This is a genomic window from Streptomyces sp. NPDC046261, from assembly GCF_040646235.1.
Taxonomy (GTDB): domain Bacteria; phylum Actinomycetota; class Actinomycetes; order Streptomycetales; family Streptomycetaceae; genus Streptomyces.
The window spans coordinates 439,712-551,931 of record NZ_JBEYZU010000002.1 but is presented as its reverse complement, the minus strand read 5'-3'; the positions used below and the strand labels follow the sequence as shown (position 1 = coordinate 551,931).

The window sequence follows — 112,220 nt, the reverse complement described above, 5'->3', positions numbered from 1 at the left end:
CTCTGGGCGACGAGCGTGACCAGGTGGTTCGCGCCGATGGCGAGGGCCGCGTGGTAGAGCGGGCGGGCGCTCTCCTCGATCCACTCGGGCTCGCCGCCCATCTCGATGACGAGTGCCTCGGCCGCCAGTCGCAGCTCTTCGGGGGCGGTGACCCCGAAGGAGCAGCCGGCCAGGCGCTGGACGTCGACGGGTGTGCCGGTGAACGTCATCGCCGGGTGCAGGGCCAGCGGCAGGGCGCCGGCGCGGGTGGCCGGGTCGAGGACGGCGGTGCCGTGCCGGCCGGAGGTGTGCACGAGGAGCTGCCCGGGGCGCACGGCACCGGTCTCCGCGAGGCCGGTGACGAGCCCGGGCAGGGCGTCGTCGGGCACGGTCAGCAGGACCAGTTCGGCGTGGGCGAGCACGTCGGCGGGGGCCATGACCGGCACGTCGGGGAGCAGGGTGGCCGCCCGTCGCAGGGAGGCGTCGGAGACGCCGGAGACGGCGACCGGGCGGTGCCCGGCGAGCTGGAGCGACGCGGCCAGGGCGGGGCCTACGCGGCCCGCGCCGACCACGCCGACGGTCAGCCGGGCAGGGCGGTCCTGGGGGCTCGCATGCTCGGGCGAGAGGTGTGCGTTCACGCGGCGGGATGCCTTCCGTTCCAGTCCGCGGGGGTACCGGACGATTCCCTTGTCATGCTACGCGAGGCGGGCGGGGCCCTCCCTGGGCGTCCCCAGGGCTGTGGAGGGCGTGGCCGCGCCCGGGCCCCGGGGCGGTTCAGGCCCGGCAGCGGGGCTGCGCCGGCTCTCCGGCGGGCCGGGGTGCCGCGGGGGCGGCGGGGACAACAGGGGCAGCCGCGGGTACGGGCCGGGACGTACCCGCCACAGGGGCGACGGGGGCGGCGGTGGTCCCCCGGCGGCCGAACAGTGCCGCCAGGCGGCTCCGCCGGGCGGCCGTGCGCTCGTCGACGACGGCCTGGAACCGGCGCCAGGTGCGGAAGGCGCGCAGCGCCTGGAGATCACCGGTGCCGGGCGCCGGCGGCGCGGGCTCGTGGTGCTGGGCGGAACGGTAGAGGTCGAGCATGTGCTGCTGGTTGGCGTTCATGTCTCCACGGTGCGCCGCCCGGCGAGCGGTTGCCGCATGGATTGACGAGGACCGTCAAATGACGTCCCGGCCTGCGGAAAGACAGGCACGATGAGCACATGAGCGTGATGATCGACATCGCGGGCCTGCCGCCCGAGCGCCTGGTGTTCCGCCCCGCGCCCCTCGCCGAGCTGTGCACCGCGCTGCACGCCCTGGCCGAGCCGGGGCACCACCCCGGCCTGCACGGCTGGACGACGGCGACGAACTCCTGCCTCAAGCCGGACCTCGCGGACCGGCTGTGCGAGGCGGACTTCCTGTGGACGTCGACGTTCTCCGACATCAACATGCCGTTCGCCGCGCTGCCGGACACCCACGGCCTGCCGGGCGCCACGCTCGCCGAGGACCTGGACCAGCTGGACCGGCTGAGCGACGACCTCTTCGTCGACGCCGCCCTGGAGATCTCCTGCTCCCGGCACTACAGCCAGGAGGGCCCGTCGCCGCTGGTCAACGCCAGGGCGCGGGAGCTGGCCCTGGAGCGCGCCACCGCGCGCGGCCCCCGGCAGCTGGACTTCGCCAAGCGGCTGCTGGACGACCCGCCGGCCGTACGGGCCTGGCTGCGCCGCCTCTTCGAGGACTGCGCGGAGGCGTTCTTCGACGACCTCTGGCACCGGGTGCGCCTCCAGCTGGCCGCCGACGCCCGGCACAAGACGGAGGTGCTGCGCCGCAAGGGGCTCGCCGAGGCGCTGGCCGAGGTGTCGCCCGCCGTGACGCTGACGGAGGACGGTTCCCGGATCGTCGTCGACAAGCTCGGCAGCGGCCGGGCGAGCGCGCTCGACCCGGCGGTCGGCGCGGGCGTCACCTTCGTCCCGTCCGCCATCGGCTGGCCCCATGTGTGGGTGGGGCACGCCCCGGGCTGGCGCCCGGTGGTCCACTACCCCGTGGCCGCGCCCGAGCTGCCCGGCCCCGCCTCCCTGGACCTGCTCAAGCTGCGTCTGGAGGCCCTGTCCCACCACATGCGGATGCGGATGTGCCGCTACCTGGCCCGGTCCGCGTTCAGCACGGGCGAGCTGGCGACCGCGCTCGACATCAGCGCGCCGGAGGTCTCCCGGCACATCGCGGTGCTGAAGAAGGCCGGCCTGATCACCACCCGCCGCCGCGGCCGGTACGTCCTGCACCAGCTCGACCTGACGGTGGTGGCCCGGCTCGGCAGCGACTTCGTGGAGGGCGTGCTGCGCTGAGCGCGGGAGCGGGCGCTAGTGCGCCGGGCCGCCGCCACCGGCCCGTACGAGTCCGCTCTCGTACGCCATCACCACCACCTGCACCCGGTCCCGCAGGCCGAGCTTGGTCAGGATGCGGCCCACGTGGGTCTTGACCGTCGCCTCCGAGAGCACCAGCCGCCCCGCGATCTCGCCGTTGGACAGCCCCTGGGCCACCAGCAGCATCACCTCGCGCTCGCGGTCGGTGAGCCGGCCCAGCTCGGTGTTGGTCGGCTCGTTGGCGGCGCTCGGCAGCATCGGGGTGAAGCGGTCGAGGAGCCGGCGCGTGGTGCTGGGCGCGACCACCGCGTCGCCGCTGTGCACGGCCCGGATGGCGCCCAGCAGCTCGGCGGGCGGCACGTCCTTGAGCATGAAGCCGCTCGCGCCGACCTTGAGCGCGGAGAAGGCGTACTCGTCGAGGTCGAAGGTGGTCAGGATCAGCACCTTGGGCGGGTTGTCCTGGGCGCAGATGCGGCCGGTGGCCTCCACCCCGTCCATCCGCGGCATGCGGACGTCCATCAGGACGACGTCCACCTCGCTGCGGGCCAGCACCTCCAGCGCCTCCGCGCCGTCCCCGGCCTCGGCGACGACCTCCATGTCGGGCTGGGCGGCCAGCACCATGCGGAAACCGGTGCGCAGCAGCACCTGGTCGTCGACGAGCATCACGCGGATGGACATACGGGGTCCCTCTCGGAAGTAGTGGTGCGGTCAGAGTACGTACGCACGGATTTCAGCGGCCCGACTTGATCGGCAGCAGCACACTGATCCGGAAGCCGCCACCGGGCCGGGGCCCCGCGTCCAGGGTGCCCCCGACCATGCCGACGCGCTCGCGCATCCCGATCAGACCATGCCCCATGCCGTCCGCGCCGCCCGCCTCGTACAGCTCGTGCTGCGCGCCCCGGCCGTCGTCCTCGACCAGCAGCCCCAGCCCGTCGTCGAAATAGGTCAGCCGGACGCTGGCGCCGACGTCCGGGCCGCCGTGCTTGCGCGTGTTGGTCAGCGCCTCCTGCACGATGCGGTACGCGGTCAGCTCCACCCCGCTCGGCAGGGGCCGCGGCGCGCCCTCGATGCGGAAGTCCACCGGCAGCCCCGCGCCGCGCACCTGCTCGACCAGCTCGCCGATCTGCTCCACGTCGGGCTGCGGGACGTACTCGCCGCCCTCGCCGCTGTCGTCCGTGCGCAGCACGCCCAGCAGGCGGCGCATCTCGGCCAGCGCCTGGCGGCCGGTGCCGGAGATCGTCTCCAGGGCCTGCTTGGCCAGGTCGGGCGAGGCGTCCAGGACGTACGCGGCCCCGTCCGCCTGCACGACCATCACCGAGACGTTGTGCGCCACGACGTCGTGCAGCTCGCGGGCGATGCGGGCCCGCTCGGCGGTGACCGCGATCTGCGCCTGCTGCTCGCGCTCCTTCTCCAGGCGCGCGGCCCGCTCCTCCAGCTGCGCCCAGTACGCGCGCCGGGTACGGACCGAGTCGCCCAGCACCCACGCCAGGATGAAGGGGACGGTCAGGAAGACGATCCCCATGATGCTCTTGCCCGTGGAGGAGTACTCGGGCGGATCCGGCCAGCGCACCGTGGCGAGCACGGGCGCGGCCACACAGGCGACCAGGGCGTAGCGGGAGGCCCAGCGGGTGTTGCCGGACGCCACCGTGTAGATGATCACCAGCATGGCGAAGTCCCAGACGTTCGGGCCCACGTCGAACGCCAGCTGCGCCAGCCCGGCCGCCGTCGCCAGCAACATCATCCGTTCGGGGGCCCTGCGTCGCAGCGCGATGACCAAGCACAGCGCGAGTGCCGTGGCGGCCTGGACGACCACCGGGCCGTCGTCGCCCCCTTCGGCCACGGCGAGGCCGCTGAACCCCAGCAGCAGGAGAGCCCAGAAGCTGTCCACACCGGTGGGGTGCATGCGAAGAAAGTCGTAGAGGCGCTGCACGTCACCCAGCGTAGGCATGCCGAGCCGGTGCCGGGGTCAGCCCGACGATCGATCCGACCGCTTCCCGTCTACTCCCCAAGGTGGAGGGCCCCTGCGGACGCCGCGCGCATAACGTGTGCGTATGGCAAGCGGAACGAGAACCTGGCGGGCGGCGACCGAGGCCGCCCTGTACGGCCCCGGCGGCTTCTACCGCCGTCCCGAAGGCCCCGCGGGGCACTTTCGCACCTCCGTGCACGCCTCTCCGCTGTACGCCGGGGCCGTCGTGGAACTGCTGCGCCGCGTCGACGCCGCCCTGGGGCACCCGGCGGAGCTGGCGTTCACCGATGTCGGCGCGGGCCGCGGCGAACTCGTGACGGCGGTCCTCGACCGGTGCCCGGCGGAACTGGCCGAGCGGCTGCGCCCGTACGCCGTGGAGCTCGCGGACCGCCCGGCGGGCCTCGATCCGCGCGTGGAGTGGACGGACACGCCCCCGGCCGGGGTCGAGGGCCTGCTGTTCGCCAACGAGTGGCTGGACAACGTGCCGCTTGACGTCGCCGAGGCCGACGGCGAGGGCACGCCGCGCCAGGTGCTCGTCCGGCCGGACGGCGAGGAGCTGCTCGGTGACCCGGTCGCGGGCGAGGACGCCGAGTGGCTGGCCCGCTGGTGGCCGCTGGAGGGCGCGCCCCCCGGGTCCCGCGCGGAGATCGGCCATCCGCGCGACGCCGCCTGGTCCAAGGCGGTCGCCACGCTGCGGTCGGGCCTGGCGGTGGCGGCCGACTACGCCCACGAGCGGGCCTCCCGGCCGCCTTTCGGCACCCTGACCGGCTTCCGCGAGGGACGGGAGGTGCGGCCCGTGCCGGACGGCTCGTGCGACATCACCGCGCACGTGGCGCTGGACGCCTGTGCCCTTCCGGGCGGGACGGTGACGACACAGCGCGAGGCGCTGCGGGCGCTGGGGGTGGACGGCTCACGCCCGCCGATCGCGCTCGCCTCGAGCGACCCGGTCGCGTACGTACGTGCCCTGAGCACCGCGGGCGAAGCCACCGAGCTGACGTCACCGGCGGGGCTGGGAGCGTTCGGCTGGCTGGTGCAGCCGGTGGAACTTCCGCCGGCCTCGTTGTGGGCAATCGTTCCGCAGGACGGAACAGGCGGGCACGACGGACCCACCGGGGCGCACCCGACCGGGGTGGTTTAGGAAAGGGGCGGGTCCGGGGGGAAACTGTCCCCATGACGGAGACGACAGTCGGCATCGGCGGCGCGGCGGAGAGCACCGACATGGTGCTCAACATCGGGCCTCAGCACCCGTCCACCCACGGCGTGCTGCGGCTGCGGCTGGTCCTGGACGGCGAGCGGGTCCAGCACGCCGAGCCGGTCATCGGCTATATGCACCGGGGCGCGGAGAAGCTGTTCGAGGCGCGCGACTACCGGCAGATCATCATGCTCGCCAACCGCCACGACTGGCTGTCGGCGTTCTCCAACGAGCTCGGCGTCGTCATCGCCGTCGAGCGGATGCTCGGTATGGAGGTCCCCGAGCGTGCCGTGTGGACGCGCACGCTGCTGGCCGAGCTGAACCGGGTCCTCAACCACCTGATGTTCCTCGGCTCCTACCCGCTGGAGCTCGGCGGCATCACGCCCGTCTTCCACGCCTTCCACGAGCGCGAGGAACTGCAGGCGGTCATGGAGGAGGTCTCCGGCGGCCGCATGCACTACATGTTCAACCGCGTCGGCGGCCTGAAGGAGGACCTGCCCGCGGGCTGGCTCGGCCGGGCCCGGCACGCGGTGGCCGAGGTGCGCTCCCGGATGGACGTCTACGACCGGCTGGTGCTCGGCAACGAGATCTTCCGTGGCCGTACGCGCGGCGTCGGCGTCCTCTCGCGCGAGACCGTGCACGCCTACGGGGTGAGCGGGCCGATCGCCCGTGCCTCCGGCGTGGACTTCGACCTGCGCCGCGACGAGCCGTACCTCGCGTACGGGGAGCTGGCCGACACCCTGAAGGTCGTCACCCGCGAGGAGGGCGACTGCCTGGCCCGCTTCGAGTGCCTGCTGGACCAGACCCACAACGCGCTGGACCTGGCCGACGCCTGCCTGGACCGGCTGGCGGACCTCGCGCCGGGCCCGATCAACCAGCGGCTGCCCAAGGTCCTCAAGGCCCCGGAGGGCTCGACCTACGTCTGGACCGAGAACCCGCTGGGCCTCAACGGCTACTACCTCGTCTCCAAGGGCGAGAAGACGCCCTACCGGCTCAAGCTGCGCTCGGCCTCGTTCAACAACATCCAGGCGCTGACCGAGCTGCTGCCGGGGACGCTGGTCGCCGACATGGTCGCGATCCTGGGCTCGCTGTTCTTCGTCGTCGGCGACATCGACAAGTAGGCACGAACAACGAACGCCGGGCGGGCCGCATGGTGCGGCCCGCCCGGCGTTCGTGCCAGGACCGGTTACGAGATCGCGGTGCGCAGCTCCACGACGTCGATCTGCTCGGTCTCGTCGTGCGCGGTGAGGTCGATGACCGAACCGTCCGCCTCCGCGTCGGCCAGGGCTTCCTCGCCGACGACGTCCGCGAGGTCCTGCTCCTCGACGGGCGTGGCGGGCGGTGACTGCTTCGTACCGTTCTTGGCGGCCTTGCCCTTGTCGCCGGCGTTGCCGAAGAAGTCGAAGCCGCCCTGCGCCCGGGACGCCGGCCTGCGGGCGGCGGGGACGTCGGACGACGGTGCGGCGGCCGCGTCACCGGCCGGCGCGGGTACGGCGGACTTCGGGGCGGTGGGCTTGGCCGCGACGGGCACGGCGGGCTTCTTGCCGCCCGGCTTGGGGGCCTTCGTCGCCGGCTTCTTGCCGCCCGGCTTCGCGGCGGCCTCGGCCGAGGGCTTCGGCGCCGGTGCCGGTGCCTGCGTCTTCGCGGCCGACTGCCCCGCGGCGGCGCGCTGGTCGGCGGCGTTGCTGCCCAGGTCACGCAGCGCGTCGGCGGCCTTGCGGTAGGCGGCGGCGTCGAGACCGGACGTGCCCTCAGCGGACTCCGGACGCGGGGCCTCCAGTGCCTTGGCCGTGCCGGGCGCGCCGTTCTTCTCGAGCAGGCGGCGGCGCTCCAGGGCGCTGGCCCGTCCGGTCTCGGCGGCGGCGTAACGCCGCAGCAGGTCGGCGTGCTCGGTGCGCAGGCGGGCGAGCTCCCCGCGCTTGGCGCGGAGCTTGACCTCGAGCCGGGTGCGCAGCAGACGGGTCTCCTCGAGGTCCGTCTCCAGCTCGGCTATGCGCTCTTCGGTCTTCCACTCGTCCCGGGTCCGGGCGGCGGTGAGCTGGGCGACGCGCTTGCCCGCCGCGCGGTCCCAGCGGCGCATCAGCACGGAACCGACCACGGTGGCCGCGGCGGCGGCCACGGCGAGGCCGCGTATGACGGCTGTTTCGCCCACCGCCAGGGCACCGGCGGCGCACACGACTGATGTCGCGGCGACCGTCAACGGTGGAAGAAGCCGGTGCAGGGGTGCGGAATGGCGGTGGCGTCCTCGTGGCATGGCCTGAAACTTACCGTGCGTCGCCACGAGAGTGTGACTCCACCACCAAACTCTTCCCTTGATCTTACTTCTCCCCTGCTCCCTCACTTCGTCAGAAGCTTCTTCTCCTTCAGGTACTGCGCCGCCACATCCGCCGGCTTGAGCCGCCGTGCGTCGACCTTCTTGTTGAGTTCGGTGAGATCTGCCGTGGTCAGCACCCTGTTCAGCTTGCCGAGCGCCTCGGCGATCTTCTTCGAACCCGCCTTCTGCGTATTCACCACGGGCAAGACGTTGTCGGAGTTCTGAAGCTTCTTGTCGTCCTCGAGCAGCACCAGTCCGAACTGTTCGAGCGTGGCGTCCGTGGTGGTGGTCAGCAGCAGCTGGTCCTTGCCGTCCTTGACCGCCTGCTTGGCCTGGGTGCTGCCGACCTCCAGCGGGTCGATGCCCGTGACGCGGATGCCGTAGGTCTTCTCCAGCCCCGGCCGGCAGAACGGCCGCTGGGAGCATTCGTCACCGGCCGCGAGCTTGACGCCCTCCTTGGACGCTCCAAGATCGGAAAGGGTCTTGAGCTGGTGTTTCTTCGCGAAATCGGCGGTGACGGCGAACGCGTTCTGATCGACCGCCCGGCCGGGATCGAGGACGGTGAGACCGCGCGGCTCGGCGAGTTTACGCAGGGCCTTCACGGTGGCCTCGGCATCGGCGGAGGCCACCTGGGGCGCGTCCTTGCCGTTCTGCTTCTTGTTCAGGAATTCGGCGAGCGTGGCCGCATACTCGGGGACCACGTCGATCTGACCCTTCTCCAGCGCCGGCTCATAGAGCTCACGCGCGTCGACGGTCTTGATCGACGTCGAATATCCGGCGTCCTTCAGCAGGCCGGCGTATATCTCCGCCAGCACCTTCGACTCGGTGAAGGATGCCGACCCGATGACCAGCGATTCCTGGCCGGGCTTGGTGGAACTATCGCCTCCGCCGGATTTCTCCAGGCTGTCGCCGCCGCACGCGGCGAGCCCCGCCGTCAGGGCGGTGACGCCGGCCACCGCCAGCAGGGCGCGGGCGGTCCGCGCTCGACGCGGTGTCCTGGTCATACGGGAACTCCATCCAGTCGGGCTCGACGAGCTGTCAGGCTTGATCAGGCTTGAACGGTCTTCACATGTCCACGCATCGGGTCCAGCAACCGCTGCAGCACCACGAAGGCGCCCTCGACGAGCAGCGCGAGCACGGCGACGAGCAGCGCCCCGGCCACCACCTGCGCGGTGTCGGTGAGCCGGAAGCCGGCCGTGATGATCCGGCCCAGGCCACCGCCGCCGGGCAGCGCGGCGAGCGTGGTGGTCGCCACGACCTGCACCGCGGCCGAGCGCACCCCGGTGAGAATCAGCGGGAAGGCCAGCGGCAGTTCGACCCGGGCGATCACCTGACCGCCCGTCATACCCATGCCCCGCGCGGCCTCGACCATGTCCCGGTCCACCTCGCGCATCCCCACGTAGGCGTTGGTCAGCAGCGGGGGTATCGCGAAGAGGACCAGCGCGATGACCGTCGGCCACGAGCCGTGCGTACCGAGCGGGCTGAGCAGCAACAGCACCAGCACCGCGAACGTCGGCACCGCGCGGCCCACGTTGGAGATGTTCACCGCCAGCGCGCCGCCCTTGCCCACATGGCCGAGCAGCACGGCGACGGGAAGCGCGATCGCGCAGGAGATCAACAGGCAGACGGCGGTGAGGAAGAGGTGCTCGCCGAGCCGGTGCCAGACGCCATCGGTGCCGGACCAGTGGGCGGCGTCGGCCAGCCACTGCCACGTGCGCTCGACAACTCCCATCAGGCCACCGCCTTTTCCGCGAACCCACGGGCCTTCGCGCGGCGCTTCGGCCGCGCCCACGGCGTCAGCATCCGCTGCACGAGCAGCAACAGCACATCCGCCACGACGGCCAGCACCACGCACAGCACGGACGCGGTGAGCACTTGCGCCTTGAAGTAGCTGTGCATGCCTTCGTAGATGAGATTGCCCAGCCCGCCGTAGCCGATGATCGCCCCCACGGTCGTCAGCGAGACGGTGGAGACCGTGGCGATGCGCAGACCCGCCATCAAGGCCGGTACCGCCAGCGGGAGTTCGACGGCGAACAGCAGGCGCAGCGGCCCGTATCCCATGCCGCGCGCAGCCTCGCGGGCCTCCTGCGGCACGGAGGCGAGGCCGGCGAGGATGTTCCGCACGAGGATCGTCAGCGAATAGAGCACCAGGCCCGTCACCACGACCGCCGCCGACAGGCCGAACACCGGCACCAGCAAAGAGAACATGGCCAGCGACGGCACGGTGTAGAGAATCGTGGTCGCCCCGAGCACCGGCCCCGCCACGCCCCGCCATCTGCGGGCGAGCAGGGCGAGCGGGAAGGCGACGAGGAGTCCAATGACCACCGAAGCGAGCGTGATGCCGACGTGCTGGAGCGTGGCGTCCGTCAGTTCGGGGCCGCGCGTCCGTACGTACTCGCCGCAGATCCAGTCGTTGGCGATCAAGCAGTTCTGATCCGCCATCCGCGCCCTCACCTCCCCCTTGGCCTTCACGGTCGGTCACTGGCGACCCTAACCCGGGCTACTGACATTCGCCTCCGACGGGCTTGGGGCTGCACCATTGTTCGAGCAGCAGTACGGCCACAATGGGGACCCATGATCCGTTTCGAGCACGTCACCAAGCGCTACGCCGACGGTACGACCGCCGTGGACGACCTGTCCTTCGAGGTGGCGGAGGGCGAGCTGGTCACGCTCGTCGGACCGTCCGGCTGCGGCAAGACGACCACGATGAAGATGGTCAACCGGCTGATCGAGCCCACCAGCGGCCGCATCAGCGTGAACGGTGAGGACATCTCCACCGTCGACCCCGTCGAACTGCGCCGCCGCATCGGCTACGTCATCCAGCAGGTCGGGCTCTTCCCGCACAAGACGGTTCTGGAGAACACGGCGACCGTGCCGCACCTGCTCGGCTGGCAGCGCAAGAAGGCGCGCGCCCGGGCCGCCGAGCTCCTGGACCTCGTCGGGCTCGACCCGTCCGTGTACGGGGACCGCTACCCCGACCAGCTCTCGGGCGGGCAGCGCCAGCGGGTCGGGGTGGCGCGGGCGCTCGCCGCCGACCCGCCCGTACTCCTGATGGACGAACCCTTCGGCGCGGTCGACCCGGTCGTGCGGGAGCGGCTCCAGAGCGAGTTTCTGCGGCTGCAGTCGCAGGTCCGCAAGACGGTGCTGTTCGTGACCCACGACATAGAGGAGGCCGTGCGCCTCGGCGACCGGATCGCGGTGTACGGCAGCGGGCGCATCGAACAGTTCGACGCGCCGGCGGCCGTGCTCGGCGCCCCCGCCACGCCGTACGTCGCCGACTTCGTCGGGGCCGACCGGGGCCTGAAGCGGTTGTCGGTGACGCCGATCGAGGCCGGGGACCTCGAGCAGCCGCCCGTCGTCCACCTCGACGACCCGCTGACGTCCGCGCGCGCCCGGCTCGCCCGGGACGGCGCGCGCTGGGCCGTCGTCCTGGACGACTCCGACCGCCTGCACGGCTGGATCTCCGCGGACGCGGTGGCCTCCGGCGACGGGACGGTACGGGTCCGGGAGCGGGCGCGGCGCATGGACGCATGGCTTCCGCTGGGGGCGTCGCTCAAGCAGGCGTTCAGCACGATGCTGCAGCACGACGCGGGGTGGATAGCGGTGCTCGACGGGGACGCCGCGGATCACTTCCTGGGGGTGCTGACGCCGGCGCGGCTGCACGAGGCGCTGCGGCGGTCGATCGAGGCCGATGCGCGGGGCGGCTCGCGCCGAGAGGCGGCGGTGGAAACGGTGCCGAGCGCTTAGCCGTGGCCGGGGGCGGGTGCCGGGTGGATCTGGCCCCTGCCCCGCCCTTTCACCGTTTCTTGTCCTCAAGCGCCGGACGGGCTGGAAGTGCTGTCCGCCGGACGGGCTGAAAATCAGCCCGTCCGGCGCTTGAGGACCGGGGTGCGGGGCGGAGCCCCGACAAGTCAGGCGCGTGCGGCGCCCGTGCCGTCGTTTTCGTCCTCGTCCTCCGGGAGCTTGCACACGCGCTCCATGAAGAAGGCCGCCGCTATCACGCAGGCGCCCGCCAGGACCGACGCGCCGGCGTAGATCGCCTGGTCGCGCCGGGCGGGGACGTCGAGGCCGTCGATGAGCAGGAAGACGCCGACGCCGCCGTACATGCCCGCGACCAGGGCCGCCACCAGGGCGCTGGCCTGTCCGAAGACCACGGCGCGCGCCGCCAGCAGGGGGTCGACGCCCTTGGCGCCGGGCCGGCGCTCCCGCTGGGCCCGCAGCCGGGCCCGCAGGGACAGCGCCGTCGCGGCGAGGACCACCGCGATGACCGCCAGCACGATCGGCGCCGCCACCGGGACGCTCGGCAGCGTGCCGAGGGAGTCCCAGAGCCGGGCGGCGCCCCACGACAGCACGCCGGCCACGGCGAACAGGCCGGCCAGGACCCCGATCCGAAGTTGCTTCACCGAGCCGTCGCCCCTCATCGTCACCCGTCCTCAGCGCACACGAAACCACACAGGCCCAACGGCTACTCGGGCAGTCGCAGTTCCAGGTCGGCCCGCGGTTCGACGCCGCCACGGTCCATACCGGCCAGCAGCTCGGCCACCGGGCCACGCCCCGGAACCACAGCTTCAGGCTCCACGTCGTACCACGGCACGAGCACAAAGGCGCGCTCATGCGCGCGCGGGTGCGGCAGCGTCAGCACGGGGTCGTCGGAGACGACGTCCTGGTAGGCGACGATGTCGACGTCCAGCGTGCGCGAGCCCCAGCGCTCCTCGCGCACCCGCTCGAAGGCCTCCTCGATCGCGTGCCCGCGCTCCAGGAGGGAGTCCGGCGGAAGGGTGGTCTTCACCAGCACGACGGCGTTGAAGTACGACGGCTGGGAGCCGGGCGCGACGCCCCAGGGCTCGGTCTCGTAGACCGGGGACACGGCCTTGACCCGCAGGCCGGGCGTGTCCTCCAGCGCGTCGATCGCGCCCTGCAGGATCTCCAGGCGGTTGCCCAGGTTGCTGCCGATGGAGATCACGGCTCGCTTGGGGTTGCTCAGCGTCACATCGGCGGCGTCCACCCGCTCCACCACGGAGGCGGGCACCGGCTGCACGGTCGGGTCGCTGCTGCTCATACTCGGCTCCGGGTAATAGTGATCGTCACGTCGTCGAAAGGAACGGTGATCGGGGCGTCGGGCTTGTGCACGACGACCTCCACCTCCCGCACCGGTTCGTGCTTGAGGCACTGCTCGGCGATCCGCTCGGCGAGCGTCTCGATGAGGTCGACCGGCTCGCCCTGGACGATGTCGACGACCTCCTCCGCCACGATGCCGTAGTGCACGGTCTTCGCGAGGTCGTCATCGGCCGCGGCAGGCCGGGTGTCCAGGCTCAGTACCAGGTCGACGACGAAGGTCTGGCCTTCCTCGCGCTCCCGGGGGAACACCCCGTGGTGCCCGCGAGCCTTCAAGCCGCGCAGCGCGACACGATCCACCCGAATCACTCCTGCTGGTTGTCGGTATGGGCCGGTAGGGAAGCCCGCCGGTCGTCGCCGGCGCGGCCCCCGTCCCTGCCGTCGGCCGGGTTGCCCACCATCGAATCTACCTGCGGACACCGACAGCGCCCGCCCACGGGTGCTATGGACAAGGGGCATAAACGGTGCTATCCGGCACCCGCCCCGACTACCCCGCCGACCCGCGATCCACCCCTACCCGGTCGGCGAGCAGCTCGAACGAGTGGTCACATACCCCTCACACTGACGTGTCCTACGCCACGTCACCCCGTCGGCTCAGCCGGGCCCGATCCGCCGGAATTACCCGGTTCGTCCTCATCTTCCTCTTCCCGGCCCGCGAGGACCGGCGAGCCGTGGTGCGACCACACCTTCCACTCGTCACCCGAGCGCCGGAAGACGTTCGTGGCCACGACCAGCTGGCCCACCAGCGGCCCCAGCTCGCCCTCGTTCTCGGCCGGGGCGCCGCTGAGGATGTTCTCCGTGCAGGTCACCATCGCGGTGTCCCCCGCGACCGTCACCTCGACGTCGGTGAGGAAGAACTGGATGTAGTCGGTGCTCGCCATGATCAGGGCGTACGAGCGCAGGACCTCGTTCCGCCCGCGCAGCACCGGCCACCCGGGGTGGACGCAGGAGACCTCGGTGCCCGGCACGTTCAGCCAGAGCCGGTCCATGGCCGCCGTGTCGCCGCGCTCCACCGCCTCGTACAGGGCCGTATTGGCCAGCTCGACCCGCTCGCTGTCCGTACGGGCGGCGCTCACACCGCCCCCTCGGCACCCTGCACGGCCCGTACGACCCGCACCGCGTCCGCGCTCGCCCGCACCTCGTGCACCCGCACCGCCCACGCTCCCTCCCGTGCCGCCAGCGTCGAGACGGCGGCCGTCGCGGCATCCCGCTCACGGGCCGGCGGCGGGTCGCCGTCGGGCCCGGCCAGCACCCGGCCCAGGAACCGCTTGCGGGAGGCGGCCACCAGCAGCGGCAGCTGAAGCTCCCGGCGGATCCGGCCCAGCCCGGCCACCAGGGCCAGGTCGTGCCCGGCGTTCTTGGCGAAGCCCAGGCCCGGGTCCACCACGATGCGCTCCGGCTCGACGCCGCCGGCGATCACCGCGTCCACGCGCTGCCGCAGCTCCCCGAGGACGTCCCCGGTCACATCGGGCCCGTAGACGGCCCGGCTGTTCATGTCGGCGCTGAAGCCGCGCCAGTGCATCACCACGAACGGCACCCGGGCCGCGGCCACCACCGGCACCATCGCCCGGTCCGCGAGACCGCCGCTGACGTCGTTGACCAGCACCGCGCCCGCCTCGACCGCGGCCTCGGCCACCGAGGCGCGCATGGTGTCCACGGACACCACCACGCCCTCGCCCGCCAGCTCGCGGACCACCGGGACCACCCGGCGCAGCTCCTCGTCCTCGTCCACCCGGGACGCGCCCGGACGGGTGGACTCCCCGCCCACGTCGACCAGGTCGGCACCGCCGGCGACCAGGTCGAGGCCGTGCTTGACCGCCAGGGCGGTGTCGAACCAGTGCCCGCCGTCCGAGAACGAATCAGGGGTGACGTTGACCACGCCCATCACCGCACAACGGTCCCACTCGGGCAGTCCGACCGGCCCCACGGGACCGCGCAGCGTACTCATACCGACCAGCCTAGGGCGTGCGGCGGGCCCGGCACCGCACCGCACGGGGGCCACGAAAGCGGAAGCCCTCCCCGGGCGGTGTCCGGGGAGGGCTTCGGCGAGGCGAGCCGGGCGGCTCGCGCCACGCGGGTCTAGGCCGCGCGCGTGACCTCGCTCTGCGCGGGCGCGCTGTCCTCGTCCTGCGGGTAGGGGCGCGGCTCCGCCGGGCGGCGGCGCAGCAGCCGCGGCAGCTCCAGGAAGCCCTCCGCCTGCATCATCGCGAAGCCGATGCGGGGCAGGTCGCGGCTGGTCGGGAAGACGATGAAGCGCGGCTCCCAGCGGGGCCGGAACTTCTCGTTGAACTTGTACAGCGACTCGATCTGGAACCAGCGCGAGAGGAAGATCAGCACGGCGCGCTGGATGCGCACGACCGGGCCCGCGCCCAGCTTGCCGCCGCGCTCCAGGGCGGAGCGGAAGAACGCGAAGTTCAGCGACATGCGCTTGATCTTGAGCTCGGGCGCCGCCTGCAGGAAGGCGACGATCAGCAGCTCGTTCATGCCCGGGTCGGCGCTGCGGTCGCGGCGCATGAGCTCCAGCGAGCTGCCGTCCTTGCCCCACGGCACGTAGTGCTGCATGGCCTTGAGGTCGCCGAAGGGGAAGTCCTCGCCCTCCTCCGGGTCCTTGTGGGCCGTGGCGATGATCGCGTCCAGGTCCTTCGGGTCGCCGATGCGGCCCAGCGCCATGGAGAAGCCGCGCTCGTCCTCGGTGTCGCGCCAGGCGTTGGCGGCCTTCTGGACGACCTCGAGCTCCTCGGGCGTCAGGTCCCCGACGCGGCGCACCTTGGTGCTGTAGCCGTTGCGCTCGATGCGCTTGACCATCTGGCGGACGTTGCGCATGGAGCGTCCGGAGAGGCTGAAGTCGGCGACGTCGACGATGGCCTCGTCGCCCATCTCCAGGGCGTCCAGGCCGGTCTCGCGGGTCCACACCTCGCCGCCGGTCTCGCTGCAGCCGGCGACCGCGGGGGTCCAGGAGTGGCGCTTGGCCAGCTCCATGAACTGCTCGATCGCGCCCGGCCAGGCCTCGACGTCACCGATGGGGTCGCCGCTGGCGAGCATCACGCCGGAGACGACGCGGTAGGAGACGGCGGCCTTGCCGCTGGGGGAGAAGACGACGCTCTTGTCGCGGCGCAGCGCGAAGTGGCCCAGCGAGTCGCGCTCGCCGTGCTTGTCGAGCAGCTCGCGCAGCTTGTCCTCGGCCTCCTCGGTGAGGAGGGGGGCCGGGTACGCCGGCTGGAAGGCCAGGAAGGCGGTGGTGGCGACCGTCAGCAAGCCGAGCGCGCCGAGGGAGTAGCCGACGGTGTAGTCGACGCCGCCGGTGTAGCGGATCGATCCTTCAAAACCGAAAAGACCCCAGATGACGTGCTCGATCTGCTCCAGCACCGGCGGGTCGCCGATCATCTGCTTCGGGTGCGAGCCGACGATCACCCAGCCGAGGGCGAAGCTGACGCCGCCCAGGAGGATGAAGTTGGCCACTGCCTTCCAGCGGCTGCGCGGGTCCGGCAGGGCCGGGAACGCGTTCTGGTGCCGCAGGAGGTACACGAAGAGCAGCAGGGAGAAGACCGTGCCGACGATGGAGTGCCGGTAGATCAGCTGTGCGGCCGCGCCGATCGGCAGGACGACCACGGCGGCGAGCCAGGCGCGCCTCTTGGCCCGCTTGAGGCCGTGGGCGAGCATGAGCAGCAGGATGCCCACGACGATCGAGCCGGCCGCGGCCAGCTGCGAGACCGTTCCGGGCAGCACCTCGGCAAGGGAGTGGACCTTGCTGAAGCGGAACCTGGGGACGACCCCCGCCACGATGTCCGCCAGGCCGATGAGGGCACCGACCGTCCCTACGACGGCAGGCACGCGCTCGGGCTTTGGTCCCTTCGCGAGACGCGCAAGCACCGACAGCCACTTCGGCCCCTGGGGAACCTCGTCGGACTTTTTGCCATCTACCCTGACAGACATCTCTTCCCGTCGTCCTGTCGAGTGGGCCTGCGCCATTTGGCGGCAGCACCCGTGCAATGTGCGCCCTGTAGGACGACGGTTTCGGGGTTGAGGTTCCGTGCGGGGCCGAGCCCGGAAAGAAGTAACCATTCCGCGACTCGGCGCCGGGTCGCTCGGCAGAAAGCACCAGCACCTCATGGGTCTCACCAGCATGGCAGTACTCCTGCTTGCCATCGTGGCGGCGGTAGTGCTCTTCGCATTGACCATTTGGCTCTGGCCCCGCCTGGGCAAGAAGGGCGTCGGCTCCGTCTTCGCCCGGGTCGGCATGATGCTGGCCACGCAGCTGTCGCTGTTCGCCGCCATCGGCCTGTGGGCGAACCAGTCCTTCGGCTTCTACGGGTCGTGGGCCGACCTCTTCGGCCAGGTCAAGAACGAGGGCGTGGTCGTCGACCACAGCGCCGGCGCCAAGCGGGTACAGGTCGTGAGCGCCCAGGCGGTCAAGGTGCCGCGGGGCGACGTCCCGCGCGTCGGCGGCAAGATCGAGAAGATCAACGTCTCCGGCGTGGACTCCAAGATCAGCGGCCCGGCCTATGTCTACCTCCCCCCGGAGTACTTCCAGCCGGAGTACGCCAAGAAGAACTTTCCGGCCTCGGTGGTCCTGACCGGCTTCCCGGGCACGGCCGAGGCCCTGATCAAGGGCCTGGACTACCCGGTGCGCGCCCACAAGCTCGCCAAGGCCAAGCAGATGCAGCCCACCATCCTGGTGATGCTGCGCCCGTCCGTGGTCGGCCAGCGCGACACCGAATGCATCAACATACCCAACGGCCCGCAGGCCGAGACCTTCTTCACCAAGGACCTGCGCAAGGCCGTCACGGAGCACTACCGCGTGGGCGACAAGGCCGCGAACTGGGGCATCATCGGCAACTCGACCGGCGGCTACTGCGCACTGAAGATCGCGATGCGCAACCCGGACGCCTTCAGCGCCGCGGCCTCCCTCTCCGGCTACTACAAGGCCCTGCAGGACCCCACGACCGGTTCCCTCTTCGGCGGCAGCAAGAAGCTGGAGAACGAGAACGACGTGTTCTGGCGGCTGAAGAACACCAAGATGCCGCCCATCTCGGTCCTGGTCACCAGCAGCAAGCAGGGTGAGCACAACTACAAGGACACGCTGAAGTTCATCGAGCAGGCCAAGGGCTCCGCCCGGGTCTCCTCGATCATCCTCGACAGCGGTGGCCACAACTTCAACACCTGGCGCCGTGAGCTGAACCCCACCCTGAAGTGGATGGGCAGCCGCCTCAGCGCGTAAGCGACACCGAGCACGAACCACAAAGGGCCTGCCGATGAGCAGGCCCCTTTCGTTTCCGCTAGCGGGCCATGATCAGGCTCATCGCCTCGGCACGCGTCGCGGGGTCGCGCAGCTGCCCCCGCACCGCGGAGGTCAGCGTCTTGGCGCCGGGCTTGCGGATGCCGCGCATGGACATGCACATGTGCTCGCACTCGATCACCACGACCACGCCGCGCGGCTCCAGGATCTCCATCAGGGAGTCCGCTATCTGCGTCGTGAGCCGCTCCTGCACCTGCGGCCGGCGGGCGTAGACGTCCACCAGCCGGGCCAGCTTCGACAGACCGGTGATCTTGCCGCTCGTCGCCGGGATGTAGCCGACGTGCGCCACGCCGTGGAAGGGCACCAGGTGGTGCTCACACGTGCTGTACACCTCGATGTCCCGGACCAGCACCATCTCGTCGTGCCCGAGGTCGAACGTCGTGGTCAGCACGTCCACCGGCTCCTGCCAGAGGCCGGCGAAGATCTCCTTGTAGGCCCGTGCCACGCGCGCCGGGGTCTCCCGCAGGCCCTCCCGGTCCGGGTCCTCGCCCACCGCGATCAGCAGTTCCCGGATGGCGTTCTCGGCCCGCTTCTCGTCGAACTCGCCGATGGAACCCTCGGCGTCCAGCGTCACCGGGTCGGTCATGGGCTTGCCTCGTTCTCTCGTACGTGTACGCGCCAGTGCGGCCTCTCAAGGGCGCGCATATGCGCGATGCCGCGCCCCCAAGGCTAAAACCTGGGGAACGCGGCATCCATTCCGGCCCCTGTCAGGGCCGGATCGCTGTGCGGCCGGGATCAGCTCTCCGACGTGCCGGAGGTGTCCTTCGGGAGCTCGACCGTCTCGACGGTGTTCACTCCGTTGTTGCTGGCCGGGGCGAGCTCCTTGGGGGAGAGCACCGGCGGGCGGGTGGAGGGGGTGCGGCGCGAGGAACCGGTCCACGCCGGGCGGGCCGGGCGCTTCACGATGTGCTTGAAGATCTCGGCGATCTCCTCCTTGTTCAGCGTCTCCTTCTCCAGGAGCGCCAGAACCAGGTTGTCGAGGACGTCGCGGTTCTCGACCAGGATCTCCCACGCCTCGTTGTGCGCGGTCTCGATGAGCTTCTTGACCTCTTCGTCGACCAGCGCGGCGACCTCTTCGGAGTAGTCCCGCTGGTGCGCCATCTCACGGCCCAGGAAGGGCTCGGAGTTGTCGGAGCCGAACTTGATCGCGCCGAGGCGCTCGGTCATGCCGTACTGGGTGACCATCGCGCGGGCCGTGGCGGTGGCCTTCTCGATGTCGTTCGCGGCACCCGTGGTCGGGTCGTGGAAGACGAGCTCCTCCGCCGCGCGCCCGCCCAGCATGTAGGCCAGCTGGTCGAGCATCTCGTTGCGCGTGGTGGAGTACTTGTCCTCGTCGGGGAGGACCATGGTGTAGCCGAGCGCACGGCCCCGGGACAGGATCGTGATCTTGTGGACCGGGTCGGAGTTCGGGGAGGCCGCCGCGACCAGGGCGTGACCGCCCTCGTGGTACGCGGTGATCTTCTTCTCCTTGTCGCTCATGATCCGGGTCCGCTTCTGCGGTCCGGCCACGACACGGTCGATCGCCTCGTCCAGCATGTGGTTGTCGATCAGCTTGCGGTCGCTGCGGGCCGTCAGCAGGGCGGCCTCGTTCAGCACGTTCGACAGATCGGCACCGGTGAAGCCGGGGGTCCGGCGGGCGACGGCCGCGAGGTCGACGTCCGGGGCGACCGGCTTGCCCTTCTGGTGAACCTTGAGGATCTCCAGACGGCCCTGCATGTCCGGACGGTCGACGGCGATCTGCCGGTCGAAGCGGCCCGGGCGCAGCAGCGCCGGGTCGAGGATGTCCGGGCGGTTGGTGGCGGCGATCAGGATGACGCCGCCCTTGACGTCGAAGCCGTCCATCTCGACGAGCAGCTGGTTCAGCGTCTGCTCGCGCTCGTCGTGCCCGCCGCCGAGACCCGCGCCACGGTGCCGGCCGACGGCGTCGATCTCGTCGACGAAGACGATGGCGGGGGCGTTGGCCTTGGCCTGCTCGAACAGGTCACGGACCCGGGAGGCACCCACACCGACGAACATCTCGACGAAGTCGGAGCCGGAGATCGAGTAGAACGGCACGCCCGCCTCGCCGGCGACGGCGCGCGCGAGCAGCGTCTTGCCCGTACCGGGCGGACCGTACAGCAGCACGCCCTTGGGGATCTTGGCGCCGACGGCCTGGAACTTCGCCGGCTCCTGCAGGAACTCCTTGATCTCGTGGAGCTCCTCGACGGCCTCGTCGGACCCCGCCACATCGGCGAAGGTCGTCTTCGGGGTGTCCTTGGTGATCAGCTTGGCCTTGGACTTCCCGAAGTTCATGACGCGGGAGCCGCCGCCCTGCATCTGATTCATCAGGAACAGGAAGACCACGACGATCAGTACGAAGGGCAGCAGCGAGAGCAGCACCCCGACGAGGGGGTTCTGCTTCGACGTCGAGACGTTGTAGCCCTCGGGCAGCGTCTTCTGGTCATCGTCGTCGGCCTTGGCCTGCAGATCCTTGGAGATCTCCACGCCCTGGTCGCCGATGTAGTTGGCCTGGACCTTGCTGGAGCCCTTGATCTTCTGGCCGCTGATCAGCTCGACCTTGATCTTGTTCTCGTCGCCGGTCGTCAGCTCGGCCGATTTCACCAGATTCTTGTCGATCGCATGCACGACCTGGCTGGTGTCCACCGACTTGTAGCCGCCGGACGAGCCGACGACCTGCATCAACACGACCACGGCGAGGACGGCCAGCACGATCCACATGACCGGCCCACGGAAGTAGCGCTTCACGTCCATCCATACGGGGCGCGAGCGCCCCGTCCCTCCTGCCACAGTGAGGCACGGTCACCCCGGATCGGGGTGCCTGTGCGTGCGGTGTCCTGCTCGACCTTGAAAGCTTGACTTGAAAGCTCGACTTGAAAGCCTGAAAAGGCTGACCTTCGGACGGTACCCCAGCATTGTCACCCGACGCCGCCGCGGACGGTCAATAAACCCGCCCTCACCCTGCTCCAACGGCGGGAAACCCGGTACGGTTCCCGCGCGCCGGAGTGTGCGGTGCGCCGGCAGAGGTGCCGGGGACGCCCTCAGCCGCCGTAGACGTGCGGTGCGAGCGTGCCCACGAAGGGCAGATTGCGGTACTTCTCCGCGAAGTCGAGACCATAACCGACGACGAACTCGTTCGGAATGTCGAAACCGACCCACTTCACGTCGATGGCGACCTTCGCCGCCTCCGGCTTGCGCAGCAGCGTCACGACATTGAGCGACGCCGGCTCGCGGGAGCCGAGGTTCGACAGCAGCCACGACAGGGTGAGGCCGGAGTCGATGATGTCCTCGACGATCAGGACGTGCTTGCCCTTGATGTCGGTGTCCAGGTCCTTGAGGATCCGCACCACGCCGGAGGACTGGGTGCCCGCGCCGTAGGAGGACACGGCCATCCAGTCCATGGTGACGGGGTTGGACAGCGCACGCGCCAGGTCCGCCATCACCATCACGGCACCCTTGAGGACGCCGACGATGAGCAGGTCCTTGCCCGCGTACTCCACGTCGATCTTCGCGGCCAGCTCGGCCAGCTTCGCGTCGATCTCTTCCTTGGTGATGAGCACCGACTTCAGATCGGTGCCCATGTCCTTGTCGTCCACCCGCGCCACTCTCGCTCGTTCAAGACTCGTCCGGCCTACAGGGCGGAGTCGCCCCGTTCGAATCAGCCCTGCCGGAGGACCAGTCTGCCACCCTGCCTGCGAACCGCGACGCGCCCGGGCAGGTTGATGGCCCCCTGGCCGCGCCAGCTGGTGATCAGCCGGTCGACTTCCTCCAGGTGGCGGGCGAAGAGCGAACCGGCCGGGGAGCCCGCCGCGATGGCCGCGCGGCGCAGCACCCGGCGGCGGACCGCGGGGGGCAGGGCGAAGAGCTTGGCGACCTCCAGGTCGCCGGAGTCGTCGCGGACGGACGTCTCCACGGCGGCGGCCCAGGAGTCGAGGGCGTCCGCGTCGTCCCGGGAGAGCTGGGCGGTGCGGGCGAGGGCCTCCACGACGCCCTTGCCGAGGGCCTTCTCCAGGACGGGCAGCGCCTCGTGCCGGACCCGGGAGCGGGTGTAGGCCGGGTCGGCGTTGTGCGGGTCGTCCCAGACGGGCAGCGACTGGACCATGCACGCCTTGCGGGCGGTCTGCCGGTCCAGGCCCAGGAAGGGCCGGCGGTAGCGGCCGCCGACGCCGGAGGCGGTGGCCATGCCGGACAGCGAGCGGATGCCGGAGCCGCGGGCGAGCCCCAGCAGGACCGTCTCCGCCTGGTCGTCGCGGGTGTGGCCGAGCAGGATCGCGGCGGCGCCGTGCCGGTCGGCGACGGCGTCCAGCGCGGCGTAGCGGGCGTCGCGGGCGGCGGCCTCGGGGCCGCCCTCCCGGCCGACGTCCACCCGGACGGCCTCGACGGGGTCCAGGCCGAAGGCGGCGAGGCGGGCGACGACCTCGGCGGCGCGGAGGTCGGAGCCCGGCTGGAGGCCGTGGTCGACGGTGACCCCGCCGGCCCGGACCCCGAGCCTGGGGGCCTCGAAGGCGAGGGCGGAGGCGAGCGCCATGGAGTCGGCGCCGCCGGAGCAGGCGACCAGGACGAGCGGGGGCATGCCGGGGGCGGAGGCGTCGGGGGCCGATGAGGCAGCGGAAGGCGTCCCGCTGGGTACGGAGGCGGGCGGAGCCAGGGTGAGGACGTCGTGGAGTACGCGGCGGACCGCCAGGCGTATCGCCGCGACCGCGGGGTGTGGACCCATGTCCGTGTGTCCAATCGTTCCATTCGGAGGGTCATCGGGAGAGGGCCGTAGCCTTGCGACTTCGAGCCTCAGTCACGCTGTGTGCGTCGATGGTGACAGAGACGAGCCTTTACCCGAGCATCGCACGCCCACCCTCGGCAAACGGTCCCTCGGACGGGTGATTACGGGAGCGTTCATCCGGCACGGGGCGTGCCGGCCTCACCCGTCGGTTCGTCCGTGCACCCGTGCGACCCAGTCCGCCGGTTTGGCGATCTCCGCCTTGGTCGGGAGTGTGTTCGGCGACGTCCAGACCCGGTTGAAGCCGTCCATACCGACCTCGTCGACGACGGCCCGTACGAACCGCTCGCCATCACGGTACTGCCGCAGCTTGGCGTCCAGGCCCAGCAGTTTGCGCAGGGCGGCGTCCAGCCGCCCGGCACCGCTGGCCCGCCGCTTCTGGAACTTCTCCCGGATCTCGGCCACGGACGGCACGACCAGCGGACCGACTCCGTCCATCACGTAGTCCGCATGCCCCTCCAACAGGGACATCACGGCCGTCAGCCGGCCGAGGACCTCGCGCTGGGCGGGGGTCTGCACCAGCTCCACGATGCTGCGGCCCTCCGGTGGGCGGCCCCCCGCCAGCGACTGGGCGGCCTCCCGCAGGCGCTCCAGCAGGGTGGCGGGGTCGACCTCCGTCTCGGCGAGGAACGTCTGGATCTCGCCCTCGATGTGGTCGCGGAGCCAGGGCACGGCCGTGAACTGGGTGCGGTGCGTCTCCTCGTGCAGGCACACCCACAGGCGGAAGTCGTGCGGGTCGACCTCGAGCTCGCGCTCGATGTGCACGATGTTGGGCGCCACCAGCAGCAGCCGGCCGCCGCCGTCGGCCGAGCCCGGCAGGTCGCGGCCGACCGGGGCGAACGTCTCGTACTGCCCCAGCACCCGGGACGCCAGGAACGACAGCAGCATCCCCAGCTCGACGCCGGTCACCTTGCCGCCGACGGCCCCCAGGACCGCGCCACCGGGGGCGTTCCCGCGCTTGTCCTGCATCTTCTCCAGCAGCGGCCCCAGCAGCGCGCGGAACCCCGCGACGTTCGCCTTGATCCACCCGGCCCGGTCCACGACGAGGACGGGGGTGTCCCCGGCGCCGCCCGCCGGTGGCGCCATTCGTGTGAACGTCCGTACGTGCTCCTCGGAGGAGCGCGCGTGCCGCCGCAGTTCCGCGACCACCGCGCGCGCCTCGTCCCGGCTGACCTCCGGCCCCGGCCGTACGAGCCGAGTCGCCGTCGCCACCGCGAGCTTCCAGTCGACCATCTCCGTACCACCGACGCTCGTCATGACTTCACCGTACGTGCTGTGCCCGGATCGGGGAGAGGCCTTGCCCGGTCCGGGCGCGGGGCCCGTCGGGGGCCGGCTCAGTCCAGGGTCGACGCCACCGCCGAGGCGAGCCGGTCCAGCGCCTGCTGGGCGCCGTCCGCCGAGGGCGTGCCGGAGGCCAGGAAGGCGAAGGACAGCAGCCGGCCGGTGGGGGTGAGCGCGGTGCCGGCGAGGGTGTTGACCCCGGTGAGCGTGCCGGTCTTGGCCCGGACGGTGGCGCGGCCCGCCGTGTCGCGGGCGTAGCGCTCGCGCAGGGTGCCGGTGAAGCCGGCGACCGGCAGTCCGGTCAGGACCGGGCGCAGCCGGGGCGCCTTGGGGTCGGCGGCGCGGGCGAGCAGGTGGGCCAGGAACTCCGCCGACGCCTGGTCGGCGCGGTCCAGGCCGCTGCCGTCGGCGATGCGGACGGAGCCCATCGGCAGGTCCATGGCCGTCAGCCGGTCGGTGACGGCCTTCGCCGCGCCCTCGAAGCTCGCCGGTTGCCCGGACGCGAGGGCCGTCTGCCGCGCCAGCGCTTCGGCGATGTCGTTGTCGCTGTTGGTCAGCGCCCGCTCGACCAGGTCGGCCAGCGGCGCTGAGGCGACCTTGGCGAGGCGGGCCGCGTCCGGGGCCGCCGCGCCCTCGGTGGGCTCGCCCTCGACCTCCACGCCCCGCTCGCGCAGCATCGCGGCGAACTTGCGCGCCGCGTCCGCGGCCGGTTCGGCCGTACGGTCGGCGGGTCCGCGGGAGGAGTCGTCCAGCCGGCCCTCGTCGACCATGAGGGCGCTGACGGGGGCGAGGTTCTCGTTGGTCCCGATGACGTGCTGCGCGGGCCCGGTGTAGCGCGAGGTGTCGTAGGCGAGGGTGGTGCGCTCGACCCCGCGCGCCTTGAGCGCGCGCGCCGTGGCGTCGGCCAGGTCGGCCAGGCTCGCGAAGCGCGGCCCGGCGCCCTCGGCGGGGCGGGCCGTGAGCGTGGGGTCTCCCCCGCCGACCAGCACGATCCGGCCGGCGCCCCCGTCGGCCACCGTTGTCTCGATGCGGTGCTCGGGCCCCAGGGCGGCGAGCGCCGCGGCCGACGTGGCCAGCTTGATGGTGGAGGCGGGCGTGTACGCGACGTCCTGGCCGGCGCCGAAGAGCGGCTCCCCGGTCGCCACGTCGACGACGGACGCCGCGTGCTCCGAGCCGAGCGCGGGGTCCCGCAGGAGCGGTTCCAGGGCGGCGGCCAGGCCCTCGCGCGTCCCCGGCCGCCCGGCGCGCAGCGCGCCCAGCACCGGCGGCGCGGCGGCCGGTCCCCGCCCGGCGGCGGCGTGACCCTCGCCACCCGCCCGCCCGGCGGTCACGGCGCGCACCCGTTCGGCCTTACGCTGACCTCCGTCCCAGGGGCCGGCGGCCGCCACCGCACCGGTTGCGATCACGAAGCCGGCCACGGCGGACGTGGCGGTGAACTGCACGGTTCGGCGCCGCGCCACGGGGGCGTCCCGCCACCACCTGACCTGCCACCGTCCGGCATCAGGCACCACGGACCAGCCCCTTTCGCCACCACAGACCTACGTGGGGGACACTTAATCACCAGACGTATGTGTTGATCATGAAGGAGCCACCCGTGGAGTTCGACGTCACCATCGAGATCCCGAAGGGTTCGCGGAACAAGTACGAGGTGGACCACGAGACCGGTCGCATCCGTCTGGACCGCCGACTCTTCACCTCGACCTCGTACCCGGCCGACTACGGCTTCGTCGAGAACACCCTCGGCGAGGACGGCGACCCGCTGGACGCGATGGTCATCCTCGACGAGCCGACGTTCCCCGGCTGCCTCATCAAGTGCCGCGCCATCGGCATGTTCCGCATGACGGACGAGGCCGGCGGCGACGACAAGCTGCTGTGCGTCCCGGCGAACGACCCGCGCGTGGAGCACCTGCGCGACATCCACCACGTGTCGGAGTTCGACCGCCTGGAGATCCAGCACTTCTTCGAGGTCTACAAGGACCTCGAGCCGGGCAAGTCCGTCGAGGGCGCCGACTGGGTCGGCCGCGCCGAGGCCGAGGCCGAGATCGAGGCCTCCTACAAGCGCCTCGAGGCCGCGGGCGGCTCGCACCACTGAGCAGCACCCTGACGCACCGGCGCGCGGCTTCGTACGACTAGAAGCCGCGCGTCCGCTTTGCCGCCCGGCGCGCCGCCGCGCCGGGCACCTTCAGGAACATCCGGGCCATCTCGGACCCGAGATTCACCCCGATGGCGATCGCCAGCGCCAGGGCCGCCGCCTTGGTGAGGCTGGAGATGCCGGTGTTGAGCTCGTTCTTCGCGAAGTTCAGCAGGGCGAAGTACACCGCGCTACCGGGCAGCAGCGGCCCGATGGCCGCCGTGACGTACGGCAGCGCCGAGGCGTGCCGGGAGCGGGCGAAGAGCTGTCCGAAGAGGCCCACGAGCCCCGCGGCGATGGCCGTGGCGGGCACCGGGTCGACCCCGATGGTGTCGGCGAGCGCCCCGTAGACCACCCAGGCGACACCGCCGTTGAGCATGGCGATCCATACGGTGTGACGTTCCTGCTGGAGCAGCACCGCGAAGGCGAAGGCCAGGATCATGGCCGCGACGGTCTGGGTGACGGGCCGTTCCACCCGCTCCAGCGCGGCCTCGGGGTTGAGCGTCCCGCCGCCGAAGTGCACGCCCCCGTAGAGGACCACGAGCACGCCGCAGACGATGCCGACGATGAGGTAGCCGACCTCCAGCAGGCGGGCCGCGGCGGTGATGTAGTAGCCCGTCAGGCCGTCCTGCACGCCCGCTACCAGGGCCCGCCCGGGGATCAGCGCGAACAGCCCGCCGGTGATCACGGCGGATGCCTGTACGTGCACGTACTCATGGGCGGTGCTCAGCGCCACGCCCATCGCCGCGGGCGGCATCGCGGCCGCCACGAACTGGTAGAACTCCGGCAGCCCGCGCCCCGCGGCCAGCCACGCCAGCCGGTCGCCGAGCATGGCCCCGGCCGCCGCGGCGAGGAACACCACGACGCCGCCGCCCACGAGCAGGCTCGCCGCGCCGGCGAGCAGGCCCGAGGCGAGGGTGAGCTCCCAGCCGGGGTAGGGGTGGCGGTTGCGGCGTATCTCGGCCAGCCGGCCGTATGCCTCCTCCAGGGTGAGCCCGTGCGAGGTGATGTCGTGCAGCAGCCGGTAGACGGCGTTCAGGCGGGTGTAGTCGGTGCCGCGCCGCCGCACGGTGCGGTTGGCGGTGACCGGGTCGTCGACGAGGGACGGCTGGTAGCTGACGGTCAGCAGGGTGAAGGTGACGGTCGGCTCGCAGCGCGCCAGCCCGTAGGCGTGCGCGACGCCGAACATCGCCGCCTCGACGTCCTCGGCGCCCTCGCCGCCCGCCAGCAGCAGCTCGCCGATGCGCAGCGTCAGGTCCAGCACGCGCGGTACGGGCGGCCCGGGCTCCTCGGGCTTCTCCGGACGCTCGGGCACCGGCCGCTCCCCCACCGGCATGCGCAGCATGGTGCGCATGCGGTCCTGCCAGGGGGCCTCCTTGACGAGGGAGACCCGGGGGATGCCGTACGGCGGGGTGAAGGCCGGCCCGGCCCCGGCCGGGACCGCGCCCTCGGGCAGGGTGAACGCCGACCCTTCCGGCCCGGTGTCGGGCTCGGGCGAGACGCCCTCCGGAATGGCGAATTCCGACGTGGGGTGCTCGTCCTCCGGAGGGGACGGCAGCGGCACCCCCAGCGGCGGGGTGAAGGCGCTGTGCGCCTCGTCGGAGTGCGGCTTGCGGTCCTCGCCCGGCTCCTGGTCCGGAGCGCCACCGCCACCCCGCTGCCGATCAGCCACCACGTGCTCCTCATTACGCACTCCAGTTACGGCCACCATGCCTGATGGGAACGGGAGACGCGCACCGGGGGCCCGGGAAGCGGACGGGCGGGTTCAGCGCCTGGGTCGGCGACGGGGTCAGCGACGGGCGTGGCGCCCGGGGTACGGGGGCGGGTCGTGGGGACCGCCGTGGCCGCCGCCGTGCTCGTCGTGGCCGTGGTCGTGGTCGCCGTGGCCGTAGTCGCCGCCGCCGGGGAAGTCGTAGCCGCCGGGCTGCGGGGCGCTCTCGTAGCCCCCGGTCCGGGGGAAGCCCTGGGCGTCGTAGCCGCCGGACTGCGGGCTGCCGTAGCCACCGCCCTGCTGGGGCGCACCGTAGCCGCCGCCCTGGGGAGCGCCGAACACGTCGGCACGCGGGGCGCCGTACGCACCGCCGCCGGGCTGCGGGGCGCCGTAGGGAGCGTTCTGCTGGGGCGCGCCGTAGGGACCGGGCTCGGGCTGCTGGGGCGCGCCGTACGGACCGGGCTGCTGCGGGGCGCCGTAACCGCCGCCGTGCTGGGGCGCGCGGTAGCCACCGCCCTGCTGGGGCGCGCCGTGGCCATCGCCCTGCTGGGGCGCGCCGAAACCATCGCGCTGCCGGGGCGCGCCGAAGCCACCGCCCTGCTGCGGAGCGCCCTGGCCATCGCCCTGCTGCGGAGCCCCGAAGCCACCGCCCTGCGGTCCGCCGAACACATCGGCACGCCGGCCCGGGTGCGCGCCGGCGCCCTGCTGCGGCGCCGCGTACCCCTGCTGCGGAGCGTCGTAGCCGTCACCCTGTTGCGGAGCGCCGTAGCCGTCACCCTGCTGCGGAGGCCGGTAGCCACCGCTCCGCTGCGGAGCCCCGTAGCCACCGCCCTGCTGGGGCGCGCCGAAGCCACCGCACTGCTGCCCCCCGAACACATCGGCACGCTGGCCCGGGTGCGCGCCGGTGCCCTGCTGAGAGGTGCCGTAGTCGAAGCCGAAGTCGTCCTCCTCCGGGGCGACCGGGGAGGGGGCAGGGGCGGCCGGGGCCTGTGCCTGCGCCTTCTTCGCCTTGGAACGGGCGCGCAGGAACTCGATGGCGATCGGCAGGACCGAGATCAGCACGATCGCGATCAGCATCGCCTCGATGTTCTTGTGGACGAACTCGACCTTGCCGAGGGCCGCGCCCAGCGCGGTCACGCCGGCGCCCCACAGGATGCCGCCGATGATGTTGAAGGTGAGGAAGGAGCGGTAGTTCATCCGGCTCACACCGGCGATGATCGGCGTGAAGGTCCGGATCACCGGTACGAAGCGCGCCAGGACCAGGGACTTCGGCCCGTACTTCTCGAAGAACTCGTGGGCCTTCTCGACGTTCTCCTGCTTGAAGAGCTTCGAGTCCGGGCGCCGGAACAGCGCCGGGCCCACCTTCCGGCCGAAGAGGTAGCCCGCCTGGTCACCGAGGACCGCCGCCAGCACGACCAGCCCGCACACCGCCCACAGCGGGTAGTCCAGCTGCCCCGTCGTGACCAGGAGGCCGGTCGTGAAGAGCAGGGAGTCGCCAGGGAGGAAGAAGCCGATGAGGAGGCCCGACTCGGCGAAGACGATGGCCAGGACACCGATCAACCCGAACTGGTTGATCAGATAATCCGAGTCCAGCCACTGGGGGCCGAGCGCGAGGGTGGTCAGGGTCACGAGTGTGAGGCTCCTGGGTCGTGGGCGCAGGCTCGTGCGAGACCCGGCCACAGGCGGGGAGGCGATGTGCGGCCCAAAGCTATCAACGCGGCCGCCGCCCTCCCGGTTCCAGAAGACGACCGGGCACCTACGCCCGAATGGAGCAACCACGCCCCTCCAGAGTGCGTCAAGGACGGCGACCGGCAAAACTGCACAGCAAAGACGGAGGTAGACGCGATGGGCATCGAGGAGTACGGCGGCGGCCAGCACGAGAAGGCCGATGTGCTCGTTGTCACGACCAACGACGTCCCCGGCTTCCGGGTGGAGCGCGTCATCGGCGAGGTCTTCGGCCTCACCGTCCGCTCCCGCCACATCGGCAGCCAGATCGGCGCGGGCCTGAAGTCCCTCGTGGGCGGCGAGCTCAAGGGCCTCACCAAGACCCTCGTCGAGACCCGCAACCAGGCCATGGAGCGCCTGATCGAGCAGGCCAAGGCCCGCGGCGCCAACGCGGTGCTCATGTTCCGCTTCGACGTGACGGAGGCGGCGGACGTCGGTACGGAGGTCTGCGCCTACGGCACGGCAGTGGTGATCACGCCGCAGCAGTGAAGCCGGCCGGGGCCTGGGGCGCAGCCCCAGGCCCCGCTGAGCGCTACGCGCCGTTCCGCACCGCGTTGGCCAGGATCGCGTCCCGCAGATACGCCGCCATCCCCGCCCGCACCGCCTCGTACGTGGCCGTGAAGCGCTCGTCGGCCACGTACATCTCACCGAGCGCGGTGTGGATCTCGTACGGGCAGTCGTAATAGAACCCACAGATCTGCTGCCGGTGCTCCTCCGCGAGATCCATCGCCGCCTCCGAGTCCGCCGGCGCCCCCGACGCCATGAGCGCGGCGATCCGCTCGTTCAGCCCGTCCGTGGCGGCGCGGATCCGCAGCCAGTCCTCCTTGGTGTACGCGGCCGTGCGGCGCTGCGACTCGCGGTAGGCGTCGGTGTCGCCCCACCGCTGCTCGACCTCCTCCGCGTGCTCGTCGGGGTCGAAGTCCCCGAACACTTCGAACTTCTCCTCCGGCGTGAGCCTGATCCCCATCTTCCGTGCCTCCATGGCGTGTGCGACGGCGGCGGCCATCTGCTGAAGCCGGTCGATCCGCTCCGCCAGCAACGCGTGCTGACGCCGCAGGTGCGCCATCGGATCGGCATCCGGATCGTCCAGCAGGACCGCCACCTCTTCGAGCGGAAACCCGAGCTCCCGGTAGAACAGGATCTGCTGCAGCCGGTCGAGATCCGCGTCCTCGTACCGCCGGTGCCCCGCGTGGCTGCGCCCGGACGGCACGAGCAGGCCGATCTCGTCGTAGTGATGCAGGGTCCGCACGGTCACCCCGGCGATCGCCGCGACCTGTCCTACGGAGTGACTCACGTCTCCGCTCCCTTCTGTGTGCACGCTCCACAGTGGGGGCTCACGCGACGTGAGGTGCAAGTCCGGACGTTCGGGGAGCGCGTCAGGCGGCGTCGCGGGCCGTCTGCGAGGGCTGGACGCGCATGACGAGCAGGCCGGGGACGACGACGCCGAGCAGCCCCAGGCCGGCGCAGCCGGCGGCGACCTGGGCCAGTGCTCCCCAGGGCAGGAGGGACAGGAGGTCGGCGGCGGGCAGGCCGAGCCGGGCGGAGAGTCCACCGAGGGAGACGGTCACCACCGCGGCCGCCGCGATCAGACCGCTGAGGACGACCACGGCGGACTCCCAGCCGAGCATGCGCAGCAGTTGTCCCCGGGTGCTGCCGGTCAGCCGCAGGACGGCGAACTCCCGGCGGCGCCGGCGGGTGGCCAGCAGCAGCGTGTTCAGGATGCCGATGGCGGAGAAGGTGATGAGGGGGGTCATCAGGATGCGCATGCCCACCGCGTTGCGGTCCCGCTGCCGCTCGGCCCGGTCGCTGTCGCCCCGTTCCGGCGCGACGGCCGGACGCACCTCCTCGTGCCCGGCGTCGGCCGCACCGGCCTGAGCCGCCACCACCGAAGTCCGCACCGGCCGGGACTCCACCTCGCCGGAGACGGCGTTGCCGCACAGCAGCATCGCACTGAGGCCCGCCGCGATCAGCACGGGTCCCGCCATGGCCGCCACGCGCCGCGTGGCACTCGCGCTGTTGGCCGCCGCCAGCGTGCCCGAGTAGCGGGAGAGCAGCCGGCCGGGCAGGGCGCACAGGGCGGCGATGGGGCGTACCAGAAGGGGAATGAGCAGCCAGACGGAGAGGATCAGCAGCAGGCACAGCGCCATGGCGCCGTTGACGGCCTCGTGCGGGCCGCCGCGGTGCCCGTACCAGTCCCAGGCCGCCCAGGTCAGGCCCAGCATGGCGAGCGCCCCGACGGCCCGCCCGCGCGGCATCGCGCGCCGCTCCGCCTCCGCCTCGCGCAGGGCGGCGATCGGGGAGGTGCGCATCGGGCCGTTCGCCGCGGTCCAGGCGGCGAGCAGGGCGATGACCGTGGTGCACAGCACGCCCGCCGCGCAGCCCGGCAGGGACAGGCCGGCCGTCGGGCCGGCGGCCAGGACGTCGTTGCGGATGAGCCAGTGCAGGGCCGGGCCCGCCGCGGCCAGCCCGATGCCGGCGCCGGCCACCGCGCCCACGAGAGAGATCACCAGCGCCTCGCCGGCGATCTGCAGGCGCAGTTGCCGCGCCGTCGCCCCGATGGTGCGCAGCGCTCCGATCTCGCGGCGGCGCTGCTGCACGACCAGGGCCATGGTGTTCACCACGAGCAGCCAGGCGGTGAGGCCCGAGGTGCCGCCGACCAGGCCCAGCAGTGACGCGGCCGATTTCACGGCCGCCTGCCCGGCGTCCGCCCGGTGCACCCGGTCCAGCACGGTGGCCAGCACGGTGACCAGGGCCGAGCTCATGACGACCACCACGAGCACTCCGGCGTACTGCCACAGGCGCGTGCGCGCGGAGGCCAGGACGAGGGAGAACACCTCAGACCTCCAGGGCGGCCATGCGGGCCGCGATCGTGTCGGCGGCGGCGTCGGGCCCGGTGAGGCGGTCGACCACCCGTCCGTCGGCGAGTACCAGCACCTCGTCCGCCCAGGCGGCCGCCTGGGGGTCGTGCGTCACCATGACGACGGTGGTGCCCATGGCGTCGACGGCCTCCCTCAGCAGGGCGAGCACGGCACGGCCCGAGGCGCGGTCCAGCGCTCCGGTCGGCTCGTCGGCGAAGACCACGTCGGGGCCGGTGACGAGCGCCCGGGCCACGGCGGCCCGCTGCTGCTGGCCGCCCGACAGCTCGGCCGGCCGGCGGTCGCGCTTGCCTAACAGGCCGACGGTCGACAGCAGTTCGTCCAGCTGTCCCGCGTTCGGCCTGCGCCCCGCCAGCCGCAGCGGTAGCGCCACATTGGCGGCGACGCTCAGGGCGGGTACGAGGTGGAAGTCCTGGAAGACGAAGCCGATGCGGTCCCGCCGCAGCAGCGTCAACTGCCGCTCGGACAGCGCACCGAGCTCACGTCCGGCGAGCGAGACCTCCCCCGAGGTCGGGCGTTCCAGGCCGGCGGCGCAGTGCAGCAGCGTGGACTTCCCGGAGCCGGAGGGGCCCATCACCGCCGTGAACGTCCCACTGGCGAACCCGTGGTCGACGTCGTGCAGAGCGGTGACCGCGTGCTCGCCCCGCCCGTGCACCTTGCGCAGGGACCGCAGGTCGACCGCGACGTTCCTGCCGGTCACGGGCTTGTAGACGATGTGGGGCGGCTGCGTTGTCTTCATGGAACAAGTCAATCTTTCCCGGAGGGCGATGTCGGTGGTGCGTAATGGACACCCGGGGTAGAGCCAGGTCTACCCTTGATCACCGCCCCGTGATCCTTCGCCGTGAACGGGACGAGGGACTTGGGGGTGGAGGGGTGCTGGGGTACGAGGCGGCGCGGGCGCGATTACGTGCCGGGGGCGCGCGGCTGGGCCGGTCGGTGCTCTATCTGGCGTGCGGCTTCCCGGTCGGGCTGGTGTGGTCGGTCTGCGGCGCCGTCCTGCTGGCCCTGGGCCTGGCGACGGCGCTGTTCGTCGTCGGCATCCCGCTCCTGGCGGCCGTGCTGCTGTCGGGCATCCCCCTGGGCGCCGTCGAGCGGGCGCGGCTGCGGATGTTCACCGGCACCGCCGCCCCCTCGCCCCACACCCCCTCGGCCGGAGAGGGGCCACGGGCCTGGCTGCGGCAGCGGCTCTCCGAACGGGCCACCTGGCGGGAGCTGGCCTATGCGACGGTCCACTGCGCCCTGTCGGTCGGCGAGTTCATACTCGTCCTGGGCAGCCTGACCCTGTCCTGCGCACTGCTCGCCGCACCGCTGCTGCGCCGCTTCACCCCGGACGGCCGGGTGAGCATGGCCGTCTTCCAGGCCCGGTCGGACGTACAGGCCGTGCTCCTCGTGCCGTGCGGCGTCGTCGTCCTGGCCCTCACCTACCTGGCGCTGACCCGGTACGCGACCGCCCGCGCCCGGCTGGCCACCCACGTGCTGACGCGCCGTCACGACGACACCGACGCCGCGCAGGACGAGCGCATCGGCCAGCTGGTCCGGTCCAGGGCGCGCATCCTGGACGCGTACGACGCGGAGCGCCGCCGCATCGAACGCGACCTCCACGACGGCGCGCAGCAGCGCCTGACCGGCCTCATCATGACCCTCGGCCTGGCCCGCCTGGAACTCGCCGACACCGACGCCCCCGCACGCGAACTCGTCGACAAGGCCGCCCAGGAGGCCCGTACGACCCTGCGCGAGCTGCGGGAGCTCGTCCACGGCATCTACCCCTCGACGCTCACCGACCGGGGCCTGTCCGCCGCGCTCGCCGAGCTGGCGGAGGACGCGGTCCTCCCGGTGGAGGCCGACGTCGAGCTGCCGGCCCGCCCGCCGGAGGCCGTGGAGGCGGCGACGTACTTCGTCGCCTGCGAGGCGCTGGCCAACGTCACCAAGCACAGCGGCGCCACCGAGGCTCGGCTGTCGCTGCGACGCACGGGTACGCGGCTGGTGCTGGAGGTGTACGACAATGGCGTCGGTGGCGCCGACGCGGAGTCCGGGACCGGACTGCTGGGGCTCGCGGACCGGGTGGCGGTCCTCGGCGGAACGGTTCATCTGTCGAGCCCGGCGGGCGGGCCGACCCTGGTGCATGTGGAGATTCCATGCGGATCGTGATGGCGGAGGATTCCACCCTGCTCAGGGAGGGCCTGGTGCAGATCCTCACGAAGTTCGGCCACCACGTCGTCGCGGCCGTCGACAACGCCCCCTCCCTCCTGGCCGCGGTGCGCGAACACCACCCCGACCTGGCCCTGGTGGACGTCCGCCTGCCCCCGGGCTTCAAGGACGAGGGCCTGCGCGCGGCCATCGCCCTGCGCCGGGAGCACCCGGGCCTGGGCGTGCTGGTGCTTTCGCAGTACCTGAACGCCGACTACGCCGACGAACTGCTCGGGACGAGCTCCTCGGGCGTGGGCTACCTGCTCAAGGACCGGGTGGGCGACATCCCGGAGTTCCTCGCCTCGGCCCGGCGCGTCGCCGACGGGGAAACCGTCATCGACACCGAGATCGTCCGCCGCCTGCTGAGCCGCCGCCGGGGCCAGTCCTCGGTCAAGAACCTGACGCCACGCGAGACCGAGGTGCTGTCCCTGATGGCGGAGGGACGCTCCAACGCCTCCATCGCCACGACGTTGTCCGTCAGCCAGGCCGCGGTGTCGAAACACATCGGGAACATCTTCGACAAGCTCGGCCTGCAGGCGGGCGACAGCGATCACCGCCGGGTGATGGCGGTGCTGGCGTACCTGCGGCAGTGACATCACCGGGGCGCGTCGGAAAAACGGTCCCCCCTCACCCGACCGTGTGGCGCTACCGTCGAATGCGGGACGCCTGTCCACGATCTCGCACACGATCCAGCCCATGGGAGCAGCAATGGCCGCAGAAGCCAGGCACGAACACGGTCGGCGTGAGCGGGCCACCCCGGAGAACTGGATGTACCCGCCGGCGGACGGCTGGACGTACGACCAGGTGAAGGAGCTGGCCCTGCCGTTCGACTGGGAACTGGTGGATGGGAAGATCGTGGTACGCGGGATGGCAAATCAGTGGCACGACGACGTGCGCGACGGGCTGCTGGTCGCGCTGCGGCTCGCCAATCGGCCCCCCTACCGCGTCAACTCGGAGCGGTGCGTCCTCGTCGACGAGGCCAATCCGACGAAACCTGACGTCATCGTCTTCGACACACGTGATCTCGACCGGCGGAGCATGGAATGTGTCCCCGTCGATCGGGTTGTCCTCGCTGTCGAGGTCGTGTCCAAGGGGTCGCGCACCGACGACCGGTTTCGCAAGCCCGGCATGTATGCCGACGCCGGAATCCAATACTTCTGGCGCGTTGAACGGGACGAGGAAGACGTTCCGGTGGTGCACGAGTTCTGGCTGCACCCGGAGGCAGGCGTCTATGCCCCCAGCCCCGACCGCCCCACACACACCGGCACCCTCAAGACCGACGTGCCCTTCCCGGTCGAGATTGATCTCCGCAGCCTGATCTAACTCCAACCTGCCCAGGTTCCGGGTCAGCTGAGCGGCAGCTCGCACCACACCGTCTTGCCGATGCCGTGCGGGCGCGGGCAGAAGCCCCACCTTTCGGCAAGGGCGGCCACGAGCCTCAGGCCCCGGCCCGCCTCCTCCTCGGCCGACGCCCGGCAGCGCCGGGGGATGCCGTCGCCCGCGTCCGAGACCTCGATGCGCAGGTTTCCGTCGGCCACGATGCACAGCACGTGGATCTCCCGGCCCGGCGAGACCCGCCCGTGCCGGCACGCGTTCGTCATCAGCTCGCTCAGCAGCAGCACCGCCGTCTCGACCGCCTCCTCCGGCGCCCGCCACGAGCGGGCCTGATCTCGCAGCAGCCTGCGGGCTGCGCCGACATTGCGGGGGTGGCGGGTGAACCGCCACCAGACGTACGTGGGCGGGGCGTCGAGTCGCACGGCTGTCATCGGTGTCCTTGGTGCGCGAGCGTCGCTCGTGAGCGGGGAGTTTTCGGCGTTCAAGGCTCAAAGGGTGCTGGTGGGGGAGCAGAATCGGCAGTATCGACGTGGGTACGGGGCCCTGCCGTCCCCGGCATGGGCTCGGGAGGGGGCAGCAGGGTGTCGACCGAGAGCTCACAGCCGCCGATCGCCTGGCGCTATTGCGGCAACCAGATCAAGCTGTGGCGGACCCTGGCAGGCGTCAGCCGGGAGGAACTGGCGAAAGAGGCCGGCTACAGCTACGAGTCGCTCAAGTCGATGGAACAGGGCCGACGCCGACCGAGCGTGCGTCTGCTCGAAGTCGCGGACGAGATGTGCGGGGCGAAGGGGTTGCTGCTGGCGGCGCGGGACTACTTGCTGCCCGAGCGAGTGCCCTCGCACGTCCGCGAGTTCTTGGACATTGAGGCTGAGGCCATCGCCGTGACGTCGTATGAGCCCCTGCTCATCCCTGGACTCCTGCAAACAGAGGCGTACATGTGGGCCATCTGGAAGGGGCACTGGCCACCTGTAGACGACGAGAGCGTGCAGGAGCGCGTCACACACCGTCTGAAGCGACAAGAGAAGCTGACACACGAGCCGTCCGTCGCATTCACCTACGTGATCTACGAGGCAGCGCTACGCGCGGGCGCCGGTGGACGTCCGGTGATGAAAGAGCAGTTGGGCCATCTGCTCAACAGGGCACAGCTGCGTAACCTCTCTCTTCACGTGCTGCCTATCGACTGCTGCGCAACCGACCATCTGAACGGGGCTCTCACACTGATGGAGACCCCCAACCACCAGCACTACGCCTACGTGGAAGCGCAGAGCACTTTCGTGATGCACAGTGACGCCGAGATGGTCAGTCACCTGACCAAGACGCTGAACATGCTCAGCAGGCAGGCGCTGAGCACCCAGGAATCCACCGAGCTCATCAGAAAGGTCATGGCAGAGCTATGAACGGCCGACCGCCGTGGTTCAAGTCCAGCTACAGCCAGCCCGACGCCAACTGCGTGGAAGTAAACATGGCCCGAGGGCGAGTCAGCGTCCGGGACTCGAAGCTCGGGTCCGCGCAAGGGCATCCGCGAATACGAATCTCCCCCGCCACCTGGGCCGCCTTCACGGCCGAGCTTCGGGGGTCGGGGGTCGAGCGCCCTCTGTAATGAATGGTGGGTTGGGACAACCCACCCACCCTCCCAACTCCCGCACAAGCACACGCGGATGACTTTCCGCAACCGAGTCGCCACACCGCGCACTCGCCCTGTAGCGTGCGCAGCAACAAGCAACCCCCGCCGGTGCGCCAACACCGAACGGGGGTCTGACCACCAAGATCGCCAATCGCGTGAGGAACGATCCCCGTGGCTGACGCCAAGACTATCGTTGCGCCCCGCCCCTACGACCCCCCAATGGCCTCACCCGGCTACGGAAAGAAATCCGCACCGGACCAGGCGCCGCGCAAAGCCGACACCTTCGCTCATCTGCCCGAGCGCGAGGCGTACATCGCCTCCCACATCGACCGTCTGCCCGAGGGCGCGGCCATCGACGTGAAGACGCTGGCCAAGGAGCTGCCTCCGTACGGCCAGCAAGCCATCCGCACCGCGCTCAACGCGCTCGCCGCCGCCGGGCACCTGCGCCGTCAGCGGGAACCGGTCGGCGACGAGCGCACGCAGTGGGTGTTCCGCACGTACTTCTCCCGCACGCCGCGCAGCGACGCCTGGTGGGCGCGGTACCTGCAGGGCGACGTCCCGCAGACGCAGGAGGAACCGCTCGCGCGGGGGCGGCGTTCCGAGGCGTACGAGACGCTGGCGGCGCTCGGCCGCACGGACGACCGTATGACTCTCTCGGCGTCCGAGTGCGAGGAGTTGGAGCCACTCGCCGCTGAGTGGCTGGCCCGTGGCGTGCCGCGCGGCCACCTCGTGCGTACCCTCACGGCGGACTTGCCGGGGGTGGTCCACGCGCCGGGGGCGTTCGCGCGGAGGCGTCTGACGGTGAAGATGCCGCCGGAGCCGCTGCCGGAACGGGTGCCGGTGCGGCGTCGCATGATGGAGTGCGCCAACTGTGGCGCGCCGGGGCGCCCGGAAGCGCTCTCGGGTGGCCTGTGCCGCCCCTGCCACGGCGAGCATGAGCACGAGCACGTCGAGCGGCCTCCGGTCGATGTCCGCTCCCGTGCGGCGGCGGTGCGGGAGGCCAGCCGGGCGGGGCGGGAGGCGTTCCTCACGAAGAAGAAACGCGGATGTTAGCGTCTCTCCCCGTGGTGGATCACCGGGACGAGACCAGGGCGGCCTACGACGGGGTCGTCGAGCTGTACGCCTCGATGTTCGCCGACCGGCTGGAGACGCGGCCGTTCGCGCGGGCCATGGTCGGCACCTTCGCCGAGCTGGTGCGCGGGACGGGGAACCGGCGGGCAGCCGACGTCGGGTGCGGGCCGGGACACCTGACGGCCATGCTGCACGAGCTGGGGCTGGACGCCTTCGGGCTCGACCTGTCCCCGGCCATGGTCGACCACGCCCGGCGGGCCCATCCGGCGCTGCGGTTCGACGAGGCGCGGATGGAGGCCCTGCCGGTCGAGGACGGCGCGCTCGGCGGCGTGCTGGCCCACTACTCGACGATTCACACCCCGCCCGGGGAATTGCCCGCGCTGCTCGCCGAGCAGGCGCGTGTCCTGGCGCCGGGGGGCCTGCTCCTGGTCTCGTTCTTCGCGACCGACGCTCCGGAGCCGGTGCGCTTCGACCACAAGGTGACGCCTGCCTACAGCTGGCCGGTGGACCGGTTCGACGAGTTGCTGGCCGGGGCCGGGCTCGTCACGTTCGCCCGGCTGATCCACGACCCGGCGTCCGAACGGGGCTTCCTCGAAGCCCACTTGCTGGCTCGCCGCCCCTAGGGGGTGCCCGCCAAGGGGGTGGTGGCCCAGCCGTTCTCCAGCAGGGCGAACAGCTCGTGCATGGTTCGCGCAGGGTCGTCGCTCGCACGGGCGATGCTGGGGGCTTCCATGGCGAAGCGTGCGAGGCCGGTGACGGCGGGGGCGTCCGGGGACAGCCCGGTGGCGTCGGCGAGGGTGGCGGCCAGCGCCTTCTCGTGGCGCGACCACATGCGCCGGGCGTAATCGCTCAGCGCGGGAGTGGATTCCACGAGGACGAACATGGGGTCGTCGGTGCGCACGGCGGTACGCGTGCGCACGAGGTGGTCGCGCAGGGCGTGCAGCACGGACTGCCCGGGGGCCCGGTCGCGAACAGCGGCGAGCAGGGCGCTCTCGATGTCGGTGTCCAGGTCGAAGACGAGGGCTTCCTTGCTGGGGAAGTGCTTGAAGAGCGTGCTCAGCGAGACGTCGGCGGCTTCCGCCACCTCGCGTACACCGACGTCGTCGAAGCCCCGTTCGGTGAACAGCCGCAGTGCGGCATCCGCCAGCGCCTGCCTGGTCAGGGCCTTCTTGCGCTCGCGTCGCCCTGTCGTCGTATCGGCCATGTTCCCCACCCTACCCCGGCGGGCCGAGTCGATCACAAAGGCGATCGACTAGAAAGTCGGAGCAGTTGTACTTTTGGAGCGGCTGTGTTTCTGTGGGGGCGTCAGCCCACCCCACACACAAAGCCGCCTCGAACGGAGCACGACCCTGATGTCCACCACTCCTCGCATCGCCATCGTCGGCGCGGGCCTCGGCGGCCTCGTCTGCGCGAGCGTCATGCAGCAACACGGCCTGCCGGTCACGGTCTTCGAGCGCGAGCCCGGGCCCGACTCGCGCTCACAGGGCGGCAGCCTCGACATCCACGAAGACACCGGCCAGGTCGCCCTGCGGGCGGCCGGACTCCTCGACCGGTTCCTCGCCCTGTCCCGGCCCGAGGGCCAGGAGTGGCGCCTGTACGACCGCCACGCGGCGCTGATACGCCGCGACCGGGCCGGCGACGGCGATCTGAGCAGGCCCGAGATCGACCGCGGCCGGCTCCGCGCCCTCCTGCTGGACTCCCTCGCCCCCGGCACGGTCCGCTGGAACCAGCCCGTACAGGCCGCCACCCCGCTCCCCGACGGCACCGCCCGCCTGCACCACGGCGGCCGGACCGTCGAGGACTTCGACCTGGTCATCGGCGCCGACGGCGCCTGGTCGCGCGTACGCCCCGCGGTCTCCGACGCCCAACCTTCCTACACGGGCGTCACGATGGTGGAAACCCACTTCGACGACGTCGACCGCCGTCACCCCGGCATCGCCCGCCTGCTCGGCGCCGGCACCATGTCGGCCAAGGCGGGCGGCCGCAGCCTCGTGATGCAGCGCAACAGCGACGGACACGTCCGCGTCTACATCACCTTCCGCGGCCCGCAGGACTGGCACGCCGGCCTCGACCTCGCGGACACCGAAGCGGTACGCGCCCGCCTCCTCGACCGGTACCAGGGCTGGGACGAGAGCCTGTTGGCCATCCTGCGCGACAACGAGGGCGGTTTCATCAACCGGCCCATGTTCGTCCTTCCGGTTCCCCACTCCTGGGAGCGCGTCCCCGGCATCACCCTGCTCGGCGACGCCGCCCACTTGATGCCGCCCGTCGGAGTCGGCGCCAACCTCGCCCTGCTCGACGGCGCCGAACTCGCCCAGGCCGTCATCGGCCACTCCACCGTCGACCAGGCCCTCGACGCCTACGAAAGCGTCATGCTGCCCCGCGCCATCGACAACGCGACGACCGCCCAGCACATGCTCGCCACCCTCATGCCCGACGTCGCCGACTCCGACTCCGGCTCCGATGAAGCCCTCTTCCCCGACCCCCTCTGGCCTGACAGCACACTCGCCGACAGGTGACGGACTCTGGTGCCCGCGGCAGTCGGTGCCGCAGAATCGGCGGCACTGACTGCCGGATCTACAGACTGAGAGTCGCGACATGCGGGTGTTGTTACTGGCGTACGGGTCGCGCGGCGACGTCGAACCGATGGTGGGACTCGCCCTGCAGTTACGGGCTCTCGGCGCGGAGACGCAGATGTGCGCGCCGCCGGACTTCGCGGAGCTGCTGGACGCTTCCGGCCTGCCGCTGGCGCCGATAGGCCCGTCGATACGCGAAATGGCGGCCCAGGCGATGGCCGGGCCGGAGCCGCTGTCGGCGGAGATCCTGCCGCAGCTCGCCGCCGCGATGTTCGCCATGACGTACGACGCGGTCGCCGCCGTGGCCGAGGGGTGTGACGCGGTGGTGGCGACCGGCTTGCCCCCTGCCGCGGGCGCCGCGCGGGCAGTGGCCGAGAAACTGGGCGTCCCCTACAGATACGTGGCCTACTTCCCTACCTACCTGCCGTCGCCGCACCACCCGCCGTTCGAGCTGCCGGGCCGGCCGTTCCCGCCCGACGTGACCGACAACCGGGCGCTGTGGGACCTGGACATCGAGAACGTGAACGTGCTGTTCGGCACCGGACTCGCCGCCCACCGGGCGTCGGCCGGCCTGCCGCCGGTGGACAACTTCCGCGACTACTTCCTCAGCGACCATCCGTGGCTGGCGGCGGACCCCACCCTGGGCCCGTGGCCGCAGCCGGCCGACCTCGACGTCGTGCAGACCGGCGCGTGGATCCGCCCCGACGAGCGCCCCCTCCCGGCCGATCTGGAGGCGTTCCTGGACGCCGGCACACCACCGGTGTTCGTGGGCTTCGGCAGCACGCCCATGCCCGACTCGGAGGACGTCACCCGGGCGGCCGTCGCGGCGGTCCGCGCGCAGGACCGCCGCGTACTCCTCTCCCGCGGCTGGGCCGACCTGGCCCTGCTCGACGACCGGGACGACTGCTTCGCCGTCGGCGAGGTCAACCAGCAGGCACTGTTCGGCCGGGTGGCCGCCGTCGTGCACCACGGCGGCGCGGGCACCACGACGACGGCGGCCCGGGCCGGCGCACCGCAGGTGATCGTGCCCCAGATGGGCGACCAGCCGTACTGGGCCGGCCGCGTGGCCGAGCTGGGCATCGGCGCGGCCCACGACGGTCCGACCCTGACCACCGAGTCCCTCTCGGCCGCGCTCACCACGGCCCTGACCGACGAGACCCGCGCACGGGCGGCCGCCGTGGCCGGCACGATCCGCACCGACGGCGCGACCGTGGCCGCGAAGCTGCTGCTCGAAGTGATCGGCCAGGAAAAGCCCCCGGCATCCACGTGAGTTCTACTTGTCGCCGCCCTCCGCCAAGGTGTGGGCGACAAGGGCGTTGGCGTGGCCGTGCCCCAGGCCGTGCTCGGTCTTCAGCCACCCGACCAGCTCCATGTGCTTGACGAGGGGCGACGCACGGATGAGGTCCTTCCACTCCGCTATCGGCCGACCGTACTTCTTCTCGATCGACGGGAAATAGCTGGCGGGGCCCTTCACGGTCTCAGTCATGCCCGCAGTCTGGCACCCACCACTGACAACCATGGAGACGCCTCGTCACCCGTTCGAACCGTAGGGGCTGCGCCGTACCGTGCCGGCGTGTGGGATGGACCGGAGAGCTCTCCCCGGCCACAGAACGGGACCGTGATCGCCATGGGGTGCGAGGCCAACCTTCCCCCTCCCCTCCTCCCCCGCCGCATGGCGCGCCCGTTCGACCTGCCCTTCGCGCCCAGGGCCGACGTCGAGCGGCACCGGGCGGCCGCGCACTCCCGCTCCTGGATGCGCCGGATGGGTCTGCTGCCCGACGGACACGGCCGGCACCGCCTCGACCGGCACGACATGCCGCTGTGGGCGGCCTCCGTCTTCGGTGACGCCACCGGCCCCGATCTCGACCTCTGCTCCGATCACGCCTGTTGGTGGGCGCACTTGGACGAGCTGCTGGACGGCCGCCTCGGATACGACAAGGGCCGGGTCCGTCGTCTGGTCGCGGAGTTGCTCGCGGTGGTGACGGGCGGGGTACCCGGGCGCGTCGTACCCACCGCCGAGCCCGTGGTGACCGCGCTCGCCGACCTGTGGACCAGGGAGTGCCAGGGCATGTCACCGGCCTGGCGGGCCCGCGCGGTCGGCCACTGGGCCGGCTTCCTCCACACGTGCGCCATCGCCTCCGACCACCGCCACCGCCTCCCCGGCGCCGGCCGGCGCACCGCCCTCGGCATCGAGGACTATCTGCAACTGCGCTCCATCTCGGGCGTGGTGTGGGTGATCCTGGACTTCGCCGAGCGCGTCGGTCACTACGAGGTCCCCCCGGACATCCTGGAGAGCGCCCCCATGCAGGCCATGCGCCGCATCACGGCCCGCGTCACCGGCATCACCCAGGACGTCCACTCCCTCCCGGCGGAAGAGGCGGCCGGCGACCCGGACAACATGGTCCTCGTCCTGGAGGGCCAGGGCCTGACCCGCGCGCAGGCGATCGCCCACATCCAGGCCGTACTCCGCGAACAGACCGAGACGTTCCTGGCGGAAGAGGCGCGCATCCCCCGCCTGTGCGACAGGCTGGCGGTACCGCAGCGCGAGCGGGCCCGGGTCTACCAGCACATCGCCGACATGCGGGCCATCATGCGCGGCAGCCACGACTTCTCCCTGGCGGGCCGCCGCAGCGTCCGCGGCGGGGACCGCGAGCTCCGCCGCGTCCGTTTCTGAGCCGGGCCCACCGCCGGCCTGCCCGAAATGGCGTCGACAACTCCCCTCGCCACGGGTGACGATCGGCCCATGACGAGCCTGAGCAACCGCGCCGAACGCGCCGTCCGCATCGCCACCGAGGCGGGCCGGCGCCTGGGGCTGCGCGCCGACGAACCCCGCGTGCTGCACGACGTCTTCAACGTACTGGTCCACCTCGCACCGGCCCCGGTCGTCGTACGCGTCCCGTCCCTGACCCTCGTGCCCGCCGAGGCGCTGGTGGCGAAGCAGCGGCGCGAGCTCGCCGTGGCGGGCTGGCTGGCCGATGCCGGGGCGCCGGTCGTGGGGCCCAGCCCGCTGGTGCCGCGGGAGCCGGTCGAGTGCGAGGGTCTGTCGCTGACGTTCTGGGAGTACGTGGACGAGGTGGACCCCATCGCGGAGGCGATGGCCGCCGACCCGCAGGCTTTGGAGGCCCGCTTCGCCGAACAGACCGGCTGGGCCGCCGCGTTGCACGCCGAGCTGGCCGGCTACCCCGGCGAGCTGCCGACGCTCTCCCCGCTGGTCCCCGCGACAGGCGAAGCGCTGGACCGGCTGGCGCGGCAGCGGCCGGAGTTCCTCACCGCCGGGGATCTCGACCGGGCCGGGCAGGAGTACGCGACGCTCGAAGCCCTCGTCCGCGACTTCCCCGCCTACTTCCCGGAGGCCCGGCTGCAGGCGCTGCACGGCGACTCCCCCGCGTACAACCTCCTGCGCACCCGCACCGGTCACCTCTTCAGCGACTTCGAGGACGTCACGCGCGGGCCGGTGGAGTGGGACCTGACGCTGGCCGGCCCGCGCGCCCTGGAGGAGTACGAGCGCGCGTCCGGCACCCGCGTGGACCGCAACCTCCTGGAGGTCATGGAGGGGGCGCGGCTGCTGCAGGTCGTGAGCGCGCTCGCCGTCGTACCGCTGATGCCGGAACTGGGGCCGACGCTCGAACCCGCCGTGGCCGAGTGGCGCGCCCGCACCCCGCTGACGCTGCCCGGCGTCAGCTGAGCCCGACCCCTCAGCTGTCTCCCCGGCGGCCGAAGTGCACGGTCTTCGCCGTCAGCAGGAACAGGTCCGCCCGCCGGTCGACCCCCGCCGGGTCGGCCGGGTCGAGCAGCCGGTCCAGCGTCGCCAGGTCCTCGGCGTCCAGGAGCCCGTCGAGGACCGTGCGGTGCCGCTCCAGCGCCTGCCGCACCGACCGCCGGGGGCCGTCCGCCAGGGGGGCGGGGTGGTCCACGAGGAAGGTCCGGCTGCGTACGTCGGTGAGGCCCGCGGCACGCAGCATGCCGGGCCAGTCCTCGACCACCGCCACCGTGCCGGGCAGCTCGGCCCGCATCCGGCTGAAGCGCTCCCCCATCGCCGCGCCCAGCCTGTCCTGCAGCCCGGGCCGCCCGAAGCCCAGGTCCCGGGGCAGCCAGCGGGGCTGGAGGCCGCCCTCGACGATCGCCAGGTGCCCGCCGGGCTCCAGCAGCCCGGCCAGCCGGTTCAGCGCGTCCTGCTGGTCGCCCACGTGGTGCACGACCTGCCCCGACCACACCAGGTCGGCCGGGCCCAGCCCGGCGAGCCCCTCCGGGAACTCCGCCACCCGCGTCCGCAGCCGTACGCCGAGCCTGTCCGCCCGCCGCTCGGCCCGCTCCAGCAGCTCCGGAGACCCGTCCACCGCGGTGACCTCGGCCTGCGGGAACGTCTCCGCCAGGCGGCAGGCCGCGACGCCCGGGCCGCTGCCGATGTCCAGGATCCGCCGTGGGGTGAGGTGGGCCAGCTCCTCGAGGGCCTGTCGCACGTAGGGGCTGTGCGTCTCGCCCTCGAGCTCGAGCATGTCGGCCATCGCGGCCCAGTCGAAATCGTTCATCGCACCTGCTCCAGTCGCTCGTCGCCTGCTGTGCACCGACCATGCGCCGCGCGCCCCGCGGATGACAAAGCTTGTTGCCGTTTCCGCAATAGCGGGCTGCAATGAGGGGATGGAAGACGTACTCGCCGCCGTGGGCCCCCGGCTCAAGCGCATCCGCCGCCAGCGCGACTGCACCCTCGCGGCCCTGTCGAAGACCACGGGGATCTCCGTCAGCACCCTCTCGCGCCTGGAGTCCGGGCAGCGCAGACCCAGCCTGGAACTGCTGCTGCCCATCGCCCACGCCCACCAGGTGCCCCTGGACGAGCTCGTCGGCGCGCCGCCCGTGGGCGACCCACGGGTGCGGCTGAAGCCGGTCAGACGCGGCGACTCGACAGTCGTGCCGCTGACGCAACAGCCCGGCGGGCTGCAGGCGTTCAAGATGGTCATGGGCGCCAGCCGCAGCACGCCCGAGCCCCGCACGCACGAGGGCTACGAGTGGCTGTACGTGCTCAGCGGGCAGCTGCGCCTGGTGCTCGCCGAGCACGACATCGTGCTCGGGGTGGGCGAGGCGGCGGAGTTCGACACCCGGTTGCCGCACTGGTTCGGCAGCACCGGGAAGGGGCCGGTGGAGGTCCTCAGCCTGTTCGGGCCCCAGGGCGAACGCATGCACGTCCGCGCGAGGCCGCACGCCACCTGAGCCGCGAGGTCCCCTACTGGCCTGGGGCCCCCTCTTGGTCGTCCCGGCCGTCCTCGCCCGCCATGACGTAGGCCCCGCCCTCCAACCGCTCGACCAGTCCGCGCGTCCACTGCGCGCCACTGTCCGCGGTGTGCAGCCACATGCCCATGATCTCGCCGATGTGGCCCCAGTCCTCGCCCTCCGCCGGTGTCCAGCGCCGGCGGATGTCGTCGCGCCACTCCTCCAGCCCGGCCAGCCGCCGCTTGAGCAGGGCGATCGCCTCCGCGCGCGGCAGGTCGACGAGGAAGCCCACGCCGGCGGTGAGGACGTCGACCTTCTGGTCTACGGAGCAGAGCGCCTCGCGCAGCAGCTCGAAGTACGTCCGCTCCCCCGCCTCCGTCAGCTCGTACTCCGTGCGCGGCGGGCCGCCGGCCTCGCTCGGCGCGACGTCGTGCGCGACGAGCAGGCCCTGCTTGGCCATGGCCTTGAGCGCGTGGTAGATCGATCCCGGCTTGGCGTTGGACCACTCGTCCGCGCCCCAGAACTCCAGGTCGCCCCGGACCTGGTAACCGTGGGCCCGTCCGTGCCGGCGGACCGCGCCCAGCACCAGCAGCCGGATGGCCGACATCTGCGCCTCAGCCTCCTCTTGCCGTGTGACCGCTGAGGCGGTCCAGCCTAGGCGCCGGTGCCACGCTCCTGGTCCACCAGCGCGAAGGCGGTCATGCCGTCGAGCGACTCGCGGATGACGTCGGCGTGGCCCGCGTGCCGGGCGGTCTCCTCGATGAGGTGCAGCAGCAGCCAGCGCATCGACACCCGGCTGGACGGCGGGTACCAGGGCGCCTCCGGCAGCGGGAAGGTGTCCTCCAGGCTGGGCACCGAACGGATGAACTCCTCCGTCTCGGCGGCGATCTTCTCCCAGTAGGCGAGCTGCCCCGCGACGCTCTCGCCCTCCAGCAGCCGGAAGCCGTCGTCCCAGTTCTCGGGCGTGCGCGGGACGTCCTCCGGCCGGCCCTGGGCCATGCGCAGCCAGCCGGCCTCGACCTCCGCCACATGCTTGAGCAGCCCGCCCGGCGACAGCTCGCTCGCGCTCGGCTTCTGCCGCGCCTGCTCCTCCGTCAGGCCGAGGACGGACCGGCGGACCCCTCCGCGCTGTGCCTCGAGGAAGTCCAGCAGGGTGCCGCGCTCGTCGGAGGTGCTCTTCTCGATCACGTGGGTGGGCATGAGGTCCGCCTTTCGCCGTCGTCGTCCGAACATGACCGACAGTAGGACGGATCTAGGCCGGATTCCGTCCTAGATCTCTCCGGAACCCGGTCCTCAGAAGGGAAATCTGCTCCGCCCGTGCTGGATCGAGATCCACTTGGTCGTGGTGAAGGCCTCCACCATCGACTCGCCGTTCAGCCGGCCCACCCCCGAGTGCTTCTCGCCCCCGAACGGCACGATGGCCTCGTCGTGCACCGTCCCGTCGTTGACGTGCACCATGCCCGTCTCGATGCGCTTGGCGACGCGTACGCCCCGCTCCACGTCCCCCGTGTGCACGGCGCCGCTCAGGCCGTACGGCGTGGCGTTGGCGAGCCGTATCGCCTCTTCCTCGCCGTCGAAGGGGATGATCAGCGCGACCGGGCCGAAGATCTCCTGGCCCAGGACGGGCGAGTCGTCCGCGAGGCCGGTGAGCACGGACGGGCCGACCAGCGTGCCGTCCGCCTCCCCGCGTACGAGCGCGGTGGCACCGTCCGCGACGGTCTGCTCCACGAGCGTGGTGATCGCCTCCGCCTGCCCGGCGTTGATGAGGGGGCCGATGTGCGTAGCCGGGTCACCGGGGTCGCCGACCTTCAGGGTGCGCACCTTGGCGACGAACTTCTCGGTGAATTCCCGCTCCACCGCCCGGTCGACCAGCACGCGGTTGGCGGCCATGCAGACCTGGCCCTGATGGATGAAACGGCTGAAAACAGCGGCGTCCACGGCGTAGTCGAGGTCGGCGTCGTCCAGGACGATCAGCGCGCTGTTGCCGCCGAGCTCGAGGATGGTGCGCTTGAAGTGGGAGGCGGCGACGGTGGCGACGTGACGGCCGACCTTGTCGGAGCCGGTGAAGGAGATGACCTTCGGCACCGGGTGGGCGATGAGCGCGTCGCCTATCTCGGCTATGTCGGTGACGACGACGTTCAGCAGCCCGCCGGGCAGCCCGGCCTCCTCCAGCACCTTCGCGACCAGCCCGCCGCCGCAGATGGGGGTGTTCTGGTGCGGCTTGAGGACGACGGCGTTGCCGAGCGCGAGCGCCGGCGCGACGGACTTGATCGACAGCAGGAAGGGGAAGTTGAACGGGCTGATCACCCCGACGACCCCGACCGGCACCCGGTAGAGCCGGTTCTCCTTCGTGTCGTCCGGGGAGGGCAGGATGCGCCCCTCGGCGCGCAGCGCGAGGTGGATCGCCTCCCGCAGGAACTCCCGGGCCAGGTGCAGCTCGAAGGCGGCCTTGAGCGCCGTGCCGCCGCACTCCGCCGTGATGGCGGCCGTCAGCTCCGCCTCACGGTCGTCGATGATGCGCAGCGCCCGCTCGAAGACGAGCCGGCGGGTGTACGGGTTGGTGGCGGCCCACGCGGGCTGGGCGCGCTCGGCGGCGCGGTACGCCTGGTCGATCTCGGTGGTGCTGGCCACGGTGATGGAGGCGAGCTTCTCCCCGTCGTAGGGGTTGAAGTCCACGATGTCCCAGGAGCCGCTGCCGGCCCGCCACTCGCCGTCGATGTACTGGTAGGCGAGCTCGCTGAAGAGGGAGTCGTATGTGCCGGGGTCGGTGCCGGTTCCGGTGCCGTAGGACATGCTGCGCCATCCTGTCTGCGAAAGGCGGGGCGCCCGGGGCGCCCGTAATGAGGTGGGTGCGCGGGCTTACTCCTGATGCGACGTCATCGTACTGATGTGTCAGCGGAGTTGAAGGAGGCGCCCGATGAGGTCACGGCTCCTGGCCGGGGACAGGCTGTCGGCGTGCAGCCGCTCCATGACCCGCTCGTACTGCGCGACGTCCTCGGATTTGTCCAGGTAGAGGGCGCTGGTGAGCTGCTCCAGGTACACGACGTCGGACAGGTCCGACTCGGGGAAGCGCAGCATCGTGAAGGCGCCGCTCTCGCCGGCGTGTCCGCCGTGCGCGAAGGGCATCACCTGCAGCGTGACGTTGGCCTGCTCGGAGATGTCGATGAGGTGCTGGAGCTGGTTGCGCATGACCGTTTCGCCACCGTACGGGCGGTGCAGTGCCGCCTCGTCCAGGACGGCGTGGAACCGTGGCGCGCGCTCGGAGAACAGCAGCTTCTGGCGCTCCATGCGCAGCGAGACGCGGCGCTCGACCTCGGCGTCGTCCGCCATGGGCTGGCCGCGCACGACGACGGCGTGGGCGTAGCCCTCGGTCTGGAGCAGGCCGTGCACGAACTGCACCTCGTAGATCGAGATGTGCGAGGCGGCGCCCTCCAGGCCCACGTAGGTCTGGAACCAGCTGGGCAGCACGTCGCCGTAACTGTGCCACCAGCCCGCGACGTTGGCCTCGCGGGCCAGCCCGAGCAGCGCCTCGCGCTCGGCGCCGTCGGTGACTCCGTAGAGCGTGAGGAGGTCCTCCACATCACGCGCCTTGAAGCTCACGCGGCCCAACTCCATACGGCTGATCTTCGACTCGGACGCACGGATCGAGTACCCGGCTGCCTCGCGCGTGATGCCACGCGACTCGCGCAGCCGCCTGAGCTGCGAGCCCAGGAGTATGCGTCGCACCACGGAACCGCTCGACTCGTTCGTGGCCATCTCTGCGACCCTTCCTCTTCCGGTCCTGTTCCGGTCCTGTCCGTTCCGCACCCTTCTGAGGGCGACCCCCGCTACCCCCGGCGCCGAAGTCTGCCATCTTCGGGCTCCGTTGAGTGCATGTCCGGTTACGCAGACAAGCCACCCGCCGGAGTGCTACGGCAGAGAGCGTAGGGAGAATTACTCCCCAACCACCGTGTGCGCCCCCAAATCGCCCCCGTGCACGTGCATCTGCCCTTGCATCCGCCCCGCGCATTGGCAACCATGGAGCTCGCACACGTGCACGTCACGTCCTCGATTGCCAGGAGTGCCTCGGATGGGTACCGAAGGATCGACTGTGCTCTCTCCCTTATGGAGAGGGTTTCCCGCGATCGACTCATCCGCTGTCTCCCACTCGGCGTCCTGTGCGCTCCCGCCGCGCTTCGAAGCGGTCAGGAACGCCCGGAAGTTCACCAGGAGCACGCTGCACCAGTGGGACCTGGGCGGACTCTTCGAGGACGTGGCACTGGTCGTCTCCGAACTGGTGACGAACTCGATGCGCTACGCCGTGCCGGCGGAGCTCATCGGCACGGAGTACGAACCGTCCGTACGCCTCCATCTGATGCGCTGGACCACGCGGCTGGTATGCGCGGTACGCGATCCGAGTGAGGCGAGCCCGGTCTCGGGGGAGGCCGCCGCGGGGGATGAGTGCGGGCGCGGGCTGTTCCTGGTGGAGTCGTTCAGCGACGCGTGGGGCTGGCACCCCCTGGCGGGTGCGCTGCACGGCAAGGTCGTCTGGGCGCTGTTCCGCCTGCCGCGCGACTGACGACACCACCGGGCACGACAGCCCGCGCCCGCACGGGGACGGCGCACCGCGCGAGGGCCGGCACCCGCAGGGCCCGCCGGACGGCGGCGACGGGACGACCATCGGACTATTCGCAGATCAGGTAGTCGAATTCGCCGTCCTTGACACCCAGCAGCATCGCCTCGATCTCGGCGGGCGTGTACACCAGCGCCGGACCGTCGGGATGGCGGGAGTTGCGCACGGCGATCCCGCCTCCCGGCAGCTTCGCGAACTCCACACAGGAGCCCTGGGAGTTGGAGTGCCGGCTCTTTCGCCAGACGACATCATCGATGTCCGAGGCGGCCATGCCGTTGTACGCCTGGGGCACTGGACTCTCCCGGATCATTGCAGGGGGCACCCTCACCCAGAACACGGTTTCGAGGATGGCAACTGCTCCGGATCATAGCCGCGTTCATGTGCCTCTGCATGAGCCGATGCACGTGCACTCAGGGTGTCGTCGCCACTACTTCATGACTTCTTCCCGGAAGGGGAACCTCCAGAGGAATAGGGCAGCAGGGCCATCTCCCGGGCATTCTTGATCGCCCGGCTCAGCTGCCGCTGCTGTTGCACGGTGACACGGGTCACCCGGCGGCTGCGGATCTTCCCGCGGTCCGAAATGAACTTCCGCAGCAGGTCGGTGTCCTTGTAGTCGATGAAGGTGATTCCCGCCGCGTCCAGGGGATTCGGGCGCGGCTTGAGGTTCTTGCGGTGATCGGGGCGGCGGCTCATGGCCGAATGTCCTTTCGGGGGTCAGGAAACCGGGTCGAGAAGTTCGTCGAATGCGCGGGACAACCGGCGCCACGCGTCCGGCCCGCCCTCGTATTCGGCGTCGGTGAGCAGGCACGAGTCCAGCAGCGAGCGCAGAGCGCCGGCGTCCAGTCCGGGCGAGGTGAACGTCAGGTACTGGCCGCGGTCGCCGTGCTCGGGGTGCCAGTCCAGCGCGGCGGCGACGCGGCGCTCCGCGGGCACCATCTCCCAGGCGGCGTCCGGGAGCGAGGCCAGCCACGGCCCGGCGTTCTCCACGCACAGGGCGCCGCCCGCCGCGTCCCACGACAGCAACGTGTCCGGCCGGTCGGCCAGCCAGAAGCGGCCCCTGCTGCGCGCCGCGGCGCACGTCAGGTCCTCCAGGGCCGCGTAGAGCCGCCCGGGGTGGAACGGGCGGTGGCCGCGCCATACGAGCGTGGTGACGCCGTCGGCGTCGGCCTCCTGCGGCAGCAGCGCGCAGGCGGGGTGCTGGCGGGCGGCGGCCGCCTCCACGTCGAAGCCGGCGACGGCGGCGGCCGCCAGGTCGCCGGATGCGACCGGGATCTGCCGGGCGGCCGGAGTGAGCTGGGCGAGCAGCGCGTAGTCGGTGGCATCGGCCTGCTCAGCCTGCTCGGGCTCTTCGGCGGCGTCGGCTTCGGCTTCGGCGTCGACTTCGGCTTCGGCCAGGGCCAGGACGGAGACGTACTCCAGCTGGCGGGCGAAGGTGTCCCCGACCGTGCGCTGGTCGCTCGCGGCGGCCGCCAGGCCGGCCTCGGCGAGGTCGTCGCCGTTGGCGAGGGTGGGCAGGACCAGCGCCGGGTCCACGGCCGTGATCACGCCGGTCAGCGTGGCCTCCTCGCCGCAGTGGGCGGCCACGACCTCGGCCATGGCCTTGGGCTCGACGGAGTCCCACAGCTCGACGACGGCGAGCCGGCACAGCCCGGACGCCGCGAGCCGCTCCAGCTCGGGCACCAGGTCCTCGCGCAGCGCGCAGCAGGCGCAGTCGTTGACCAGGGGCGCCTCGCCCTCGTCGAGGAGGCCGGAGTGGTCCCGTACGGTCCGGCGGACCGTGCCGGCGGCGGCGGTGGACAGGTCGTGGTGCAGCGCGACGCTGCCCGGCACGGTGTGCAGCAGCCGCTCGACGGCGGTCCTGCGGGCGTCGGCGTGCAGTCCGCCGACGAGGACGACGGGCAGGGCGCGCGTCGCGGACATCAGCGGCCGCCCTCGCGCTTGCCGTACCGCCGCTCGAAGCGCTCCACGCGGCCCGCGGTGTCCAGGACGCGGGCGGTGCCCGTGTAGAAGGGGTGGCTCGCCGAGGAGATCTCGACGTCGATGACGGGGTAGGTGTTGCCGTCCTCCCACTCGACCGTCTTGTCGCTGGTGGCGGTCGAGCGGGTGAGGAAGGCGAACCCGGCGGCGCGGTCGCGGAAGACGACGGGGCCGTACGGCGGGTGGATTCCGGGCTTCATGGCGGTCAGCGCTCCTCTCGGAAGACCACGTGGCGGGCGACGACCGGGTCGTACTTGCGCAGCTGCATTCGGTCGGGGTCGTTACGGCGGTTCTTGCGGGTCACGTAGGTGTAGCCGGTGCCGGCGGTGGACCGGAGCTTGATGACGGGACGTAGTTCGTTGCGGGCCATACGGGCTACTATACAGAAATGGTTTCCATTTTCATTAGGAGGTACGTGCCATGTCCGCCCACTGCCAACTGACCGGCCGCAAGCCCGGCTTCGGCAACACCATCTCCCACTCCCACCGGCGCACCAGCCGTCGCTTCGACCCCAACATCCAGCGCAAGCGCTACTGGCTCGCGAGCGAGGGCCGCCACGTGCGGCTCACGCTCAGCGCGAAGGGGATCAAGACCGTGGACCAGATCGGCATCGAGGCCGCCGTGGCCCGTATCCGCGCCCGTGGGGAGAGCGTCTGATGGCGAAGAAGAGCAAGATCGCGAAGAACGAGCAGCGTCGCCTGACGGCCGCCCGCTACGCGGCCCGCCGGGCCCTGCTCAAGGCGGTCATCCGCGACCCCCGCACCCCCGTCGCCGAGCGCGAGGCCGCCCAGCGCGAGCTGTGCCGCCAGCCGCGCGACGCCAGCGCCACGCGCGTCCGCAACCGCGACGCCGCGGACGGCCGCCCGCGCGGCTACTTCCGCGCGTTCGGGCTCTCCCGCGTCAACCTGCGCGAACAGGCCCACGCGGGGTACCTGCCCGGGGTCCGCAAGTCGAGCTGGTAGCTCCCCCACGGGATCACCCGCCACGCCGGCCAGGGGTTGGGGCCCCGAACGCCGCGCGGCGGGTTTTTCGCCGACCCCTCGCGACGGGAGCCGGGGAGTCGGCCCCGCCTCCCGCCGCGACGGCGCACGGCCCCCACGGCACGCTCCAGCCGCAGTGCGACGGCCCCGGCTACGCGCCCCTGGAGCCCGCCGGCACCAGCAGCAGCTCGTCCGCGTAGCACCATGCCCAGTGCTCGCCCGGTTCGAAGGACCGGGCGAGATCGTGGCCGGCTTCGGACTTCGCGTGTGCGCTCGCGTGCCGGTTCGGGGAGCTGTCGCAGCAGCCGATGTGGCCACACACCAGGCACTCGCGCAGGTGCACCCAGGTGGACCCGGTCCGCAGGCAGTCCTCGCAGCCTTCCGTCGTGCTCGGCGTCACGTCGCGGGCTTCGCCCAGATGGGCGCAGCCGCGGCCGGCCGGACGGCCTTCGACGTCGGCGGCGACCTGCCAGCTCAGTGGCTCGCTCATACCTTCGAGCGTAGGCCCGCGCACGGTGTCGTGCGCGGCGAAAGCCGAGGTCAGCGCGATTGTCAGACCCTGATGGCAGACTCACTTCCGTGATCCGGGGAGCGGGGACGGGCGACGGGGGTGTTCGTCTCCGCCCCCGATCACAGACCGGGGGCGACGGCCCGGCGCGCACCGCACTCACCCTGACAGGGCGTCATCCGCGCTCCCTCGTGCGGCGCATTCCAGCGGGCAGCCCGGCGCGCCTCCTTGCACGATGGCGGTAGGACCGCCAGTGGACGGTCCCCTTCCGTCGCACCCCCAGGGCAGGGACCACCATGACCCTCAGTCTCGATCAGTTGAGCCGCTGCACCGTAGCCGTCGACCTCGGAGCGGCCAGGACCCGCGTCTATCTGAAGGACACCGGCCTGGTCGTGGACGAACCGAGTCTGGCCGCGGTCAACACCCGCACGGGCTCGCTGATCGCCGTCGGCTCGCTCGCCGGGGGCATGGCCGGCCGCACCCCGGGCCACATCCGTGTCGTACGCCCCATCTCCGGCGGCACGGTCGTCGACATCGAGATGGCCCAGCGGATGCTGCGCTTCCTCGTCGACGACAAGATCCGCCGGGCCTGGCGGCGCAAGCCGCTGCTGCGCGCCGCCGTCTGCCTGCCGCACGACGCGGAGCCGATCGCGCAGCGCGCCGCCGTCGAGGTGCTCAGCGCGCTCGGCGCGCGCCGCGTCGAGCTGGTCGACACCCTCATCGCGGCCGCCGTCGGCTGCGGGCTGCCGGTCCAGGAGCCGGAGGCGACGATGATCGTGGTGTGCGGGGCGGCGTCCACGCAGATCGCGGTGTTGTCGCTGGGGTCGATCGTCGCGGCCGAGAAGGTGCAGGTCGGCGGCGACGCCATCGACTACGCCGTCATCCAGCACCTGCGCAGCGAGTACGAGCTGATGCTGCCGTCCCAGGGCCTGCACCCGCTGCACCTGGCCCTCTTCGACCGCTCCGCGCGCGGCACGGAGGCGGAGGTGCGCGGCCGGGACGTGGCGACGGGCCTGTCCCGTACGGTACTGGTGAACACCGCCCACGTCCGCGAGGCCATCCACACCCCGCTCACCGCCGTGCTCGACGCCATCGGGCGCGTGCTGCGGGACTGCCCGCCCGACCTGGTGGCCGACCTCGCCGAGCGCGGGGTCATGCTGGCGGGCGGCTCCGCGATGCTGCCCGGCCTGGACACGATGATCGAGGAAGGAACCGGCATGTTCGTCCGCATCGCGGAACAGCCCGATGTCTGTTCCGTGGTGGGACTGGGGGCGATGATCGAGGGAAAGATCAAGCCACTTCATCTGGATCCGATGGCGACCTGACGCTTTGGGAACTTCTTTAACCCCCGGAACAGTTCTCCCGGTGCACACTGTTTTCACCGAGGAGATACACGCACATGGCGCTCTGGGACCGGCTCAAGGATTCGGCTACGACGATGCAGGGCCAGTTGATAGCCAAGAAGAACGACCTCAAGAGCGGCGGATTCCGTGACGCGAGCATGGCAATGTGCGCGTTGGTGGCGGCTGCTGACGGTTCGATCGACGCCTCCGAGCGGCAGCGCGTCGCCGCGCTGATCGCCACCAACGACGTTCTGCAGAACTTCCCCGCCGACGACCTGCAGGCGCGATTCAACGACTATTGCCAGAAGCTGACGACGGATTTCGCCTTCGGCAAGGTCAGCATCCTGCAGACCATCGGCAAGGTGCAGAAGAAGCCCACCGAGGCGCGTGCCGTCATCCAGATCGGCATTGTCATCGGCGGCGCCGACGGCGACTTCGACAAGGACGAACAGGCCGTCGTCCGCGAGGCGTGCTTCGCCCTCGGCATCAACCCGGCGGAATTCGACCTCTGAGTTTCTCCCGGCGGCGCAGTCGGCCGACCGGCTGATCAGACCATTGATCAGGCCACTGACCAGGCCACTGATCGTTTCCGGACGGCCGTGAACGCCCGCCCCGCGGGCTCCCCGGCCGTCCGGCCCCCGCCGTGTCCGACGCGACCGCCTTGCCACGCGTCCCGGTCCCCAGCAGATTGGGGGCCCATGATTGACGGGCAAGGGCAAGGCCATCGCCCCGGCACGGGCGGCTTCACCTATCTCCCGGCGGACCGCGAACTGATCGTGGTCGCGCACCCCGACGCCGCGCTGCGCGCGGACCCCGCGGGCGTACGGTCCGCGGCCGGCACCGACCTCTCACCGCTGAACCGCTTCCTGACCGACGAACGACTCACGCTGGAGCCCCTCTTCGGGTACGGGCCGCAAGGCGCCGTGAGCGACGAACTCCGCTGCCTGCTGCCGCTGTTCCATCGCGTGCGGGGCGCGGAGCGGCACCACGACGAGCTCGCCGCCGGGCTGGCCGCGCTGCCCGGCGTCGACGGCGCGTACGTCAAACCCGGCGCCCTGCCCGCCTACGGCCCCGTCGGCCCCGTCGGCCTCGACGGACCCGGCAGCCCCGACAGCCCCGGCGGCCCTGATACCGGAACCGGACACCCGCACCCCCACACCCACCCTCCCGGCCGGACCCGCCCCCCGGCCGCGCCGGGCGCCGGCGCGGTCCGCCGCACCCCGGACTTCACCACCCGCCAGGGCTATCTGGCCGCCGCGCCCGAGGGCGTCGACGCGCGCTGGGCCTGGGCCCAGCCGGGCGGCACGGGCGACGGCGTGGGCGTCGTCGCCGTGGAGGGCGCCTGGCGGCTCGGCCACGCGGACCTGGGGCGCAAGCTCGCCGGAATCGTCGCCGGCACCCCGCTGGAGGACGCGGCGTGGCGCAACCACGGCACGAACGCCCTCGGCGTCGTCGGCGGCGACCGCACCGGACGCGGCATCACCGGCATAGCCCCCGGCGCCCTGACCGCCGCCGCGGCCTTCCCCGGCATCGGCTCCGCCCGCGCCGTCCGCGCCGCGGCCGACCGGCTCCCGCCGGGCGGCCTCGTCCTGCTCGGGCTGCACCGGCCCGGCCCCCGGTTCGGCTACTGCGTCCGCGACGACCAGCGCGGCTGCCTCCCCCTGGAATGGTGGCCGGACGACTTCGCCGCCGTCCGCTACGCCACGGCGAAGGGCGTCCTGGTCGTGGCGGCCGCCGGCAACGGCACGGAGTCCCTGGACGATCCCCTGTACGAGGCGCGGCCGGACGGCTTCCCCTCGTGGTGGCGCAACCCGTTCGGCCCCGGCGGCCCCTCCTCCGGCGCGGTCCTCGTGGGAGCGGGCGCCCCGCCGCCCGGCACGCACGGGCGGGACCACGGCCCCGACCGTTCGCGGCTCGCCTTCTCCAACTTCGGGGCGCGGCTGGACGCCCAGGGCTGGGGCGCGGAGGTCACGACGGCGGGCGGGTACGGCGAGGGGGCCGGCGACCTCCAGGGCGGCGCCGAGGAGGACGCCTGGTACACGGACGTCTTCTGCGGCACATCGGCTGCCTCCGCGATCGTGGTGGGGGCGCTTGCGTCGGTCCAGGGGGCGCTCAGGGCGGCGGGCCGGGAGCCGCTGACCGCCGAACAGGCCCGCGAGGTGCTGCGGACGACCGGTACGCCGCAGCAGGGCGCGCCGGGCCGCCCCGCGTCCCAGCGGATCGGCAACCGCCCGGACATCCGCGCGGCCGTCGCCCGGCTGCTGCCCTCACCGGTCGCCTCCGGCACCGCCGAACGCCTGTGGGACGAGCTCATCCCGTACCCGCCCGAGCGCCCGCCCCAGCTCCGGCTGTACGTGGCCGGCGCCTGGCGCGGACTCGACAGCCCGGACCCGGCGGTGCGCCAGGCGGTGCACACCGCCTTCGCGGGCGGCCGGGCCGCCGGGAGCGTACGGGTCTGGTACGCGGACGACAGGGTCGTGGGCCTGGTCGTCACCGACAGCCCGTAGCGCGACAGGTGGCGACGGATCCGCGGCCCGGCGGCGGCCGGTACGGGGCGGGCCGCCGCCGGACGGGCCGCGCGATGCGGCCCGTCCCCGGGAGCCCGCCCGTGCCCGCGGCGGCTTCCGGGAGCGAGCGGTGCCCTCAGGCCGCCGGCAGGGGAACCGACTCCCGGGCCGCGCGGTCGCGGCCGGGGCCCGGGCCCCGCCATCTGCCGAGGGCGATCTCGGCGGTGATACCGGGACCGAACCCGGCGATGATGCCGCGCGCGTCGTGGTCGGCCCCGCCGTCGACGAAGAGCCGCTCGAGGGCGTCGAAGATGACCGCGCTGGCGATGTTGCCGCGCTCGGTCAGCGTCTCCCTGCTGTAGCGGAACGTCTCCGGCGCCAGCCCGAGGTAGCGGCTGAGGTCGTCCAGGATGCGCGGGCCACCGGCGTGCACGATGTAGAAGTCCAGCTCCGAGACGTCCCACTGGTAGGGCTCCGCCATGTCGCGCATGGCGGGCGCGAGCATGGCCATCGTGCCGGGGACCCGCTTGTCCAGGATGAAGTGGAAGCCGGTGTCCCGGACTCCGTAGGAGATCCACTCCTCGGTGTCGGGCACCAGGTGCGAGCCGTTGCGCTCGATCCGTACGCCCGTACCGCCCTCGCCGCGCACCACGGCGGCGGCCAGGGCGTCGCCGAAGAGCCCGTTGGAGAGGAGGTTCCCCACGCCCAGGTCGGTGGGCTGGTAGAGCAGCGAGCAGAACTCGCACGCCACGATGAGCACATTGGAGTCGGGGTATGCCTGGCAGAAGTCGTGCGCCCGGTTGATGGCCGCGCCCCCGGCCGCGCAGCCGAGCTGCGCGATCGGCAACTGCCGTGTCTCGTTGCGGAAATCCATGGTGTTGATCAGCCACGCCGTCATCGACGGCATCATGAAGCCCGTGCACGACACATAGACGATGAGATCGATGTCGCGCGGCGTCAGCTCGGCGTGGTCCAGCGCCCGCCGGACGACGTCGGGCACCCGTGCCTTGGCTTCGCGTTCGTAACGGGCGTTGCGTACGGTGAAGCCGGGATGCTTGAGCGTGTCCTCGATCGGTTGTACGAGGTGTCGTTTCTGCACTCCGGTGTTGCCGATCAGCCGGAGTGCGAGCTCCAGCTGTGGATGATCGCCGTGGAGCGTGCGCGCGAGATGAAGAGTCTCTTCCCTCGTGATCACATGCTCCGGGACGGCGATGGCCGGTCTGCACAGTGTCGCCATGACGGCCTCCCAGTCGCGTCGGTTCTCGATGCCCAGGGCCGCCGAAAAGGCGCGCCAGCTTATGTCCAGTGCATGCCGCATGAGGGAGCGCGCCACACCTATGCTCGGAAAGTTCACCCGAAGAGCGGACTTTTCCGTACAAACTGAACTGGCGTCCATCGAACGCCATGGAAAGTCCACAGGAATTCCACAGTAATCCCACGAAAGTTACCCGGATACGGCACATACGGGACGGATTGCACGCTTCGACGGGCGGGCCGGGTGACGTCGCCCCGCGCTCCCCGGGAGCCCGGCGTGCTGGCACACTGCACACTCATGACCAGCACGAGAAATCACCTCCTTTCCGGCAAAGTGGCCTTCATCAGCGGTGCCAGCAGCGGCATAGGCGCCGCGGCGGCCCGCGTCTTCGCACGGGAGGGCGCGACGGTCGTCCTGGCCGCCCGCCGGGAGGACCGGCTGGCCGCCCTCGCCGGGGAACTGGGCGAGACGGGCGCCGAGGCCGCGTACGTCGTCGCCGACGTCACCCGGGCCGAAGAGGCCCGCCGCGCGGTGGAGTTCGCGGTCGAGCGCTACGGACGGCTGGACGCGGCCTTCAACAACGCCGGAATCGGCGGCGACCGCACCCCCATGCACCTCATGGGCGACGACGTCTACGACACGATCATGGACACCAACGTCCGCGGCGTGTGGAACTGCATGCGCCACGAACTGGCGGCGATGCTCGCGGGCGGGGGCGGCGCCATCGTCAACAACAGCAGCGTCGCCGGGCTCGTCGCCATCCCCTCCGCCGCGCCGTACATCGCCTCCAAGCACGCCGTGGTCGGGCTGACCCGGGCCGCGGCCGACGAGTACGCCAAGCAGGGCATCAGGGTCAACGCGGTGGCGCCCGGCACGACGCGCAGCGAGATCACCGCCGACTGGTTCGCGCGTAACCCGGGCCTCGAGGACATGGTCAACGCGATGACGCCGCAGGCCCGCACGGCCGACCCGGAGGAGATCGCCGAGGCGGCCGCCTGGCTGCTCAGCGACCGCTCGCCCTTCCTCACCGGCGTGGTGATGCCGGTGGACGGCGGCTTCGTCAACCAGTGACGCTCAGCGCAGCAGCCCCCGTACGCCGATCCGGAAGGCCACCACGCCGTTCTGCACTCCGGTGACCTCCACGGCGGCGTGGCCGGGGGCGTCGGCGGGCACCACGGCGGCGTCCAGCCTGCAGGGCGCGTCGAACTCCACGTACCGGCTGTAGGACGTGGTCACGGCGGTCGGCACGAGGATCCCGGGCGAGAGGACCGCCTGGGCGGCCTGACCGGCGGCGGTGAGCAGGGCCAGCCCCGGCACATGGTCGACGGGGTGGTCGAACATGGCCTTGTTCCCCACGTCGTTGCGCAGCAGCCAGCTCCCCGGCCGCCCGGCGGCCGCCAGGGCGACCTCCGAGGCCGTCAGGCAGCCGACGCCCGCCGGAGGCACCGGCGGCGGCACCTCCCATTCGCCCCAGGCCGGCGACAGACGGTCGCCGCGCAGCCTCCGATAGACGCCGGGGGAAATCCAGGACGAACGGGAGTGCGCGCGGATCACCGTATGGTCGCCCTGCCGGACGGTGAAATCCATCGTGTCCGCCCCAAGCGAGCGGTCACCGCGCCCATTCCGCACCGGTGAACACCTCAGATCCACGGTGAGACACAACGGTCCATTCCCGCCCGTGGCCACGGTGGGGTCAATGCTGTAGTTCAGGTCCCGCAACAGCGACTGATGATCAAGAGGAACCCCGAACGCGGCGTGGGAAATGGCCAGTCCGCACTGGCGGACCGTCTGTGCGGCCAGTACGGGATCGGGCCGGCTGCCGGATGTGCTGCCGGGCCACTCGACCGCGAGCGTGAATTCGGTGGGGCCCCGGCGGACCCAGCCGGCGACGAGCACGGATTCCTCGTCGCGGAAGTGGACGAGCTCCTTGGGAACCCGCCTCCAGCCCAGGCCGGAGGCGGGTATGGAGGGCGGCACAGGGCTTTCCACCGGGGAATCCACGGGCTCCCGGCCGGAGTCCACCGCGGACGTCGCCGGCGCCGGCGGGCCGGGGATCCCCGCCGATTTCGGAATTCCGGGCGGCAGCGTGCAGGATTGCAGCACAGTTGCGGACATGATCCCCCCTGGGGCGCCAAGGCGTAGGACTGAGCGAGACAGACACTGGCCGCCAAAGATACCTACCTATTGGTACATTTCAACCGGGGGCCGCTGAACAGAAGGAGGGGTATCCGTGGCGCAGCAGGAACGCGCGATCCGGACCCGGCAGGTGATTCTGGAAGCCGCCGGAATGGTCTTCGACGAGTGCGGCTACGAAGCGGCCACCATTTCCCAGATCCTTGCGCGGGCCGATGTCACGCGGGGTGCCCTGTACTTCCATTTCAGTTCCAAGGAGGATCTGGCGCGCGGCGTCCTCGGCCAGGCCGTGACGATGGAAGGAGTGGTGCCGCAGCAGTTCAAGTTGCAGGAACTGCTCGACGCCTCACTGCTCCTCGCCCACCGGCTGCCCCGGGAGCCGATGCTGCGCGCCTCCATACGGCTCTCCGTCGACCAGCGGGCGCGGGCCCTGTTCGGCACCAGCTGGCCCGACTGGATCACGGTCGCCGCCGGGCTCCTCTCGGACGCCAAGAGCCGCGGCGAGATCCTCCCGCACGTCGACCCCGAGGAGACCGCGCGCCTGCTGGTGGGCGCCTGGACGGGCGTCCAGCTGATCTCCGAGGCCATGCCGGAGCCCCCCGAGCTCGTCCGCGAGATCTCCCTGCTCTACCAGCTCCTGCTGCCGAACATCGCCGTCCCCACCGTCCTGGCCCGCCTCGACATCTCCCCGGACCGCCCCCTGCGCCTGCGCTCGCAGACCCCGCAGGCGGCCCACCAGGGCTGAGCCGCGGCGGCGCTCCGATGCGGAGGGGGCGTTCCGGGGAGTGGGGGATGCCGGTGGCTCCTGGGGGCGCGCTACTCACGCACTCCCGCCAGCTCGACCGGCCTCGTACGCAGCGCCGCGAACGCCGGCACGACGGCGGCCACCGCGGCCAGTACGGCGCTCGCGGCCACCACGGCGCCGATGGTCTCCCAGGGCACGACCAGCGGTGACCGGACGGAGAGCAGGCCCAGGGCGCCCCGGACGCCGAGCAGGTTGAGAGCCGACACCACGGCGCCGAGCACCGTGCCCACGGCCACGACCACCACCGCCTCGACGGCCACGAGCCGCAGCACCTGGGGCGTGGTCGCCCCGGTCAGCCGGAGCACCGCGAGGTCGCGGACGCGGTCGGAGGTGGCCATGACCAGCGTGTTCGCCAGCGCGATGGCCGTGTAGACCAGGGCGATGCCGAGAATCAGCAGCAGTCCCAGGCGGGTGTTCTCGCTGGACCGCGGATAGTGCTCGGCCACCCAGGCGTCCTTCGTCAGGACCTGCACGCCGGTCGCCAGACCGGCATCGCGCAGCCCGGCGGCGACGGCCGCCTTGTCCGCGCCCTCGCGGAGCTTGATGTCGACGCGGTCGACGGCCGCGCCGGCGGCGTTGCGCGGTGTGACGTACACGCCGTTGTTCCCGGTGCCGACCCGGAGCACCGCGGCGATGCGCAGCGATGCCTGACGGCCGTCACCGAGCCATACCGTCACGCGCTGGCCGACGGTCCGTGTCTGCCACTCCTCGTTGACGATGATGCTCCCGTCGTCGAGGTCGCTCACCCGGCCCGACGCCACGGGCAGCGCGGACACCGCGGCGAGATCCGCCGGTTCCACGGCCCTGGCCTCGGACTTGACCAACGCGACGCCTTCCTCCAGCACCGTCACCGCGGTGGACCGGGAGGCGCTGACGACCGTGCCGGGGATCTGCCCCGCCTGCCGCACGAAGCCCGCGGGCACCGCGCCGTCGTCGCCCCGCGCGGTCACGAGATAGTCGGCGGCCGTCTGGGCCTTCGCCTCGGTGGCCTTGGCCTCGTTGATGGTGGCCGTCGTACCCATCAGGGAGGTGGCCAGGGCGACCGTGATGATGACGGGGGCGGCCACCGCGGCCGTCCGGCGCACGCTCGTGGCGGCGTTCTGCCGCGCCAGCAGGCCGGTGGCGCCGGGCAGCCGCGCGGGCAGCCAGGTCATGAGCAGCACCAGCGGCCGGACCAGGGCGGGCGCGAAGAGCGCGAATCCGACGATCAGCAGCATCGGCTGGGTGATGTACGTCTTCCGCTTCAGCACGTCCCCGGGCTCGGTGACGAGCGCCCAGCACAGCAGGCCGAGGCCGGTCAGCAGGACCCCGGCCCCCAGCAGCCAGCGGCTCGGGGGCATGGCGCGGCTGTCGACGGCGGCGTCGCGCAGGGCCTCGGTGGGCCCGACCTTCCCGGCCCGGCGCGAGGAGACCACGACACCGGCCATCGCCACGCACAAGCCCGTCCAGAAGGCGGCGTGCAGCGGCCAGGTCCGGTCGCCGACGGCGAACCAGGAGGGGGCGATCCCGGCGTCGACCAGCCACCCGGCGAGCCGGGGGGCGCCGACGTGCCCGAGCCGGCAGCCGAAGGCCGAGGCCAGCACCCCGATGACGACCGCCTCGGCGAACACCATCCGCCGCACCTGGCGTGGCGTGGCGCCCGCCGTCCGCAGCAGGCCGAACTCGCGCCGGCGCTGGGCCACGGCGAAGGAGAACGTCGACGCGACCACGAAGACCGACACGAAACCCGTGATGGCCGCCGCGGTGCCCAGCAGCGCGTTGACCGCGACCAGGGCTTCGCTGTCCCGGTCGGGGTCCGGGTCGGCGTCGCGCCGGTCGTCGCCGGTGAGGACCACCATGCCGGACTCGGTCCCGACGGCCTCGCGTACGGTGGCGGCCTTCGCGTGCACCACCACCGCGTCGACGCGCGGCGAGAGTCTGGCGGCCTCGGCGTCGGTGAAGAACACCGCGGTCTCGAAGTCGGTGGCCCGCACCGTCCCGACGACCGTCCGCTCGCTGCTTCCGGCGGGCGTGACGACGGTGACGCGCTCGCCCAGCCGTACGTCGGACCGGGGACCGGAGGTGACCACGACCTCCGAGGCCCCCGCGGGGGCCCGGCCGTCGGTGAGCCGGTAGGGGGTGGCGGCGGCGATCGACCACGGGTGGCCGACCGTTGTCGTACCGCCGCCGTCGAGACGGGCGCCGGCGACCGTGAGGGAGAACGACCGGTCCTCGACCGTGCGGCCCAGCCCCCGGAGCCGGGCGGTCAGGTTCTCGGGCACGGCCTTCGGGTCGGCGAGGCGCTGCGTGCGCACGCCGATCGGGGTCAGCACCCGCAGCGTGTCCGACGCCTGGACCACCACGGGCGCCGCGGCGAAGCGTTCCGGGCCCCGCTCCGGGGCCTCGAAGGTGGCGGCCAGCGCGAGGCCGGTGGCGGCGATGAGCGCCACGCCCAGGGCCAGCGCCACGAAGGAGCCGACGAACGTGACCCATCGGGTCCGCATGCCGCGCAGCGCCAGGCTCAGCACGGGACCACCGCCAGGCGGGTCATGCGCGCGGCGACCTGCTCCGCGGACGGCGCGAGCAGTTCGTCCTGCACGATGCCGTCCGCCAGGAACAGCACCCGGTCCGCGTACGAGGCGGCGACCGGGTCGTGCGTCACCATGATCACGGTGTGGCCCAGGTCCGTCATGCCCCGCAGCAGCGCCAGGACCTCACGGCCCGTCCGGGAGTCCAGGGCACCGGTCGGCTCGTCACCGAAGAGCACCTCGGGACGGGTGACAAGCGCCCTGGCCAGCGCCACGCGCTGCTGCTGGCCGCCGGACATCTCGCTGGGCCGGTGACCGGCCCGCTCGCGGAGTCCCACCTGGTCCAGGACGTCGAGGACGGCCGACCGCTTGATCCGGCGGCCCGCGAGGCGCAGGGGGAGCGCCACGTTCTGCTCCGCGGTGAGCGAGGGCAGCAGGTTGAACGCCTGGAACACGAAGCCGATGCGCTCGCGCCGCAGCAGGGTCAGCTTGGTCTCGCTGAGCGTCGTCAGGTCGGTGTCGCCCAGCATCACGCTGCCGCTCGTGGGCCGGTCGAGCCCGGCGGTGCACTGGAGCAGAGTCGACTTGCCGGAACCGGAAGGGCCCATGACAGCGGTGAAGGTGCCCTTGGGGATCGTCAGACTGACTCGGTCCAGTGCGGTCACCGCGCCGGCACCTGTTCCGAAGGACCGGGTGACCGAACTGAGCCGGACGGCTGCTTGATTCATACCGACCACTCAATCCGGATCGGGCTCCGCGCACATCGCAGGGAGGCGGAGTCCTGGTGGTGGAGGTAGCTCCACCCCGTCCTGGATGCCTGCTGTGCCCGGGTGGCCGCCCAGGGCAGGAAGTTGCGGCTGACAGGACCCTGCCCCCGTCCGGGGCGCACCGGCCCACCTGAAGTCCCGCCTCCCGTAAGATCCGTTGGCCGGGAGACAGCGGCCACTCAGAAGGTGGAGCTAGGTGGGTGGTCACTCCGGAACGGGCCGCTTACGGTTCGATCATGCATTGCCCCACCGTCTGGCAGGCGCTCCAGTCGCCTCGCTACGTCCTGAGCAGCTGGCCGTGGCGAGCGGCCCTGTATCTGTCGTCCAGCGTGGCGCTCGGGGTGGCCACCCTGACGTCGCTGCTTCTGCTGGCCGTCGCGGGCAGCGTGCTCGCGGTGGCCCTGATCGGGATCCCGCTGCTGCTCATGCTCGCGCTCTCGGGCATTCCGCTGGCCGCGGTCGAACGCCGCAGGCTGCTCCTCATCGACTCCGGCGTCCTGGTCAGCCCCCACCGCGATCCGGAGGGCACGGGCCTGACGGCCTGGGCGCGTCTGCGGTTCAAGGAGCAGTCCACTTGGCGGGAGTTGGGGTACGCGGTGTTGTTCGGCTGTGTGCTGTGGCCTCTGGAGGGGCTGGTGGTGGGGACGGTGATCGTGGTGTGCGGCGGGCTGCTGAGCACACCCGTCGTCATGGCCACGGCCGGTGGCGGCGAGGAGGCCCGCGTCCTCAAGATATGGACGGCCGAGACGTATCCGGAGGCGTTCGGCGCCGCGCTCGCCGGTGCGGTCCTGCTGCCTCTGCTCGCCTATCCGCTGGGCGCGGTGGCCGCGGGGCGCGCGGTACTGACCCGGCAGCTGCTGTCCACACGGGAGGCCGACGTCGACTCCCGCATCCAGGAGCTGGGCCGTTCCCGGCTGAGGCTGGTCGACGCCTTCGAGGCCGAGCGCCGCAGGATCGAACGCGACCTCCACGACGGCGCCCAACAGCGGCTCGTCGCCCTGTCGATGACGCTCGGCCTGGCCAGGCTGGAGAATCCGGGCGAGCCGTTGAACGGCCTCCTCGTCAAGGCGCACGAGGAGGCGGGGACCGCCCTGGTGGAGATCAGGGAACTCATTCGCGGCATCCACCCCCAAGTGCTCACCGACCGCGGGTTGCCGGCCGCGGTCGAGGACGTCGCCGACCGGTCGGCGGTCCCCGTGGACGTGGAGTTCGACCTGCCGGGCCGGCTGCGGGAACCGGTCGAGACGGCCGTGTACTTCGCGATCTGCGAGGCGTTGGCGAACGTGGCCAAGCACAGCGAGGCGACGCGGGCCGGCGTACGGGGCAGGCTCGAGTCGGGCATGCTGACCGTGGACGTCACGGACAACGGCAAGGGCGGCGCGGACACGGCCACCGGTACCGGGCTCCAGGGCGTGGCCGACCGCATCTCGGTGGCCGGCGGCCGGCTGCTGGTGTCCAGTCCGCCCGGCGGGCCCACCGTCTTCAGCTTGCGGATTCCCTGTACTCCCGTCGGTCCCCGCCTGAACGAGGTTTGATGTTGCGCATCGTGTTGGCCGAGGACAGCGTGCTGCTGCGCGAGGGGCTCGTGGGCCTCCTGGAGCGCTTCGGGCACCAGGTCGTGGCCGGCGTCGGCACCGCTCAGGAGCTGACCGCGGCGGTCGCCGAGCACCGGCCGGACATCGTGGTGACGGATGTGCGCATGCCGCCCGGTTTCAGCGACGAGGGCCTGCGGGCCGCGATCGCCCTGCGGGAGCGGGACCCGGCCCTGCCCATCCTGGTCCTCAGCCAGTACGTCCAGCGCTCCTACGCCGAGGAACTGCTCGACTCCGCGGACGGGACCCGCGTCGGCTACCTGCTCAAGGAACGGATCGGACACGTCGAGGAGTTCGTCGACGCCGTCCAGCGGGTCGCCCAGGGAGCCACGGTGGTGGACCCGGAGGTGGTCCGGCAATTGCTCCGGCACCGCCGCGACCCCCTGTCGAGACTCACCGTCCGCGAGCAGGAAGTGCTCGCGCTCATGGCGGAGGGACGGTCCAACGCCTCGGTCGCCGCGGCACTGCACGTCAGCGAGGGAACGGTCAGCAAGCACTTCGGCAGCATCCTGACGAAGCTCGACCTCTCCCTGACCGACGCGACGAACCGCCGGGTTCTCGCCGTCCTCGCCTACCTGCGGGGCTGAGCCCCGTCGCGGGGCCTGCCCGGCGGAACGGACAGGCCCCGGACTCGTCAGTGCCCCGAAGAGGGGTAGCTTGCGGCATTCCAAGATCACCAAAACAAAGAAACCGCAGGTCGTGGACACGACCTGCGGTTTCGCTCGGAGCCGCCTTCGGGATTCGAACCCGAGACCTACGCATTACGAGTGCGTTGCTCTGGCCAACTGAGCTAAGGCGGCGCGCTGCCGGACGCCGAGGTTGGCATCAGCAGCGGGCCCAAGTCTACACAGTTTCCGAGGGTGCTCCGTACACGGTGCTGCGCGAGGGGATCCCGCAGGTCAGGGGTGGGTCAGGAGCACTTGCGGGAGGCGGGGGGCGGGGTGGTGGTGAGGAGGTAGTCGTTGATCGCGGAGTCCACGCAGGCGCTGCCCCGGTTGTAGGCGGTGTGGCCGTCGCCGTCGTAGGTGAGCAGGCGGCCCGAGGAGAGCTGGGCGGCCAGCGCGCGGGCCCAGCGGTAGGGGGTGGCCGGGTCGCGGGTGGTGCCCACGACGAGGATGGGGGCGGCGCCCGGCGCCGTGATGCGGTGGGGGGCTCCGACGGCCGGGACCGGCCAGTATCCGCAGCTCAGAGCGGCCCACGCGAAGCTCGTCCCGAGCGCCGGGGACGCCTTCTCGAAGTCGGCGAGGGCACGCCGGACGCCGTCCGGGCCGTGGAAGGCGGGCGGCAGGTCGAGACAGTTCACGGCCGAGTTGGCGGGCATGAGGTTGGTGTAGACGCCGCGTTCGTTGCGCTCGTAGTAGGCGTCCGAGAGCCGCAGCAGCAGGGCGCCGTCACCGTGCTGCGCGGTGCGCAGGGCCTTGCGCAGGAGGGGCCAGGCCGCCTCGTCGTACATGGCGGAAATCACGCCCGTAGTGGCGAGGCTTTCGGTCAGCTCACGGGATTTGCCGGTGGGAACGGGGCGGCGGTCGAGACGGGCGAAGAACGACTTGAGCCGGGCCCCGGCGACCTCGGCGCGGCCACCGCCCTCGATCGGGCAGTCCTCGTGCCGGGCGCAGTCCGCCGCGAAGGAGGCGAAGGCGGTCTGGAAGCCCGCCGTCTGATCGCGGTTGACCTCTTCCGCGCCGAGCGAGGGGTCGAGCGCGCCGTCGAGGACGAGCCGGCCGACCCGCGACGGGAACAGCCCGGCGTAGGTGGCGCCCAGGAAGGTGCCGTACGAGGCGCCGACGTAGTGCAGCTTGTCGTCGCCCAGGGCGGCCCGGAAGACGTCCATGTCGCGGGCGGCCTCGACGGTCGAGACATGGCGGAGCAGCTTGCCGGAACGGGCCGCGCAGGCGCCCGCGAACTTCTTGAAGGCGGCGGTCAGTTCGCTGACCTCCCGGTCGTCGTCCGGGGTCGCGTCGACCTTGGTGTAGGCGTCCATGTCCGCGTCGGACAGGCAGGTGACGGGCTCGCTCGCGGCCACTCCGCGCGGGTCCATCGCCACCATGTCGTAGCGGGCGCGGACGGGGGCGGGGTAGACGGCGGCCGCGTAGCCCTGGAGGAAGGTGATGGCCGAGCCGCCCGGGCCACCGGGATTGACCATGAGCGAGCCCAGGTGCTTGCCGGGGCCGGTCGCCTTCTTGCGGGAGACGGCGAGCTTGAGGTCCTCGCCGGCGGAGGGGCGCGCGTAGTCCAGCGGCGCCCGCAGCGTGGCGCACTCGAAGCCCGGGCGCTTGCCCGCGCAGGCGTGCCAGCTCAGCTTCTGCTCGTAGTACGGCCTCAGGGCCGTGGGGACCCCGTCCTGCGCTCTGCCCGACGCGGCCGCGCTCGGCGCCGCGCCTCCCGAGACTGCGGCCGAGATCAGCAGGGCCGCGGTCGCGGCCAGCGTGCCGGAGGTGCGGAGCAGGCGGCGGGTGTCCATAGGCTGGTCCCTCGGTGTGGGAGACAGGTGGGCGGAGCTGCTGTGGACGTATGTCGCACGGCCGTGCATACATAGCGGTACATACGTAAATGCGCAGGACGTGCACGGCATACGGAGCGTATCCGGACGGATACCCGCCTTGGCCAGCCTTACCGGCCACTACTCCTCGTACGAGTGAGGAATCACCCAACCTGCGGTGTGCCCACCCTCGCCCGTACTACTCACGGCTCCGCCCTCCGGTCACCCCGCCCGCAGGGCGACCGCCATCGCCTCGACGGCGAGCAGCGGCGCCACATTCCGGTCGAGGGCCTGCCGGCAGGCGCCGATGGCCTCGATGCGGCGCAGCGTCGCCTCCGGCCGGGACTCGGAGGCGATGCGCTCCAGGGTGGCACGGGCGTCCGGGTTGGCGAGGGCGACGCGCGAGCCGAGCTGTATCGCCAGGACGTCGCGGTAGAAACCGGTGAGGTCGGTGAGGGCCAGGTCGAGGGTGTCGCGCTGCGTACGGGTCGCGCGGCGCTTCTGCCGGTCCTGGAGCTCCTTCATCGCGCCGGCGGTGCCGCGCGGGAGGCGCCCGCCGGTGCCGGCCGCGGCGCCCAGCGCGGCGCGCAGCTCCTCGGTCTCCTTGGTGTCGACCTCCTCGGCGACCTGCTTGGCGTCCTCGGCGGCGGCGTCGATGAGCTCCTGGGCGGCCTTGAGGGCGCCGCCCATGTCCGCGACGCGCAGCGGCATCTTCAGGACGGTCTCCCGGCGGGCCCGGGCACGCTCGTCCGTGGCGAGGCGGCGGGCCCGGCCGATGTGGCCCTGGGTGGCCGTGGCCGCCTGCGCGGCGAGTGCCGGCTCGATGCCGTCCCGCCGGACGAGGAGGTCCGCGACCGCGGCGACGGGCGGCGTCCGCAGGGTCAGCGACCGGCAGCGGGACCGGATCGTCGGCAGCACGTCCTCCAGGGACGGCGCGCACAGCAGCCACACCGTGCGCGGAGCGGGCTCCTCGACCGCCTTGAGCAGGACGTTGCCGGCGCCCTCGGTCAGCCGGTCCGCGTCCTCCAGGACGATCACCTGCCAGCGGCCGCCCGCCGGGGACAGCTGGGCGCGCCGGACGAGGTCACGCGTCTCCTTGACGCCGATGGACAGCACGTCGGTACGGACGATCTCGACGTCGGCGTGCGTCCCCACCAGCGTGGTGTGACAGCCCTCGCAGAAACCGCAGCCCGGGGCGGCCCCGAACGACCGGTCCGGGCTGACGCACTGCAGCGCTGCCGCGAAGGCCCGGGCGGCGGTGGCCCGTCCGGAGCCGGGCGGGCCCGTGAACAGCCACGCGTGCGTCATCTTGGACGCCCCGGCAGACGCGGCCACGGCGGCGGCCACGGGCGCGGCGTCGGCCGTGACCAGCGCGTCCGCGTCCCGCGCGGCAGCGGCGAGCTGCTCGATCACCCGGTCCTGGCCGACCAGGTCGTCCCACACCGCCATGGCTGTCCTCCGCGCTGTCCGGTCCTGCGGTTACCCATTGTGGGACACGCCACTGACAGCGCGGCCCGCGTCCGGTCGTCCGGTCCGTCGGCGCCTACCGGCGCCCGCGTCCCCTGCCGCCGCGAGAGCCGTCCTCACGGCCGTCGGCGCGGTCGTCGCCGCGGTCGTCCTCGAGGTGGCGTCCGCCGAGGAGGTCGTCCGCGAGGGTCGGGGCGTCGTCGGCCCACTCCGGCCTGCGGCGCGGCCGCCGTGCGGGCCGCTCCTGCTCGTACGACCCGTCCGCCGCGACGGGCGGCAGCTCGCGCGTACGCTCGGCCTCGTCCTCCGGCCGGAACAGCCAGTCCGGCACCCGGTCCGCCGGATTCTCCTCCCGCACGGACGGCTTCGGCCGCACCGCGGTCTCCTCCGCCTCGGCGCCGGTCGCCGCCGGGGTGACGCCCCAGGTGACGCGCTGTTCGAGCGGCCCCCTGGACGGCGTGGGCGGCAGCACGGCGGTCTCGTCCTCGGCACTCGTGGGCGGCACGGGCGGCAGCAGCGCCGTCTCGTCCTCCGCACCCGGGGCCTCGTGCGGCACGGGCGGCACCGGCGGCAGGATCGCCGTCTCGTCCTCCGCGCTCGCGGGCGCGGGCCGCGGTCCCGCGTCACGCGGGTCGGGCCGGTGCACCACCGGCGTCTGGACGGTCTGCGCCTCCTCGGCGTCGCGCTGCGCCGGGCGGCGCGGCGAGGGGGTCTCGACGGTCGGCGCGTCCCCGGCACGCGGCGCGGGCGCGCCGGCCGCCGTCCGGGTGGCCGGGTCGGCGGCGAGGGAGGACCGCGGGTCCGGCGTCGCCGCGGCCTCACGCGGCGCCGGCTTACGGAACGAAGCCGTCCCGACAACGGGGGCCCGCCCCGCATCGTCCTCGTCATCCACACGCGGAGCCGGCGTCTCGACCGTCCGCGCGTCACTCGCGCCACCCGCACGCGGAGCCGGCGCCTCCACCGTCCGCGCATCCGCACCGCCACGGGCAGCCGCGTCCCGGGCCTGCTGCCCACGCTCCCCGGCATCCCCCGCGGCGCCCTTGCGCAACGACGGCCTCTCGACCGTCGGCGCCTCCGCCGCATCACGCGCGGCGGCAGCCGTACGCGGAGCCGGCGTCTCGACCGTCCGCGCATCCGCACCGCCGTGGGCCTGCTGCCCACGCTCCCCGGCGTCCTTGCGCAACGACGGCCTCTCCACCGTCGGCGCCTCCGCCGCATCACGCGCGGCGGCAGCCGTACGCGGAGCCGGCGTCTCGACCGTCCGCGCGTCACCACCGGCAGCCGCACCCGACGCAGCGGCACCGGCAGAAGCACCACCCGCCGCACCCGCAACACCGGCATCGGCACCTGCACCCGCAGCACCGGCACCCGCACCCGCGGCACCAGCCGCAGCGGCAGCCGCCGCCTCCGCCGCCACCCTGGCGCGCTCGGCCCGCAGCAGGGCCTCCTCGGCCTTGCGCTGCTTCTCCAGGCGCCGTTCCTCGGCCTCGGCGCGCAGGCGCGCCTCCTCGGCCGCCTGCTTGCGCAGGCGTTCCTGTTCGGCGGCCCGGGCGCGCTCCTCCGCCTCGCGGCGGCGGCGCTCCTCCTCGGCCTGCCGGCGGGCTTCCTCGGCGCGCCGGCGGGCCTCCTCCGCCTGGCGTTCGGCCTCGAGCCGGCGGGCCTCCTCGGCCTCGCGGCGCCGGCGCTCCTCTTCCTCCGCCCGCAGGCGGGCGAGCTGCTCCTGGCGCTCGCGCTCCAGACGGGCCTCCTCCGCCTTGCGGGCGGCCTCCTCCTCGGCCTTGCGCCGGGCCTCTTCCTCGGCGGCCTTGCGGGCCGCCTCACGGGCCTCCTCGCGGGCCTTGATCTCGGCCGCGGAGAGCGGCAGGAGCTGGTCGAGGCGGTGGCGTACGACGGTGGTGACCGCCTCCGGCTCCTGGCCGGCGTCCACGACGAGGTAGCGGGCGGGGTCGGCCGCGGCCAGGGTCAGGAACCCGGCCCGGACGCGCTGGTGGAACTCGGCCGGCTCGGACTCCAGCCGGTCGGGCGCCTCGGTGAAACGTTCGCGCGCGGTCTCGGGCGAGACGTCGAGCAGCACCGTCAGGTTCGGCACGAGCCCGTCCGTCGCCCAGCGCGAGATGCGGGCGATCTCGGTCGGCGAGAGGTCCCGCCCGGCGCCCTGGTAGGCGACGGAGGAGTCGATGTAGCGGTCCGTGATGACGACGGCGCCGCGCTCCAGGGCGGGCCGTACGACGGAGGCGACGTGCTCGGCGCGGTCGGCCGCGTACAGCAGCGCCTCCGCGCGGTCCGACAGGCCGGCGGAAGCGACGTCCAGCAGGATCGCCCGCAGCCGCTTGCCGATGGCCGTGGCGCCCGGCTCGCGGGTGACGACGACCTCGTGGCCCTTGGCGCGGATCCACTCCGCGACGGCCTGCACCTGCGTGGACTTCCCGGCGCCGTCGCCGCCCTCGAAGGCGATGAAGAAACCGGTGCCGCTGACACCCTCCACCGCATCGCCGCCGCGCAGCGAGTCCAGCAGGTCCTTGTGGAAGGGCACGCCGTGACGGTCGTCCGTTTTGCCCAGGACCAGCGCGCCGACGGGCAGCAGGAGCGCGCCGACGAGCATCAGGGTGAACGCCGCCCCGCCGTGCGCGAAGACGAAGCTGCCGTCCTCGATCCGGTGCGGGCCGATGGCGGCGGCCAGCAGCGGCGCCACGACGGCGCCGACGGCGACGGTGACGCGGACGACGGCGTGCAGGTGATCGGTCGTACGGGCCCGGCGGCCCTCCTCGGTCTCCTGGTCGAGCAGGGAGTGACCGGTGTTGGCGACGACCCCGGCGGACACGCCGGCCAGGGCGACGAGCAGCAGCACGGTCGTGGCGTCGTTCACCAGGCCGGCGGCCAGCAGCGCCAGGCCCGTCAGGGCGAGGGCCAGCGCGAGAAGGCGGCGGCGCGAGAAGCCGGGCAGCACCTTCCGGGCGCCGCGGATGCCCGCGACCGGGCCGCCGGCGAGCGCGAGGACGAGCAGGCCGAAGCCCACCGGGCCGCCGCCCAGGTCCATGGCCTGCAGCGTGGCGACGCCGACGCCCGCGGCGATCGCGCCCGCGATGGCCGCGCACGCCAGAACGAGCACCGGGATGGCGCCCGTGCGGCCCTTGTCGGGCACGCCCTGGGCGTTCTTGGGGCGGCGCATGCCCTCCAGCGGGGAGCGCACACGCGGCACCTGCACGCCCTCAGGGAGGACGGGCAGCCGGAGGACGTACAGGATCGCGAGCGACGTCGCGAAGAGCCCGGCCGCGAGGTACGAGCCGAGGGCCGCCTGGTGCTGGTGGAACCAGTCGATCCCGGAGCCCAGGAGGTTGCCGAGCAGCGTGACGGCGACGAGTGCCGCGGCGGCGACAGGCAGCGCGACGAAGGTCGTGCGCAGCGACAGGCGGCGCAGCGCCTCGTAGTGGTCCGGCAGCGGGCGCACGGCGGCGCCCTCCGGCGGCGCGGCGGGCAGCAACGCGGGCGCCGCCTGGTCCTTCGCCACCGTCCAGACGCGCTCGGCGACGCCGACGACGAAGGCCGTGACGAGCAGCCATGTGAGGGCCGTGCGCTGGGTCCAGTCGATCCAGGTCGGCGCGACGGCGAGCAGCGCCAGCCGCACCCCGTCCGCGCCGATCATCGTCCAGCGGCGGTCGAGCGGACCGGCCGGGGCGAAGAGCGAGGACAGCGGGCCCAGCAGGACCGCGCCGGAGAGCAGCGTCGCGAGCAGCCGCGCGCCGATGACGGCCGCGACGGCGAGCGCCGCGCCCCGGTAACCACCGCCGAACGACCCCGAGGCGACCGCCGCCTGCAGTGCCAGCAGGAGGAGCACGAGGAGGGCGAGGGCGTCACCGACCCCGCCCGCGAACTGGGCGCTCCACAGCCGCCTGAGCGGACGGAAGCGCAGCAGGGCTCGTACGGCACGCTCGCGGGAGTCCGCGGCTAGGGCGCCGGATGTGGGGGTGTCCACTGGTGGCTGCTCGGCTCGCGTCATCCTGCCAGCCTATCCGGAGTGCCCCGATACGGGACGCCTCCCCGAACACATGCACGAACATGCGCGCGAACGGAAGACGAACGACCGACCGGGACAAAACGTCAGGGCGGCGGCCCGGAATCCGGCCCACCGCCCTGACGTTCGCCTGACGTTCGCCCGGACCGCCGGCGTACCGGCGGCTCCGTCTGTTCCGCGTCTGTTCCGTGTCGGACGCCGTCCGAGTCCGTGTCGGACGCCGACCGAGTCCCTGTCGGACGCCGTCCGAGTCCCTGTCGGACGTCGTCCGAGCCCGTGTCGGACGTCGTCTTATTCCGTGTCGGACGTCGCCCCGGAGGCGTTGGCCGACGCGGCGGTCTTCTTCGCCGTCGTCTTCTTGGCGGCCGCCTTCGTCGCCGTCGCCTTCGTCGCCGCGGCGGTCTTCTTCGTCGCGGTCGTCTTCTTGGCGGCCGTCTTCTTCGCCGCGGTCTTCTTGGCGGTCGTCTTCTTGGCCGCCGTCTTCTTCGCCGTGGCCTTCTTCGCCGTCTTCTTGGCCGGCCCCTTGGCGCGCTTCTCCGCCAGCAGCTCGTAGCCGCGCTCGGGCGTGATCGTTTCGACGTCGTCGTCGCGGCGCAGCGTCGCGTTCGTCTCGCCGTCGGTGACGTACGGGCCGAAGCGGCCGTCCTTGACCACGACCGGACGCTCGCTGACCGGGTCGGTGCCCAGCTCCTTCAGCGGCGGCTTGGCCGCGGCACGGCCGCGCTGCTTGGGCTGCGCGTAGATCGCGAGGGCCTCGTCCAGCGTGATGCTGAAGAGCTGGTCCTCGGTCTCCAGCGACCGCGAGTCCGTGCCCTTCTTCAGGTACGGGCCGTAGCGGCCGTTCTGGGCGGTGATCTCCACGCCTTCGGCGTCCTTGCCGACGACGCGCGGCAGCGACATCAGCTTGAGGGCGTCCTCGAGGGTGACCGTGTCGAGGGACATGGACTTGAAGAGCGAGGCGGTCCGCGGCTTGACCGCGTTCTTGCCGGTCTTCGGGGTGTCCTCGGGCAGCACCTCGGTGACGTACGGGCCGTAACGGCCGTCGCGGGCGACGATCGGGTGCCCGGTGGCCGGGTCGGTGCCCAGCTCGAAGTCGCCGCTCGGCTTGGCCAGCAGCTCCTCCGCGTGCGCCACCGTCAGCTCGTCCGGAGCGAGATCCTCCGGCACGTCCGCGCGCTGGTGGCCCTCGGTGTCCTTCTCGCCGCGCTCCACGTACGGACCGTAGCGGCCGACGCGCAGCATGATGCCCTCGCCGACGGGGAACGAGGACACCTCGCGGGCGTCGATCGCGCCCAGGTCGGTGACCAGCTCCTTCAGACCGCCGAGGTGGTCGCCGTCGCCGTTGCCCGCGTCGGCGGCACCGCCCGCCACGCCCTCGGAGCCCTCGCCGAAGTAGAAGCGGCGCAGCCACGGCACGGCCTGGGCCTCGCCGCGGGCGATGCGGTCGAGGTCCTCCTCCATGGAGGCGGTGAAGTCGTAGTCGACGAGTCGGCCGAAGTGCTTCTCCAGCAGGTTGACCACGGCGAAGCTCAGGAAGGACGGCACGAGCGCCGTGCCCTTCTTGAAGACGTAGCCGCGGTCGAGGATCGTGCCGATGATCGACGCGTACGTCGACGGGCGGCCGATCTCCCGCTCCTCGAGCTCCTTGACCAGCGAGGCCTCGGTGTAGCGGGCCGGGGGCTTGGTCGCGTGGCCGTCGGCGGTGATCTCCTCGGCCGTCAGCGGGTCGCCCTCGCCGACCTGCGGCAGCCGGCGCTCACGGTCGTCGAGCTCGGCGTTCGGGTCGTCGGCGCCCTCGACGTAGGCCTTCATGAAGCCGTGGAAGGTGATCGTCTTGCCGGACGCGCTGAACTCGGCGTCCCGGCCGTCGCTCGCCCGGCCGGCGATGCGGACGGTGACGGAGTTGCCGGTCGCGTCCTTCATCTGGGAGGCGACGGTCCGCTTCCAGATCAGCTCGTAGAGGCGGAACTGGTCGCCGGTCAGACCGGTCTCCGCGGGAGTGCGGAAACGATCACCCGAAGGACGGATGGCCTCGTGCGCCTCCTGGGCGTTCTTGACCTTCCCGGCATACGTGCGCGGCTTCTCCGGCAGGTAGTCGGCGCCGTAGAGCTGGGTGACCTGTGCGCGGGCGGCACCGACGGCCGTGTCCGACAGCGTCGTGGAGTCCGTACGCATATAGGTGATGAAGCCGTTCTCGTACAGCTTCTGGGCCACCTGCATCGTCGCCTTCGCACCGAAGCCGAGCTTGCGCGAGGCCTCCTGCTGGAGCGTGGTGGTGCGGAACGGGGCGTACGGGGAGCGGCGGTACGGCTTGGACTCGACGGACCGCACGGAGAACGAGGTCTGCTCCAGGGCGGCGGCCAGCGCGCGGGCGCCCGCCTCGTCCAGGTGCAGGACCTGAGCGCCGTCCTTGAGCCGTCCAGTCGAGCCGAAGTCACGGCCCTGCGCGACGCGGCGGCCGTCGACCGAGGCCAGCCGGGCGGTGAAGGTGGCGGGGTCGCCGGCGTCGCCGCCACGGCCCGTGTCGAAGGTGCCGGTCAGGTCCCAGTACTCGGCGGAGCGGAAGGCGATGCGCTCGCGCTCGCGCTCGACGACGAGACGGGTGGCCACGGACTGCACCCGGCCGGCGGACAGCCGGGGCATGACCTTCTTCCACAGCACCGGCGAGACCTCGTAGCCGTAGAGGCGGTCGAGGATGCGGCGGGTCTCCTGGGCGTCGACCAGCTTCTTGTTCAGCTCGCGCGGGCTGGCGACGGCGGCCTGGATCGCGTCCTTGGTGATCTCGTGGAAGACCATCCGGCGGACCGGGACCTTGGGCTTGAGGACTTCCTGCAGGTGCCAGGCGATGGCCTCGCCCTCGCGGTCCTCATCGGTGGCGAGGAAGAGCTCGTCGGACTCGGCCAGCAGCTCCTTGAGCTTCTTGACCTGGTCCTTCTTGTCGGTGTTGACGACGTAGATGGGCTGGAAGTCGGCGTCGACGTTCACGCCGAGACGGGCCCAGGGCTCGCCCTTGTACTTGGCCGGGACCTCGGCGGCCCCGTTCGGCAGGTCACGGATGTGCCCGACGCTCGCCTCGACGACGTATCCGGGGCCGAGGTAGCCCTTGATCGTCTTCGCCTTGGCAGGCGACTCGACGATGACGAGTCGGCGGCCGCCCTGTGCGGTCTCGCTGGTCGGGGACAACTTCGCTCTTCTTCCGGTCGACACTCGGTGTGGGCGTTGCGGTGACGCTGCGGAGTGTGACGGTACATCCCGCCCCCGTGTCAAACGGAAAAAGCCCGCAACGCCACTCGAACGGTAACCCGACAAGCGTCCTGTCTGCCGCCCGGACCGTCACACCACGCGTGTGACAGCCCTGACACGTGCGGTCACAGGGCGAGCCGGCCGGGGCGGCGACGAAGCGGCGGGCCCCATGGGGCGCCTGGGGCGAGGCCGGGGCGGGAGGGGGCCGGCGACCGGGGACGGAGGAATGTGACGCGATCACGACCCCTCCTTTTCCCCTTCTCATAGGTCTGCCGGACTCCCTTCTCACCCTCGGCGCGTTCGCCCCCGGGCGCGTCAGTCGGCCACCGGAGTGAGAAAGCCCTGCTCGACGAGCATGCGGATGGCCTCCGGCGTACGGTCGCGCAGCAGCACCGGGTCCTCGCCGAGAAGCTGGGCGATCGCGTCGAGGATGCGGCCGGCGGGCAGGGATCCGTCACAGACGCCGGCGAAGCCCGCGCCGACCGTGTCGACCTTGGTGGCCCGGCGCATCCCGCGGTTCTGGCGCAGCACCACGTGCTCCGGGTCCTCGGCGCCCGGCAGCCCGACCTGCTCCTGCACGACCTCGTCGGCCAGCTTGAAACGCGCGCCCAGCAGCGCCGCGTCGTCGTGCGTCCGCAGGAAGTCCTGCCGCTCGAAATGCGCCCGTACGGTCGCACCCAGCGGCTGCTCGACCGGGTGCGGCCACTCCTCGGCCGTCACCGACGGCCGGTCCGAGCCGCTCTTACGCAGCGTGATCCAGCCAAATCCCACGCCCTTGGTCTTCCGGGCCTCGAACTCCTCCAGCCAGGCGTCGTAGCGGGCCGCGTACTCCTGCGGAGCGGCACGGTGGTCCCCGCCGTCGCGCAGCCACAGCTCCGCGTACTGCGCGACGTCCTGCACCTCGCGCTGCACGATCCACGCGTCGCAGCCACTGGGCACCCAGGACGAGATCCGCTCCCGCCAGTCCTCGCCCTCGACGTGCTGCCAGTTGGCGAGCAGCTGGCAGTAACCGCCGTCGTTGAGCCGGTCGGCCGACTGCCGCACCAGCGTGCGGCACAGGTCGTCGCCGCCCATGCCGCCGTCGCGGTAGGTCAGTCGGGCGCCGGGCGAGATGACGAACGGCGGATTCGAGACGATCAGGTCGAAGGTCTCCCCCGCGACCGGCTCGAAGAGCGAGCCCTGGCGCAGGTCGGCCTCCGGTGCGCCGGAGAGTGCGAGTGTGAGCCGCGTGATGTGCAGCGCGCGCGGGTTCAGGTCGGTGGCCGTGACCCGGCCCGCGTGCTGGGCGGCGTGCAGCGCCTGGATGCCCGAGCCCGTGCCCAGGTCGAGGGCGCTCGCGACGGGCGTACGGACCGTGATCCCGGCGAGGGTGGTGGACGCGCCGCCCACCCCGAGCACGAGCTCCGAACGCTCCACCCCGGCGGGCCCGCCCGTGCCCCCGGCGATGCCGCCGGCACCGCCGACGGCGCAGCCCAGGTCGGAGACGATCCACCAGTCCTGCCCCTCGGGGCCGCCGTAGGGGCGTACGTCCACCGCGGCCCGCACGAGGTCACCGTCCGCCCCGTCCCGCACCAGCCAGCCGTCGGCCAGGCAGTCGTCGGCCGGGAGCGCGGCGGCGGCGCGGGCGTACGGCACGGGCCGCTGCAGCAGGAAGAGCCGGACCAGCGTCTCCAGCGGGCCGTCGCCGCGCGTGGCCCGCAGGGCGGGGACGGTCTCGCTGCGGGCGAGGGCGGCGTAGGCGGAGGCGCCGAGCAGGTCGAGGAGGCCGTCGGCCGTGAAGGCCGCGGCCAGCAGGGCCTCGCGCAGTCGGGCGGTGCGCGCCGGATCGGCGGTGGGGAGGTGCGTCGTACTCACCAGGCCATTGTCGGGGGCGGCACCGGCAAATGGCGAAAGCCCGGCACCACGCCCCCGGGCGCGGCGCCGGGCTGGAACCAACCTCGGCTCCGTCGGCCTTACTTCTCCGCCGGTGTCCCCGCTCGGCCGGACCGGCCGGAGTCACTTCTCCGCCGGACCCGCCAGGGTCACTTCTTCGTCGGAGTGGGGCTGACCGACGTCTTCTGGCAGCCCGGCTGCTTCGCCATCGCCTTACCGACGTCGCCGGACTGCAGCTTCTTGAGCGCCTCGTCGCTGCGGCTGCTGAGCTTGCCGATGTCGCCGGCGATGCCCTTGAGGCCCTCGGCGAACTTGGCCTTGTCCCCGGTGTCCAGCCCGTCGATCCGCTTCTTCAGCCCGGCGTAGGCGCCCGAGAGGTCGTTGAGCGCCTTGACGGCGTTCTTCTGGCTCGTCTCGCCGTCCTTGACCGGCGGCGGGCCCGCGCGGTCCACGGAGGTGGCGAGCGCCTTGTAGGCGTCGGCGTTGGCCTGGAAGGCCGTCGAGTCGGTCTGCTGGATCTTCTTCGAGTCCTCCTCGTTCTGGACGTTGGCGATCGAGGAGTTGGCGTCCTGGATCTTCTTCACTTGAGGCTGCATCTGGTCGCAGACGCTCTTGGCCCAGTCGTCGAGCTTCTTCTTGCCGTCGTCGTCACCGCCGCAGCCCGTCAGCGCCAGGACAAGTGCCGCCCCGCCGGACAGTGCCGCCACAAGCTTCTTGTTCACCGGATTGGTCCCTTCAGTGGCTCTCGGCCCCGGAACTTACACGTCCAGGCGACAGGGGCCGGGAGCCAAGCACACCGCAGACACCCGTTGCGCCCCCTTTTAAGGCCATTTGCACCAAGCTCGGCGTGGCGTTCGCCGCACCTGACGCCGGTGTCGGGGCCGTGCGGGGACGGGTGCCCGCGGTGTGCTTCCATGCCGTCGTGCCGTCGTGCCGTCGTGCCGCGCGCCGAAACGCCGTCAGGACACCACCGCCGGGTCCACGGGTTTCGCCGCCCGCTCGGCGTTGCCGTCGTCACCGTCCACGGCGACACCGCGCCGCTTGGAGACGTACACCGCGCCCACGATGACGACAACGGCCAGCACCGCGACGCCGATTCTCAGGCCCCGGTTGGCGTCGGACCCGTAACTGAACTTCACCACCGCCGGCGCGATGAGCAGCGCCACCAGGTTCATCACCTTCAGCAGCGGGTTGATCGCGGGACCGGCGGTGTCCTTGAACGGGTCGCCGACCGTGTCGCCGATGACCGTCGCCGCGTGCGCCTCGCTGCCCTTGCCGCCGTGGTGACCGTCCTCGACCAGCTTCTTCGCGTTGTCCCAGGCGCCACCGGAGTTGGCGAGGAAGACCGCCATCAGCGTGCCGGTGCCGATGGCGCCGGCCAGGTACGAGCCGAGCGCGCCCACGCCGAGCGCGAAGCCGACGGCTATGGGGGCCATGACGGCGAGCAGACCGGGCGTGGCCAGTTCGCGCAACGCGTCCTTGGTGCAGATGTCCACCACCCGGCCGTACTCCGGCTTCTCGCTGTAATCCATGATCCCGGGGTGCTCGCGGAACTGCCGCCGCACCTCGTAGACCACCGCGCCCGCGGAGCGCGAGACGGCGTTGATGGCCAGTCCCGAGAAGAGGAAGACCACGGCCGCGCCGAGGACCAGCCCCACCAGGTTGTTGGGCTGCGAGATGTCCAGGCTCAGCCCCAGCTCCCCGGGGTCGGCACGCACCTCGCCGACGGCCGTGGCTATCGCGTCCCGGTACGAACCGAACAGCGCGGACGCGGCCAGGACCGCCGTGGCGATGGCGATGCCCTTGGTGATCGCCTTGGTGGTGTTGCCCACGGCGTCGAGGTCGGTGAGCACCTGCGCGCCGGCGCCCTCCACGTCGCCGGACATCTCGGCGATGCCCTGCGCGTTGTCCGAGACCGGGCCGAAGGTGTCCATCGCGACGATGACGCCGACGGTGGTCAGCAACCCGGTGCCGGCCAGCGCCACCGCGAACAGCGCCAGCATGATCGACGTGCCGCCCAGCAGGAACGCCCCGTACACGCCCAGGGCGATCAGCACCGCCGAGTAGACCGCGGACTCCAGACCGATGGAGATGCCGGCGAGGACGACGGTCGCGGGACCGGTCAGGGACGTCTTGCCGATGTCCCGCACAGGCCGCCGGTTGGTCTCGGTGAAATAGCCGGTGAGCTGCTGGATGAGGGCCGCAAGGACGATGCCGATGGCGACGGCCACGAGCGCCAGGACCCGCGGGTCACCGCCGTGCGCGCGGATCGCCTCGTCCCCGATGCCCTTCAAGTCCGCATAGGTGGACGGCAGATACGCGAACACCGCCACCGCCACCAGGACGAGCGAGATCACCGCGGAGATGAAGAACCCCCGGTTGATCGCGGTCATCCCACTGCGGTCGCTGCGGCGCGGCGCCACCGCGAATATGCCGATCATCGCGGTGAGCACCCCGATGGCGGGCACGAGCAGCGGGAAGGCCAGACCCGCGTCGCCGAACGCGGCCTTGCCCAGGATCAGCGCCGCGACGAGCGTCACGGCGTACGACTCGAACAGGTCGGCCGCCATGCCCGCGCAGTCCCCGACGTTGTCGCCCACGTTGTCCGCGATCGTGGCGGCGTTGCGCGGGTCGTCCTCGGGAATGCCCTTCTCGACCTTGCCGACGAGGTCGGCGCCGACGTCCGCGGCCTTGGTGAAGATGCCGCCGCCGACACGCATGAACATCGCCAGCAGCGCGGCCCCGAAGCCGAAGCCCTCCAGCACCTTGGGCGCGTCGGCCGCGTACACCAGGACGACGCAGGAGGCCCCCAGCAGGCCGAGGCCCACCGTGAACATGCCGACGACCCCACCCGTCCGGAACGCGATCTTCATGGCCTTGTGCGAGACCGCCGTCAGATCCTTCTCGGGCTCACCCTCGGCAGGTGTCGCCTCCCGCGCCGCGGCCGCCACACGCACATTGCTGCGCACCGCCAGCCACATGCCGATATAGCCGGTGGCCGCCGAGAACAGGGCACCGACCAGGAAGAACAGCGAACGGCCGATGCGCTGCGAGCCGTTGTCCGCCGGCAACAGCATGAGCAGGAAGAACACGACCACGGCGAAGACGCCGAGCGTACGCAACTGCCGGGCGAGATAGGCGTTCGCGCCTTCCTGCACCGCCGCGGCGATTCTCTTCATGTTCTCGGTGCCCTCGCCCGCCGCGAGCACCTGACGCACCAGCACCACGGCCACCGCGAGTGCCGCGATCGCCACTGCGGCGATCACCATCACCAGGGTGCGATTGCCGTCGGTCAGCTCGACCGCGAGTTTCTGAGTGAAGTCCACCTGTTGAGGGGTAAGGGGCCCCGCCATTCGTCCTCCTTGACGTTTGGCACATGGGCGCGTAGCCGACCCGCGACGGAAGGACAACCGCAGGAACAGCCGCCACGCTCAGGCGTCCTGAGCTCAAGATGGACGGATTGTAGGGAGCATGGCGAGATCAAAACAGAGCACGGCAAACGGAATAAGACTTCGCAGGTGAAGATCACAGAAGTGATCGGCGCATACCTCGCGGGCGAGGCGTGGGCGAGTCGTGGACGCTTATGGCTCCTTGTGGATGCTTCGCGCGCATCGCTCACAGGTTTCCCGCGCGATCGGCGCGCCCGGCGCAATGATCTTTTCGAATGACCGCCAATGACCGCCGGGGTCACCGCCGAAGATCGATAGGCCGTTCGAGGGATTGCGAGGGATGCGGACGACCGGCGGCACGGAATGTCATCGCTTCACGGCAATTCCCCCGAGGGAGCACGAGGCTCGCCCTTGCCGTCACCTGGCGCCATCGGCCGTTACGGTACGTGAAGCGCGGTGGCCTACAGCAGCGGGGGCAGCACCACTACGGCAGCGGGGACGCAGGCGTCGTCGGCCAGCTCATACGGATCAGGCCCCCGCTCTCGTCGGCCGTCACCTCGACATCGTCGACGAGCCCGCTGATGACGGCGAGACCCATGTCGTCCTCGCTGTCCTCCACGGGGGCCGGTACGGCGGTACCGGACGGCGCGCCGGCACCGGCCGCCGCTCTGGCCGCGGCGGTGACCGCCGCCGCCACGGCGGCGGGCCGTGGCGCGTCGTCGGCGACCTCGATGGAGAACTTCTTCTCGTCCTCGGTCAGCACCACCCGTACCGGGCTGGCGATTCCCTGGCTGTTGTGCAGGCCGACCGCGCGCGAGCACGCCTCGCCGACCGCGAGCCGGACCTCGTCCAGCACGGCCTCGTCGACCCCGGCCCGGCGCGCCACCGCGGCCGCCACGAGCCTGGCCGTACGGACATGCTCGGGAAGGGCACTGAAGAGCAGTTCGACGGTGGCCATGCCATCCCCCTCGGTGTTACCTGCCGGCCCCCTTCCCTCACCGGGAAAAGGGCGAACTCGCAGAGGGGACGGGCCCTCGTGCCCGTTACCCCCCGGCGTGGCTGTACGGCTGTTCGCCTGTGCGGTTGTCCGTCGGACGGCGGCCACGGCCGGTCGAAGACCCGGCCGCCCTGCCGCCCGGCGGCCGTCAGTCGGTCGCCTGCACCGCGTCCTCGACCGAGGTGTGGATCGGGAACACCTTGGTCAGACCGGTGATACGGAAAATCTTGAGAATGCGCTCCTGGTTGCAGACCAGTCGCAGCGAGCCCTCATGGGCACGCACACGCTTGAGCCCGCCGACCAGGACGCCGAGCCCGGTGGAGTCGAGGAAGTCGACGCCCTCCATGTCGACGACGAGGTGATAGCTGCCGTCGTTGACAAGCTCGACCAGCTGCTCACGCAGCTTGGGCGCGGTGTACACATCAATCTCGCCACCGACCCGGACAACCGTACGGTCGCCTACGGTCTCGGTCGACAGGGACAGGTCCACGGATCCTCCAGCACCTTGCATCGAGCGGTCGCCCCCCATGGATCGGCAGCCGCGATGGCATTCAATCACTTACCGGCAGGCGCGCACGACGCCTTGGCGCCATTGTCCGTCACGCCAGTGACACACTCGGTGTCGATGGCCAACGATCAACTCCCGCCGGAGGCGGGCGTGCACCCCTCTCCCCGGACGGTCCTCGACCGACTCGCCACCGGGCCGGGCCGGGCTGCACGCATCACTCATACGGAGCACTTGCCCCCTCGTCCCGGACGTCATGCCCCCTGGCCGGAGAAGATCCGGCCGGAAGTGATCGACGCCATCCGGGCGGCCGGCATCGACCGGCCCTGGGCGCACCAGGCGCGCACCGCCGAGCACGCGCTGCACGGCGAGTCGGCCGTGGTCGCCACCGGCACCGCCTCCGGCAAGTCCCTCGCCTACCTCGCCCCCGTGCTGAGCACCCTCCTGGACGGCTCCGAGGCCCCGAACGGCCGGGGCGCGACCGCCCTCTACATCGCCCCCACCAAGGCCCTGGCCGCCGACCAGCGCCGCGCCGTACGGGACCTGGCCGCGCCCCTCGGCAAGAGCATCCGGCCCGCCGTCTATGACGGGGACACGCCGATAGAGGAACGGGAGTGGGTGCGCCAGTACGCCAATTACGCGCTGACCAACCCCGACATGCTCCACCTCTCGATCCTGCCCGGCCACCCCAAATGGGCCTCCTTCCTGCGCGCCCTGCGCTACGTCGTCATCGACGAGTGCCACAGCTACCGGGGCGTCTTCGGCTCCCACGTCGCCCAGGTCCTGCGCCGGCTACGGCGCGTCTGCGCCCGCTACGGCTCCGACCCCGTCTTCCTCCTCGCCTCCGCCACCGCCTCCGACCCCGCCACCGCCGCGAGCCGGCTCACCGGGGTGCCGGTCGTGGAGATCACCGAGGACGCCTCCCCGCGCGGCGAAGTCGTCTTCGCCCTCTGGGAGCCCCCGCTCACCGAGCTCCACGGCGAGCGGGGCGCCCCCGTCCGCCGCACCGCCACCGCCGAGACCGCTGACCTCCTCACCGACCTCGCCGTCCAGGGCGTGCGCACCGTCGCCTTCGTCCGCTCCCGGCGCGGCGCCGAGCTGGTGGCCCTGATCGCCCAGGAGCGCCTCGCCGCCGTGGACCGCTCCCTCCCCTCCCGCATCGCCGCCTACCGCGGCGGCTACCTCCCCGAGGAGCGCCGCGCCATCGAGCGCTCCCTGCACACCGGCGAACTGCTCGGCCTGTCCGCCACCTCCGCCCTCGAACTGGGAGTCGACGTCGCCGGCCTCGACGCCGTCCTCCTCTCCGGCTACCCCGGCACCCGCGCCTCGCTGTGGCAGCAGGCCGGCCGCGCCGGACGCACCGGCCAGGGCGCCCTGGCCGTCCTCGTCGCCCGCGACGACCCGCTGGACACCTACCTCGTGCACCACCCCCAAGCGCTCTTCCAGCAGCCCGTGGAATCCACCGTCCTCGACCCGGACAACCCCTACGTCCTCGCCCCCCACCTGTGCGCCGCCGCCGAGGAGCTACCCCTCACCGAGGCCGACCTGTCCCTGTTCGGCCCCGAGGCCATGGTCGTGATCACCCAGCTCGAGGCCCGCAAGCTGCTCCGCCGCCGCGCCTCCGCCTGGCACTGGACCCGCCGCGAGCGCGCCGCCGACTTCGCCGACATCCGCGGCGGAGGCGGCCGCCCCGTCCAGGTCGTGGAGGAGGGGACGGGCCGGCTGCTGGGCACCGTGGACGCCTCCGCCGCCCACACCACCATCCACGAGGGCGCCGTCCACCTCCACCAGGGCCGCAGCTACCTCGTGCGCCACCTCGACCTGGAGGAGTCGGTGGCCCTGGTCGAGCAGGCCGATCCGCCCTACTCGACGACGGCCCGCGACACCACCGCCATCTCCATCCTGGAGACCACCACCGAGATCCCCTGGGGGGACGCGCGCCTGTGCTTCGGCTCCGTCGAAGTCACCAATCAGGTCGTCTCCTTCCTCCGCCGCAAACTCATCACGGGCGAGGTGCTCGGCGAGTCCAAGCTGGACCTGCCGCCCCGCACCCTGCGCACCCGCGCCGTGTGGTGGACCGTCACCGAGGACCAGCTCGACGCCGCCCGCATCGACCCCGAAATCCTCGGCGGTGCCCTGCACGCCGCCGAGCACGCCTCCATCGGCATGCTGCCGCTCTTCGCCACCTGTGACCGCTGGGACATCGGCGGCGTCTCCGTCCCCCTCCATCCCGACACACTCCTGCCGACCGTCTTCGTCTACGACGGCCACCCCGGCGGCGCCGGCTTCGCCGAGCGCGCCTTCCACACCGCCGCCCGCTGGCTCAACGCCACCCGCGAAGCGATCGCCGCCTGCGAATGCGACACCGGCTGCCCCTCCTGTATCCAGTCCCCCAAGTGCGGCAACGGCAACGACCCGCTGGACAAGAGGGGCGCCATCCGGCTGCTGACCCGCCTCCTCGCCGGCGCCCCCGCCCCCGCCGACGAGACCCCGGACGGCACCCCGGGCGAGACGTAAGCGGAGCCGGGGCCCGCGCGGGACCGCACCCGCACCGCGTACGGCCCCGTCCGCGCCTCGGCCGCCACCTCCGCGAACTCCCCCTCCACCACGCACCGCACCACACGTGCCCTCTGGGCCGAGGCGACCTCACGGGCGAGGCGGCAGGCGGCCTCCTCGCCGTGAAGGGCGTGATCGGCCGCGGCCAGCACCGCCAGATCGGCCGCCCCACCGGCGCGGTGACGGGCCAGCACCGCCTGACCCATCGCCATCATCGCCGCGAACATCACGCAGAACGCCAGCGCCACGACCGCCGTCCACACCGTCGCGGAACCCGTCTCACCGCACGGTCTCCTCCGCAAGGGCCACCGCCTCCCCGCTCAGCCGCACGGCCAGCGGCCCCGGCCCCGCCGACCGGGCCTCGACCCGCACCCGCACCAGGTCCCCCTCCCGCGCCAGCCCGACCTCGGCCCCTCGGGGAGCGGCCGACCTGGCCGCCGCGACCGCCACCGCCGGCGGATCCGACCGGGCCGCCGCCCGCGCCCCCGCCCGGGCGGCGTCCACACACTGGATCTGCGCGGCCGCCGCCATCAGGGCCCAGAGCAGGGCCATGGTGCAGAACATCAGCGTCGGCAGCACCACGGCGGCCTCAGCGGTCACATAGCCGCTGTCAGAACGTCGCATGGAGCGCCCTGACGATCAGCTGCTGCAGCGCCGAGCTGACGGCCCCACTGGTGACGACCTTGTAGAGCACCGCCGCCAGCGCACACGCCGCGAGCGTTCCCACCGCGTACTCCGCCGTGGTCATCCCTGCGTCACCGCTCCTCCGGCCTCGGGACCGCAGCCGCGACCGGAGGCGTGGCTGCGGCCGTGAACGTCGGGAGGTGACAGGCGCCTTCGCCCTTCCCATGGCGGGGGTTTTCGTTGTGGCCGGCGCTGGTGCTGGCGCGGGCGCCGGGGTGGCCATCGCTGCCCGAGCCGTCGCTGTCCTCGTCATCGCTGCCCGAGCCATCACTGTCGTTGCCCTGGTCGCCCGAGCCATCGCCGTCGACGTCATCGCCGTCGTCGCCATTGCTGTCGTTGACATTGCTGTCGTTGACATTGCTGTCGTCGCCATTGCCGTCGTCGCCATCGCTGCTCCCCGTCTTGCGTAAGTCGCCGAAACTCGCCGAAACTCGCCGTCATTCACCGTCATCCGCCCCGCACGAGCCCATCAGCCAGACCGATCACCACCGGCACCACTCCGACCGTCAGGAAGGCAGGAAGGAAGCACAGCCCGAGCGGGGCCGTCGCCAGGACGCCCGCGCGCCGGGCCCGTATGCCCGCGGTCCTGGCCTGCGCGCCGCGCAACTGCGCCGCCAGCCGCGCCATGGGCTCCACCGCCGGCACCCCGGTCGCCTGGGCCCTCTCCAGACAGCGGGCCGTACCGGCAGCCCCGGGGAGACTTCCCAGCCGCCCCCACGCCGTGCCGGGATCGCCCCCGAGCCGCACTTCCGCCGCGGCCTGGGCCAGCCGCTCGCCCACCGGTCCGCCCAGCGAACCCCCGACCGCCTCGGCGGCCTCCCGGGGCCCCGCACCGGCGGCCAGACAGGCGGCCAGCAGATCGGCCGCCAGAGGAAGTTGGCAACCGACCTCCTCCGCAGAGACCTCCGTGCCCGCCCGCTCCGCCTTCCGCCGCCGGTGCCACACGCCGTATGCGGCGGCGAGCCCCACCACGCACCCGACGGCGCCTCCGGCGAAGGCGACGAGGACCAGTGCGGCAACCCCCACCGCCACGGCAGGCCGCCCGCCACGGGCGGCCACGGCGCTCCGTAGCCATCCGGCCGGGCCGCCCCCGGGTCCGTGCGGCGCCCGTCTTGCGAACAGCGAGGCCACCCGGCGCCGCATCAATCTCTTCCGGCGGGATGCGCCACCGATGACCGCCACGCACAGCGCCGCGACCACCACCAGGGCCGCCGCCCACAGGCTGTGGACAAGCTCGCCGCTCACGTCTGCCGTCCTCTCCCGGGCCCTTCGGCGGCCCGCACGATCCGTCGCGTCCACGCGATTCCCGCGCACTCGAGCAGCCCGCCGAGGACGAGGCAGCCGATCCCGGCCGGGGTGTGCAGCAACACCCGCAGCGGTCCGGCGCCGAGCGCACTGCCCATCACGAGGGCAAGCACGGGTAGGAGCGCGAGCATGACGGCCGTGGACCTCGTGCCCGCCAACTGGGCCCGCAGCTCGTCCCGCTGGTCCCGCTCGGCCCCCAGGGCCGCCGCGACCCGTTCCAGGCCGGCGGCCAGTCCCGCGCCGCCGTCGACCGCCACCTGCCAGCAGGCGGCCACGCCGTTGAGCCCCTCGGCTCCCGGCTGGAGCGCGGCCTTCCGCAGCGCCCCGGACACGTCCCCGCCGAACCTCGCCGCAGCGGGCACCGCCGGCCATCCGGGCCCCAGCTCCATCCGCGTCAGGCCCGCCATCGCCTCGCCGGGTTGTCTCCCCGCTCTCAGCTCGCCCGCGACGGTGCCGCACATCTCGATCACCGCGGCCTCCCGTCGATCCCGCTCGGCCTCCCGCCGCCGCACCTCGAGCCAACGCCGTACGAGCGGCACGGCCAGCGCCCCCGCGATCAGCGGCAGCACCGACTCCCCCGCCAGCGCCACCCCGCAAGCGAGCGGCAGACAGAGCAGCTCACGCCTCTCCCGCCCCCACTGGCCCATGCGCCCGGCCCACTCCCCGGCCCGGGCCGCCCACGAGGGGCCACCACCAGGGCCCGGACCCAGTCCGGCAGGGCCGCCACTCCCGGCCAACAGCAACCTGGCCCGCCGCACCTGCGGCCCCGGCCGGACCCACAGCCCGGCCACCGCCAGGGCGCACAGCAGCGCCACACCCCAGGTCACGGTCTGCGGCAATGGAGTCGGCATCCAGCCGGTCATGAGGCGCTCCCGCCGCGCTCGCACAGCGCCGCCAGCCGGGACCACCCAGGGCCCCGCTCGAAGCCGTCCACGCCCCGGACGGCCGCAGGTACCGTCGTCACGAATCCGGCCGGGTCGCGGTCCAGCACGTGCACTTCCGCGATGCGCCGCCGCCCGCCGTGGTCGCGCACCAGATGGATGACGACCGACAGCGCGGCCGCCAACTGGCTGTGCAGCGCCGCCCGGTCCAGGCCCGCCGAGGACCCCAGGGCCTCCAGCCGGGCCGGCACGTCCGCCGCCGCGTTCGCGTGCACCGTGCCGCAGCCGCCCTCGTGCCCCGTATTGAGAGCCGCCAGAAGGTCAGTGACCTCGGGCCCGCGCACTTCGCCCACGACCAGCCGGTCCGGGCGCATGCGCAGCGCCTGTCGCACCAGGTCCCGCAGGGTGACCAGGCCGGTCCCCTCCTGGTTGGCCGGTCGCGTCTCCAGCCGCACCACGTGGGGGTGGTCCGGGCGCAGCTCCGCGGAGTCCTCGGCGAGCACGATCCGTTCATCCGGCGCGACCAGCCCCAGCAGACTCGACAGCAAGGTGGTCTTGCCCGAGCCCGTACCGCCGCTGATGAGGAATGACAGCCGGGCGTCCAGCACCGCCCGCAGCAGCCGCTCGCCGCCCGGCGGCACGGTCCCCGCTGCCACCAGTTCTTCCAGCGCGAAAGCACGGGGCCGCACGACGCGAAGCGATAGGCACGTCGAGCCGACGGCCACCGGAGGCAGCACCGCGTGCAGCCGCGTACCGTCCGGCAGCCGGGCGTCCACCCAGGGCCGTGCGTCGTCCAGTCGGCGCCCGGCGATGGCGGCGAGCCGCTGGGCGAGCCGGCGCACCGCCGTCGCGTCGGGGAAGGACACCTCAGTGCGCTGCAGGCCCGCTCCGCGGTCCACCCACACCTGGTCGGGTGCGGTGACCAGGACGTCGGTGACGTCGGGCTCCGCGAGCAGGGGCTCCAGGGGGCCCGTGCCGATCAGCTCGGAGCGCAGCTTGGCCGCCACGCCGAGCACTTCGGCATCGCCGAGCAGCTGCCCCTCCCTGCGCAGGGCCTCCGCCACCCGCGCGGGCGTGGGTTCTGCTCCGCTTTCCGCCAGCCGCAGCCGTACGGCGTCCAGCAACGCGGCGCTCATACCGGCACACCTCCGCCTTCGGCGAGTGCCTGTGCCCAGAACTCCGCGCTGAACCGTGCCAACGGTCCGCGCTCGCCACCACCCGGCGGCCGGCCGGCGTTCAACGCGTCCGGCAGGCCGGGTTCCAACGGCAGCTCGCCGGCGAGGGGCAGCCCGAGGAGCCGGGAAATCTCCTCTCCGCCGAGCCCCGAGCCGAATGGGCCCCGCACCACCGCCCGGAGGTCGCCCAGCAGCATGCCCAGCATCGAGGCGACCCGATGCGCCGCCGCGACCGCGCGCAGCTCGGCGGGCACCACGAGCAGGCCGACGTCGAGCTGTTCGAGGGCTTCCATGGCCGTCTCGTCGAGGCGCCGCGGCAGGTCCACGACCACCACACCGCCGCGCCTGCGGGCGGCGGCCAGCACGGCGCGCATCGCCTCGGGCGGAACTGCGGCGCAGTCGCCCCGGTCCCAGCTCAGGACGCGCAGGGAGTGCAGTTCGGGCAGAGCCTCCTCCAGCGCACGGCCGGCCACCCGGCCCCGCGAGTCGGCGAAGGCCGGCCAGCGCAGCCCGTCGGCCCGTTCCCCGCCCAGCATCACGTCGAGGCCCCCGCCCAGCGGATCCCCGTCGATCAGCATCGTGCGGTGCCCGGCGCGTGCCGCTCCGACTGCCAGGGCGCAGGCCAGGGTGCTCGCTCCGGCGCCGCCGCGGCCACCGATCACCCCGACGGTCAGGGCCGGCCGTCCCACGCCCTCCACGGCGTCGGCGATGCGGTCGACGAGCCAACTCTCGCCATCGGGAAGCAGCGCCACATTTCGGGCGCCGATCCCGACGGCCCGCCGCCAGACGCCGGGATCGTCGAGGTCCTTGCCGACGAGCACCACCCCTTCCCTGCGGGCGGCGCCGGCCATGTGCGTCGCGCAGTCGTCACCGACCAGGACGAGGGGTGCGCTGTCCCAACTCCCCCTGCGCGCGGGCCTGCCGTGAATGACCTCGGGAACGGCCCCGGCCGCGGCACACAGCCGCAACAGATCGTCGAGCAGCCCTTCGTCCTCCGTGACGATCAGCGGGCCGCGCTGCCTCGGCTCCCCGGAAGTGGGCCAATCGGATGTATTGGATCCGGTCACGGTGTCCTCCCCTCTCACTACGCGCTCTCGCATCCGCGAACATCGCGGAACTCGCGGGGAATCACCGTGCAGCGAACTGGGAAATCGTGTGGATCTTGGTCAAAAACTGTGGACAACTCAACGGTTGTGAATATCCCGCTCACCTATACCGGTGACTTCCGGAGAGCAGCGCACCGATTACCCTGCGTAACTGGTATCAAGAGGTGAGGGACCGCGCCCGAGAGGGCTCACGAGGGAGGGGAAGGCCCGATGGCGACGCCCGAAACGCATCCGGACATGCGACGACCCCCGCCGGGGGGGAGAGCGGGGGTCGTCCCCACGGCCGACTCGGGGGGGGAGGAGTCGGGCCGGGTTAGACACGGTCGCGAACGATCCGTGACTTCCATGGTGTACCCGAGAGCCTTCTCAGGCAAACCCACACGCCTCAGCTTACGCCGAATGGAGGGCCCCTATGCTCGGCGGAGTGGAAAACCACTCCTTGCCTCGGACAGCCGCCTTCTTTGATCTGGACAAGACGGTCATTGCGAAGTCGAGCACGCTCACCTTCAGCAAGTCCTTCTACCAAGGCGGCTTGATCAACAGGCGTGCCGCGTTGCGCACCGCCTATACGCAGTTCGTCTTCCTGGCCGGCGGAGCCGACCATGATCAGATGGAGCGGATGCGCCAGTATCTCTCCGCGCTCTGCCGGGGCTGGAATGTCCAGCAGGTGCGCGAGATCGTCGCCGAAACCCTCCACGAGCTCATCGACCCGATCATTTACGACGAGGCCGCCTCGCTCATCGAGGAGCACCACGCCGCCGGACGCGACGTGGTGATCGTCAGCACCTCGGGTGCCGAGGTGGTCGAACCGATCGGCGAGCTCCTGGGCGCCGACCGGGTCGTCGCCACCCGCATGGTCGTCGAGAACGGGGTCTTCACCGGAGAAATCGAGTACTACGCCTACGGCCCGACCAAGGCCGAGGCGATCCGGGAACTCGCCGCTTCCGAGGGGTACGACCTGGCTCGCTGCTACGCCTACAGCGACTCGGCGACCGATATCCCGATGCTGGAGGCGGTCGGCCACCCGCACGCCGTCAACCCGGACCGGGCACTGCGGCGCGAGGCGGTCGCCCGCGACTGGCCCGTGCTCTCCTTCAGTCGACCCGTTCGGCTTAAACAACGAATTTCCTCGCTGCCCATGCCCTCGCGCCCGGCGCTGGTCACGGCCGCCGCGATCGGCGCTGCCGCCGCCACAGCGGGCCTGATGTGGTTGGCCAGCCGACGCCGTAGCACCGAGTCCGCATTGCCCGCATTTGCAGCTAAAAGCAAAGAACTGCGGCTTGGACTTCCGCTTCCGCGCCGACAGGAGTAGAAAGGACTTAACGGCCCGCGAGACCAGGGACATCCGGGAGGATGCCCTTCACGCACCAAGGCCCCACGGACCGCAGCATGAAAGTCGGGCACCCACGCGACGCCGACCCGTCGATTACGGGCCAGCCGCACCAGGTGACGGGCGAAGTACCCGGCCTGATGGGCAAATTTCGTGCACGCATGGTAACCCGACGGACGTGCCAGCGGCGGTACCTGAGCAGTATGGGTACCGCCGCAACCCTTGTCCGCGCGAAGTGGCCACCGTCGTCCCACGACCGTTGTCCGCGCGACGTCGCTCTCCCACCGCGTTTCGGGCGCAGTGCGCGACGCGACGACTTCTGACGCTACGGAGCCGCGCCGTCAGGCCGCCCCTCGCTGGAGGGCCTCGCAGACCGCGGTGCTCTCACGCACGCCAAGTTCAACGGCGCGGCCGCAGTGCGCGATCCAGGCGGCCACCCCTTCCGGCGTCCCGGACACATAGCCCTCGAGCGCCGCAAGATAGGCCGACCGCCCCAGTTCCGCGTGTCCCACCTCGGCCGGGCAGATCGACTTCGGGTCCAGCCCGCTGCCCACCAGCACGATCCGCTCGGCGGCCCGCGCGACAAGGCCGTTGTACGACCCGAACGGCCTAAGGGCCAGCAGTTCGCCGTGGACCACGGCCGCCGTCACCAGCGCCGGGGCCTCACTGCCCGCGATCAGAAGCCCGGCCAGCCCTTCGAGCCGCCCCGACACCTCGTCCGCCGCCGGCACCGGCAACTCGATCAGCGGCTCCACCACCGGCTCGCCCGGCAGCCGCGGCCGGCCCACCGACTCGTCCGGACGGTCCCGTCCGGCAGCCACCAGGTGCAGCCGGGCCAGGACCCGCAGCGGCGACTGCCGCCAGACGCTCAGCAATTGGCCGGCCTCGGCAGTCAGCCGCAGCGCCGCGCCCACCGTGCGCGGCTCGCCCTCGGTGCCGAAGTCGGACCGGCGGCGCACCTCCTCGAGCGCCCAGTCGGCCCCGGAGAGCGCGGCCGAGCCCCGCGCGCCGCGCAGGGCGGCCTCGGAGGTGACCTCGTTGCTGCGGCGGCGCATCACCCGGTGGCCGTACACCCGGTCCACCGCCTTGCGTACGGAGTCCACGGAGTCGGCCACGCCCGGGAGCGAGCCCAGAACGGCAAGCGGATCGGCTGTCGTACTCATGGGTACGACACTACGCACTTCGGCTCTACACCCCTCGAAAGAGTGGTCCTCTTCACTCACCGCTCTCACTCAGCGCACCCTCGCACCTACTCTTGGTGAACATGAAGATCGCTTTCGTAGGGAAGGGTGGCAGCGGGAAGACCACCCTGTCCTCTCTGTTCATCCGCCAGCTCGCCGCCACCCACGCACCCGTCATCGCCGTGGACGCGGACATCAATCAGCACCTGGGTGCGGCGCTCGGGCTCGACGAGGCGGGGAGCGCCGGGCTGCCCGCGATGGGCGCGCAGCTGCCCTTGATCAAGGACTACCTGCGAGGCACCAACCCCCGCATCACCTCTGCGGAGACCATGATCAAGACGACCCCGCCGGGAGCAGGCTCCCGGCTGCTGCGCGTCGACGAGGACAATCCGGTCTACGACGCATGCGCCCGCACCGTCCGGCTGGACGACGATGCGGCCGTTCGACTGATGGCGACCGGCCCGTTCACCGATTCCGACCTCGGCGTGGCCTGCTACCACTCCAAGGTCGGGGCGGTCGAGCTGTGCCTGAACCACCTCGTCGACGGTCCCGGCGAGTACGTGGTGGTCGATATGACGGCGGGCAGCGACTCCTTCGCGTCCGGGATGTTCACCCGCTTCGACATGACCTTCCTGATCGCCGAACCCACCCGCAAGGGCGTCTCCGTCTACCGCCAGTACAAGGAGTACGCGCGGGACTTCGGCATCAACCTCAAGGTCGTGGGCAACAAGGTGCACGGCGCGGACGACCTCGACTTCCTGCGTGCCGAGGTCGGGGACGACCTGCTCACCACGTTCGGGTACTCGGACTGGGTGCGCGCGATGGAGAAGGGCAGGCCGCCCCGCTTCGAACTGCTGGAGGAAGTCAACCGCCAGGCGCTGCACACCCTGCACGAGACGGCGGACGGCGCCTACGAGGGACGGGACTGGCAGCGCTACACCCGCCAGATGGTGCACTTCCATCTCAAGAACGCGGAGAGCTGGGGCAACGCAAAGACGGGCGCCGACCTGGCGGCTCAGGTCGACCCGGCCTTCGTTCTGGACGAGCGGCTCCTGGCCACCCCGCAGCCCGCCTGACCCCGGCGACCCACACACCACCGCTTGCAAGGCCCCGCCCAACTGCCGAGTTCGCAACTCGGCGCGTTGGGCGGGGCCTTGGGCGTTCCGGCGACACGCCGCCCGGCCGGCCGCGCCCCGCCTGCGGTCAAGGCTCCGGCCGGGACGGTCAGGGCAGGGAAGCCCCTAGGGCAATACAGAACAAACCCACAAAAATACCTTTTCACTCGATCGAGCGAAGCCCGCCCGCTTCTCTTCGCCATCCCTTTACTCTCCATTACGATTCATTTACCGAGAGTTGAGAAACGCCCCACCATTCGCAGCCGCTCCCGCCGCTGCCCGCCGTGACCCACGTGCGCGTTCCCACGCGCTCGCGCTGCCCGACGAAGACGGGAACGACCATGCACGCTCAGCCGACTCAGACGAACCCACCACCTTCCGCGTCAGGACAGGAAGCCCCGCCCCAGCCGGGCGGGCGCCCCCGATCCGGCTGGCGGCGAGATCTGTCCGCCTCCTTCGTCGTCTTCCTGATCGCCGTTCCCCTCTCCCTGGGGATCGCGCTCGCCACGGGGGCACCGCTGCAGGCGGGTCTGATCGCGGCAGCGGTCGGGGGCATCGTCGCGGGCCTGCTGGGCGGCGCCCCTCTGCAAGTCAGCGGGGCCGCCACGGGCCTGGTGGTCGTGACCGCCGAGCTGGTGCAGCGTTACGGCTGGCGGGCCACCTGCGCCATCACCGCGCTCGCCGGCCTGGCCCAACTCGCGCTCGGCGCCGCGCGGGTGGCCCGCGCGGCGCTGGCCATCAGCCCGGCGATCGTGCACGGAATGCTCGCCGGCATCGGCGTCACCATCGCGCTGGGCCAGCTGCATGTCGTCCTGGGCGACAGCCCGAGCCTGTCGGCACTGGAGAACCTCGGGGCACTGCCCTCGGAAGTCCTGCATCCGCACGCACCCGCGCTGCTGATCGGCGCGGTCACGGTGGGGGTGCTGCTCGCCTGGCCGCATCTGCCCGGGCAGGCGGGCCGGTGGGCGCGCCTGCTGCCGGCGCCCCTCGCGGCCGTGGCGCTCGCCACCGCGGCGAGCCTGGGCATGGAGCTGCCGCGGGTCTCGCTCCCCGACTGGGAGCTGCAAGCACCGCCCACGCTGCCCGACGGACCGGTGCTCGGAATCTTCGCGGCCGTTCTGACAGTCACGCTCGTCGCGAGCATGGAGTCCCTGTTGTCCGCCGTCGCCATGGAGCGGCTGCGCGCCGAACGGTCCGACGAACAGGCGGCCGCCGCCACCGGGCTGGACCGCGAGCTGGCCGGACAGGGCGCGGCGAACGTGGTGTCCGGGCTGCTGGGCGGGCTGCCGATCGCCGGCGGCGCGATCCGCGGCTCCGCCAACATCGCGGCGGGGGCCGCTTCCCGCAAGTCCGCCGCGCTGCACGGCGTCTGGGTACTGGTCTGCGCGGGCCTGCTCACGGCCGTGCTCGAGGTGATCCCGCTGGCCGCACTGGCCGCGCTGGTCATGGCGGTAGGCGTGCGGATGGTGAGCTTCGCCCACATCAAGCACGTCCAGCGGCACCGGGAGTTCCCCATGTACGCCGCCACACTCGGGTCCGTCGTCCTGCTCGGCGTGCTGCAGGGGGTCGCGGTGGGCGTCGCGGTCGCCGCCCTCCTCTCGCTGCACCGGCTCACCCACACCCGGATCACCGTCACCGAGGAGCAGGCGTGCCACCGAGTGCGGGTCAACGGACAGTTGACGTTCCTGGCGGTGCCCCGGCTGAGCCGGGCCCTCGCGCAAGTACCGGACGAGGCGAACGCCGTGGTCGAGCTGGGCGGCTCGTTCATGGACCACGCCGCCTACGACGCGCTGCACTCCTGGTCCAACGCGCACCGGGCCCGGGGCGGATGGGTCACCCTGCGGGGCCGCCACGGGCGTCCGATCGCCGAGCCCGTCAGCACCCACGCCTGCCGCCCCTGGACGCCCTGGCGCAACCACCACTGCACCCGGCCGGCCGAGACCGGCGCCGGTCCGGGCGGTGGGCGGCAGTTGCTCGGCGGGGTCAGCGCCTTCCAGCGCAACACCGCCCCGCTCGTCCGCGACGAGCTGGCACGGCTCGCCCGGGAGGGCCAGAGGCCCAGCCAGCTCTTCCTGACCTGCGCCGACTCCCGGCTGGTGACCAGCATGATCACCTCCAGCGGGCCGGGCGACCTGTTCACCGTGCGCAACGTCGGCAATCTGATGCCGCCACCCGGCAATGACGGCAGCTGTGACTCCGTGGGCGCCGCCGTGGAGTACGCGGTGGAGGTCCTGAAGGTCGCCAGCATCACCGTGTGCGGGCATTCGGGGTGCGGTGCCATGCAGGCCCTCCTGGACATCGCCGCCTCCCCGGCCGGCCAGGGGCTCGCGCCGGACGGCCAGACCCCGCTCACCCGCTGGCTACGGCACGGACGGCCCAGCCTGGCCCGTATGCAGCGCATCGGCCGGCTGGGGCGCGGAGAGGTCGCGCTGGCCGAGCGTCCCGTGGCGGACGACGTGGAGCGGCTGGCGCTCGTCAACGTACTGCAGCAGCTCGACCACCTGATGGCCCACGCCTGTGTCGCCCGGCGGGTGGCCGAAGGCTCGCTCCATCTGCAGGGCATGTACTTCCATGTCGCCGAGGCCCAGGCTTACGTCCTGGACCAGCGCTCGCGCACCTTCACCGCCGTCCGCCCGGAGGTCCTCGACGCGGTGTGACGCCCACAGACCCCATCACCGTCCTCAGACCCCATCTACGCCGCCAGGCTTCACCAACACGCTCAGGCACCCCTCAGCCTCAGGCAGGCCCCTCAGGCCCCTGCCGCCATCGGCACCTCCGGGCCCGTCCCGGCGCGCCCGGCACAGCCGCACCACCCCTTCTGACCTCGGGCAACCCACGAAAAGGACAGGTCTAAACCAATATTTGTCCACACCCCTTGTCAGGGTGTGCCCCGGGCTGATGAGCTATGGCCGGGACGCAACGAGCCCCCTGGGAAAGGGAGATGTCGTGAGCAACGAAAGCCTGGCCAACCTCCTGAAGGAGGAACGCCGCTTCGCACCGCCTGCGGACCTGGCCGCCGCGGCCAACGTCACCGCCGAGGCGTACGAGCAGGCGAAGGCTGATCGGCTGGGCTTCTGGGCCACGCAGGCCCGCCGCCTGAGCTGGGAGACCGAGCCGACCGAGACCCTGGACTGGTCGAACCCGCCGTTCGCCAAGTGGTTCGCCGACGGCAAGCTCAACGTGGCGTACAACTGCGTCGACCGCCATGTGGAGAACGGCCTGGGCGACCGGGTGGCCCTGCACTTCGAGGGCGAGCCGGGCGACACCCGCGCGATCACCTACGCCGAGCTGCAGCGCGAGGTCTCCCGGGCCGCCAACGCCCTGATCGAGCTGGGCGTCCAGGCCGGCGACCGGGTCGCCATCTACCTGCCGATGATCCCCGAAGCGGTCGTCTCGATGCTGGCCTGCGCCCGCATCGGCGCTCCGCACTCGCTCGTCTTCGGCGGCTTCTCCGCCGACGCCCTCGCCACCCGCATCAACGACGCCGACGCCCGCGTCGTCATCACCGCCGACGGCGGCTACCGGCGCGGCAAGCCCTCCGCCCTCAAGCCGGCCGTCGACGAGGCCCTCACCCGCCCCGGCACCGAGAACGTCCGCAGCGTGCTCGTCGTCCGCCGCACCGGCCAGGAGGACATCGCCTGGACCGAGGGCCGCGACGTGTGGTGGCACGACCTGGTCGAGCGCCAGTCCGACCAGCACACCCCCGAGGCGTTCGACGCCGAGCACCCGCTGTTCATCCTCTACACCTCGGGCACCACGGGTAAGCCGAAGGGCATCCTGCACACCACCGGTGGCTACCTCACCCAGGCGTCGTACACCCATCACGCCGTCTTCGACCTCAAGCCCGAGACGGACGTCTTCTGGTGCACCGCCGACGTCGGCTGGGTCACCGGGCACTCGTACATCGTCTACGGGCCGCTGAGCAACGGCGCCACCGAAGTCCTCTACGAGGGCACCCCCGACAGCCCCCACCAGGGCCGCTGGTGGGAGATCGTGCAGAAGTACGGCGTCACGATCCTCTACACCGCGCCCACCGCGATCCGGGCCGCCATGAAGTGGGGCGACGACATCCCGGCGAAGTTCGACCTCTCCAGCCTGCGGCTCCTGGGCTCGGTCGGTGAGCCCATCAATCCCGAGGCGTGGATCTGGTACCGCAAGCACATCGGCGCCGACGCCACCCCCGTGGTCGACACCTGGTGGCAGACCGAGACCGGCGCCATCATGATCAGCCCGCTGCCGGGCGTCACCGAGACCAAGCCGGGTTCCGCGCAGGTGCCGCTGCCCGGCATCGCCGCCACCGTCGTCGACGACGACGCCCACGAGGTGCCGGACGGCGCCGGCGGCTATCTCGTGCTGACCGAGCCGTGGCCGTCCATGCTCCGCACCATCTGGGGCGACGACCAGCGCTACATCGACACCTACTGGTCCCGCTTCGAGGGCCGCTACTTCGCGGGTGACGGCGCCAAGAAGGACGACGACGGCGACATCTGGCTGCTCGGCCGCGTCGACGACGTCATGCTGGTCTCCGGCCACAACATCTCCACCACGGAGGTCGAGTCCGCCCTCGTCTCGCACCCCAAGGTCGCCGAGGCCGCCGTCGTCGGCGCCAACGACCCGCAGACCACCCAGGCCATCTGTGCCTTCGTCATCCTGCGCGGCAATGTGAACAGCGAGGAGGAGGGGCTGGTCGAGGAGCTGCGGGCCCACGTGGCCAAGCAGCTCGGCCCGATCGCCAAGCCCAAGCGGATCCTGCCGGTCGCCGAACTGCCCAAGACCCGCTCCGGCAAGATCATGCGTCGGCTCCTGCGTGACGTGGCCGAGAACCGTGCGCTCGGCGACGTCACCACCCTCACCGATTCCTCGGTCATGGACCTCATCCAGGCCAAGCTTCCGGCTTCCTCCAGCGAGGACTGACCGCTCCACGGCAGGCCCATGAGGTAGCTGACAGTGAAGGGCACCGGCTCTCGCCAGGTGCCCTTCACTCTTTCCGGCTACAGTAAGTACCCGTCGCGTAAAGATCGCGACAAGAATCAAGGGCGCGCCGGGAAGTCTGGTCGGCACACAGGACACGTGTACGCACGTGCACGCAGTCGACAGTCGAGCCCAGGAGGTCCACCACAGTGGCCGCGCCCAAGAATCGCCGTTCCGTCTTCCTCGGCAGACTTCCGCTGCCCGAGCGGAACTACCTCGCGGACGCGCTGCGTACCGAAACCGTGGGCGGCGTGCTCCTGCTCGTCGCGGCGGTCGCCGCACTGCTGTGGGCCAACACCCCGATCCGCGACAGCTACGAAGCCGTCCGCTCCTTCCACCTCGGCCCCTCCGGCCTCGGCCTGGACCTCTCCCTCCAGCACTGGGCGGCCGACGGCCTGCTCGCCATCTTCTTCTTCGTCGCCGGCATCGAGCTCAAGCGCGAGCTCGTGGCGGGCGAGCTGCGCGACCCCAAGGCCGCGATCCTCCCCGTCGTCGCCGCGATCTGCGGCATGGCCGTGCCCGCCCTCGTCTACTTCACCGTCGCCTCCGCCGGCAACGGATCGCTCGCCGGCTGGGCCGTACCCACCGCGACCGACATCGCCTTCGCCCTCGCCGTGCTCGCGGTCATCGGCACGTCCCTGCCGTCCGCGCTCCGCGCGTTCCTGCTGACGCTGGCCGTCGTCGACGACCTCTTCGCGATCCTGATCATCGCGGTCTTCTTCACCTCCACCCTGAACTTCGCCGCCCTCGGCTTCGCCGCGCTGGGCCTGGCGGTCTTCTGGCTGTTGCTGCGCAAGGGCGTGCGCGGGTGGTACATCTACGTGCCGCTGGCCGTCGTCAACTGGGCGCTGATGTACAACAGCGGCGTCCACGCGACCATCGCCGGCGTCGCGATGGGCCTGATGCTGCGCTGCACCCGCCGCGACGACGAGAAGTACTCCCCCGGCGAGCACATCGAGCACCTCGTCCGCCCCCTGTCGGCGGGTCTGGCCGTTCCGCTGTTCGCGCTCTTCTCGGCGGGCGTGGGTCTTTCCGGCGGGTCGCTGTCGGACGTCTTCAGCAGGCCCGAGACGCTCGGCGTCGTCCTCGGCCTGGTGCTGGGCAAGGCGATCGGTGTGTTCGGCGGTACGTGGCTGGCGGCCCGCTTCACCCGGGCGGAGCTCAATCCGGACCTCCAGTGGCCCGACGTCCTGGCCGTCGCCTCACTGGCCGGCATCGGCTTCACGGTGTCCCTGCTGATCGGTGAGCTCGCGTTCGCCGACGACCCGGTGCTCGTCGGCGAGATCAAGGCCGCCGTGCTGATCGGCTCGCTGATAGCGGCGGTCCTGGCGAGCACCCTCCTCAAGCTGCGCGACAACAAGTACAAGAGGCTCTGCGAGGAGGAGGACCGGGACGAGGACGAGGACGGTATCCCGGACGTCTACGAACAGGGCAACCCGGACTACCACCTGCGTATGGCCGCGAGGTACGAAGCGAAGGCGGCGGCACACCGCAAATTGGCGGAAGTCGCCTCGGAGCGCACCACCCAGGGCGACAGTCCGGCATGATCTGAGAGTCTTTACCCCTGCGGTACGACCCCCCGAGAGCGGGAAATCCGGGCGACCGGACCCCGGAGGGGAGCGTTCCGCGGACGACGAAGCTGATGACGAAGAGGGAGCAGGCGATGAGCGCAGCCGACGACGGCGCGAACCGCAGCCTCGGCCAGCTGGTGGCGACGGCCACCACGGAGCTGTCCGCGCTGGTGCACGACGAGATCGCGCTGGCCAAGGCCGAGCTGCGGCAGGACGCCCGGCGGCTGGGTATCGGCGGCGGCGCCATCATCGCCGCGGGCGTCCTGGCGCTCTTCTCCCTGCCCGTCCTGAGCTTCGCGGCCGCGTACGGCATCCACAACCTCGGCCTCGGCCTCGCCTGGTCGTTCCTGATCACCGGCGGCGCGTACCTGCTGCTCGCGGCGGTGCTCGGGCTGCTGGCGGTCGCCAAGTTCAAGAAGATCAAGAAGCCCGAGAAGAGCATCGCGTCGGCGAAGGAGACGGCGGCCGTGCTGGGCACCGTCAAGCCGCACCCCCGGCCGGTGACCGACACGAGCCCCGCCGACGCATCTGTGACACGCTCGTCCGTATGACGGTGCCCGATACCCCCGCAGCGCCCGCGTCCCCCGAGCCCGGCAAGCCCGCGACTCCGGCCGCGCCGTCGGGCCCCTCGCCCGCCGCGGTCGTACGGCCGGACGGTCCCTGGACCCACCGGGAGGTCGCGGCGAACGGGGCGCGGTTCCACATCGCCGAGATGGGCGAGGGACCGCTGGTGCTGCTGTTGCACGGTTTCCCGCAGTTCTGGTGGACGTGGCGGCATCAGCTGCCGGCACTCGCCGACGCGGGCTTCCGGGCGGTGGCGATGGACCTGCGCGGGGTCGGCGGCAGCGACCGTACGCCCCGGGGCTACGATCCGGCGAACCTCGCCCTCGACATCACCGGCGTCATCCGCTCCCTCGGCGAGCCGGACGCCGCGCTGGTCGGCCACGACCTGGGGGGCTATCTGGCCTGGACGGCGGCCGTCATGCGGCCCAAGCTGGTGCGCCGGCTCGCCGTCTCCTCCATGCCGCATCCGCGCCGCTGGCGGGCGGCGATGCTCGCCGACCTCAAGCAGAGCGCCGCGGGCTCGCACATCTGGGGCTTCCAGCGCCCGTGGCTGCCCGAGCGGCGGCTGGTCGCGGACGACGCGGCGCTCGTGGGACGGCTGATCCGGGACTGGTCCGGGCCGCGGCTGCCCGACGATGAGGACGTGGACGTCTACCGCCAGGCCATGTCGATCCCTTCGACCGCGCACTGCTCGATCGAGCCGTACCGCTGGATGGTGCGGTCGCTGGCCCGCCCCGACGGCATCCAGTTCAACCGCCGCATGAAGCGGCCGGTGCGCGTGCCGACGCTGCACCTGCACGGTTCCCTCGATCCGGTGATGCGCACACGCAGCGCCGCGGGTTCCGGGGAGTACGTGGAGGCCCCCTACCGCTGGCGGCTCTTCGACGGCCTGGGGCACTTCCCGCACGAGGAGGACCCGGCGGCGTTCTCGGCGGAGCTCATCGGCTGGCTGAAGGACCCCGAACCCGACCGCTAGCGGCCGCCGGCAGAACGGGGCCCGCGCGGGGAACGCCCGTTCACCGAACGGCCAATTGCCTCGCGCATAGGCCAATTGCCGGACCCATGGGCGATTACCGACCTTTGAGCCCGGGCAGAGCTTTTGGTATGGGCTGGACGCACGACTACCGTGACGTGACCGACGTGACTCAGGAGCACGGCACCGAGGGTGATGCCGCGCTTGCCGTGACGGAGGCACCCGACTGGGGCGATCACCGGCCGGAGGCCGGACCCGACCCCCGCATCGGCATTCCCCGGATCATCCGGCGCCGCGCCCGCTGGGTGTCGGCGCGGCTGCGGCATCCCCGCAGCCGCTGACCGCCCCGCCCTAACACCCCGTCTCGAACGCCCGTACGCCTCCTGGAAGGCTCCTGTACGGCCGCCTGAGCCCCCTGGGGTGGATCAGAGCGCACACTCCTGGGTATCGACCCTGACCGAGGCCGTACGGCCGTACGTGGCGTCCTCACGCACTTCGTCGGCCGTCAGGGCGTACCCGGTCTCGGCGTCGTCGAGGGACTTGGCGAAGACCACGCCGTAGACCTTGCCGTCGGGGGTGAGCAGGGGACCGCCGGAGTTGCCCTGCCGCACGGTGGCGTAGAGGGAGTAGACGTCGCGGCGGACGTTGCCGCGGTGGTAGATGTCCGGCCCGTTGGCCTGGACGCGGCTGCGGACGCGGGCGGCGCGTACGTCGTACGAACCGTTCTCGGGGAAGCCCGCGACGATGGCGCTCTTGCCGCTCTCCGCGTCGTCCCCGGCGAACCGCAGCACGGGGGCCTCGAGCGACGGCACGTCGAGGACGGCGATGTCGCGCTTCCAGTCGTAGAGCACGACCTTGGCGTCGTGGAGCCGGCCCTGCCCGCCGATCTGCACGGTGGGCTCGTCCACGCCACCGACGACGTGGGCGTTGGTCATCACCCGGTGGGGGGCGAAGACGAAGCCGGTGCCTTCCAGCACCTTGCCGCAGCTGGGGGCGTTGCCGACGACCTTGACGATGCTGCGCTGGGCGGCCACGGCCACCGGGCTGCCGGCGAGCTCGGGGTCGGGGGCCGGCACGGAGGTGATCGGCTCGGTGGAGAAGGGCGCGAACACCTGCGGGAAGCCGTTCTGCGCGAGGATCGCGCTGAAGTCCGCGAACCAGGTGTTGGCCTGCGCCGGGACCACCCGGGCGACGCCCAGCAGCACCTTGGAGCTGCGGACCTCCTTGCCCAGCGTCGGCAGGGTCGTCCCGGCGAGGGCGGAGCCGATCAGCCAGGCGACCAGCAGCATCGCCACGACGTTGACGAGCGCGCCGCCCGTGGCGTCCAGCGCCCGCGCCGGGGACCACGTGATGTGGCGGCGCAGCTTGTTGCCGAGGTGGGTGGTGGCCGCCTGCCCCACGGAGGCGCACAGGATGATGATGGCGACGGCCGCGATGGCCGCGATCGTGCCCGGCTCGGCGTCGTCGGTGGCGCTGTCCCAGATCACGGGCAGCACATAGACCGCTGCGAGGCCGCCGCCGAGAAAACCGATCACTGAGAGCACGCCGACGACGAAGCCCTGGCGATAGCCGACGACCGCGAACCACACGGCGGCGATCAGCAGCACGATGTCGAGCACGTTCACCGAAAGATGCCTCGCATTGCAGTTGTCGTGGCCAGCGGGGGCCACCGTCTCATGCCCGTCAGGAGTGCCAGTCCAGCGGGACCTCACGCTCACGGTCCCAGGGCCGTTCCCATCCGGCGTAGTGCAGGATCCGGTCGATCACCCCGGCCGTGAATCCCCACACCAGCGCCGGGCCGACCCGGAAGGCCGGCCCCCTGTGACCGCTGGGGTGGACGGCCATCGCGCGGTTCTCCGCGGCGGTCAGCTCCGTGACGGGGACGGTGAACACCCGGGCCGTCTCCTGCGGGGAGACCGGCGAGACGGGGCTGGGCTTGCGCCACCAGCCGAGCACGGGCGTCACGACGAAGCTGCTGACGGGGATGTACAGCCGGGGCAGCACGCCGAAGACCTGGACACCGGACGGGTCGAGTCCGGTCTCTTCCTCGGCCTCGCGCAGCGCGGCCCGCACCGGGCCGCCGTCCTCCGGGTCGCCGTCCTCCGGGTCGAGGGCGCCACCGGGGAAGGACGGCTGGCCGGCGTGCGAGCGCAGCGTCCCCGCCCGCTCTATCAGCAGCAGCTCGGGGCCCTGCTCCCCCTCGCCGAAGAGGATGAGCACGGCGGACTGGCGGCCACCGCTCTCCGGCGGGAGGAAGCGGCTGAGCTGGTGCGGCTCGATGGTCAGGGCGGCGCGCGCCACCGGTTCGAGCCACTCGGGCAGCCCTTCCGTGCTGACCACGATCTCCTTGCCGTACGTGCCGGCCATGTGCGTCCCCCGGTCTTCCTCGGCGTCCGTGCTGCTCTCTTCGGGCGTGCGCTCGCTCACTCGGCTCCCAGCGGGCTCGCGGGCAGGCCCGGATAGTCCGGCGGAGGCTTCAGCCGCTGGCCGGGCCGGCCGCCCATCTCGTACTTGAGGAGCTTCCTGGCCTTCTCCGGATCCGTCTCGCCCTCTCCGTAGGAGGGGCAGAGCGGGGCGATGGGGCACGCGCCGCAGGCGGGCCTGCGGGAGTGGCAGACCCGGCGGCCGTGGAAGATCACGCGGTGCGAGAGCATCGTCCACTCGCTCTTGGGGAACAGGGCACAGACGTCGGCCTCGATCTTCTCCGCGTCCTCCGCCCGGGTCCACTTCCAGCGCCGCACGAGGCGGGCGAAGTGCGTGTCGACGGTGATCCCCGGCACGCCGAAGGCGTTGCCCAGCACGACGTTGGCGGTCTTCCGGCCGACGCCCGGAAGAGTGACCAGGTCCTCTATGCGCCCCGGCACTTCGCCGCCGAAGCGGTCGCGCAGGGCGGCGGAGAGGCCGATCAGGGACCGGGACTTGGCCCGGAAGAAGCCGGTCGGCCGGATGAGCTGCTCCAGCGTCTCGGGGTCGGCCGCCGCCATGTCCTCCGGAGTGGGGTAGGCGTCGAAGAGGGCGGGGGTGGTCTGGTTGACGCGCAGGTCGGTGGTCTGGGCGGAGAGGACCGTGGCGACCAGGAGCTGGAACGGGTTCTCGAAGTCCAGCTCGGGGTGGGCGTAGTGGTAGACCTCGGCGAGCTCGCGGTTGATCCGGCGCGCCCGGCGGACGAGCGCGGTCCGCGACTCGGGTTTGGCGGCCGGCTTCGCGGTGGACTTGGCGGAGGGCTTCGCGGCGGGCTTTGCGGCGGGTCCGGCGGAAGACTTCGCCGCGGCCTTCGCGGCCGACCTGGCGGACGGCTTTGCGGACGGTTTCGCCGATGACGTGGCGGCCGGCTTCACGGAAGACTTGGCGGAGGGCTTCGCCGATGACGTCGCGGTCGGCTTCGCGGAAGACTTGGCGGATGACGTGGCGGACGGCTTCGCGGCGCGTTTCGCGGATGACGACGTGGCGGCGGGCTTCGCCGAGGGCTCGGTCGCCGGCTGCCCACCCGACCCGTCGGCCGAGCCACCGGCCGACCCACCGGTCGAGTGGCGGACCGACCCGCCGACTGACTCGCGGACCGACCCGTCGGCCGACTCACCGGCCGACTCGCGGACCGACTCACCGTCGGGCAATTTCTTCCTATTGACCGCTTTTGTCTTCTTCGCCGCGGAGTGTTCGCCCACAGCGGAATTACGGGCGGACGTCACCCTCCCAGCCCCCTTGCCCTCTGCTCTCACCGGCGTATTGGACACCCGGCCAGACTAAAGCCCAGCACTGACATCCGCCCCGGCCGCAGGAAAACCACAGCCCAATCGGACCCCTGCCGTAGGGCTTCGGGCGACGATGCGCCACACTTGTGTTTGATCACACAGTTTTACCGACGGGCATCATGGGGACCACGGTCCTCTGTGCATGTCGACAAGGAGAGAACTCGTGGACGACGTTCTGCGGCGCGCCCCGCTTTTCGCGGCGCTCGATGACGAGCAGGCCGCTGAGCTGCGCGCCTCCATGGGCGAGGTCACCCTCGCGAGGGGCGACGCCCTGTTCCACGAAGGCGACCCGGGCGACCGCCTCTACGTGGTGACCGAGGGCAAGGTGAAGCTCCACCGCACCTCCCCCGACGGCCGCGAGAACATGCTGGCGGTCCTGGGCCCCGGCGAGCTCATCGGCGAGCTGTCCCTCTTCGACCCGGGACCGCGCACCGCCACCGCGACCGCGCTCACCGAGGTCAAGCTGCTCGGCCTGGGCCACGGCGACCTGCAGCCCTGGCTCAACGCCCGCCCGGAGGTGGCCACCGCCCTGCTGCGCGCCGTCGCACGCCGGCTGCGCCGCACCAACGACTCGATGTCGGACCTCGTCTTCTCCGACGTGCCCGGCCGTGTCGCCAAGGCCCTGCTCGACCTGTCGCGCCGCTTCGGCGTTCAGTCCGAAGAGGGCATCCACGTCGTGCACGACCTCACCCAGGAGGAGCTGGCGCAGCTCGTCGGCGCCTCCCGGGAGACCGTCAACAAGGCGCTGGCGGACTTCGCCGGCCGCGGCTGGCTCCGTCTGGAGGCCCGTGCCGTCATCCTGCTGGACGTCGAGCGTCTGGCCAAGCGCTCCCGCTGACCGCGGACACGCGCGCACGTACGCAGGCCGAGGGCCCCGCACGCCGGAAGGCGCGGCGGGGCCCTTCGCCGTACCGCCCCGCGGCCGACCGGTCCGTACCCGCCCCGCGACCGACCGGTCCGGTGGGGCCGCCCCCACGGACGACCGGTTTCCGGGGGCGACGCGGCCTCAGATCAGCCCGTGCTCGTCCAGGTAGTCCAGCTGCGCCCGCACCGACAGCTCGGCCGCGGGCCACAGGCGGCGGTCGACGTCCGCGTAGACGGCCGCCACGACCTCGGACGGCGTGCGGTGGCCGTTCTCGACCGCCGTCTCGACCTGCGCGAGGCGCTTGGCCCGGTGGGCCAGGTAGTACTCGATCGCGCCCCGCGCGTCGTCCAGGACGGGACCGTGGCCGGGCAGCACCGCCTCCACGCCCTCGTCGACCGTGAGCGCGCGCAGCCGGCGCAGCGAGTCGAGGTAGTCGCCGAGCCGGCCGTCGGGGTGGGCGACGACCGTGGTGCCGTGGCCCAGCACCGTGTCACCGGTCAGGAGCGCGCGGTCCGCCGGGAGGTGGAAGCACAGGGAGTCGGCGGTGTGCCCCGGGGTGGAGATGACGTGCAGCTCCAGGCCGCCGGTGGTGATGACGTCGCCCACCCCCAGGCCCTCCCCGCCCAGCCGCAGCGCGGGGTCCAGCGCCCGTACGTGCGTACCCGTCAGCTCGGCGAAGCGGGCCGCGCCGTCGGAGTGGTCGGGGTGACCGTGCGTGAGGAGGGTCAGGGCGACGCGCTTGCCCGCCGCCTCGGCCGTGGCGATCACGTTGGCCAGGTGGGCCTCGTCCAGCGGGCCGGGGTCGACGACCACGGCGAGATCGGAGTCCGGCTCGGCCAGGATCCAGGTGTTGGTGCCCTCCAGGGTCATCGCCGAGGGGTTGGCCGCGAGGACACAGGTCGCACGGGCGGTCGCGGGGCCGCCGATGGCGCCTGGGCGCGGCCGTCCGGGCAGGTCGGTTGCGTGCGTCATGCGTCGGCTCCCGCGGGTCCTGTGGTGCTCGAAGTTCCTGAAGCGAAGTGCTGGGCGCTGTGCCGGGTGACGTGCTTGGTGAATTCATCGTGCCCCGGCCAGCTCAGCACGATCTCTTCCCCGTCGAGCCGCGCCTGCGCCAGTACGGGCGTGAGATCCCGCTCACGCGCGGCCGTGAGAGCGTCGGCGGGACGGGCGTACGGCAGCAGCGAGCGCAGGGTGGAGATGGTCGGAGGCATCATCAGCAGATCGCCCCGGTCGTAACCGGCGGCCGCCTCCGCGGGTGCGGTCCACACCGTGCGGTCGGCCTCTGTGGAGGCGTTGCGGGTGCGCTGCCCCTCGGGCAGGGCGGCGACGAAGAACCAGGTGTCGTAGCGGCGGGGCTCGAACTCGGGGGTGATCCAGCGCGCCCAGGGGCCGAGGAGGTCGCTGCGCAGCAGCAGGCCGCGCCGCTCGAGGAAGTCGGCGAAGGCCAGCTCGCGGCTGACGAGCGCGGCCCGGTCGGCCTCCCACTGCTCGCCCGTGGTGTCCGCGACGACCGTGTCCGGCGCCGGGCCCGCCAGCAGGACGCCCGACTCCTCGAAGGTCTCGCGGACGGCGGCGCAGACGATGGCCTGGGCGGTGGCGGCGTCCGTGCCCAGCCGCGCCGCCCAGTCCGTGCGCGACGGGCCCGCCCAGGGCACGTTCCGCTCGTCGCGCGGGTCCACCGAGCCGCCCGGATACGCGTACGCGCCTCCGGCGAAGGCCATGGAGGCGCGTCTGCGCAGCATGTGAACGGCGAGCCCGTCCGCTCCCGCGCGCAGCAGCAGGACGGTCGCGGCGCGCCGGGGCGCCACGGGCCGGAGCTCGCCGCGGGCGAGCGCTCTGATCCGGTCCGGCCACTCCGGCGGGTACCACTGGCCGTTCGAAGTCGACATGGCCGGATGCTATGCGCTCACGCGCGGATGTTCGAGAGGACCTGGTCCGGGCCCCCGCGACCGGTCCGTCACCGGACGGCTCGGGGCCGGCCGGCAGGACGAACCCGTACGGGGTTCGGGATCGACGGGGGGACGGTCAGTCCCGTACCTCCACGAGGATCGGGACGGTCAGTCCCGGACCTCCACGAGGATCTCGACCTCGACCGGCGCGTCCAGCGGCAGCACGGCCACACCGACGGCGGAGCGGGCGTGCACGCCCTTCTCGCCGAGCACCTCGCCCAGCAGCTCGCTCGCGCCGTTGAGGACGCCCGGCTGACCGGTGAAGTCCTGCGCGGAGGCGACGAAGCCCACGACCTTCACGACCCGCACGATCTTGTCGAGGTCGCCGATGACGGACTTCACCGCGGCCAGGGCGTTGAGCGCGCAGATGCCCGCCAGCTCCTTGGCCTGCTCGGGGCTGACCTCGGCACCGACCTTGCCGGTGGCCGGAACGGCACCCTTGACCATGGGCAGCTGGCCGGCGGTGTAGACGTAGTCACCGCTGCGCACGGCCGGCTGGTAGGCGGCCAGCGGCGGCACGACGTCCGGCAGGGTCAGGCCCAGCGAGGCGAGCTTGTCCTCGATCGCGCTCACGGCTTTTCCCGCTTGAGGTACGCCACGA

At 72.1% G+C, this 112,220-nt stretch carries 107 protein-coding genes, 1 tRNA gene and 1 pseudogene (2 of these 109 running past the window's edge); 41 read left to right on the top strand and 68 right to left on the bottom strand.

Features of this window, described 5'->3' with window-relative positions:
* Window positions 1-617, bottom strand: the 5' portion of a protein-coding gene (locus ABZ956_RS06670) for a DUF2520 domain-containing protein (RefSeq protein ID WP_361887907.1). Its footprint begins 304 nt before the window's first position; 617 of the gene's 921 nt are visible here — the first part of the coding sequence; it begins with the start codon at window positions 615-617; its stop codon lies off the left edge, out of view.
* Between the two features lie 136 nt (window positions 618-753).
* Window positions 754-1,080, bottom strand: a complete 327-nt coding sequence (locus ABZ956_RS06665) for a hypothetical protein (RefSeq protein WP_361887905.1) — start codon at window positions 1,078-1,080, stop codon at window positions 754-756.
* Window positions 1,081-1,178: 98 nt separating this feature from the next.
* Here ABZ956_RS06665 and ABZ956_RS06660 point away from each other — a divergent pair, with 98 nt between their 5' ends.
* A complete protein-coding gene (locus tag ABZ956_RS06660; RefSeq protein ID WP_361887903.1) occupies window positions 1,179-2,297 on the top strand; it encodes a DUF5937 family protein in 1,119 nt (372 codons plus the stop codon).
* Between the two features lie 15 nt (window positions 2,298-2,312).
* Here ABZ956_RS06660 and ABZ956_RS06655 read toward each other — a convergent pair whose 3' ends face one another.
* Window positions 2,313-2,993 (bottom strand): response regulator transcription factor, encoded by a 681-nt coding sequence (locus ABZ956_RS06655; protein WP_361887900.1) that lies wholly within the window; start codon window positions 2,991-2,993, stop codon window positions 2,313-2,315.
* A 52-nt stretch (window positions 2,994-3,045) separates the two neighbouring features.
* A complete protein-coding gene (locus ABZ956_RS06650; RefSeq protein ID WP_361888048.1) occupies window positions 3,046-4,245 on the bottom strand; it encodes a sensor histidine kinase in 1,200 nt (399 codons plus the stop codon).
* A gap of 121 nt (window positions 4,246-4,366) precedes the next feature.
* On the opposite strand from ABZ956_RS06650, the gene ABZ956_RS06645 reads away from it, so the two are divergent.
* Window positions 4,367-5,419 (top strand): SAM-dependent methyltransferase, encoded by a 1,053-nt coding sequence (locus ABZ956_RS06645; protein ID WP_361887897.1) that lies wholly within the window; start codon window positions 4,367-4,369, stop codon window positions 5,417-5,419.
* Window positions 5,420-5,451: 32 nt separating this feature from the next.
* Window positions 5,452-6,594, top strand: coding sequence for an NADH-quinone oxidoreductase subunit D (locus ABZ956_RS06640; RefSeq protein WP_361887894.1), 1,143 nt, complete (start codon window positions 5,452-5,454; stop codon window positions 6,592-6,594).
* Between the two features lie 65 nt (window positions 6,595-6,659).
* Here the strand turns inward: ABZ956_RS06640 and ABZ956_RS06635 are convergent, their stop codons facing one another.
* The 4 genes from ABZ956_RS06635 to ABZ956_RS06620 form a co-directional block, all read right to left on the bottom strand.
* Window positions 6,660-7,625, bottom strand: coding sequence for a hypothetical protein (locus ABZ956_RS06635; protein ID WP_361887892.1), 966 nt, complete (start codon window positions 7,623-7,625; stop codon window positions 6,660-6,662).
* Window positions 7,626-7,810: 185 nt separating this feature from the next.
* The gene (locus ABZ956_RS06630; RefSeq protein WP_361887889.1) at window positions 7,811-8,791 is read right to left on the bottom strand and encodes an ABC transporter substrate-binding protein; all 981 of its coding nucleotides are present in this window, start codon (window positions 8,789-8,791) and stop codon (window positions 7,811-7,813) included.
* A gap of 44 nt (window positions 8,792-8,835) precedes the next feature.
* Window positions 8,836-9,519, bottom strand: a complete 684-nt coding sequence (locus tag ABZ956_RS06625; RefSeq protein WP_361887886.1) for an ABC transporter permease — start codon at window positions 9,517-9,519, stop codon at window positions 8,836-8,838.
* Window positions 9,519-10,229: an ABC transporter permease gene (locus ABZ956_RS06620; protein ID WP_361887883.1), complete on the bottom strand. Its 711-nt coding sequence runs from the start codon at window positions 10,227-10,229 to the stop codon at window positions 9,519-9,521. The genes ABZ956_RS06625 and ABZ956_RS06620 overlap by 1 nt, the downstream gene beginning before the upstream one ends.
* Before the next feature lie 132 nt (window positions 10,230-10,361).
* On the opposite strand from ABZ956_RS06620, the gene ABZ956_RS06615 reads away from it, so the two are divergent.
* On the top strand, window positions 10,362-11,534 hold the full coding sequence (locus tag ABZ956_RS06615; protein ID WP_361887880.1) for a betaine/proline/choline family ABC transporter ATP-binding protein: 1,173 nt from the start codon (window positions 10,362-10,364) through the stop codon (window positions 11,532-11,534).
* A 164-nt stretch (window positions 11,535-11,698) separates the two neighbouring features.
* Here the strand turns inward: ABZ956_RS06615 and ABZ956_RS06610 are convergent, their stop codons facing one another.
* The 6 genes from ABZ956_RS06610 to ABZ956_RS06585 form a co-directional block, all read right to left on the bottom strand.
* A complete protein-coding gene (locus ABZ956_RS06610; protein ID WP_361887877.1) occupies window positions 11,699-12,190 on the bottom strand; it encodes a DUF3180 domain-containing protein in 492 nt (163 codons plus the stop codon).
* Between the two features lie 62 nt (window positions 12,191-12,252).
* On the bottom strand, window positions 12,253-12,846 hold the full coding sequence (gene folK, locus ABZ956_RS06605) for a 2-amino-4-hydroxy-6-hydroxymethyldihydropteridine diphosphokinase (protein WP_361887874.1): 594 nt from the start codon (window positions 12,844-12,846) through the stop codon (window positions 12,253-12,255).
* Window positions 12,843-13,202, bottom strand: coding sequence for a dihydroneopterin aldolase (gene folB / locus ABZ956_RS06600; protein WP_071962305.1), 360 nt, complete (start codon window positions 13,200-13,202; stop codon window positions 12,843-12,845). The genes folK and folB overlap by 4 nt, the downstream gene beginning before the upstream one ends.
* Before the next feature lie 281 nt (window positions 13,203-13,483).
* On the bottom strand, window positions 13,484-13,978 hold the full coding sequence (locus ABZ956_RS06595; protein ID WP_361887871.1) for a nuclear transport factor 2 family protein: 495 nt from the start codon (window positions 13,976-13,978) through the stop codon (window positions 13,484-13,486).
* A complete protein-coding gene (folP, locus tag ABZ956_RS06590; protein WP_361887868.1) occupies window positions 13,975-14,850 on the bottom strand; it encodes a dihydropteroate synthase in 876 nt (291 codons plus the stop codon). The genes ABZ956_RS06595 and folP overlap by 4 nt, the downstream gene beginning before the upstream one ends.
* Before the next feature lie 131 nt (window positions 14,851-14,981).
* Window positions 14,982-16,835, bottom strand: coding sequence for a phosphatidylglycerol lysyltransferase domain-containing protein (locus ABZ956_RS06585; RefSeq protein ID WP_361887866.1), 1,854 nt, complete (start codon window positions 16,833-16,835; stop codon window positions 14,982-14,984).
* Between the two features lie 175 nt (window positions 16,836-17,010).
* Here ABZ956_RS06585 and ABZ956_RS06580 point away from each other — a divergent pair, with 175 nt between their 5' ends.
* Complete coding sequence (locus ABZ956_RS06580; RefSeq protein ID WP_361887863.1) at window positions 17,011-18,120, top strand: alpha/beta hydrolase-fold protein; 1,110 nt, start codon at window positions 17,011-17,013, stop codon at window positions 18,118-18,120.
* A 58-nt stretch (window positions 18,121-18,178) separates the two neighbouring features.
* Here ABZ956_RS06580 and folE read toward each other — a convergent pair whose 3' ends face one another.
* From folE to dacB, 6 genes are all read right to left on the bottom strand, one after another.
* Window positions 18,179-18,784, bottom strand: a complete 606-nt coding sequence (gene folE / locus ABZ956_RS06575) for a GTP cyclohydrolase I FolE (protein WP_361887860.1) — start codon at window positions 18,782-18,784, stop codon at window positions 18,179-18,181.
* Between the two features lie 149 nt (window positions 18,785-18,933).
* Window positions 18,934-20,949 carry an ATP-dependent zinc metalloprotease FtsH gene (gene ftsH / locus ABZ956_RS06570; RefSeq protein ID WP_361888046.1) on the bottom strand — a complete coding sequence of 672 codons (2,016 nt, stop codon included), beginning with the start codon at window positions 20,947-20,949 and terminating at the stop codon, window positions 18,934-18,936.
* A gap of 287 nt (window positions 20,950-21,236) precedes the next feature.
* Window positions 21,237-21,776, bottom strand: a complete 540-nt coding sequence (gene hpt / locus ABZ956_RS06565) for a hypoxanthine phosphoribosyltransferase (RefSeq protein WP_171083878.1) — start codon at window positions 21,774-21,776, stop codon at window positions 21,237-21,239.
* A gap of 77 nt (window positions 21,777-21,853) precedes the next feature.
* Window positions 21,854-22,912, bottom strand: a complete 1,059-nt coding sequence (gene tilS, locus ABZ956_RS06560; RefSeq protein ID WP_361887857.1) for a tRNA lysidine(34) synthetase TilS — start codon at window positions 22,910-22,912, stop codon at window positions 21,854-21,856.
* 198 nt (window positions 22,913-23,110) lie between these two features.
* Entirely contained in the window at window positions 23,111-24,226 is a 1,116-nt protein-coding gene (locus ABZ956_RS06555) for a zinc-dependent metalloprotease (protein WP_361887854.1), read from the bottom strand.
* Window positions 24,227-24,303: 77 nt separating this feature from the next.
* Window positions 24,304-25,710: a D-alanyl-D-alanine carboxypeptidase/D-alanyl-D-alanine-endopeptidase gene (gene dacB / locus ABZ956_RS06550; protein ID WP_361887851.1), complete on the bottom strand. Its 1,407-nt coding sequence runs from the start codon at window positions 25,708-25,710 to the stop codon at window positions 24,304-24,306.
* Window positions 25,711-25,844: 134 nt separating this feature from the next.
* Here dacB and ABZ956_RS06545 point away from each other — a divergent pair, with 134 nt between their 5' ends.
* Window positions 25,845-26,342, top strand: a complete 498-nt coding sequence (locus ABZ956_RS06545; protein ID WP_071962293.1) for an inorganic diphosphatase — start codon at window positions 25,845-25,847, stop codon at window positions 26,340-26,342.
* A 37-nt stretch (window positions 26,343-26,379) separates the two neighbouring features.
* On the opposite strand, the gene ABZ956_RS06540 is transcribed toward ABZ956_RS06545, so the two are convergent.
* Both ABZ956_RS06540 and ABZ956_RS06535 read right to left on the bottom strand, forming a co-directional pair.
* Entirely contained in the window at window positions 26,380-28,056 is a 1,677-nt protein-coding gene (locus ABZ956_RS06540; protein WP_361887848.1) for a threonine/serine exporter family protein, read from the bottom strand.
* Between the two features lie 114 nt (window positions 28,057-28,170).
* The gene (locus ABZ956_RS06535) at window positions 28,171-29,721 is read right to left on the bottom strand and encodes a VTT domain-containing protein (protein ID WP_361887845.1); all 1,551 of its coding nucleotides are present in this window, start codon (window positions 29,719-29,721) and stop codon (window positions 28,171-28,173) included.
* 216 nt (window positions 29,722-29,937) lie between these two features.
* Here ABZ956_RS06535 and ABZ956_RS06530 point away from each other — a divergent pair, with 216 nt between their 5' ends.
* The gene (locus ABZ956_RS06530; RefSeq protein ID WP_361887842.1) at window positions 29,938-30,306 is read left to right on the top strand and encodes a YbjQ family protein; all 369 of its coding nucleotides are present in this window, start codon (window positions 29,938-29,940) and stop codon (window positions 30,304-30,306) included.
* A gap of 43 nt (window positions 30,307-30,349) precedes the next feature.
* Here ABZ956_RS06530 and ABZ956_RS06525 read toward each other — a convergent pair whose 3' ends face one another.
* The 3 genes from ABZ956_RS06525 to ABZ956_RS06515 form a co-directional block, all read right to left on the bottom strand.
* A complete protein-coding gene (locus ABZ956_RS06525; protein WP_361887839.1) occupies window positions 30,350-31,111 on the bottom strand; it encodes a MerR family transcriptional regulator in 762 nt (253 codons plus the stop codon).
* A gap of 82 nt (window positions 31,112-31,193) precedes the next feature.
* Complete coding sequence (locus ABZ956_RS06520; protein ID WP_361887836.1) at window positions 31,194-32,651, bottom strand: ABC transporter permease; 1,458 nt, start codon at window positions 32,649-32,651, stop codon at window positions 31,194-31,196.
* 1 nt (window position 32,652) lies between these two features.
* Window positions 32,653-33,432 carry an ABC transporter ATP-binding protein gene (locus ABZ956_RS06515; RefSeq protein ID WP_361887833.1) on the bottom strand — a complete coding sequence of 260 codons (780 nt, stop codon included), beginning with the start codon at window positions 33,430-33,432 and terminating at the stop codon, window positions 32,653-32,655.
* Window positions 33,433-33,521: 89 nt separating this feature from the next.
* On the opposite strand from ABZ956_RS06515, the gene ABZ956_RS06510 reads away from it, so the two are divergent.
* The 3 genes from ABZ956_RS06510 to ABZ956_RS06500 all read left to right on the top strand — a co-directional run bounded on the left by ABZ956_RS06510 (window position 33,522) and on the right by ABZ956_RS06500 (window position 36,203).
* Window positions 33,522-34,841, top strand: a complete 1,320-nt coding sequence (locus ABZ956_RS06510; protein ID WP_361887830.1) for a sensor domain-containing protein — start codon at window positions 33,522-33,524, stop codon at window positions 34,839-34,841.
* Window positions 34,829-35,473 (top strand): response regulator transcription factor, encoded by a 645-nt coding sequence (locus ABZ956_RS06505; RefSeq protein WP_361887827.1) that lies wholly within the window; start codon window positions 34,829-34,831, stop codon window positions 35,471-35,473. Before ABZ956_RS06510 ends, ABZ956_RS06505 begins: the two co-directional genes overlap by 13 nt.
* Before the next feature lie 103 nt (window positions 35,474-35,576).
* Window positions 35,577-36,203, top strand: coding sequence for a Uma2 family endonuclease (locus ABZ956_RS06500; RefSeq protein WP_361887824.1), 627 nt, complete (start codon window positions 35,577-35,579; stop codon window positions 36,201-36,203).
* Window positions 36,204-36,226: 23 nt separating this feature from the next.
* On the opposite strand, the gene ABZ956_RS06495 is transcribed toward ABZ956_RS06500, so the two are convergent.
* Window positions 36,227-36,646 carry an ATP-binding protein gene (locus ABZ956_RS06495; RefSeq protein WP_361887822.1) on the bottom strand — a complete coding sequence of 140 codons (420 nt, stop codon included), beginning with the start codon at window positions 36,644-36,646 and terminating at the stop codon, window positions 36,227-36,229.
* 150 nt (window positions 36,647-36,796) lie between these two features.
* Between ABZ956_RS06495 and ABZ956_RS06490 the strand changes: the two genes are divergently transcribed.
* The 4 genes from ABZ956_RS06490 (at window position 36,797) to ABZ956_RS06475 (ending at window position 39,533) form a co-directional block, all read left to right on the top strand.
* The gene (locus ABZ956_RS06490) at window positions 36,797-37,612 is read left to right on the top strand and encodes a helix-turn-helix transcriptional regulator (RefSeq protein ID WP_361887819.1); all 816 of its coding nucleotides are present in this window, start codon (window positions 36,797-36,799) and stop codon (window positions 37,610-37,612) included.
* Window positions 37,609-37,815: a DUF397 domain-containing protein gene (locus ABZ956_RS06485; protein WP_361887816.1), complete on the top strand. Its 207-nt coding sequence runs from the start codon at window positions 37,609-37,611 to the stop codon at window positions 37,813-37,815. The genes ABZ956_RS06490 and ABZ956_RS06485 overlap by 4 nt, the downstream gene beginning before the upstream one ends.
* Before the next feature lie 243 nt (window positions 37,816-38,058).
* On the top strand, window positions 38,059-38,892 hold the full coding sequence (locus ABZ956_RS06480) for a hypothetical protein (RefSeq protein WP_361887813.1): 834 nt from the start codon (window positions 38,059-38,061) through the stop codon (window positions 38,890-38,892).
* A gap of 11 nt (window positions 38,893-38,903) precedes the next feature.
* Window positions 38,904-39,533: a class I SAM-dependent methyltransferase gene (locus tag ABZ956_RS06475; protein ID WP_361887810.1), complete on the top strand. Its 630-nt coding sequence runs from the start codon at window positions 38,904-38,906 to the stop codon at window positions 39,531-39,533.
* Here ABZ956_RS06475 and ABZ956_RS06470 read toward each other — a convergent pair.
* Window positions 39,530-40,114, bottom strand: coding sequence for a helix-turn-helix domain-containing protein (locus ABZ956_RS06470; protein WP_361887807.1), 585 nt, complete (start codon window positions 40,112-40,114; stop codon window positions 39,530-39,532). The two genes, ABZ956_RS06475 and ABZ956_RS06470, sit on opposite strands and share 4 nt — an antisense overlap.
* A 148-nt stretch (window positions 40,115-40,262) precedes the next feature.
* Between ABZ956_RS06470 and ABZ956_RS06465 the strand changes: the two genes are divergently transcribed.
* Together ABZ956_RS06465 and ABZ956_RS06460 are read left to right on the top strand one after the other, a co-directional pair.
* A complete protein-coding gene (locus tag ABZ956_RS06465) occupies window positions 40,263-41,429 on the top strand; it encodes an NAD(P)/FAD-dependent oxidoreductase (protein ID WP_361887804.1) in 1,167 nt (388 codons plus the stop codon).
* 79 nt (window positions 41,430-41,508) lie between these two features.
* Window positions 41,509-42,756 (top strand): glycosyltransferase, encoded by a 1,248-nt coding sequence (locus tag ABZ956_RS06460; RefSeq protein ID WP_361887802.1) that lies wholly within the window; start codon window positions 41,509-41,511, stop codon window positions 42,754-42,756.
* Window positions 42,757-42,759: 3 nt separating this feature from the next.
* On the opposite strand, the gene ABZ956_RS06455 is transcribed toward ABZ956_RS06460, so the two are convergent.
* Window positions 42,760-42,972 (bottom strand): DUF4287 domain-containing protein, encoded by a 213-nt coding sequence (locus ABZ956_RS06455; protein ID WP_361887799.1) that lies wholly within the window; start codon window positions 42,970-42,972, stop codon window positions 42,760-42,762.
* A 141-nt stretch (window positions 42,973-43,113) separates the two neighbouring features.
* Here ABZ956_RS06455 and ABZ956_RS06450 point away from each other — a divergent pair, with 141 nt between their 5' ends.
* Entirely contained in the window at window positions 43,114-44,160 is a 1,047-nt protein-coding gene (locus ABZ956_RS06450; RefSeq protein WP_361888043.1) for a hypothetical protein, read from the top strand.
* A gap of 69 nt (window positions 44,161-44,229) precedes the next feature.
* A complete protein-coding gene (locus ABZ956_RS06445; protein ID WP_361887796.1) occupies window positions 44,230-45,171 on the top strand; it encodes an aminoglycoside phosphotransferase family protein in 942 nt (313 codons plus the stop codon).
* A 10-nt stretch (window positions 45,172-45,181) separates the two neighbouring features.
* Here the strand turns inward: ABZ956_RS06445 and ABZ956_RS06440 are convergent, their stop codons facing one another.
* Window positions 45,182-46,015, bottom strand: a complete 834-nt coding sequence (locus ABZ956_RS06440) for a methyltransferase (protein WP_361887793.1) — start codon at window positions 46,013-46,015, stop codon at window positions 45,182-45,184.
* A gap of 109 nt (window positions 46,016-46,124) precedes the next feature.
* Between ABZ956_RS06440 and ABZ956_RS06435 the strand changes: the two genes are divergently transcribed.
* A complete protein-coding gene (locus ABZ956_RS06435) occupies window positions 46,125-46,691 on the top strand; it encodes an XRE family transcriptional regulator (protein WP_361887790.1) in 567 nt (188 codons plus the stop codon).
* Window positions 46,692-46,704: 13 nt separating this feature from the next.
* Here ABZ956_RS06435 and ABZ956_RS06430 read toward each other — a convergent pair whose 3' ends face one another.
* From ABZ956_RS06430 to ABZ956_RS06415, 4 genes are all read right to left on the bottom strand, one after another.
* Window positions 46,705-47,298 carry a PadR family transcriptional regulator gene (locus ABZ956_RS06430; RefSeq protein ID WP_361887787.1) on the bottom strand — a complete coding sequence of 198 codons (594 nt, stop codon included), beginning with the start codon at window positions 47,296-47,298 and terminating at the stop codon, window positions 46,705-46,707.
* Between the two features lie 47 nt (window positions 47,299-47,345).
* A complete protein-coding gene (locus ABZ956_RS06425) occupies window positions 47,346-47,891 on the bottom strand; it encodes a DinB family protein (RefSeq protein ID WP_361887784.1) in 546 nt (181 codons plus the stop codon).
* A 93-nt stretch (window positions 47,892-47,984) separates the two neighbouring features.
* Window positions 47,985-49,484 (bottom strand): aldehyde dehydrogenase family protein, encoded by a 1,500-nt coding sequence (locus ABZ956_RS06420; RefSeq protein WP_361887781.1) that lies wholly within the window; start codon window positions 49,482-49,484, stop codon window positions 47,985-47,987.
* A gap of 99 nt (window positions 49,485-49,583) precedes the next feature.
* Complete coding sequence (locus ABZ956_RS06415) at window positions 49,584-50,447, bottom strand: helix-turn-helix transcriptional regulator (protein ID WP_361887779.1); 864 nt, start codon at window positions 50,445-50,447, stop codon at window positions 49,584-49,586.
* Window positions 50,448-50,760: 313 nt separating this feature from the next.
* Between ABZ956_RS06415 and ABZ956_RS06410 the strand changes: the two genes are divergently transcribed.
* Complete coding sequence (locus tag ABZ956_RS06410) at window positions 50,761-51,249, top strand: ATP-binding protein (protein WP_361887776.1); 489 nt, start codon at window positions 50,761-50,763, stop codon at window positions 51,247-51,249.
* A gap of 106 nt (window positions 51,250-51,355) precedes the next feature.
* On the opposite strand, the gene ABZ956_RS06405 is transcribed toward ABZ956_RS06410, so the two are convergent.
* The 5 genes from ABZ956_RS06405 to rpmG all read right to left on the bottom strand — a co-directional run bounded on the left by ABZ956_RS06405 (window position 51,356) and on the right by rpmG (window position 53,650).
* Window positions 51,356-51,595: a DUF397 domain-containing protein gene (locus ABZ956_RS06405; RefSeq protein WP_361887773.1), complete on the bottom strand. Its 240-nt coding sequence runs from the start codon at window positions 51,593-51,595 to the stop codon at window positions 51,356-51,358.
* A 140-nt stretch (window positions 51,596-51,735) separates the two neighbouring features.
* Window positions 51,736-51,996 (bottom strand): 30S ribosomal protein S18, encoded by a 261-nt coding sequence (gene rpsR, locus ABZ956_RS06400; RefSeq protein WP_361887770.1) that lies wholly within the window; start codon window positions 51,994-51,996, stop codon window positions 51,736-51,738.
* A 21-nt stretch (window positions 51,997-52,017) separates the two neighbouring features.
* Window positions 52,018-53,223 (bottom strand): GTP-binding protein, encoded by a 1,206-nt coding sequence (locus ABZ956_RS06395; RefSeq protein ID WP_361887767.1) that lies wholly within the window; start codon window positions 53,221-53,223, stop codon window positions 52,018-52,020.
* Window positions 53,223-53,480 (bottom strand): type B 50S ribosomal protein L31, encoded by a 258-nt coding sequence (locus ABZ956_RS06390; RefSeq protein ID WP_361887764.1) that lies wholly within the window; start codon window positions 53,478-53,480, stop codon window positions 53,223-53,225. Before ABZ956_RS06390 ends, ABZ956_RS06395 begins: the two co-directional genes overlap by 1 nt.
* 5 nt (window positions 53,481-53,485) lie before the next feature.
* Window positions 53,486-53,650 carry a 50S ribosomal protein L33 gene (gene rpmG, locus ABZ956_RS06385; protein WP_361887762.1) on the bottom strand — a complete coding sequence of 55 codons (165 nt, stop codon included), beginning with the start codon at window positions 53,648-53,650 and terminating at the stop codon, window positions 53,486-53,488.
* 50 nt (window positions 53,651-53,700) lie between these two features.
* Here rpmG and rpmB point away from each other — a divergent pair, with 50 nt between their 5' ends.
* Both rpmB and rpsN read left to right on the top strand, forming a co-directional pair.
* Window positions 53,701-53,937, top strand: a complete 237-nt coding sequence (gene rpmB, locus ABZ956_RS06380; protein ID WP_361887759.1) for a 50S ribosomal protein L28 — start codon at window positions 53,701-53,703, stop codon at window positions 53,935-53,937.
* Window positions 53,937-54,242, top strand: coding sequence for a 30S ribosomal protein S14 (gene rpsN / locus ABZ956_RS06375; RefSeq protein ID WP_361887756.1), 306 nt, complete (start codon window positions 53,937-53,939; stop codon window positions 54,240-54,242). The genes rpmB and rpsN overlap by 1 nt, the downstream gene beginning before the upstream one ends.
* Before the next feature lie 169 nt (window positions 54,243-54,411).
* On the opposite strand, the gene ABZ956_RS06370 is transcribed toward rpsN, so the two are convergent.
* Complete coding sequence (locus ABZ956_RS06370) at window positions 54,412-54,750, bottom strand: UBP-type zinc finger domain-containing protein (RefSeq protein ID WP_361887753.1); 339 nt, start codon at window positions 54,748-54,750, stop codon at window positions 54,412-54,414.
* A 314-nt stretch (window positions 54,751-55,064) separates the two neighbouring features.
* Between ABZ956_RS06370 and ABZ956_RS06365 the strand changes: the two genes are divergently transcribed.
* The 3 genes from ABZ956_RS06365 (at window position 55,065) to ABZ956_RS06355 (ending at window position 58,618) form a co-directional block, all read left to right on the top strand.
* On the top strand, window positions 55,065-56,093 hold the full coding sequence (locus tag ABZ956_RS06365) for a rod shape-determining protein (RefSeq protein ID WP_361887750.1): 1,029 nt from the start codon (window positions 55,065-55,067) through the stop codon (window positions 56,091-56,093).
* 74 nt (window positions 56,094-56,167) lie between these two features.
* Window positions 56,168-56,623 carry a TerB family tellurite resistance protein gene (locus ABZ956_RS06360; protein ID WP_361887747.1) on the top strand — a complete coding sequence of 152 codons (456 nt, stop codon included), beginning with the start codon at window positions 56,168-56,170 and terminating at the stop codon, window positions 56,621-56,623.
* Between the two features lie 186 nt (window positions 56,624-56,809).
* Window positions 56,810-58,618 (top strand): S8 family serine peptidase, encoded by a 1,809-nt coding sequence (locus ABZ956_RS06355; RefSeq protein WP_361887744.1) that lies wholly within the window; start codon window positions 56,810-56,812, stop codon window positions 58,616-58,618.
* A gap of 136 nt (window positions 58,619-58,754) precedes the next feature.
* Here ABZ956_RS06355 and ABZ956_RS06350 read toward each other — a convergent pair whose 3' ends face one another.
* Window positions 58,755-59,855: a type III polyketide synthase gene (locus tag ABZ956_RS06350; protein WP_361888040.1), complete on the bottom strand. Its 1,101-nt coding sequence runs from the start codon at window positions 59,853-59,855 to the stop codon at window positions 58,755-58,757.
* A 315-nt stretch (window positions 59,856-60,170) separates the two neighbouring features.
* On the opposite strand from ABZ956_RS06350, the gene ABZ956_RS06345 reads away from it, so the two are divergent.
* Entirely contained in the window at window positions 60,171-60,944 is a 774-nt protein-coding gene (locus ABZ956_RS06345; RefSeq protein WP_361887741.1) for a glucose 1-dehydrogenase, read from the top strand.
* 3 nt (window positions 60,945-60,947) lie between these two features.
* Here ABZ956_RS06345 and ABZ956_RS06340 read toward each other — a convergent pair whose 3' ends face one another.
* Window positions 60,948-61,850, bottom strand: a complete 903-nt coding sequence (locus ABZ956_RS06340) for a ScbA/BarX family gamma-butyrolactone biosynthesis protein (protein WP_361887739.1) — start codon at window positions 61,848-61,850, stop codon at window positions 60,948-60,950.
* Window positions 61,851-62,103: 253 nt separating this feature from the next.
* Here ABZ956_RS06340 and ABZ956_RS06335 point away from each other — a divergent pair, with 253 nt between their 5' ends.
* A complete protein-coding gene (locus tag ABZ956_RS06335) occupies window positions 62,104-62,751 on the top strand; it encodes a ScbR family autoregulator-binding transcription factor (RefSeq protein ID WP_361887736.1) in 648 nt (215 codons plus the stop codon).
* Window positions 62,752-62,822: 71 nt separating this feature from the next.
* On the opposite strand, the gene ABZ956_RS06330 is transcribed toward ABZ956_RS06335, so the two are convergent.
* Together ABZ956_RS06330 and ABZ956_RS06325 are read right to left on the bottom strand one after the other, a co-directional pair.
* Window positions 62,823-65,318: an ABC transporter permease gene (locus ABZ956_RS06330; RefSeq protein ID WP_361887733.1), complete on the bottom strand. Its 2,496-nt coding sequence runs from the start codon at window positions 65,316-65,318 to the stop codon at window positions 62,823-62,825.
* Window positions 65,312-66,046: an ABC transporter ATP-binding protein gene (locus ABZ956_RS06325; protein WP_361887730.1), complete on the bottom strand. Its 735-nt coding sequence runs from the start codon at window positions 66,044-66,046 to the stop codon at window positions 65,312-65,314. Before ABZ956_RS06325 ends, ABZ956_RS06330 begins: the two co-directional genes overlap by 7 nt.
* A 275-nt stretch (window positions 66,047-66,321) precedes the next feature.
* Between ABZ956_RS06325 and ABZ956_RS06320 the strand changes: the two genes are divergently transcribed.
* Both ABZ956_RS06320 and ABZ956_RS06315 read left to right on the top strand, forming a co-directional pair.
* Window positions 66,322-67,620 carry a sensor domain-containing protein gene (locus tag ABZ956_RS06320; protein WP_361887727.1) on the top strand — a complete coding sequence of 433 codons (1,299 nt, stop codon included), beginning with the start codon at window positions 66,322-66,324 and terminating at the stop codon, window positions 67,618-67,620.
* The gene (locus ABZ956_RS06315; protein ID WP_361887724.1) at window positions 67,620-68,264 is read left to right on the top strand and encodes a response regulator transcription factor; all 645 of its coding nucleotides are present in this window, start codon (window positions 67,620-67,622) and stop codon (window positions 68,262-68,264) included. The genes ABZ956_RS06320 and ABZ956_RS06315 overlap by 1 nt, the downstream gene beginning before the upstream one ends.
* A gap of 139 nt (window positions 68,265-68,403) precedes the next feature.
* Here ABZ956_RS06315 and ABZ956_RS06310 read toward each other — a convergent pair.
* The 10 genes from ABZ956_RS06310 to bldG form a co-directional block, all read right to left on the bottom strand.
* A tRNA-Thr gene (locus tag ABZ956_RS06310) sits at window positions 68,404-68,477 on the bottom strand.
* A gap of 110 nt (window positions 68,478-68,587) precedes the next feature.
* Complete coding sequence (locus ABZ956_RS06305; protein ID WP_361887721.1) at window positions 68,588-70,138, bottom strand: alpha/beta hydrolase; 1,551 nt, start codon at window positions 70,136-70,138, stop codon at window positions 68,588-68,590.
* A gap of 240 nt (window positions 70,139-70,378) precedes the next feature.
* Complete coding sequence (locus ABZ956_RS06300) at window positions 70,379-71,605, bottom strand: DNA polymerase III subunit delta' (RefSeq protein ID WP_361887718.1); 1,227 nt, start codon at window positions 71,603-71,605, stop codon at window positions 70,379-70,381.
* A 94-nt stretch (window positions 71,606-71,699) separates the two neighbouring features.
* Entirely contained in the window at window positions 71,700-75,620 is a 3,921-nt protein-coding gene (gene tmk, locus ABZ956_RS06295) for a dTMP kinase (RefSeq protein WP_361887716.1), read from the bottom strand.
* A gap of 306 nt (window positions 75,621-75,926) precedes the next feature.
* The gene (gene topA / locus ABZ956_RS06290) at window positions 75,927-78,818 is read right to left on the bottom strand and encodes a type I DNA topoisomerase (RefSeq protein ID WP_361887713.1); all 2,892 of its coding nucleotides are present in this window, start codon (window positions 78,816-78,818) and stop codon (window positions 75,927-75,929) included.
* Window positions 78,819-79,193: 375 nt separating this feature from the next.
* Window positions 79,194-80,732, bottom strand: a complete 1,539-nt coding sequence (locus ABZ956_RS06285) for a methyltransferase (protein WP_361887711.1) — start codon at window positions 80,730-80,732, stop codon at window positions 79,194-79,196.
* 167 nt (window positions 80,733-80,899) lie between these two features.
* Window positions 80,900-81,472: a small secreted protein gene (locus tag ABZ956_RS06280; RefSeq protein WP_361887708.1), complete on the bottom strand. Its 573-nt coding sequence runs from the start codon at window positions 81,470-81,472 to the stop codon at window positions 80,900-80,902.
* A 237-nt stretch (window positions 81,473-81,709) separates the two neighbouring features.
* Entirely contained in the window at window positions 81,710-84,103 is a 2,394-nt protein-coding gene (locus tag ABZ956_RS06275) for a sodium-translocating pyrophosphatase (protein ID WP_361887705.1), read from the bottom strand.
* Between the two features lie 520 nt (window positions 84,104-84,623).
* A complete protein-coding gene (locus ABZ956_RS06270) occupies window positions 84,624-85,097 on the bottom strand; it encodes an ATP-binding protein (protein ID WP_361887703.1) in 474 nt (157 codons plus the stop codon).
* Window positions 85,098-85,284: 187 nt separating this feature from the next.
* On the bottom strand, window positions 85,285-85,626 hold the full coding sequence (gene bldG / locus ABZ956_RS06265; protein ID WP_030367299.1) for an anti-sigma factor antagonist BldG: 342 nt from the start codon (window positions 85,624-85,626) through the stop codon (window positions 85,285-85,287).
* 54 nt (window positions 85,627-85,680) lie between these two features.
* On the opposite strand from bldG, the gene ABZ956_RS06260 reads away from it, so the two are divergent.
* The gene (locus ABZ956_RS06260; RefSeq protein ID WP_361887700.1) at window positions 85,681-88,158 is read left to right on the top strand and encodes a DEAD/DEAH box helicase; all 2,478 of its coding nucleotides are present in this window, start codon (window positions 85,681-85,683) and stop codon (window positions 88,156-88,158) included.
* 20 nt (window positions 88,159-88,178) lie between these two features.
* Here the strand turns inward: ABZ956_RS06260 and ABZ956_RS06255 are convergent.
* The 3 genes and pseudogenes from ABZ956_RS06255 to ABZ956_RS06245 all read right to left on the bottom strand — a co-directional run.
* Window positions 88,179-88,499: pseudogene (locus ABZ956_RS06255) on the bottom strand (Rv3654c family TadE-like protein); the annotation flags it as partial.
* On the bottom strand, window positions 88,477-88,821 hold the full coding sequence (locus ABZ956_RS06250) for a TadE family type IV pilus minor pilin (protein ID WP_361887697.1): 345 nt from the start codon (window positions 88,819-88,821) through the stop codon (window positions 88,477-88,479). The gene ABZ956_RS06250 and the pseudogene ABZ956_RS06255, both read right to left, overlap by 23 nt.
* Window positions 88,808-88,945, bottom strand: coding sequence for a DUF4244 domain-containing protein (locus ABZ956_RS06245; protein ID WP_361887695.1), 138 nt, complete (start codon window positions 88,943-88,945; stop codon window positions 88,808-88,810). The genes ABZ956_RS06250 and ABZ956_RS06245 overlap by 14 nt, the downstream gene beginning before the upstream one ends.
* A 76-nt stretch (window positions 88,946-89,021) precedes the next feature.
* Between ABZ956_RS06245 and ABZ956_RS06240 the strand changes: the two genes are divergently transcribed.
* Entirely contained in the window at window positions 89,022-89,291 is a 270-nt protein-coding gene (locus ABZ956_RS06240; protein ID WP_361887692.1) for a hypothetical protein, read from the top strand.
* 37 nt (window positions 89,292-89,328) lie between these two features.
* On the opposite strand, the gene ABZ956_RS06235 is transcribed toward ABZ956_RS06240, so the two are convergent.
* Genes ABZ956_RS06235 through ssd form a run of 4 tightly spaced genes read right to left on the bottom strand, consistent with a single transcriptional unit; the run spans window position 89,329 to window position 93,309 of the window.
* On the bottom strand, window positions 89,329-90,126 hold the full coding sequence (locus ABZ956_RS06235) for a type II secretion system F family protein (RefSeq protein ID WP_361887689.1): 798 nt from the start codon (window positions 90,124-90,126) through the stop codon (window positions 89,329-89,331).
* Window positions 90,123-91,037 (bottom strand): type II secretion system F family protein, encoded by a 915-nt coding sequence (locus ABZ956_RS06230; protein WP_361887686.1) that lies wholly within the window; start codon window positions 91,035-91,037, stop codon window positions 90,123-90,125. The genes ABZ956_RS06235 and ABZ956_RS06230 overlap by 4 nt, the downstream gene beginning before the upstream one ends.
* An 8-nt stretch (window positions 91,038-91,045) precedes the next feature.
* Window positions 91,046-92,203: a TadA family conjugal transfer-associated ATPase gene (locus tag ABZ956_RS06225; RefSeq protein ID WP_361887683.1), complete on the bottom strand. Its 1,158-nt coding sequence runs from the start codon at window positions 92,201-92,203 to the stop codon at window positions 91,046-91,048.
* Window positions 92,200-93,309 (bottom strand): septum site-determining protein Ssd, encoded by a 1,110-nt coding sequence (gene ssd, locus ABZ956_RS06220; RefSeq protein WP_361887680.1) that lies wholly within the window; start codon window positions 93,307-93,309, stop codon window positions 92,200-92,202. The genes ABZ956_RS06225 and ssd overlap by 4 nt, the downstream gene beginning before the upstream one ends.
* Window positions 93,310-93,760: 451 nt before the next feature.
* Here ssd and ABZ956_RS06215 point away from each other — a divergent pair, with 451 nt between their 5' ends.
* Window positions 93,761-94,660 carry an HAD family hydrolase gene (locus tag ABZ956_RS06215; protein WP_361887678.1) on the top strand — a complete coding sequence of 300 codons (900 nt, stop codon included), beginning with the start codon at window positions 93,761-93,763 and terminating at the stop codon, window positions 94,658-94,660.
* Between the two features lie 359 nt (window positions 94,661-95,019).
* Here ABZ956_RS06215 and ABZ956_RS06210 read toward each other — a convergent pair whose 3' ends face one another.
* On the bottom strand, window positions 95,020-95,841 hold the full coding sequence (locus ABZ956_RS06210; RefSeq protein ID WP_361887675.1) for an oxidoreductase: 822 nt from the start codon (window positions 95,839-95,841) through the stop codon (window positions 95,020-95,022).
* Window positions 95,842-95,942: 101 nt separating this feature from the next.
* On the opposite strand from ABZ956_RS06210, the gene ABZ956_RS06205 reads away from it, so the two are divergent.
* From ABZ956_RS06205 to ABZ956_RS06175, 7 genes are all read left to right on the top strand, one after another.
* The gene (locus tag ABZ956_RS06205) at window positions 95,943-96,935 is read left to right on the top strand and encodes an ATP-binding protein (RefSeq protein WP_361887672.1); all 993 of its coding nucleotides are present in this window, start codon (window positions 95,943-95,945) and stop codon (window positions 96,933-96,935) included.
* 380 nt (window positions 96,936-97,315) lie between these two features.
* Entirely contained in the window at window positions 97,316-99,631 is a 2,316-nt protein-coding gene (locus ABZ956_RS06200; RefSeq protein WP_361887670.1) for a SulP family inorganic anion transporter, read from the top strand.
* A 289-nt stretch (window positions 99,632-99,920) separates the two neighbouring features.
* Window positions 99,921-101,888: an acetate--CoA ligase gene (gene acs, locus ABZ956_RS06195; RefSeq protein WP_361887667.1), complete on the top strand. Its 1,968-nt coding sequence runs from the start codon at window positions 99,921-99,923 to the stop codon at window positions 101,886-101,888.
* Between the two features lie 206 nt (window positions 101,889-102,094).
* Complete coding sequence (gene nhaA, locus ABZ956_RS06190) at window positions 102,095-103,492, top strand: Na+/H+ antiporter NhaA (RefSeq protein ID WP_361887664.1); 1,398 nt, start codon at window positions 102,095-102,097, stop codon at window positions 103,490-103,492.
* A gap of 116 nt (window positions 103,493-103,608) precedes the next feature.
* A complete protein-coding gene (locus ABZ956_RS06185) occupies window positions 103,609-104,067 on the top strand; it encodes a phage holin family protein (RefSeq protein WP_361887662.1) in 459 nt (152 codons plus the stop codon).
* Window positions 104,064-105,056 (top strand): alpha/beta fold hydrolase, encoded by a 993-nt coding sequence (locus tag ABZ956_RS06180; RefSeq protein WP_361887659.1) that lies wholly within the window; start codon window positions 104,064-104,066, stop codon window positions 105,054-105,056. The genes ABZ956_RS06185 and ABZ956_RS06180 overlap by 4 nt, the downstream gene beginning before the upstream one ends.
* Window positions 105,057-105,211: 155 nt before the next feature.
* Window positions 105,212-105,394 (top strand): hypothetical protein, encoded by a 183-nt coding sequence (locus ABZ956_RS06175; protein WP_361887656.1) that lies wholly within the window; start codon window positions 105,212-105,214, stop codon window positions 105,392-105,394.
* An 84-nt stretch (window positions 105,395-105,478) separates the two neighbouring features.
* On the opposite strand, the gene ABZ956_RS06170 is transcribed toward ABZ956_RS06175, so the two are convergent.
* Genes ABZ956_RS06170 through nth form a run of 3 tightly spaced genes read right to left on the bottom strand, consistent with a single transcriptional unit; the run spans window position 105,479 to window position 108,391 of the window.
* Window positions 105,479-106,678 carry a MarP family serine protease gene (locus ABZ956_RS06170; protein WP_361887654.1) on the bottom strand — a complete coding sequence of 400 codons (1,200 nt, stop codon included), beginning with the start codon at window positions 106,676-106,678 and terminating at the stop codon, window positions 105,479-105,481.
* A 58-nt stretch (window positions 106,679-106,736) separates the two neighbouring features.
* Window positions 106,737-107,420, bottom strand: coding sequence for a CoA pyrophosphatase (locus ABZ956_RS06165; RefSeq protein WP_361888038.1), 684 nt, complete (start codon window positions 107,418-107,420; stop codon window positions 106,737-106,739).
* Window positions 107,421-107,476: 56 nt separating this feature from the next.
* Entirely contained in the window at window positions 107,477-108,391 is a 915-nt protein-coding gene (gene nth / locus ABZ956_RS06160) for an endonuclease III (RefSeq protein ID WP_361887651.1), read from the bottom strand.
* On the opposite strand from nth, the gene ABZ956_RS06155 reads away from it, so the two are divergent.
* Complete coding sequence (locus tag ABZ956_RS06155; RefSeq protein WP_361887648.1) at window positions 108,375-108,800, top strand: hypothetical protein; 426 nt, start codon at window positions 108,375-108,377, stop codon at window positions 108,798-108,800. The genes nth and ABZ956_RS06155 overlap by 17 nt on opposite strands.
* A 168-nt stretch (window positions 108,801-108,968) precedes the next feature.
* Complete coding sequence (locus ABZ956_RS06150; protein ID WP_004939715.1) at window positions 108,969-109,643, top strand: Crp/Fnr family transcriptional regulator; 675 nt, start codon at window positions 108,969-108,971, stop codon at window positions 109,641-109,643.
* A gap of 168 nt (window positions 109,644-109,811) precedes the next feature.
* Here ABZ956_RS06150 and ABZ956_RS06145 read toward each other — a convergent pair whose 3' ends face one another.
* The 4 genes from ABZ956_RS06145 to ABZ956_RS06130 form a co-directional block, all read right to left on the bottom strand.
* Window positions 109,812-110,642 (bottom strand): MBL fold metallo-hydrolase, encoded by an 831-nt coding sequence (locus ABZ956_RS06145; RefSeq protein ID WP_361887645.1) that lies wholly within the window; start codon window positions 110,640-110,642, stop codon window positions 109,812-109,814.
* Window positions 110,639-111,559 (bottom strand): NUDIX hydrolase, encoded by a 921-nt coding sequence (locus ABZ956_RS06140; RefSeq protein WP_361887642.1) that lies wholly within the window; start codon window positions 111,557-111,559, stop codon window positions 110,639-110,641. The genes ABZ956_RS06145 and ABZ956_RS06140 overlap by 4 nt, the downstream gene beginning before the upstream one ends.
* Window positions 111,560-111,727: 168 nt before the next feature.
* Entirely contained in the window at window positions 111,728-112,192 is a 465-nt protein-coding gene (locus ABZ956_RS06135; RefSeq protein ID WP_361887639.1) for a RidA family protein, read from the bottom strand.
* A protein-coding gene (locus ABZ956_RS06130) for a DUF4177 domain-containing protein (RefSeq protein WP_071963877.1) crosses the window boundary here: on the bottom strand, window positions 112,189-112,220 show its final stretch. 127 nt of this gene lie beyond the right edge of the window; only the last 32 of its 159 coding nucleotides appear in the window; its start codon lies off the right edge, out of view — the gene reads right to left on this strand; its stop codon occupies window positions 112,189-112,191. The genes ABZ956_RS06135 and ABZ956_RS06130 overlap by 4 nt, the downstream gene beginning before the upstream one ends.

Bases quoted from the DNA above. Each gene is read 5' to 3' on its own strand.
- ABZ956_RS06630 (WP_361887889.1), bottom strand. From the start codon at position 8,791: ATGACCAGGACACCGCGTCGAGCGCGGACCGCCCGCGCCCTGCTGGCG.
- tilS (WP_361887857.1), bottom strand. From the start codon at position 22,912: ATGGGTCCACACCCCGCGGTCGCGGCGATACGCCTGGCGGTCCGCCGC.
- ABZ956_RS06440 (WP_361887793.1), bottom strand. From the start codon at position 46,015: ATGAACGATTTCGACTGGGCCGCGATGGCCGACATGCTCGAGCTCGAG.
- ABZ956_RS06215 (WP_361887678.1), top strand. From the start codon at position 93,761: ATGCTCGGCGGAGTGGAAAACCACTCCTTGCCTCGGACAGCCGCCTTC.
- ABZ956_RS06225 (WP_361887683.1), bottom strand. From the start codon at position 92,203: ATGAGCGCCGCGTTGCTGGACGCCGTACGGCTGCGGCTGGCGGAAAGC.
- ABZ956_RS06230 (WP_361887686.1), bottom strand. From the start codon at position 91,037: ATGCCGACTCCATTGCCGCAGACCGTGACCTGGGGTGTGGCGCTGCTG.
- ABZ956_RS06470 (WP_361887807.1), bottom strand. From the start codon at position 40,114: ATGGCCGATACGACGACAGGGCGACGCGAGCGCAAGAAGGCCCTGACC.
- tmk (WP_361887716.1), bottom strand. From the start codon at position 75,620: ATGACGCGAGCCGAGCAGCCACCAGTGGACACCCCCACATCCGGCGCC.
- ABZ956_RS06200 (WP_361887670.1), top strand. From the start codon at position 97,316: ATGCACGCTCAGCCGACTCAGACGAACCCACCACCTTCCGCGTCAGGA.
- ABZ956_RS06435 (WP_361887790.1), top strand. From the start codon at position 46,125: ATGGAAGACGTACTCGCCGCCGTGGGCCCCCGGCTCAAGCGCATCCGC.
- ABZ956_RS06660 (WP_361887903.1), top strand. From the start codon at position 1,179: ATGAGCGTGATGATCGACATCGCGGGCCTGCCGCCCGAGCGCCTGGTG.
- ABZ956_RS06300 (WP_361887718.1), bottom strand. From the start codon at position 71,605: ATGGCGGTGTGGGACGACCTGGTCGGCCAGGACCGGGTGATCGAGCAG.
- ABZ956_RS06315 (WP_361887724.1), top strand. From the start codon at position 67,620: ATGTTGCGCATCGTGTTGGCCGAGGACAGCGTGCTGCTGCGCGAGGGG.
- ABZ956_RS06245 (WP_361887695.1), bottom strand. From the start codon at position 88,945: ATGACCACGGCGGAGTACGCGGTGGGAACGCTCGCGGCGTGTGCGCTG.
- ABZ956_RS06495 (WP_361887822.1), bottom strand. From the start codon at position 36,646: ATGACAGCCGTGCGACTCGACGCCCCGCCCACGTACGTCTGGTGGCGG.
- ftsH (WP_361888046.1), bottom strand. From the start codon at position 20,949: ATGGACGTGAAGCGCTACTTCCGTGGGCCGGTCATGTGGATCGTGCTG.
- ABZ956_RS06500 (WP_361887824.1), top strand. From the start codon at position 35,577: ATGGGAGCAGCAATGGCCGCAGAAGCCAGGCACGAACACGGTCGGCGT.
- ABZ956_RS06260 (WP_361887700.1), top strand. From the start codon at position 85,681: ATGGCATTCAATCACTTACCGGCAGGCGCGCACGACGCCTTGGCGCCA.
- ABZ956_RS06185 (WP_361887662.1), top strand. From the start codon at position 103,609: ATGAGCGCAGCCGACGACGGCGCGAACCGCAGCCTCGGCCAGCTGGTG.
- rpsR (WP_361887770.1), bottom strand. From the start codon at position 51,996: ATGAGCCGCCGCCCCGATCACCGCAAGAACCTCAAGCCGCGCCCGAAT.
- ABZ956_RS06445 (WP_361887796.1), top strand. From the start codon at position 44,230: ATGACGAGCCTGAGCAACCGCGCCGAACGCGCCGTCCGCATCGCCACC.
- ABZ956_RS06270 (WP_361887703.1), bottom strand. From the start codon at position 85,097: ATGGCCACCGTCGAACTGCTCTTCAGTGCCCTTCCCGAGCATGTCCGT.
- ABZ956_RS06655 (WP_361887900.1), bottom strand. From the start codon at position 2,993: ATGTCCATCCGCGTGATGCTCGTCGACGACCAGGTGCTGCTGCGCACC.
- ABZ956_RS06410 (WP_361887776.1), top strand. From the start codon at position 50,761: ATGGGTACCGAAGGATCGACTGTGCTCTCTCCCTTATGGAGAGGGTTT.
- ABZ956_RS06580 (WP_361887863.1), top strand. From the start codon at position 17,011: ATGGGTCTCACCAGCATGGCAGTACTCCTGCTTGCCATCGTGGCGGCG.
- ABZ956_RS06415 (WP_361887779.1), bottom strand. From the start codon at position 50,447: ATGGCCACGAACGAGTCGAGCGGTTCCGTGGTGCGACGCATACTCCTG.
- ABZ956_RS06515 (WP_361887833.1), bottom strand. From the start codon at position 33,432: ATGAAGACAACGCAGCCGCCCCACATCGTCTACAAGCCCGTGACCGGC.
- rpsN (WP_361887756.1), top strand. From the start codon at position 53,937: ATGGCGAAGAAGAGCAAGATCGCGAAGAACGAGCAGCGTCGCCTGACG.
- ABZ956_RS06370 (WP_361887753.1), bottom strand. From the start codon at position 54,750: ATGAGCGAGCCACTGAGCTGGCAGGTCGCCGCCGACGTCGAAGGCCGT.
- ABZ956_RS06480 (WP_361887813.1), top strand. From the start codon at position 38,059: ATGGCCTCACCCGGCTACGGAAAGAAATCCGCACCGGACCAGGCGCCG.
- ABZ956_RS06505 (WP_361887827.1), top strand. From the start codon at position 34,829: ATGCGGATCGTGATGGCGGAGGATTCCACCCTGCTCAGGGAGGGCCTG.
- ABZ956_RS06355 (WP_361887744.1), top strand. From the start codon at position 56,810: ATGATTGACGGGCAAGGGCAAGGCCATCGCCCCGGCACGGGCGGCTTC.
- ABZ956_RS06645 (WP_361887897.1), top strand. From the start codon at position 4,367: ATGGCAAGCGGAACGAGAACCTGGCGGGCGGCGACCGAGGCCGCCCTG.
- ABZ956_RS06165 (WP_361888038.1), bottom strand. From the start codon at position 107,420: ATGGCCGGCACGTACGGCAAGGAGATCGTGGTCAGCACGGAAGGGCTG.
- ABZ956_RS06665 (WP_361887905.1), bottom strand. From the start codon at position 1,080: ATGAACGCCAACCAGCAGCACATGCTCGACCTCTACCGTTCCGCCCAG.
- ABZ956_RS06585 (WP_361887866.1), bottom strand. From the start codon at position 16,835: ATGTCTGTCAGGGTAGATGGCAAAAAGTCCGACGAGGTTCCCCAGGGG.
- rpmG (WP_361887762.1), bottom strand. From the start codon at position 53,650: ATGGCCCGCAACGAACTACGTCCCGTCATCAAGCTCCGGTCCACCGCC.
- ABZ956_RS06275 (WP_361887705.1), bottom strand. From the start codon at position 84,103: ATGGCGGGGCCCCTTACCCCTCAACAGGTGGACTTCACTCAGAAACTC.
- rpmB (WP_361887759.1), top strand. From the start codon at position 53,701: ATGTCCGCCCACTGCCAACTGACCGGCCGCAAGCCCGGCTTCGGCAAC.
- ABZ956_RS06305 (WP_361887721.1), bottom strand. From the start codon at position 70,138: ATGGACACCCGCCGCCTGCTCCGCACCTCCGGCACGCTGGCCGCGACC.
- ABZ956_RS06455 (WP_361887799.1), bottom strand. From the start codon at position 42,972: ATGACTGAGACCGTGAAGGGCCCCGCCAGCTATTTCCCGTCGATCGAG.
- ABZ956_RS06395 (WP_361887767.1), bottom strand. From the start codon at position 53,223: ATGTCCGCGACGCGCGCCCTGCCCGTCGTCCTCGTCGGCGGACTGCAC.
- ABZ956_RS06140 (WP_361887642.1), bottom strand. From the start codon at position 111,559: ATGTCGACTTCGAACGGCCAGTGGTACCCGCCGGAGTGGCCGGACCGG.
- ABZ956_RS06320 (WP_361887727.1), top strand. From the start codon at position 66,322: ATGCATTGCCCCACCGTCTGGCAGGCGCTCCAGTCGCCTCGCTACGTC.
- ABZ956_RS06210 (WP_361887675.1), bottom strand. From the start codon at position 95,841: ATGAGTACGACAGCCGATCCGCTTGCCGTTCTGGGCTCGCTCCCGGGC.
- ABZ956_RS06485 (WP_361887816.1), top strand. From the start codon at position 37,609: ATGAACGGCCGACCGCCGTGGTTCAAGTCCAGCTACAGCCAGCCCGAC.
- ABZ956_RS06430 (WP_361887787.1), bottom strand. From the start codon at position 47,298: ATGTCGGCCATCCGGCTGCTGGTGCTGGGCGCGGTCCGCCGGCACGGA.
- ABZ956_RS06625 (WP_361887886.1), bottom strand. From the start codon at position 9,519: ATGGGAGTTGTCGAGCGCACGTGGCAGTGGCTGGCCGACGCCGCCCAC.
- ABZ956_RS06555 (WP_361887854.1), bottom strand. From the start codon at position 24,226: ATGACGAGCGTCGGTGGTACGGAGATGGTCGACTGGAAGCTCGCGGTG.
- ABZ956_RS06460 (WP_361887802.1), top strand. From the start codon at position 41,509: ATGCGGGTGTTGTTACTGGCGTACGGGTCGCGCGGCGACGTCGAACCG.
- ABZ956_RS06365 (WP_361887750.1), top strand. From the start codon at position 55,065: ATGACCCTCAGTCTCGATCAGTTGAGCCGCTGCACCGTAGCCGTCGAC.
- ABZ956_RS06615 (WP_361887880.1), top strand. From the start codon at position 10,362: ATGATCCGTTTCGAGCACGTCACCAAGCGCTACGCCGACGGTACGACC.
- folP (WP_361887868.1), bottom strand. From the start codon at position 14,850: ATGAGTACGCTGCGCGGTCCCGTGGGGCCGGTCGGACTGCCCGAGTGG.
- ABZ956_RS06450 (WP_361888043.1), top strand. From the start codon at position 43,114: ATGGGGTGCGAGGCCAACCTTCCCCCTCCCCTCCTCCCCCGCCGCATG.
- ABZ956_RS06180 (WP_361887659.1), top strand. From the start codon at position 104,064: ATGACGGTGCCCGATACCCCCGCAGCGCCCGCGTCCCCCGAGCCCGGC.
- hpt (WP_171083878.1), bottom strand. From the start codon at position 21,776: ATGGGCACCGATCTGAAGTCGGTGCTCATCACCAAGGAAGAGATCGAC.
- ABZ956_RS06250 (WP_361887697.1), bottom strand. From the start codon at position 88,821: ATGCGACGTTCTGACAGCGGCTATGTGACCGCTGAGGCCGCCGTGGTG.
- ABZ956_RS06640 (WP_361887894.1), top strand. From the start codon at position 5,452: ATGACGGAGACGACAGTCGGCATCGGCGGCGCGGCGGAGAGCACCGAC.
- ABZ956_RS06145 (WP_361887645.1), bottom strand. From the start codon at position 110,642: ATGACGCACGCAACCGACCTGCCCGGACGGCCGCGCCCAGGCGCCATC.
- ABZ956_RS06390 (WP_361887764.1), bottom strand. From the start codon at position 53,480: ATGAAGCCCGGAATCCACCCGCCGTACGGCCCCGTCGTCTTCCGCGAC.
- ABZ956_RS06350 (WP_361888040.1), bottom strand. From the start codon at position 59,855: ATGGCGACACTGTGCAGACCGGCCATCGCCGTCCCGGAGCATGTGATC.
- ABZ956_RS06465 (WP_361887804.1), top strand. From the start codon at position 40,263: ATGTCCACCACTCCTCGCATCGCCATCGTCGGCGCGGGCCTCGGCGGC.
- ABZ956_RS06530 (WP_361887842.1), top strand. From the start codon at position 29,938: ATGGGCATCGAGGAGTACGGCGGCGGCCAGCACGAGAAGGCCGATGTG.
- ABZ956_RS06360 (WP_361887747.1), top strand. From the start codon at position 56,168: ATGGCGCTCTGGGACCGGCTCAAGGATTCGGCTACGACGATGCAGGGC.
- folK (WP_361887874.1), bottom strand. From the start codon at position 12,846: ATGAGCAGCAGCGACCCGACCGTGCAGCCGGTGCCCGCCTCCGTGGTG.
- ABZ956_RS06325 (WP_361887730.1), bottom strand. From the start codon at position 66,046: ATGAATCAAGCAGCCGTCCGGCTCAGTTCGGTCACCCGGTCCTTCGGA.
- ABZ956_RS06420 (WP_361887781.1), bottom strand. From the start codon at position 49,484: ATGTCCTACGGCACCGGAACCGGCACCGACCCCGGCACATACGACTCC.
- ABZ956_RS06345 (WP_361887741.1), top strand. From the start codon at position 60,171: ATGACCAGCACGAGAAATCACCTCCTTTCCGGCAAAGTGGCCTTCATC.
- ABZ956_RS06425 (WP_361887784.1), bottom strand. From the start codon at position 47,891: ATGCCCACCCACGTGATCGAGAAGAGCACCTCCGACGAGCGCGGCACC.
- ABZ956_RS06620 (WP_361887883.1), bottom strand. From the start codon at position 10,229: ATGGCGGATCAGAACTGCTTGATCGCCAACGACTGGATCTGCGGCGAG.
- folE (WP_361887860.1), bottom strand. From the start codon at position 18,784: ATGACCGACCCGGTGACGCTGGACGCCGAGGGTTCCATCGGCGAGTTC.
- ABZ956_RS06205 (WP_361887672.1), top strand. From the start codon at position 95,943: ATGAAGATCGCTTTCGTAGGGAAGGGTGGCAGCGGGAAGACCACCCTG.